The 115,343-nt window shown below is 70.3% G+C and carries 98 protein-coding genes (2 of these 98 running past the window's edge); 44 read left to right on the forward strand and 54 right to left on the reverse strand.

What is annotated here, in order from left to right:
- A protein-coding gene (locus tag GA707_RS06845; RefSeq protein WP_152177631.1) for a rhomboid family intramembrane serine protease crosses the window boundary here: on the forward strand, positions 1-388 show its end. The gene continues 482 nt to the left of window position 1, outside the view; only the last 388 of its 870 coding nucleotides appear in the window; its start codon lies beyond the left edge, outside the window; its stop codon occupies positions 386-388.
- Positions 389-746: 358 nt separating this feature from the next.
- On the opposite strand, the gene GA707_RS06850 is transcribed toward GA707_RS06845, so the two are convergent.
- A complete protein-coding gene (locus GA707_RS06850; RefSeq protein ID WP_226963574.1) occupies positions 747-1,586 on the reverse strand; it encodes an endonuclease domain-containing protein in 840 nt (279 codons plus the stop codon).
- A gap of 345 nt (positions 1,587-1,931) precedes the next feature.
- Positions 1,932-2,183 (reverse strand): cell division protein CrgA, encoded by a 252-nt coding sequence (locus GA707_RS06855; protein ID WP_152177632.1) that lies wholly within the window; start codon positions 2,181-2,183, stop codon positions 1,932-1,934.
- A 96-nt stretch (positions 2,184-2,279) separates the two neighbouring features.
- Here GA707_RS06855 and GA707_RS06860 point away from each other — a divergent pair, with 96 nt between their 5' ends.
- Together GA707_RS06860 and GA707_RS06865 are read left to right on the forward strand one after the other, a co-directional pair.
- Positions 2,280-3,164 (forward strand): DUF881 domain-containing protein, encoded by an 885-nt coding sequence (locus tag GA707_RS06860; RefSeq protein ID WP_152177633.1) that lies wholly within the window; start codon positions 2,280-2,282, stop codon positions 3,162-3,164.
- A gap of 43 nt (positions 3,165-3,207) precedes the next feature.
- Entirely contained in the window at positions 3,208-3,879 is a 672-nt protein-coding gene (locus GA707_RS06865) for an aminodeoxychorismate/anthranilate synthase component II (RefSeq protein WP_226963575.1), read from the forward strand.
- A gap of 177 nt (positions 3,880-4,056) precedes the next feature.
- Here GA707_RS06865 and pknB read toward each other — a convergent pair whose 3' ends face one another.
- From pknB to GA707_RS06915, 10 genes are all read right to left on the reverse strand, one after another.
- The gene (gene pknB, locus GA707_RS06870; RefSeq protein ID WP_193315206.1) at positions 4,057-6,015 is read right to left on the reverse strand and encodes a Stk1 family PASTA domain-containing Ser/Thr kinase; all 1,959 of its coding nucleotides are present in this window, start codon (positions 6,013-6,015) and stop codon (positions 4,057-4,059) included.
- A gap of 112 nt (positions 6,016-6,127) precedes the next feature.
- The gene (locus GA707_RS06875) at positions 6,128-7,585 is read right to left on the reverse strand and encodes a penicillin-binding protein 2 (protein WP_152177636.1); all 1,458 of its coding nucleotides are present in this window, start codon (positions 7,583-7,585) and stop codon (positions 6,128-6,130) included.
- Positions 7,582-8,958, reverse strand: coding sequence for an FtsW/RodA/SpoVE family cell cycle protein (locus tag GA707_RS06880; protein ID WP_152177637.1), 1,377 nt, complete (start codon positions 8,956-8,958; stop codon positions 7,582-7,584). Before GA707_RS06880 ends, GA707_RS06875 begins: the two co-directional genes overlap by 4 nt.
- Positions 8,955-10,358, reverse strand: a complete 1,404-nt coding sequence (locus tag GA707_RS06885; protein ID WP_152177638.1) for a PP2C family serine/threonine-protein phosphatase — start codon at positions 10,356-10,358, stop codon at positions 8,955-8,957. Before GA707_RS06885 ends, GA707_RS06880 begins: the two co-directional genes overlap by 4 nt.
- A gap of 3 nt (positions 10,359-10,361) precedes the next feature.
- Positions 10,362-10,892, reverse strand: a complete 531-nt coding sequence (locus GA707_RS06890; RefSeq protein ID WP_152177639.1) for an FHA domain-containing protein — start codon at positions 10,890-10,892, stop codon at positions 10,362-10,364.
- 12 nt (positions 10,893-10,904) lie between these two features.
- A complete protein-coding gene (locus GA707_RS06895) occupies positions 10,905-11,939 on the reverse strand; it encodes a DUF3662 and FHA domain-containing protein (protein ID WP_226963576.1) in 1,035 nt (344 codons plus the stop codon).
- 235 nt (positions 11,940-12,174) lie between these two features.
- Complete coding sequence (locus tag GA707_RS06900; RefSeq protein ID WP_152177640.1) at positions 12,175-12,303, reverse strand: methionine/alanine import family NSS transporter small subunit; 129 nt, start codon at positions 12,301-12,303, stop codon at positions 12,175-12,177.
- Positions 12,300-13,850 carry a sodium-dependent transporter gene (locus tag GA707_RS06905; RefSeq protein WP_152177641.1) on the reverse strand — a complete coding sequence of 517 codons (1,551 nt, stop codon included), beginning with the start codon at positions 13,848-13,850 and terminating at the stop codon, positions 12,300-12,302. The genes GA707_RS06900 and GA707_RS06905 overlap by 4 nt, the downstream gene beginning before the upstream one ends.
- A gap of 93 nt (positions 13,851-13,943) precedes the next feature.
- A complete protein-coding gene (locus GA707_RS06910) occupies positions 13,944-14,126 on the reverse strand; it encodes a hypothetical protein (RefSeq protein ID WP_152177642.1) in 183 nt (60 codons plus the stop codon).
- A gap of 151 nt (positions 14,127-14,277) precedes the next feature.
- Positions 14,278-16,533 (reverse strand): MMPL family transporter, encoded by a 2,256-nt coding sequence (locus tag GA707_RS06915; RefSeq protein ID WP_152177643.1) that lies wholly within the window; start codon positions 16,531-16,533, stop codon positions 14,278-14,280.
- Positions 16,534-16,610: 77 nt separating this feature from the next.
- Between GA707_RS06915 and GA707_RS06920 the strand changes: the two genes are divergently transcribed.
- From GA707_RS06920 to GA707_RS06935, 4 genes are all read left to right on the forward strand, one after another.
- A complete protein-coding gene (locus GA707_RS06920) occupies positions 16,611-17,081 on the forward strand; it encodes a MarR family winged helix-turn-helix transcriptional regulator (protein WP_152177644.1) in 471 nt (156 codons plus the stop codon).
- Between the two features lie 285 nt (positions 17,082-17,366).
- Complete coding sequence (locus tag GA707_RS06925; RefSeq protein WP_193315207.1) at positions 17,367-18,077, forward strand: TetR/AcrR family transcriptional regulator; 711 nt, start codon at positions 17,367-17,369, stop codon at positions 18,075-18,077.
- A 2-nt stretch (positions 18,078-18,079) separates the two neighbouring features.
- On the forward strand, positions 18,080-20,650 hold the full coding sequence (locus GA707_RS06930) for an MMPL family transporter (RefSeq protein WP_152177646.1): 2,571 nt from the start codon (positions 18,080-18,082) through the stop codon (positions 20,648-20,650).
- A gap of 130 nt (positions 20,651-20,780) precedes the next feature.
- On the forward strand, positions 20,781-21,296 hold the full coding sequence (locus tag GA707_RS06935) for a DUF421 domain-containing protein (RefSeq protein ID WP_152177647.1): 516 nt from the start codon (positions 20,781-20,783) through the stop codon (positions 21,294-21,296).
- A gap of 110 nt (positions 21,297-21,406) precedes the next feature.
- On the opposite strand, the gene GA707_RS06940 is transcribed toward GA707_RS06935, so the two are convergent.
- Positions 21,407-22,594, reverse strand: a complete 1,188-nt coding sequence (locus GA707_RS06940) for an ROK family protein (protein ID WP_152177648.1) — start codon at positions 22,592-22,594, stop codon at positions 21,407-21,409.
- A gap of 126 nt (positions 22,595-22,720) precedes the next feature.
- Here GA707_RS06940 and GA707_RS06945 point away from each other — a divergent pair, with 126 nt between their 5' ends.
- From GA707_RS06945 to xylA, 7 genes are all read left to right on the forward strand, one after another.
- Positions 22,721-24,247, forward strand: coding sequence for a sugar ABC transporter ATP-binding protein (locus GA707_RS06945; RefSeq protein ID WP_226963577.1), 1,527 nt, complete (start codon positions 22,721-22,723; stop codon positions 24,245-24,247).
- Positions 24,244-25,308 (forward strand): ABC transporter permease, encoded by a 1,065-nt coding sequence (locus GA707_RS06950; protein ID WP_152177649.1) that lies wholly within the window; start codon positions 24,244-24,246, stop codon positions 25,306-25,308. The genes GA707_RS06945 and GA707_RS06950 overlap by 4 nt, the downstream gene beginning before the upstream one ends.
- A gap of 101 nt (positions 25,309-25,409) precedes the next feature.
- On the forward strand, positions 25,410-26,468 hold the full coding sequence (locus tag GA707_RS06955) for a substrate-binding domain-containing protein (protein WP_152177650.1): 1,059 nt from the start codon (positions 25,410-25,412) through the stop codon (positions 26,466-26,468).
- A gap of 90 nt (positions 26,469-26,558) precedes the next feature.
- Complete coding sequence (locus tag GA707_RS06960) at positions 26,559-27,782, forward strand: Gfo/Idh/MocA family protein (RefSeq protein WP_226963578.1); 1,224 nt, start codon at positions 26,559-26,561, stop codon at positions 27,780-27,782.
- Between the two features lie 114 nt (positions 27,783-27,896).
- Positions 27,897-29,012, forward strand: a complete 1,116-nt coding sequence (locus GA707_RS06965; RefSeq protein ID WP_152177651.1) for a sugar phosphate isomerase/epimerase — start codon at positions 27,897-27,899, stop codon at positions 29,010-29,012.
- 110 nt (positions 29,013-29,122) lie between these two features.
- Positions 29,123-30,148 (forward strand): sugar phosphate isomerase/epimerase, encoded by a 1,026-nt coding sequence (locus GA707_RS06970; protein ID WP_152177652.1) that lies wholly within the window; start codon positions 29,123-29,125, stop codon positions 30,146-30,148.
- A gap of 1 nt (position 30,149) precedes the next feature.
- On the forward strand, positions 30,150-31,340 hold the full coding sequence (xylA, locus tag GA707_RS06975; RefSeq protein ID WP_152177653.1) for a xylose isomerase: 1,191 nt from the start codon (positions 30,150-30,152) through the stop codon (positions 31,338-31,340).
- Here xylA and xylB read toward each other — a convergent pair.
- Together xylB and GA707_RS06985 are read right to left on the reverse strand one after the other, a co-directional pair.
- Positions 31,337-32,758, reverse strand: a complete 1,422-nt coding sequence (xylB, locus tag GA707_RS06980; RefSeq protein WP_152177654.1) for a xylulokinase — start codon at positions 32,756-32,758, stop codon at positions 31,337-31,339. The genes xylA and xylB overlap by 4 nt on opposite strands.
- A 58-nt stretch (positions 32,759-32,816) precedes the next feature.
- A complete protein-coding gene (locus GA707_RS06985; protein ID WP_226963579.1) occupies positions 32,817-33,503 on the reverse strand; it encodes a TetR/AcrR family transcriptional regulator in 687 nt (228 codons plus the stop codon).
- A 111-nt stretch (positions 33,504-33,614) separates the two neighbouring features.
- Between GA707_RS06985 and GA707_RS06990 the strand changes: the two genes are divergently transcribed.
- Positions 33,615-34,583 carry an NAD(P)-dependent alcohol dehydrogenase gene (locus GA707_RS06990; RefSeq protein ID WP_152177656.1) on the forward strand — a complete coding sequence of 323 codons (969 nt, stop codon included), beginning with the start codon at positions 33,615-33,617 and terminating at the stop codon, positions 34,581-34,583.
- A 31-nt stretch (positions 34,584-34,614) separates the two neighbouring features.
- Positions 34,615-35,388, forward strand: a complete 774-nt coding sequence (locus GA707_RS06995; protein ID WP_152177657.1) for a DUF4386 domain-containing protein — start codon at positions 34,615-34,617, stop codon at positions 35,386-35,388.
- A 79-nt stretch (positions 35,389-35,467) separates the two neighbouring features.
- Here GA707_RS06995 and GA707_RS07000 read toward each other — a convergent pair whose 3' ends face one another.
- From GA707_RS07000 to GA707_RS07015, 4 genes are all read right to left on the reverse strand, one after another.
- Positions 35,468-36,223 carry a hypothetical protein gene (locus GA707_RS07000; protein ID WP_152177658.1) on the reverse strand — a complete coding sequence of 252 codons (756 nt, stop codon included), beginning with the start codon at positions 36,221-36,223 and terminating at the stop codon, positions 35,468-35,470.
- Positions 36,224-36,318: 95 nt separating this feature from the next.
- On the reverse strand, positions 36,319-37,920 hold the full coding sequence (locus GA707_RS07005) for a serine hydrolase (protein ID WP_152177659.1): 1,602 nt from the start codon (positions 37,918-37,920) through the stop codon (positions 36,319-36,321).
- Positions 37,921-38,045: 125 nt separating this feature from the next.
- Positions 38,046-40,406, reverse strand: a complete 2,361-nt coding sequence (locus GA707_RS07010) for an excinuclease ABC subunit UvrA (protein WP_152177660.1) — start codon at positions 40,404-40,406, stop codon at positions 38,046-38,048.
- 76 nt (positions 40,407-40,482) lie between these two features.
- Complete coding sequence (locus GA707_RS07015) at positions 40,483-40,992, reverse strand: hypothetical protein (protein WP_152177661.1); 510 nt, start codon at positions 40,990-40,992, stop codon at positions 40,483-40,485.
- Between the two features lie 59 nt (positions 40,993-41,051).
- On the opposite strand from GA707_RS07015, the gene GA707_RS07020 reads away from it, so the two are divergent.
- Both GA707_RS07020 and GA707_RS07025 read left to right on the forward strand, forming a co-directional pair.
- A complete protein-coding gene (locus tag GA707_RS07020; RefSeq protein ID WP_152177662.1) occupies positions 41,052-41,396 on the forward strand; it encodes a hypothetical protein in 345 nt (114 codons plus the stop codon).
- 73 nt (positions 41,397-41,469) lie between these two features.
- A complete protein-coding gene (locus tag GA707_RS07025) occupies positions 41,470-42,168 on the forward strand; it encodes a hypothetical protein (RefSeq protein ID WP_152177663.1) in 699 nt (232 codons plus the stop codon).
- 51 nt (positions 42,169-42,219) lie between these two features.
- On the opposite strand, the gene GA707_RS07030 is transcribed toward GA707_RS07025, so the two are convergent.
- Together GA707_RS07030 and GA707_RS07035 are read right to left on the reverse strand one after the other, a co-directional pair.
- Positions 42,220-43,023: an IclR family transcriptional regulator C-terminal domain-containing protein gene (locus GA707_RS07030; protein WP_152177664.1), complete on the reverse strand. Its 804-nt coding sequence runs from the start codon at positions 43,021-43,023 to the stop codon at positions 42,220-42,222.
- 87 nt (positions 43,024-43,110) lie between these two features.
- Positions 43,111-44,601, reverse strand: a complete 1,491-nt coding sequence (locus GA707_RS07035) for an amidohydrolase family protein (protein ID WP_152177665.1) — start codon at positions 44,599-44,601, stop codon at positions 43,111-43,113.
- 258 nt (positions 44,602-44,859) lie between these two features.
- Between GA707_RS07035 and GA707_RS07040 the strand changes: the two genes are divergently transcribed.
- The 5 genes from GA707_RS07040 to GA707_RS07060 all read left to right on the forward strand — a co-directional run bounded on the left by GA707_RS07040 (position 44,860) and on the right by GA707_RS07060 (position 52,613).
- A complete protein-coding gene (locus GA707_RS07040) occupies positions 44,860-46,077 on the forward strand; it encodes a CaiB/BaiF CoA-transferase family protein (protein ID WP_152177666.1) in 1,218 nt (405 codons plus the stop codon).
- Complete coding sequence (locus GA707_RS07045; protein ID WP_152177667.1) at positions 46,074-46,856, forward strand: citryl-CoA lyase; 783 nt, start codon at positions 46,074-46,076, stop codon at positions 46,854-46,856. The genes GA707_RS07040 and GA707_RS07045 overlap by 4 nt, the downstream gene beginning before the upstream one ends.
- Positions 46,857-46,895: 39 nt before the next feature.
- A complete protein-coding gene (locus GA707_RS07050) occupies positions 46,896-47,789 on the forward strand; it encodes an extradiol ring-cleavage dioxygenase (RefSeq protein ID WP_152177668.1) in 894 nt (297 codons plus the stop codon).
- Complete coding sequence (locus GA707_RS07055; protein ID WP_152177669.1) at positions 47,786-48,148, forward strand: hypothetical protein; 363 nt, start codon at positions 47,786-47,788, stop codon at positions 48,146-48,148. The genes GA707_RS07050 and GA707_RS07055 overlap by 4 nt, the downstream gene beginning before the upstream one ends.
- A 190-nt stretch (positions 48,149-48,338) precedes the next feature.
- Positions 48,339-52,613, forward strand: a complete 4,275-nt coding sequence (locus tag GA707_RS07060) for a carbohydrate binding domain-containing protein (protein ID WP_152177670.1) — start codon at positions 48,339-48,341, stop codon at positions 52,611-52,613.
- Positions 52,614-53,139: 526 nt separating this feature from the next.
- Here the strand turns inward: GA707_RS07060 and GA707_RS07065 are convergent.
- The 5 genes from GA707_RS07065 to GA707_RS07085 all read right to left on the reverse strand — a co-directional run bounded on the left by GA707_RS07065 (position 53,140) and on the right by GA707_RS07085 (position 56,713).
- A complete protein-coding gene (locus GA707_RS07065; RefSeq protein WP_152177671.1) occupies positions 53,140-54,132 on the reverse strand; it encodes a hypothetical protein in 993 nt (330 codons plus the stop codon).
- Between the two features lie 92 nt (positions 54,133-54,224).
- Entirely contained in the window at positions 54,225-54,641 is a 417-nt protein-coding gene (locus GA707_RS07070) for a glyoxalase/bleomycin resistance/extradiol dioxygenase family protein (RefSeq protein WP_226963580.1), read from the reverse strand.
- A 14-nt stretch (positions 54,642-54,655) separates the two neighbouring features.
- Complete coding sequence (locus tag GA707_RS07075) at positions 54,656-55,081, reverse strand: HIT family protein (protein WP_152177673.1); 426 nt, start codon at positions 55,079-55,081, stop codon at positions 54,656-54,658.
- A gap of 84 nt (positions 55,082-55,165) precedes the next feature.
- Positions 55,166-56,014, reverse strand: a complete 849-nt coding sequence (locus tag GA707_RS07080) for an alpha/beta fold hydrolase (RefSeq protein ID WP_226963581.1) — start codon at positions 56,012-56,014, stop codon at positions 55,166-55,168.
- Positions 56,015-56,110: 96 nt separating this feature from the next.
- Complete coding sequence (locus GA707_RS07085) at positions 56,111-56,713, reverse strand: DinB family protein (protein WP_152177674.1); 603 nt, start codon at positions 56,711-56,713, stop codon at positions 56,111-56,113.
- A gap of 258 nt (positions 56,714-56,971) precedes the next feature.
- On the opposite strand from GA707_RS07085, the gene GA707_RS07090 reads away from it, so the two are divergent.
- Positions 56,972-58,459 carry a DEAD/DEAH box helicase gene (locus tag GA707_RS07090; RefSeq protein WP_152177675.1) on the forward strand — a complete coding sequence of 496 codons (1,488 nt, stop codon included), beginning with the start codon at positions 56,972-56,974 and terminating at the stop codon, positions 58,457-58,459.
- A 285-nt stretch (positions 58,460-58,744) separates the two neighbouring features.
- Here the strand turns inward: GA707_RS07090 and GA707_RS07095 are convergent, their stop codons facing one another.
- Positions 58,745-59,311: an NADPH-dependent FMN reductase gene (locus tag GA707_RS07095; RefSeq protein ID WP_152177676.1), complete on the reverse strand. Its 567-nt coding sequence runs from the start codon at positions 59,309-59,311 to the stop codon at positions 58,745-58,747.
- Positions 59,312-59,469: 158 nt separating this feature from the next.
- On the opposite strand from GA707_RS07095, the gene GA707_RS07100 reads away from it, so the two are divergent.
- On the forward strand, positions 59,470-59,865 hold the full coding sequence (locus GA707_RS07100; protein ID WP_226963582.1) for a hypothetical protein: 396 nt from the start codon (positions 59,470-59,472) through the stop codon (positions 59,863-59,865).
- Between the two features lie 34 nt (positions 59,866-59,899).
- Positions 59,900-60,541, forward strand: a complete 642-nt coding sequence (locus GA707_RS07105) for a vWA domain-containing protein (protein ID WP_152177677.1) — start codon at positions 59,900-59,902, stop codon at positions 60,539-60,541.
- 89 nt (positions 60,542-60,630) lie between these two features.
- Here the strand turns inward: GA707_RS07105 and GA707_RS07110 are convergent, their stop codons facing one another.
- From GA707_RS07110 to GA707_RS07130, 5 genes are all read right to left on the reverse strand, one after another.
- Positions 60,631-60,837 carry a cold-shock protein gene (locus GA707_RS07110; protein ID WP_152177678.1) on the reverse strand — a complete coding sequence of 69 codons (207 nt, stop codon included), beginning with the start codon at positions 60,835-60,837 and terminating at the stop codon, positions 60,631-60,633.
- Positions 60,838-61,016: 179 nt separating this feature from the next.
- Complete coding sequence (locus GA707_RS07115) at positions 61,017-63,488, reverse strand: LuxR C-terminal-related transcriptional regulator (protein ID WP_152177679.1); 2,472 nt, start codon at positions 63,486-63,488, stop codon at positions 61,017-61,019.
- 85 nt (positions 63,489-63,573) lie between these two features.
- Positions 63,574-63,999, reverse strand: a complete 426-nt coding sequence (locus GA707_RS07120; RefSeq protein ID WP_152177680.1) for an OsmC family protein — start codon at positions 63,997-63,999, stop codon at positions 63,574-63,576.
- A 99-nt stretch (positions 64,000-64,098) separates the two neighbouring features.
- Entirely contained in the window at positions 64,099-64,419 is a 321-nt protein-coding gene (locus GA707_RS07125; protein ID WP_152177681.1) for a rhodanese-like domain-containing protein, read from the reverse strand.
- Positions 64,420-64,591: 172 nt separating this feature from the next.
- On the reverse strand, positions 64,592-64,990 hold the full coding sequence (locus GA707_RS07130; protein ID WP_152177682.1) for a cupin domain-containing protein: 399 nt from the start codon (positions 64,988-64,990) through the stop codon (positions 64,592-64,594).
- 139 nt (positions 64,991-65,129) lie between these two features.
- On the opposite strand from GA707_RS07130, the gene GA707_RS07135 reads away from it, so the two are divergent.
- Positions 65,130-65,792, forward strand: coding sequence for a GPP34 family phosphoprotein (locus GA707_RS07135; protein ID WP_193315208.1), 663 nt, complete (start codon positions 65,130-65,132; stop codon positions 65,790-65,792).
- 15 nt (positions 65,793-65,807) lie between these two features.
- The gene (locus tag GA707_RS07140; protein WP_152177684.1) at positions 65,808-66,650 is read left to right on the forward strand and encodes a DUF6544 family protein; all 843 of its coding nucleotides are present in this window, start codon (positions 65,808-65,810) and stop codon (positions 66,648-66,650) included.
- A 76-nt stretch (positions 66,651-66,726) separates the two neighbouring features.
- Here GA707_RS07140 and GA707_RS07145 read toward each other — a convergent pair whose 3' ends face one another.
- On the reverse strand, positions 66,727-69,576 hold the full coding sequence (locus GA707_RS07145; protein ID WP_152177685.1) for a cation-translocating P-type ATPase: 2,850 nt from the start codon (positions 69,574-69,576) through the stop codon (positions 66,727-66,729).
- A 164-nt stretch (positions 69,577-69,740) separates the two neighbouring features.
- Between GA707_RS07145 and GA707_RS07150 the strand changes: the two genes are divergently transcribed.
- Positions 69,741-70,085, forward strand: a complete 345-nt coding sequence (locus GA707_RS07150) for a cupin domain-containing protein (protein WP_152177686.1) — start codon at positions 69,741-69,743, stop codon at positions 70,083-70,085.
- A gap of 33 nt (positions 70,086-70,118) precedes the next feature.
- Here the strand turns inward: GA707_RS07150 and GA707_RS07155 are convergent, their stop codons facing one another.
- From GA707_RS07155 to GA707_RS07170, 4 genes are all read right to left on the reverse strand, one after another.
- Complete coding sequence (locus GA707_RS07155; protein ID WP_152177687.1) at positions 70,119-70,967, reverse strand: Fpg/Nei family DNA glycosylase; 849 nt, start codon at positions 70,965-70,967, stop codon at positions 70,119-70,121.
- Positions 70,960-72,078, reverse strand: a complete 1,119-nt coding sequence (locus tag GA707_RS07160; RefSeq protein ID WP_152177688.1) for an ATP-binding protein — start codon at positions 72,076-72,078, stop codon at positions 70,960-70,962. The genes GA707_RS07155 and GA707_RS07160 overlap by 8 nt, the downstream gene beginning before the upstream one ends.
- Before the next feature lie 498 nt (positions 72,079-72,576).
- Positions 72,577-73,824, reverse strand: coding sequence for an acyltransferase (locus tag GA707_RS07165; RefSeq protein WP_193315209.1), 1,248 nt, complete (start codon positions 73,822-73,824; stop codon positions 72,577-72,579).
- A 136-nt stretch (positions 73,825-73,960) separates the two neighbouring features.
- Entirely contained in the window at positions 73,961-74,368 is a 408-nt protein-coding gene (locus GA707_RS07170; RefSeq protein ID WP_152177690.1) for a DUF6855 family protein, read from the reverse strand.
- A 195-nt stretch (positions 74,369-74,563) separates the two neighbouring features.
- Between GA707_RS07170 and GA707_RS07175 the strand changes: the two genes are divergently transcribed.
- Complete coding sequence (locus tag GA707_RS07175; protein ID WP_152177691.1) at positions 74,564-75,940, forward strand: hypothetical protein; 1,377 nt, start codon at positions 74,564-74,566, stop codon at positions 75,938-75,940.
- Between the two features lie 68 nt (positions 75,941-76,008).
- Here GA707_RS07175 and GA707_RS07180 read toward each other — a convergent pair whose 3' ends face one another.
- Positions 76,009-77,070, reverse strand: a complete 1,062-nt coding sequence (locus GA707_RS07180; protein WP_193315210.1) for a serine hydrolase — start codon at positions 77,068-77,070, stop codon at positions 76,009-76,011.
- A gap of 340 nt (positions 77,071-77,410) precedes the next feature.
- Between GA707_RS07180 and GA707_RS07185 the strand changes: the two genes are divergently transcribed.
- Together GA707_RS07185 and GA707_RS07190 are read left to right on the forward strand one after the other, a co-directional pair.
- Positions 77,411-83,053: a peroxidase family protein gene (locus tag GA707_RS07185; RefSeq protein ID WP_193315211.1), complete on the forward strand. Its 5,643-nt coding sequence runs from the start codon at positions 77,411-77,413 to the stop codon at positions 83,051-83,053.
- 117 nt (positions 83,054-83,170) lie between these two features.
- A complete protein-coding gene (locus GA707_RS07190; RefSeq protein ID WP_152177694.1) occupies positions 83,171-83,581 on the forward strand; it encodes a hypothetical protein in 411 nt (136 codons plus the stop codon).
- On the opposite strand, the gene GA707_RS07195 is transcribed toward GA707_RS07190, so the two are convergent.
- Complete coding sequence (locus GA707_RS07195; RefSeq protein WP_152177695.1) at positions 83,578-84,054, reverse strand: CoA-binding protein; 477 nt, start codon at positions 84,052-84,054, stop codon at positions 83,578-83,580. The two genes, GA707_RS07190 and GA707_RS07195, sit on opposite strands and share 4 nt — an antisense overlap.
- 106 nt (positions 84,055-84,160) lie before the next feature.
- On the opposite strand from GA707_RS07195, the gene GA707_RS07200 reads away from it, so the two are divergent.
- Both GA707_RS07200 and GA707_RS07205 read left to right on the forward strand, forming a co-directional pair.
- A complete protein-coding gene (locus tag GA707_RS07200) occupies positions 84,161-84,907 on the forward strand; it encodes a histidine phosphatase family protein (RefSeq protein WP_152177696.1) in 747 nt (248 codons plus the stop codon).
- Positions 84,907-85,833 carry an NAD(P)H-hydrate dehydratase gene (locus tag GA707_RS07205; RefSeq protein ID WP_152177697.1) on the forward strand — a complete coding sequence of 309 codons (927 nt, stop codon included), beginning with the start codon at positions 84,907-84,909 and terminating at the stop codon, positions 85,831-85,833. Before GA707_RS07200 ends, GA707_RS07205 begins: the two co-directional genes overlap by 1 nt.
- A gap of 159 nt (positions 85,834-85,992) precedes the next feature.
- Here GA707_RS07205 and GA707_RS07210 read toward each other — a convergent pair whose 3' ends face one another.
- Entirely contained in the window at positions 85,993-86,832 is an 840-nt protein-coding gene (locus tag GA707_RS07210; protein ID WP_193315212.1) for a universal stress protein, read from the reverse strand.
- Between the two features lie 105 nt (positions 86,833-86,937).
- Positions 86,938-87,921 (reverse strand): aldo/keto reductase, encoded by a 984-nt coding sequence (locus GA707_RS07215; protein WP_152177816.1) that lies wholly within the window; start codon positions 87,919-87,921, stop codon positions 86,938-86,940.
- A gap of 61 nt (positions 87,922-87,982) precedes the next feature.
- Between GA707_RS07215 and trxA the strand changes: the two genes are divergently transcribed.
- Positions 87,983-88,414, forward strand: a complete 432-nt coding sequence (gene trxA / locus GA707_RS07220) for a thioredoxin (RefSeq protein WP_152177699.1) — start codon at positions 87,983-87,985, stop codon at positions 88,412-88,414.
- A 12-nt stretch (positions 88,415-88,426) separates the two neighbouring features.
- Here trxA and GA707_RS07225 read toward each other — a convergent pair whose 3' ends face one another.
- Positions 88,427-89,377 (reverse strand): Gmad2 immunoglobulin-like domain-containing protein, encoded by a 951-nt coding sequence (locus GA707_RS07225; RefSeq protein ID WP_152177700.1) that lies wholly within the window; start codon positions 89,375-89,377, stop codon positions 88,427-88,429.
- Between the two features lie 320 nt (positions 89,378-89,697).
- Here GA707_RS07225 and GA707_RS07230 point away from each other — a divergent pair, with 320 nt between their 5' ends.
- The 3 genes from GA707_RS07230 (at position 89,698) to GA707_RS07240 (ending at position 92,128) form a co-directional block, all read left to right on the forward strand.
- Positions 89,698-90,696, forward strand: coding sequence for a DNA topoisomerase IB (locus GA707_RS07230; RefSeq protein WP_152177701.1), 999 nt, complete (start codon positions 89,698-89,700; stop codon positions 90,694-90,696).
- Between the two features lie 53 nt (positions 90,697-90,749).
- Positions 90,750-91,079: a plasmid stabilization protein gene (locus tag GA707_RS07235; protein ID WP_152177702.1), complete on the forward strand. Its 330-nt coding sequence runs from the start codon at positions 90,750-90,752 to the stop codon at positions 91,077-91,079.
- 68 nt (positions 91,080-91,147) lie between these two features.
- The gene (locus tag GA707_RS07240) at positions 91,148-92,128 is read left to right on the forward strand and encodes a cell wall-binding repeat-containing protein (protein ID WP_152177703.1); all 981 of its coding nucleotides are present in this window, start codon (positions 91,148-91,150) and stop codon (positions 92,126-92,128) included.
- Positions 92,129-92,207: 79 nt separating this feature from the next.
- Here the strand turns inward: GA707_RS07240 and GA707_RS07245 are convergent, their stop codons facing one another.
- Positions 92,208-93,158, reverse strand: a complete 951-nt coding sequence (locus tag GA707_RS07245; RefSeq protein ID WP_152177704.1) for an SDR family NAD(P)-dependent oxidoreductase — start codon at positions 93,156-93,158, stop codon at positions 92,208-92,210.
- A 279-nt stretch (positions 93,159-93,437) separates the two neighbouring features.
- Between GA707_RS07245 and GA707_RS07250 the strand changes: the two genes are divergently transcribed.
- From GA707_RS07250 to GA707_RS07265, 4 genes are all read left to right on the forward strand, one after another.
- Positions 93,438-96,881: a hypothetical protein gene (locus GA707_RS07250; RefSeq protein ID WP_152177705.1), complete on the forward strand. Its 3,444-nt coding sequence runs from the start codon at positions 93,438-93,440 to the stop codon at positions 96,879-96,881.
- 204 nt (positions 96,882-97,085) lie between these two features.
- Complete coding sequence (locus GA707_RS07255; RefSeq protein WP_152177706.1) at positions 97,086-98,405, forward strand: ABC transporter substrate-binding protein; 1,320 nt, start codon at positions 97,086-97,088, stop codon at positions 98,403-98,405.
- Positions 98,406-98,577: 172 nt separating this feature from the next.
- Positions 98,578-99,501 carry a carbohydrate ABC transporter permease gene (locus tag GA707_RS07260; RefSeq protein ID WP_152177707.1) on the forward strand — a complete coding sequence of 308 codons (924 nt, stop codon included), beginning with the start codon at positions 98,578-98,580 and terminating at the stop codon, positions 99,499-99,501.
- On the forward strand, positions 99,498-100,427 hold the full coding sequence (locus GA707_RS07265; RefSeq protein ID WP_152177708.1) for a carbohydrate ABC transporter permease: 930 nt from the start codon (positions 99,498-99,500) through the stop codon (positions 100,425-100,427). The genes GA707_RS07260 and GA707_RS07265 overlap by 4 nt, the downstream gene beginning before the upstream one ends.
- Before the next feature lie 89 nt (positions 100,428-100,516).
- Here GA707_RS07265 and GA707_RS20775 read toward each other — a convergent pair whose 3' ends face one another.
- The 3 genes from GA707_RS20775 to GA707_RS20785 all read right to left on the reverse strand — a co-directional run bounded on the left by GA707_RS20775 (position 100,517) and on the right by GA707_RS20785 (position 102,297).
- Entirely contained in the window at positions 100,517-101,719 is a 1,203-nt protein-coding gene (locus tag GA707_RS20775) for an aromatic acid exporter family protein (RefSeq protein WP_193315213.1), read from the reverse strand.
- The gene (locus tag GA707_RS20780; protein WP_193315214.1) at positions 101,716-101,925 is read right to left on the reverse strand and encodes a hypothetical protein; all 210 of its coding nucleotides are present in this window, start codon (positions 101,923-101,925) and stop codon (positions 101,716-101,718) included. Before GA707_RS20780 ends, GA707_RS20775 begins: the two co-directional genes overlap by 4 nt.
- A gap of 138 nt (positions 101,926-102,063) precedes the next feature.
- Positions 102,064-102,297, reverse strand: coding sequence for a hypothetical protein (locus GA707_RS20785; RefSeq protein WP_193315215.1), 234 nt, complete (start codon positions 102,295-102,297; stop codon positions 102,064-102,066).
- Between the two features lie 145 nt (positions 102,298-102,442).
- Here GA707_RS20785 and GA707_RS07275 point away from each other — a divergent pair, with 145 nt between their 5' ends.
- Positions 102,443-106,621 carry a BTAD domain-containing putative transcriptional regulator gene (locus GA707_RS07275; RefSeq protein WP_152177710.1) on the forward strand — a complete coding sequence of 1,393 codons (4,179 nt, stop codon included), beginning with the start codon at positions 102,443-102,445 and terminating at the stop codon, positions 106,619-106,621.
- 86 nt (positions 106,622-106,707) lie between these two features.
- Here GA707_RS07275 and GA707_RS07280 read toward each other — a convergent pair whose 3' ends face one another.
- From GA707_RS07280 to GA707_RS07290, 3 genes are read right to left on the reverse strand one after another with little or no spacing between them, the layout of a single operon-like run.
- Positions 106,708-107,751 carry a glutathione synthetase gene (locus tag GA707_RS07280; RefSeq protein WP_152177711.1) on the reverse strand — a complete coding sequence of 348 codons (1,044 nt, stop codon included), beginning with the start codon at positions 107,749-107,751 and terminating at the stop codon, positions 106,708-106,710.
- Positions 107,748-108,905: a flavohemoglobin expression-modulating QEGLA motif protein gene (locus GA707_RS07285; RefSeq protein ID WP_152177712.1), complete on the reverse strand. Its 1,158-nt coding sequence runs from the start codon at positions 108,903-108,905 to the stop codon at positions 107,748-107,750. Before GA707_RS07285 ends, GA707_RS07280 begins: the two co-directional genes overlap by 4 nt.
- 3 nt (positions 108,906-108,908) lie before the next feature.
- Entirely contained in the window at positions 108,909-109,709 is an 801-nt protein-coding gene (locus GA707_RS07290) for an N-formylglutamate amidohydrolase (RefSeq protein ID WP_152177713.1), read from the reverse strand.
- 66 nt (positions 109,710-109,775) lie between these two features.
- Here GA707_RS07290 and GA707_RS07295 point away from each other — a divergent pair, with 66 nt between their 5' ends.
- Positions 109,776-110,615 carry an aldo/keto reductase gene (locus GA707_RS07295; protein WP_152177714.1) on the forward strand — a complete coding sequence of 280 codons (840 nt, stop codon included), beginning with the start codon at positions 109,776-109,778 and terminating at the stop codon, positions 110,613-110,615.
- A 146-nt stretch (positions 110,616-110,761) separates the two neighbouring features.
- Here the strand turns inward: GA707_RS07295 and GA707_RS07300 are convergent, their stop codons facing one another.
- The 5 genes from GA707_RS07300 to xdhB all read right to left on the reverse strand — a co-directional run.
- Positions 110,762-112,024: a sodium:proton antiporter gene (locus tag GA707_RS07300; RefSeq protein ID WP_152177715.1), complete on the reverse strand. Its 1,263-nt coding sequence runs from the start codon at positions 112,022-112,024 to the stop codon at positions 110,762-110,764.
- A complete protein-coding gene (locus tag GA707_RS07305) occupies positions 112,021-112,860 on the reverse strand; it encodes a bile acid:sodium symporter family protein (RefSeq protein WP_152177716.1) in 840 nt (279 codons plus the stop codon). Before GA707_RS07305 ends, GA707_RS07300 begins: the two co-directional genes overlap by 4 nt.
- A gap of 15 nt (positions 112,861-112,875) precedes the next feature.
- Positions 112,876-113,523 (reverse strand): hypothetical protein, encoded by a 648-nt coding sequence (locus tag GA707_RS07310; RefSeq protein WP_152177717.1) that lies wholly within the window; start codon positions 113,521-113,523, stop codon positions 112,876-112,878.
- A 75-nt stretch (positions 113,524-113,598) separates the two neighbouring features.
- A complete protein-coding gene (gene xdhC / locus GA707_RS07315) occupies positions 113,599-114,441 on the reverse strand; it encodes a xanthine dehydrogenase accessory protein XdhC (protein ID WP_152177718.1) in 843 nt (280 codons plus the stop codon).
- A gap of 20 nt (positions 114,442-114,461) precedes the next feature.
- A protein-coding gene (gene xdhB / locus GA707_RS07320) for a xanthine dehydrogenase molybdopterin binding subunit (protein ID WP_152177719.1) crosses the window boundary here: on the reverse strand, positions 114,462-115,343 show its final stretch. It continues 1,503 nt past the right edge of the window; only the last 882 of its 2,385 coding nucleotides appear in the window; its start codon lies off the right edge, out of view — the gene reads right to left on this strand; its stop codon occupies positions 114,462-114,464.

Raw genomic sequence — 115,343 nt, forward strand, 5'->3', positions numbered from 1 at the left:
GGGCACCCTCGGCGGATCGGTGATGATCCTGCTGTTCGCGTCACCGGCCAGCCTCGACTGGTTCCGGCCGACGGTCGGCGCGTCGGGCGCAGTCTTCGCGTTGTTCGGAGCCCTGTTCGTCCTGCAACGAAAGCTCGGCGGGTCCGTCCGCGGGTTGCTCATCCTGCTGGGCATCAACATGGCCCTGCCGTTCGTGTTCCCGAACATCTCGTGGCAGGGACACGTCGGCGGCCTGGTGACCGGGCTGCTCGTCGGGGCGGTCTTCGGGTACCTCGGTCGTCCTCCGGAGCTGAACAGGCCCGGCGACTACTCCCGCCACTGGATCGGGCTCGGCGCCATCGCCGTGGTGCTCGTCGCGCTCGCCGTCCTGAAGTACGCCCTCGTCTGAGGCGGGGGATCGTCCGTAGGTGCGCGGTGCTGGGTGGCGCGGCGGTGTGGTGTCGGTCGGGGGCTGCTCGTCTCGTGTTGCACCACACGGTGGGTGGGGCGGCGGTGGTGTGGTGTCGGTCGGGGGCTGCTCGTCTCGTGTTGCACCACACGGTGGGTGGGGCGGCGGTGGTGTGGTGTCGGTCGGGGGCTGCTCGTCTCGTGTGGCACCACAGGCGTGACGTCGACGTGATTACACCGATGTAGTTCTCCCCATATGGGTACAACTCTGTGGATAACCTGGCCGCAGCGGGTCACTTATCCACACGTGTGTGCACGACGTGACCCACATATCCACACGATGTGTGGATAACGGTCACTCACCCGGCCATCCGACGCCCCGCCCGTTGCCGCATCATGTGGAGACCGCGCTCGACCTGGTCCATGAACCGTCCAGGCTGCAGACGCAGTCCCAGGATGGGGATACGCAGAACCGTCTCGCCGGTGAGAACAACGTCGTTCTGTCGCAGCGCGTCGTCCACCGGCATGACGGCCATGGCGTGGTGTCCGCCGTCGATCTCCACCACGAGACCGAGGTCGTCCCATCGGACGTCGAGATAGACACGGCCGTTCGATAACTCACGCACGACCTGTCGGGACGGCTCCGGCAGTCCCCGCTCTCGAAGGAGCGCCGCGAAGTCGAGCTCGCTCAACGCCCGTGCGCCGGCGCAGATGTCCTGCAGCGCGCTCAGGAGCAGATCCCGTCGTCGAGTCGGCGTCAGTTCGGTGCGGCTGGCCCACAGACGATCGGGGTGCACGATGCGTTGCTGCACCACAAGGCACAGGATGAGCAACGCCTGCCGGTCGGACACCGCCCACTGCGCAGCCCGCAGAGCCGCGTGCTCGGGCGACGCGCGTGGGATTCCTGTGCGTGCGACGGGTCCGAGACGCCGTCGCCGATGAAGGCGGACCCCGTGGAGGCGATGGCGTCGGTTGCGGTCCGGCATCGCCACGTCGACGCTCCTCGGGGTGAACCCGGTCAGGCCGCAGACGAGCAGGGCGCTCACGCCGTCGAGGATCGCCCCTGATCCCGATTCCCAGACCGCCTGCCAGAGCGTCGCTTCGGGGCTGAGGTCTCCGGTGCCGATCTGCACGGTGTGCCGGCCTCGCCGCATCCACCGACCGGCCTCGATCTCGGTGCGCACGTCGGCTCGGGTCACACCGGCGCTTCGAAGGTCGGCGCGGTGTGCGACTCCGCCGTGCGCCAGTGCGATGGGGCGGGCCTTTCGCTCACGGCGGTCACGTAGTCCCCGGCCTCGACGGGGAGTCCCTGCTGGGGCGCTGGCTGGCATCCCGCAATCCTGCCGGGTCGGCCTCCCACGCTCGGGTGGTTATCCACAGCGCATGCAGTCGGCGATGTGGCGTGGTGTCAATCGGGGCGTACAGCCCGCGTCCGGCACCACGGGGGCGAGGCCAGGCGCTGTGGCGTGGTGCCAATCGGGGCGAGCAGCCCGCGTTCGGCACCACAGCGGCGGGAGAAACGTTGGGTGGGGTGACGCCCCGCCCTAGCGCCAGCGCGTCGTCATGCCGAAGCCGGCGAGCATGAGCGCGAAGCCGATGCCGAGGTTCCAGCGACCCAGTGCCGGAATGGGGTACTGCTCGGCGGTGATGTAGAAGATGACGACCCAGAGGAGACCGATGAGCATCAGGCCCACCATGACCGGAGCCCACCATGTCGGGCTCACGGCCACCGGCTTGGGGCCGAGCTCCGGCGGGGGTGTCGAGGTCCGCTTGGCGCGTCCGCGGGACTTGGGCACGGTGCTACTCCTGATCGTCGGCTCGCCCCATCTCGATGGGGTCACACACGGTGTTCCGGGTATGAGGATCCCGGCGCTGTCACTTAGCGTAGATGCATGACGGAGCGCACGGGCGATGCCACCCCCTCGGGTGCCGATCCGTCGCGCCCCGCTCCTGAGCCGCATGCCGACCCTGAAACCACCGCACCGGACACCACGCCGGCCGCACCGGTCGACGCGCCGGACCAACCGACACCCCGCCGACGGTGGCGGATCGGACGGCAGCTGACGATCTGGACGATCCTGGTCCCCCTCGTCGCGGTCCTCGCCGGCGCCCTGTTCTCCGCCAGCCAAGGCGCGGCCCAGGGCACCGATCTGCGTTCGGCCGCGAGCGGACTCGCCGACGTGATCCGGGACGAGGCACGGCGGGCGACGATGCGGGCCGCCGAGGTCACCCGGCTGCAGGACGAGGTCGCCTCCCTCACCGAGCTCCGCACCGACCGCGACGAGGCGGTGGCGGGCATCCTCGACTCCGCGAACCGCTACGCCCAGCACGCCGGCACCCTCCCGGTCACTGGACCCGGAGTGGCCGTCTCGCTCACCGACTCCCCGCTGCGCGGCGACCAGATCCCGGAGGGCCTGACGGTCGACGACCTCGTCGTGCACCAGCAGGACGTCCAGGGAGTCGTCAACGCCCTCTGGCGCGGTGGCGCCGAGGCGATGATGATCCAGGACCAGCGGATCATCTCGACGAGCGCCGTCAGGTGCGTCGGAAACACCCTGATCCTCCAGGGCCGGGTCTACTCCCCGCCGTTCGTCATCACCGCGATCGGTGACCAGGGTCGTCTGCAGGAGGCGCTCGCGAACGATCGTTCGGTGCAGATCTACCAGGAGTACGTCGCCGCCGCCGGACTCGGCTACGAGGTGGAGGTCCTCGACGAGATCGAGGCCCCCGCATACTCGGGTTCGATCGGTCTGCAGCATGCGACCCCCATCCGCTGACACGCCCGCAGTGGGCACTCATCCCGTGCGTGACAATGGTGCGGTGAGCAGCCCCGACCGGACGCGCATCCTCGTCGTCGACAACTACGACAGCTTCGTCTTCACGATCGTCGTCTACCTCGAACAGCTCGGGGCCGTCTGCACCGTGGTGCGCAACGACGCGGTCTCACCCGCCGACGGCGCCGACTTCGACGGCGTCCTCATCTCGCCTGGTCCGGGCACGCCGGAGGAGGCGGGTGTGTCGATGGCGATGATCGAAGCCTGCGGTGAGCGGTCGCAGCCGATGCTGGGTGTATGCCTGGGTCACCAGGCGCTCGGAGTCGTCACCGGCGCGGTGGTCGGGCGAGCGCCGGAGCTCCTGCACGGCAAGACCTCGCTGGTCCACCACCAGGGCACCGGAGTGCTCGACGGTCTGCCCGTGCCGTTCACCGCCACGCGGTACCACTCCCTGACGATCGACCCGGCGACGGTCGGCCCCGAGCTCGTCCCCAACGGTCACACCGCGTCGGGCGTCATCATGGCGGCCCACCACCGGGATCTGCCGCTGCACGGGGTGCAGTTCCACCCCGAGAGCGTGCTCACCGAGGGTGGGCACCTGCTGCTCGCCAACTGGCTGCGGGTCTGCGGCGACGAGCAGGCCGTCGAGCGGTCGGCCGGGCTGTCGCCGCTGGTTCGAGACGCCTCGGCGGTCGCTGCCCGCGTCGCCGTGCCCTGACACCCCCCAACCCGCACGGGTTGGGGTGCTGCGTCGCGCACCGACTCGCGCCGTGACCCCCGACTTGCGCACCGGCACCCGAAGTGCGACCTGACGCCTGCAGTTGCAGGTGCCAGGTCGCACTTCGGGTGGAGGTGTCGGAGGTGAGGTCCAGGCCCGCCACTCAGGCCCGCCCGCTCAGCCGCCCCCCTCGTCCGGAGGCGGTGTCTCGGTCGGGGTCTGCGTCGGCTCGGTCGTGGGCTCCGTCGTCGGCGTCTCGGTCGGAGTGGGCGCGGGAGCCTGCGCGACGACGAGCTCGACGGTCGTCCCCTGGTCGACGATCCCGTCCCGGGGGTCCTGCTCGAGCACCGTGCCCTGGGGGAACTCCGAGCTCTCCCGGAACGTCGACGACGACTCCAGACCGCGATCGGCGAGAGTGCTCTGGGCCTGACTCAGGCTGAGTCCCACGACGTTCGGCACCGTCACCCGGCCGCTCGACACCTGCAGCGAGACGGCCGTGTCGGGTGGCACGGTGCTGCCGGCCGACGGGTTCTGGCCGACGACCCTGCCCGCGGGTTCGGTGGAGTCGTCGACCTCGCTGACATCGCCGAGCGTCAGGCCGCTGTCCACGAGCCTCGCCCGGGCCTCGGCCTCGGTGAGGCCGCCCAGATCGGGCACGCTCACCTCGCCCGGCCCGGTCGACACCGTCAGCGTCACCGTGGAGCCGACCTCGACCTCGGCTCCGGCCTCCGGGTCCTGCTCGAGCACGGTCCCCGCGGGAGCCTCGTTGGCCGTGTCCACCCGTTCGACCCGCAGCTGCAGGCTGACGAGCTGGGTCGAGGCGCGCTCGATCGTCTGGTCGACGACGCTCGGCACGGTGACCAGCGTCGGCTCCTCCTCGCCCCCGCCGTCGAGCAGGTTGGCCAGCGCGAACCACATGATCCCCACGAGCGCGAGCGCCGCGAGCGCCCCCCAGAGCCACCCGAGCCGGCGCTTGTCCTCCTCCTCGTCGGGTGGGACCGGCGGGAACGCGGAGGTGTCCGCCTCGGTCCGGTATGCGACGGGCCGGTCCGTCGGAGCGCTCGCCGCGGGCACGACCTCGGTCGCGTCGGCGCTGCTCCCCGTGACGGCGGAGTAGACCTCGGTCTCGGCCGCGCGGGCACCGGCGGCCCCCGCCAGCGCAGCGCCCCCGACGGCCCCCGCCGCCGCAGCCGTCCCCCCGTTGCGGCCGACCGGCGGGGCTCCGATCGCCTCGCGGTAGTCGGTCAGGTCGCTCCAGGCGGCGGCACTCACCGGGCGCCCCATCCGCGCGGACTGCAGGTCGCTGCGGAAGGACGTCGCGTCCTGATAGCGATCGTCGCGTCGCTTGGCCAGCGAGTGCAGGACGACGGCATCGAGCTCGGGTGCGATCTCGCCCGGCGCGAAGTCGCTCACGAGCGGCGGCCGCTCCCCGACGTGCTGGTAGGCGATCGCGACGGGCGAGTCGCCCTGGAACGGCGTGCGTCCGGTCAGCAGCTCGAAGAGCATGCACCCGGTCGAGTAGAGGTCGGAGCGGGCGTCGACTGTCTGCCCCTGCGCCTGCTCGGGCGAGAGGTACTGGGCGGTGCCCATGACGGCCTGGGTCTGCGTCATCGTCGCACTCGTGTCGGCGATGGCCCGGGCGATCCCGAAGTCCATGACCTTGACCGTGCCGTCGTCGGCGATCATCACGTTGGCCGGCTTGATGTCGCGGTGCACGATGCCCATCCGGTGGGAGTACGACAGCGCGTCGAGCACCCCCTCGGTCATCCGCGCCGCCTCCGTCGGGTCCATCGGGCCCTTCTCGGTGAGCACCGTGCGCAGCGTGTGTCCGTCGACGTACTCCATGACGATGTACGGGATGTCGTGCTGCCCGCCCTGGGCGTCGGTGACGAGCTCGTCACCGGAGTCGTAGACGGCGACGATGCTCGCGTGGTTGAGCCCCGCGGCGGACTGGGCCTCCCGCTTGAACCGGGTGAGGAAGGTCGCGTCCCGCGCGAGGTCACCGCGCAGCAGCTTGATCGCGACGGGCCTCCCCAGGCGCGTGTCGTGCCCCTTGTGGACCTCGGCCATGCCTCCGCGGCCGATGAGCTCGCCGACCTCGTAGCGGCCGCCGAGGATCTGCAGGGGGGCGCTCACAAGGAACCTCCGGGGGTGTGATGCAACGGATTCGAGTATGCGGTTGTCGCCTGAGGCATGAGGCTCGCCAGCGGCATTCTGCCTCCCGGCGGCCTGGGTCCGGTCGCCGGGTTCACTGCCGGACCACCGCCTCCATGATCTGGCGGGCCATCGGACCGGCTACCCGGCCGCCGCTGATCTCGCTCGTCGTGTCGCCGCCGTTCTCGACGACGACCGCCACGGCGACCTGGGGGTCGTCGGCGGGCGCGAAGCCGGTGAACCAGGCGTGCGCCCGGCGGCCCTCGCCGACCTCGGCGGTGCCGGTCTTGCCGGCCACGGTGACGCCGTCGATCTGGGCGGACTGCCCGGACCCGGTCTGGACGACCCGCTGCATCATCAGACTGAGCTGGGAGGCGACCTCGGGGTCGACGGCCTCGGACAGCTCCTGGGGGGCGGCGGTCTCGAGCACGCTGAGGTCGTTGCCGACGACCGACTCGATGAGGTACGGCTGCATGACGATGCCCCGGTTGGCGATGGCCGCGCTCACCATCGCCACCTGCAACGGCGTCATCCGCACGTCCCGCTGCCCGATGGCCGACTGCGCCAGGGACGGCGGGTCGAGCTCCTCCGTGGGAAACACCGACCGGGCGACGTTCATCGGGACCCGCAGGGTGTCGCCGATCCCGAAGCGAGCCGACTGCTCCCGGATGACCTCGGCGCCGAGCTCCAGCCCGAGCGAACCGAAGGCGGTGTTGCACGAGATGGCGAGCGCCTCGATCATCGACTGCACCCCGGAGGGGTCGCAGCTCGATCCGCCGTAGTTCGGCAGGTCGGCGTCGGTCTGCGGGAGGTCGAGGACATCGGGCGCGTCGAGCTCGGACTCCAGGGTGTAGCGACCGGTGGACAGGGCTGCGGCGGCCGTGACCACCTTGAACGTCGACCCGGGCGGGTAGGTCTGCGAGATGGTGCGGTTGAGCAACGGCTGGTCGGGGTCCTCGTTCAGCTCGGTCCACGCGTCCTGGACCGCCGCCATGTCGTGGCTGGCGAGGACGTTCGGGTCGTAGGTGGGTCGGCTCACCATCGCGAGGATCGCGCCGGTGCTCGGGTCGAGCGCGATGGCGGCGCCCTTCTGGCCTCCGAGTGCCTCTTCCGCGGCGATCTGGGTGGCCGGGTCGATCGTCAGCTCGACATTGACCCCGCTCGGTCGCTGGCCGGCGATGACGTCCGAGATGCGGCGGTAGAAGAGCTGGTCGGCGGAGCCGTTGAGCAGCGGGTTCGCGGCGAGCTCGATCCCGCCGCCGGCCCCGTACAGGAACGAGAAGTAGCCGGTGACATGCGCATACCGCGGTCCCTCCGGGTAGACACGGATCCGTTGGTACTGGTTGTCCGTCTCCCGCGAGAACGCGACCGAGGTGTCGGCGATGACGATGTCGCCCCGGTCGGCGCCGTAGGTCGCGAGGAGGGTGCGCCGATTCTCCGGGCGGGCGTTGATCGCCTGGGCCTGGAAGCCCTGGATGATCGTCGTGCTCACGAGCAGCGTGGTGAACAGCAGGGCGATGACGAAGCCGAGCTTGCGGATCGGAGCGTTCATGCCGGACGCACCATCTCGGTCTGCTCGGTGGAGCCCGACGGCCGGGCGGGAGGAGTCTCGTCGACCGGCCGCCGCGCCTGGTCGCTGATCCGCAGGAGCAGCGCGATGATCGTCCAGTTCGCGAGCAGGGACGACCCGCCGGCGGACAGGAAGGGCGTCGTCAGGCCGGTCAGCGGGATGACCCGCGTCACCCCGCCGATGACGACGAAGCACTGCAGCGCGATCGAGAACGACAGCCCGGCCGCGAGCAGCTTGCCGAACCCGTCCCGCACCCCCACGGCGGTGCGCAGACCGCGTTGGACGAGCAGCGCATACAGCAGGATGAGCGCGAACAGCCCGATCAGCCCGAGCTCCTCGCCGAAGCTGGGGAAGATGAAGTCGCTCTCGGCGAGATACGTCTCGGTCGGCCGGCCACGGCCCAGACCGGTGCCCAGCAGGCCACCGGCGGCCAGGCCCATCAGCCCCTTGGCGACCTGGTCCGACTGCCCCGGCGCGAAGGGGTCGAGCCAGAGCGTCACGCGAGCCTGGACGTGGCTGAACAGGCCGTAGGCGACGTAGGTGCCGACCGCGAGGAGGGTCAGGCCGATCGCGATCCAGGAGACCCGCTCGGTGGCGACGTAGAGCATCGCGACGAACAGGCCGAAGAAGAGCAGCGACGACCCGAGGTCACGCTGGAACACGAGGATGCCGAGGCTGAGGACCCAGGCGACGAGGATCGGCCCGAGGTCCTTGCCGCGCGGGAGGATCAGCCCGAGCACCTTGCGACCGGACACCGAGAGCGCGTCCCGCGCGGTCACGAGGTAGCCGGCGAAGAAGATCGCGAGCGCGATCTTGGCGAGCTCGCCGGGCTGGAACGAGAACGGCCCGATCGAGATCCAGATGCGGGCGCCGAGGACCTCCCGGCCGATGAACGGCAGCAGCGGCAGGAGCAGCAGGACGACGGCGGCCAGCCCGGCGATGTAGGTGTAGCGCCGCAGCAGGCGGTGGTCCGGCAGCAGGATGATGACCGCCGCCGCGATCGCGACGGCCAGGGCGCTCCAGGTCAGCTGTCGCAGCGCCAGACCGTCGGTGAAGGGGTTCGAGCGGGCGATGTCGATGCGATGGAGCATGACGATGCCGAGACCGTTGAGCAGGGTCGCGATCGGCAGGATGAGCGGGTCGGCGTAGGCCGCCCGCCACCGGAGCACGAGGTGGAAGGCGACGGCGATCCCGAGGAGGACCGCGCCCTGCGTCAGGAGGTTGGGCGGCACCGAGCCGTTCGCGCCGACCTCGACGTTGACGTAGGCGAGCATGACGAGCCCGACCGCCCCGACGAGCAGGAGGAGTTCGACGTTGCGGCCACTGCGGGGTCCGAGGGAGGCGATCGAGATCATGGGCCCGCCGCCGTCGCGGTCGTCGGGTTGGGGATGGGACTGCTCGGGGTCGACGGACTGCTCGTCGGGGTGCGCGTCGGCGTCGGGCGGGTCGGCGTCGGGGAGGGCGTCGAATCCGGGCCGGTGCCGCAGGCGACGCCGTCCAGCCGCAGCCGACGGCACTCGGCCGCTCGCAGCCTCAGGTCGTCGACGAGCGCGTCGGCCTCCTGCGGGCTGGCGAACGAGACGTTCTCGGTCACCCGGCTCCGCTGGAAGGCCGGCAGGTCGGCCAGCTTGACCTCGCTGATGTAGAGCGGGTTGGACAGCGAGAACGACCCGACCGACATCGGCACGCCTTGGAAGACGGTCACGTTGCCCTCGTAGGCCCCGACGAAGTACTGGCGCTGGCTCCACTGGTAGCCGCCGATGATCCCGCCGATCGCGGCGGTCAGCGCCAGCACGAGAGCGGCGACGATGATGAGGACCGACCCCAGCGGTGAGCGCGGACCCTGCTCGGCCAGCTGGACCGGCTCGTGGCCGTCCTCGTCCTCGTCGTCATCCCCGTCGCCCCGCGATGCGGCAGCCGCGAGGGCGGCGGCCTTCTGCGCCGGGGTGATCGGGATCGGCCGGGTGCCCTTGCGGCGCCGCATCGAGGCCGCCCCGACGATCTGCGGCTGGGTCGGAGGCGAGCTCGTCGTCACGTCGACGACGTCGGCGATGACGACCGTGACGTTGTCCGGCGCGCCGGCCCGCAGGCTCAGCTGGACCAGCCGGTCCGCGGTGACGCCCGGCTCCTCGCGCTCGGCGAGGACGTCGCGGATCGTGTCGATGGCGACGAAGCCGGTCAGACCGTCCGAGCAGAGCAGGTAGCGGTCGCCCTCGCGGGCCTTGCGCACGACGACGTCGGGGTCGTCGCCCTCGTGCCCGGTGAGCACGCGCGTGACGAACGAGCGGTGCGGGTGCGTGGCGGCCTCGTCCTCGGTGATGCGGCCCTCGTCGATGAGGGTCTGCACGAATGAGTGGTCACGGGTGATCTGGGTCAGCTCGTCGTCGCGGAACAGGTAGGCGCGGGAGTCGCCGATGTGCGCGAGGGCGAGGTTGCTGCGGCTGCGCAGGATCGCGGTGACGGTCGTGCCCATCCCGTCGAGCTTGCCGTCGTCGGTGATGAGCCGGCCCAGCTCGGCATTGGCCCGCGCGATCCGCTCGGTGAGCAGGCTCGCCGTCTCACCACCGGTGTAGGCGTCGTCGTCGAGCTCGAACAGTTCCGCGATGACCGTCGCGCTCGCGAGGTCGCCCCCGGCGTGACCACCCATGCCGTCGGCGACGATGAGCAGGTGGGGTCCGGCGTACCCGCTGTCCTGGTTGTTCTTGCGCACCATCCCGACGTCGGAGCGTGCGGCGTAGTTGAAGGCCGTCGGCATGGGCTAGCTCCGCAGCTCGACGACCGTCTTGCCGAACCGCAGGGTGGTGCCGGGGCCGACCGGCGTCACCGCCGTGAGGCGTTGCTGGGTGCCGTTGCTCACGAGGAACGTGCCGTTGGTGCTGCCGAGGTCCTCGACGAACCACTGCTCGCCCTCGCGGTAGATCTTCGCGTGCCGGCCGCTCGCGTAGTCGTCGTCGAGGACGAGCGCGCACTCGGGATTGCGGCCGATCAGGGTGCCCTGATCGCGCAACGGCAGAGTCGTGCCGTTCAGCGGTCCGGCGGTGACGGCGAGGTATGCGATGGTCCGGCCGTTCCCGCGACGTTGCCTGCGCTGCGGCGCGGCCGCCGCGGGCTGACCCGCCGCGGCGCGCGCGGCGGGCCGGGCCCGCCGCGCATCCCGCCGCGCCTCTCGGCGGGTGACGATCCGCGTACCGTAGAGGTCCGAGCGCAGCACGGTGACGATGGAGAACACGAAGAACCACAGCGCGGCGAGGAGCCCGAGTCGCAGGACGGTGACGGTGAGCTCAGACATGAGCGGTCCTCGTCATGCTCGTCCGGCGTGATAGACGACGGTCGTACGGCCGAAGGTGACGCGGTCGCCGTCCTCGAGCCGCTGGTTCGAGACGCGCTCGCCGTTGACGAAGGTGCCGTTGGTGCTGCCGAGGTCGCGGACCGTCGCGGCCAGGTGCGGACCGTCGGTCGTGACCCGGATCTCGGAGTGCCGCCGCGAGATGCCGGGGTCGTCGAAGATGATGTCGTTCTCCTCGTCGCGGCCGATGACGTTGATCGCGCCCATGAGGAGGAACCGGTCGTCCCGGCTGGCGAGGTATGGGCGGTCACCCGGACGGGAGCGGCGGGGGACGACCTGCCTCGGTTCCTCGCGGTGGGCGGGGCGCCGCTTGCTGCCACCTTGCTGCGCGGAGCCCGTGCCGGCGGCGGCGCCCACGGCCCCGACGGCGCCGGCGGATGCTCCGGCTGCGGCCGCTCCGGCTGCGGCCGCCGCTCCGGCGGAGCCGGGCCCCGCGTCGTACGGGTTCTCGCCGTAGGGGTTGAACCCGGCGAGCGCCTCGTCGGCGGCGTGGTCACGACCCGGCGGCGCGCTCGGGACCGGGGGCCGGTCCGCCGACCGGCCGGACGGAGCGCTCGGGGCGACCCCCGCATACCCCCCGGCCGCGGAGCGGCTCGCCCCGGCTCTCGGCCCCGTCACCTGCTTGGCCTTGGACGGCTTGATCCGGAACACGCCGGTGTCGAGGTCGTCGGTGCGCTCGAGCGAGACCGCGATGGGCCCGGCGGGCGAGTAGCGCTGGGTGTCGACATGCTCCTCGGCGGCCACGACGAGCTCGTCGATGATGTCGTCCTCGAACTCCGCGAGCCGCTCGTAGTCGCCCGGGGAGAGGATCACGGTGAAGACGTTCGGCACGAGCACGTGGCCTCGGCTCGGTGTGACCGCCCGGTCGTCCATCGCCTTGCGGATGGCGCTCGCGATCTCGACCGGCTGCACGTCGGCCTTGAAGGCGCGCGCGAAGACGTTGTTGACGGTGCGTTCGAGCCGCTTCTCGACCCGGTCGAAGATTCCCATCGCGCTCACCTCCTTCGTCTCGCCCCCGATGCTATCTGCCGTGCCCTCCCAACCGTGGTTGGCGCGTAGTGCGCGGTTCGGGGTGAGACATCGCGCCGGTGGGTGGAACAACGCACCGGCCGCCCGCGGCGTGCCGGGCACGCCGGGGCTGCGCCCACCGCGGGTATGCGCGGCGCACCCCACGCTGCCGACCCACCCATGTCCGGGGTCGGGTGGGGCGAGCCGCCCTGCGGGCTCAGAGGTCGCGGTGGATGGTGGGGTCGCCCGGATGCCTGCCGCGCATCATGAGGACGATGGCCAGGGCAAGACCGCCCCAGACGACGATGATCGCGACGATCATCATGAGGATCGCTGACGTGCTCATGAGATCTCCTCACTGTCGGGGACGGAGGGATCGGCGAGCGAGGTGCCCTCCCGCCACGGCACGCGCGCCGCGACGAACCCGGCGACGGCGATCGCGACGACCATGAGCCAGCCGAAGACGACGAGCATCCACATCGGGTATCCGCCGTAGGGCTCGTCGATGACCGCCCAGAGCTCCTGGATGAGCACGATCGTCAGCACGACCGGGACCAGCGCGCCGAGGGTGACGACCCAGAGCCGGCCGACCTGGAGGTCCGCCGTGAGGTTGAGGTGGTCGGCCAGGCGCGGCAGCGCCCGCACCACCCAGGCGACGACGACCACGCTGACCACGGCGACGACGAGGATCCCGAAGCGGTTGACGAAGTGGTCGACGATGTCGAGGACGTAGATCCCGCTCGTCGTCGAGAAGAACACGAGGCTGAGCAGCGCGGCCGGTGCGACGACGACGGCGGTCGCGGTCCGGCGGCGCAGGTCGAACTTGTCGCGGATGCCGGAGATGACGACCTCGATGACACTGACCAGCGAGGTGAGTCCGGCGACGACGAGGGAGCCGAAGAAGAGGACGCCGATGAGCGCCCCGCCCGGCGCCTCGTTGATGATCGCGGGGAAGGCGATGAACGCGAGGCCGATGCCCGAGGTCGCGACCTCGCTGACGGCCACCCCGGACGCCTGCGCCATGAAGCCGAGGGCGGCGAAGACGCCGATGCCGGCGAGGACCTCGAAGCTGCTGTTGGCGAAGCCGACGACCAGACCGGAGCCGGTCATGTCGGTGTCGCGGTCGACGTAGGAGGCGTAGGTGATCATGATGCCGAAGCCGATGGACAGCGAGAAGAAGATCTGTCCGAAGGCGGCGGCCCAGACGCCGGGTTCCAGGAGCGCCGACCAGTTGGGGGTGAAGAGGGCGTCGAGGCCCACCCCGGCGCCGGGCAGCATGAGCGCGCGCACGACGAGAATGAGGAAGGCGATGACGAGCAGCGGGATGAAGATCGCGGCCGTCGCCCCGATCCCGCGCTGGACACCGAGGAGCATGATGACCAGGACACCGACCCAGACGACCACGAGCGGGATGAGCACGCCCGGGACGACCGACGCGGTCACGCCCGGGTCGCCGGCCTGGAGGTACTCGCCGAAGAAGTAGGCGTCCGGCGCGTCGCCCCAGGCCTTGTTGACCGAGAAGATCGTGTAGCTGACCGCCCAGGCGAGCACGGCGGCGTAGTAGATCGCGATCATGAAGCAGATCGCGACCTGCCACCATCCGAGTCCCTCGGTGCCGCGCCGGAGGCGGGCGAACGAGAGGGGCGCCGAGCCGCGGTGCCGGTGGCCCATCGCGTAGTCGAAGAGCAGGAACGGGATTCCCGCGGTGATCAGGGCGACGAGGTAGGGGATGATGAACGACCCGCCGCCGTTCTCATAGGCGACATAGGGGAACCGCCAGATGTTGCCGAGTCCGACGGCCGACCCGATCGCCGCGAGGATGAAGACCCGCCGGGACGAGAATGCGCCGCGCTTGGCCTGCTCGGCGTGTGCTGCAGAGTGCTCGACAGACATGCGTCACCTCCACGTGATGTGCCACACATCGTGCCAGATCGGGGCCGTTCCCACCCACCCCTCACCGGCGTGCCGTGACCGCGTCTGCGGAGGTCAGTCGCCGGCGACCGCCCGGGCGCTGCGCTCACGGCGCTCCCGCTTGAGGCGCTCGATCGGGTCGCTGTCCGAGCCGAGCTGGGCCGGGCCGAAGAGGGTGAGCATGACCCGGCGGACGTGCCACCCCATCAGGTAGGGCACGGACAGGCCCGCTCGGGGCAGCTTCTCCTCTGTGGCCATGCAGTCAGTATCCGTCTGTGCGGCTCACGGTGGGACTGCGGCCTCACCCGGAGGCCCTGACCCGAAGACCCTGACCCGAAGACGGTGCGTTCCTCCCGGTTTGGCGCGATACATCGCGCCAAACCGGGAGGAACGCACCAAACGCGGGAGGTCAGGCGACCGGTGTCGCCTCCCGATCGGCCGGGTCGTCCTCCGAGGCAGCCGCCTTCGCGGACTCCTCCCCGTCGTTGCGCCACAGCCTGCTCGGCCACCACGTCCAGCGCCCGATGTCGACGGCGAACGCCGGCACAAGGAGGGAGCGGACGATGAGCGTGTCGAGGAGGACGCCGAACGCGACGATGAACGCGATCTGGGCGAGGAAGACCAGCGGGATGACCGTCAGCGCGCCGAAGGTCGCAGCGAGCACGATGCCGGCACTGGTGATGACGCCGCCGGTGACGGCGAGTGCGCGCAGGACGCCCTTGCGGGTGCCGTGCACCTTGCTCTCCTCGCGGGCCCTCGTCATGAGGAAGATCGAGTAGTCGATGCCGAGGGCGATGAGGAAGACGAAGCCGTACAGCACGGTCGTCGGGTCGCCGCCGGGGAACCCGAACAGGTAGTTGAACACCAGCGCCGAGATGCCCAGGGTTGCAGCGAACGACAGGACGTTGGCGACCATGAGGAACAGCGGCGCCATGATCGCCCGCAGGAGCACGACGAGGATGACGAAGACGACGAGGATGATGACCGGCGCGACGACGAGGAAGTCGCGGTCGGCGGCCTGTCGCGTGTCGAGCTGCTGGGCGGTCTGTCCACCGACGAGGATCCGCTCGTCGACGGTGCGCAGGTCGTCGCGGACCCGCTCGACCGTGTCGACGGCCTCCGGGGAGTCGGCGGCGTCCTGAAGGGTGGCCTGGAGGATGACGTTGCCGTTCACGACCTGCGGCGGGGCGCCCGGGACGAGACCGATGGTCGGGTCGGAGACCCCCTCCTCCTCCTCGAGGACGGCGAGGGCGTCCTCGGCGGCCTCCTCGGGCGCGAGGATCTGGACGGGCGAGCCGGAGCCGGCGTCGAAGTGCTCGGCGAGCAGCTCCTGGCCGGCGACCGAGTCGACGTCGGTGAGGAACAGGTCGGACTGGGCGATGCCGTTGAGGCGCAGCATGGGCAGGAACGCGGCGGCGACGAGCAGTCCGATCGTGACCGTGACCCAGGTGCGACGGGGGTGTCGACCGACGGTCTCGGCGACGCGGCGCCAACCGAGGCGGTTCGCGAGGCGGTTCTCGTCCTCCGCGGTGTGCACGTGCGGCACCGACGGCCAGAAGATCCAGCGGCGGCCGAGCACGAGGAGGGCGGGCAGGAAGGTGATCGCCGCGAGGTAGGCGCCGCTGATGCCGAGGGCGGCCACCGGCCCGAGACCCGAGGTGCCCTTGAGGTCGGCGAGCACGAGCGCGAGGAGACCGAGGATGACGGTGGCGGCGCTCGCGGAGATCGGCTCGATCGTCGCGCGCCACGCCTTCTTCAGGGCGGTCCACGTCGAGTCGTGGACGTGGAGCTCCTCCTTGTAGCGCGAGACGAGCAGCAGGGCATAGTCGGTGGCCGCACCGACGACGAGGATCGACAGAATGCCCTGGCTCTGGCCGCTGACCGTGATCAGTCCGGCGTCGGCGACCCGGTAGACGACGTATCCGGCGGCCGCCAGGCCGAAGACCGCCGTGAGCAGGACGGCGAACGGCAGGATCGGGCTGCGGTAGACGATGAGCAGGATGACGAGGACGACCACGAGGGCGACGAGGAGCAGGATGCCGTCGATCCCGGCGAACGCGCTGGACAGGTCGGAGATGAAGCCGGCGGGTCCGGTGATGTATGCGGTCAGCCCCGCCTCCTCCAGCGGCGCCATCTCCTCGGCGACGGTGCTCGTGACGAGCTCGAGGACCGGCTCCTCCTCGATGTTCTGGTCGACCTCGTCGGCGATGAGGGGAACGACCACGAGGAACGCCTCGCCGTCCTCGCTCGGGACTGCCTGGAGCGGCGTGCCGGGCGGAAGGGCGATGTAGTCCGCGAGCGTGGTGCCCTCTGGGAGCTCGCCCGTGGCGTTCGGCAGCTCCGTGGCGAAGGTCTGCGCGAGCTCGAGGTCGGTGGGTTCGAGCCCACCGTCACGTGCGGCGACGACGATGAGAGGAAGCGTCGAGTCGTCCTGGAAGTCGGTGAGCGCATTGGTCACGAGCGTCGACTCGGCGTCCTCGGGGAGGAAGGAGGCGGCGTCGTTCTCCTGCAGCGAGGAGAGCTGGCCGATCGACTGGCCGCCGACCCCTCCGATGGCGAACCAGGCCAGCACGAGCGCGATCGCTCCCAGCAGGACCCGCCGGGGCAGCTTCACCCGTTCCTCAGCGCGTCGCTGTTCCGGCGACTTCGTCAGTCCTCGCGCCATGGGTTGTCCCTTCGATACGATCATGATTCACGAGGTGAATCAGGAAGTTGTTAAGTTGCTGAAGGGAAATTAGCAGGATGCACAACGATGCCGCCAGCCGGTCGGTCCGCGACATCGTGCCCCAGTGGCAGATGTCGGGAACGCTGGACCGGCTGCAGCGCCTCCTCGACGCCGGCTCGGCCGCGCCGATCGAGGTCGCCCGTCGCGCGCACCTGAGCACCTCCGAGCTGCACGCCCTGCGTCACCTCTCGTCCCAGCCGATGGGCCCCGCCGAGCTCGCCCGAGTGCTCGGAGTCACGACCGCGGCCGCATCCGGGGTCGTCGACCGGCTCGTCGGCAACGGCCATGCCGAGCGCCGGCCGCACTCGGTGGACGGCCGTCGCACCGAGGTGCACCTCACCGACTCCGGCCGAGCCGAGGCCGTGGGCCACCTCGCGCCGATGTTCGCGGCACTCGCCGCGCTCGACGCCTCGCTGACCGACGAGGAGCGGGTGGTCGTCGACCGCTACCTCGACGGGGCGATCGCCGCCGTCCGCGCCCTGCTGTAGAGCCGCGACCACGCCGAGCGCGTCCCGCATCCCTCCCCGTGCACAACGCCGAGCCCGGCGTCGCCGGACCTTCGCCCCCCGGCCGCGCATCCGGTCGCGGGCCGGACCTGGGCCCACCGGCCGCGGAACTTTCTCCGCCATGTGGGCGCACATCCGGCAGGTCGGCGTAACTACGGCAGGTTGGGCGGGGGTAGCTGGGCGCAGGTTGCCGCGATCCAGAGCATTGCCATCGTGCACGACGTGCAGGTTTGCACGCTGTGCATGTATGCGCCTACCGTCATCAGCGTGAACGTCACCGTCACAACGGCCCCGGGCGCGGAGACCCCGGGCCGGCGCGAGCTCAACAAGGCCCGCACCCGTGAGGCGATCGTCGCGGCACTGCGCACGCTCGTGTACGACCAGCCCGTGCATCGGGTCACGGTCGACCAGCTCGCCGAGGCCGCCGGCATCTCGCGGCGCACCTTCTTCAACTACTACGCGGGCATCCCGGGGGTCGTCTCCGAGATCATCGGCTCGAGCACGGAGCACCTCGCGGACGGCGTGGGTGACCTCGACCCCAGCGTCTCGCCGCTGCAGCCGCTGCGTCGTCTCGTCGCCGAGGTCGGGATCCCCACGGAGCTCATCGAGTGGCTCGCGCTGCTCGACCTCCATGCCTGCGCCGACGACCCCGCGGCGGCGGCGTTCGACCGCACCGTGTGGGCCGAGAAGGGCGCCTGGCTCGAAGAGCTCCTCGTCCAGCGGCTACCCCGTGGGGCCGACCCGCTCTACGTCGCCACTCTGGCGACGACGATCATGAACTGCTTCGCCGCCGCCGAGCGTTCCTGGGCGGCCGCCCGCACGTCCGGGGCACCGGTCGACGCCGCGGACGTCACCGACTTCCATCGACAGCTCGACCGGGCCCTGGCCTACGCCGAGCACGGCTGGGTCGTGCCCTCTGAGCCGTCCCTGTCTGCCGATCCCCCATCCTCCGTCGAACCCATCACCCGAAGGACCTGACCATGGCCGTCCTCCTCCACCGCCTCGGCCGCTGGTGCGCGCGCCGACCCTGGCCCGTCGTCGGCGCCTGGGTGGCGCTCCTGGCGCTCACCGTGACGGGCATGCTCACGCTCGCCAAGCCGCTGGCCAACGAGTTCTCCATCCCCGGCAGCCGCTTCGAGGCCGTGCTGGCCACGCTCAAGGCCGAGATCCCCGAGGCCGCGGGCACGACGGGCACCGCGGTGTTCCGCAGCGACGACGGCTTCACCGCGGACCAGCAGGCCGCCATCGAGGACGCTGTCGCCGCGTGGAACGAGATCGACGACGTCCTCGCCGTCGACCCCTTCGCGACCCAGGCCGAGATCGACGGCTCTGCCGAGCAGCTCGCCTCGGGACGCGCCGAGCTCGAGGCGGGTCGTGCCGAGCTCGAGGCCGGCGAGGAGGAGCTCGCGCAGGGCCGCTTCGAGCTCGACGGCGGTCAGTCCCAGCTCGACGCCGCCGTCGCGGGTGGCTTCGTCACCCCCGAGCAGGCCGCGCAGGCCCAGGCCGAGATCGACGCCGGCCGGGAGCAGCTCGAGGCCGGCGAGGCCCAGCTCGCCGAGGGCCGTGCGGAGCTCGAGGCCGGCGAGGCGCAGCTCGTCGCCGGTGAGCGGATGGCTGCGCTGTCGGACGGCCTGCGCCTGGTCAACGAGTCCGGCACGGTCGCGATGTCGCAGATCTCGGTCCAGGGCGCGGACGGGGTCATCCCGCCTGAGACGATGGACGCGATCAAGGCGGTCGCCGACGACCTCGACGCCCAGGGCGTCGAGACGAGCCTGTCCGCGGAGCTGACCTCCGACATCTCGAGCATCTTCGGCCCGGGCGAGATCGTCGGTCTGGCGGTCGCGGCGGTCGTCCTCATCGTCATGCTCGGGAGCCTCGTCGCCGCCGGCCTGCCGCTCCTCATGGCCCTCGTCGGCGTCGGGGTCGGTCTCACCGGCGCGCTCGCCCTGTCCTCGGTGGTCGACATGCAGTCGATCACCCCGGCGCTCGCGCTCATGCTCGGCCTCGCGGTCGGCATCGACTACTCGCTCTTCCTCATCAACCGGCACCGCCAGCAGGTCATGCACGGCATGTCGGTCGAGAGCTCGATCGCACTCGCCGTCGGCACCTCGGGCAACGCGGTCACCTTCGCCGGCCTCACGGTCGTCATCGCCCTTGCCGCGCTCACCCTGACGGGCATCCCCTTCCTCGGCGTCATGGGTCTGGTCGCCGCGGGGACCGTGGCGATCGCGGTCCTCGTCGCGCTCACCCTGACCCCGGCGATGCTCTCGCTCATGCGTATGCGCGTCCTCAGCAAGCGCACCCGAGCCGCTCTCGCTCGTGGAGACCTGCACGACAGCGCCGAGCAGGACGCCCGCGAGGCCGACACCCACCGCGGGTGGGCGGCCTTCGTCGCCGGGCGACCGTGGCTGATGATCGTCGGGGTCCTCGCGATCGTCGCCGCGCTCGGCTACCCGACGGGTCAGCTCCGTCTCGGCCTGCCGGACGGGGCGTCCGAGCCGGCCGGGAGCGACGCATACATCACCTATGACACGGTGCGCAGCGAGTTCGGTGCCGGTGCGAGCGGACCGATCATCGCCGTCGCGGAGCTCGACCAACCGATCGCCGAGGGCGACGAGACCGAGCTGCTCACGACGCAGGCCGACATCGGCGAGGAGTTCGCCGACATCTACAACGTCGAGTACGTCGTGCCGGTCGGCGTCAACGACACCCGCGACGTGATCGCCTTCCAGATCCAACCCGCCACCGGCCCAGCCGACCCGGCGACCGAGCGGCTCGTCGACCGGATCACCCAGATCGCCCCGCGGATCGGCGCCGACAACGGCGCCGAGATCGGGCTCACCGGGGTGACGGTCGCGAACATCGACATCTCGAACCAGCTCGCCGAGGCGCTGCCGCTCTATCTGTTCGTCGTCGTCGGCCTCTCGCTGATCCTGCTGCTGCTGGTCTTCCGCTCGGTCGTCATCCCGTTCCTGGCCACCGGTGGGTTCCTCCTGAGCATCGTCGCGGCGTTCGGGGCGGTGGTGGCGGTGTACCAACTCGGCCACCTGTCGCCGATCTTCGGCGTCAACGAACCGGGGCCGATCATCTCGTTCCTGCCGATCCTCCTGATCGGCATCCTGTTCGGACTCGCGATGGACTACCAGGTGTTCCTCGTCAGCGCGATGCGCGAGGAGCACGTCCACGGCAGGGACGCGCGCACGGCCGTCATCACCGGGTTCAACCACAGCGCTCGGGTCGTCACGGCCGCGGCGATCATCATGATCTCGGTGTTCGGCGGGTTCGTGTGGGCGCATCTGGCGCTCGTGCGGCCGATCGGTCTCGGCCTGGCGGTGGGTGTGCTCGTCGACGCCTTCATCGTCCGGATGACCCTCACGCCCGCGGTCATGACCCTGCTCGGCGAGAAGGCCTGGTGGATCCCGCGGTGGCTCGACCGGATCCTGCCCGACGTCGACGTCGAGGGCGCCAAGCTCGAGCGGGCGCTCGACAGCCGTTCGGACGCCGACGAGGTCCCGACATCGGACGACGCGCCCGATCGGGTCGGCGTCTGAGGTCTGGGCGCGAGAGCGTGTGAGTGGACCGGCGCCATGACGCCGGTCCACTCACACGGTGTGGCTGAGCGCGGATCAGGGCATGGTGGACGGTGACACGCCATCGTCTGCCGAGTGAGGTGCACGCCCGATGTGGTTCGACTCCTGGTCCGCCGTCCTCCGGATCCTGCTCGTGGGGGCGGCGTCCTACGTCACCCTCGTCCTGCTGCTACGGGTCGGCGGCAAACGGGTGCTCGCCAAGCTGAACGCGTTCGACCTCGTCGTCACCGTGGCTCTCGGGTCGATGCTCGCAAGCGCCGTCCTGAGCAAGGAGACCCGCTTCGTCGACGCGCTCGTCGGCATGGTGCTGCTCATCGGCGCGCAGTGGCTCGTCACCCGCGTGACCACCTCGCTGCCCGGCGGGCGGCACTTCGTCAACGCCGAGCCGACACTCGTCGTCCGGGACGGTGCGCTGATCGAGGACGCATTGTCCGGTCTGCGGCTGACCCGCGGTGAGGTGGCTCAGGCGGTGCGCTCTTCAGGGCGCGGTGACTTCAGTGACGTCGCGGCGGTCGTGCTGGAGCCGGACGGCTCCCTGAGCGTCATCGGGCGGTCCTCACTCGGTGACGCCCGGGCGATCGCGGACGTCCCGGGGTGGAGTCGCTGAGCTATCCGCGCCAGCACCTGCCCGCATGCCGGACGTCGAGAGAGCGATGAGCCTGTCACATCGAGGCTGGTTGCCGTGAGGCCTTCGGCTCGTCGTGCCCGGCCTGTGCATCAGCCGGTCGGCAGGTAGGCGACGCCTTTGCGCACTCCGAGGATGCGCTCCGTCACCATGACGGCCGCACCGGCGATCGCGGCATCCCGTCCAGTCGTGGCGGGGAGGATCTGCAGCGAGCCGGTGGCCAACGGCAGCGACCGGGTGTAGACGACTTCGCGCACCCCGGCGATGAGGTGGTCGCCCGCCCGCGTCAGCAGTCCGCCCAACACGATGACCGACGGGTTCAGCAGGCTGACGCAGGTCGCCAGGACCTCACCGATGAAGCGGCCCGCCTGCCTCAGCTCGGTCGCGGCGCGCACCTCTCCGGCTTCCACGAGTTCGACGATGTCGAGGGTCCGCCTGGCGTCGACACCCTGGTCCCGGAGACGGGTCGCGACGGCCGGACCGCTCGCGATCGCCTCGAGACATCCCCGGTTGCCGCACCGGCACAGGACATCTCCGCCGTGGGGGGAGGCGACGTGTCCGAGATCGCCGGCCGCTCCCTTCGCGCCTCGCAACAACCGGCCGTGCGTGATGATGCCTGCGCCGATGCCCGTCGCGACCTTGACGAACAGCAGGTCTGCGACCTCGGAGTGCGCGGTCGAGTGCTCACCGAGGGCCATGAGGTTGACGTCGTTGTCGACGAGCACGGGGACGTCGAGATCCCGGGTGACCCGAGCGGGGATGTCGTAGCCGTCCCAGCCGGGCATGATCGGGGGACGAACCGGTCGTCCCGTCGAGTGTTCGACCGGTCCGGGCACACCGATCCCGATCCCGACGAGGTCGTCACGCCGGCCGTGGTGCTGGAGAAGCTCGTTCGCCCGGTCCAGGACCCAGGAGAGAACGCTCTCGGGGCCGTCGGCGATGTCGAGCTCGCCGACCACGACGTCGATCGGTCGCCCCGCAAGATCGGTCAGTGCCACACCCGCGGGTGTCGCGCCCAGGTCTGCCGCGATGACCACCCTCGCGCTCGGCGCGAACGAGAACTGCACGGGTGGTCGGCCTCCGGTGGAGGCGGCCGAACCCACCGGCGCGAGGAGACCGGAGGAGAGCAGGGTGTCGACCTTCGCGCCGACGGTCGACCGGCCCATCCCGGTGAGGGCGATGAGCTCGGCGCGGGTCCGCGGGCGGCCGTCGAGCATGACGGAGAGGACATCGGCCGCCTCCCGCACACCGACCGGAAGCGGCTCCACCGCGGTCGACATGAGGCAAGTCAAGCACACGGCAATTGCGGGCTGCGATGCACAACCCGTGCTCAAGAAGAGCACTTCTACAGAATTGGCATAAACTTTTGCTTGACGTGCAACAGAAGATCTGCCAGGGTTTCCGCCATGTCAGCTCAAGGACGAGCGAACGGTTCGCCGTTGCTCCACATGACCGGGGTCGTCAAGCGGTTCCCGGGTGTGGTGGCGCTCGGCGGTGTCGACCTCGAGGTCCGGTCCGGTGAGGTGCACTGCCTGCTCGGCCAGAACGGCGCCGGCAAGTCGACCTTGATCAAGGTCCTGGCGGGTGTTCACACCCCCGACGAGGGGCACATCCTCTGGAACGGGACCGAGGTGACCTTCCCCCACCCTCAGGCGGCCATGGAACACGGCATCGCGACGATGTACCAGGAGCTCGACCTCGTCGAAGGCCTCACCGTCGCCGAGAACATCTTCCTCGGACACGAGCTGAGCCGGTTCGGGTTCCCCCGGCGCAGAGCCACCCAGGAGCGGGCGCAGGAGCTGCTCACGCAGCTGGGACACCCCGGCATCTCACCGACTACCGAGGTGGGCGGCCTCTCGGCGGCCAATCAGCAGATCGTCAGCATGGCCCGAGCCCTCTCGCGCGACGTCCGCCTCATCATCATGGACGAGCCCTCCGCCGTGCTGGACTCCGCCGAGGTCGACCAGCTCTTCGACGTCGTCCGTGAGCTGACATCGGCGGGCGTCGCGGTCGTCTACATCTCGCACCGCCTCGACGAGATCCGTGAGATCGGCGACCGGGTGACGGTGCTCAAGGACGGTGCGACCGTCGCCACCGGGCTGGACGCGAAGTCCACCCCGACCGCCGAGCTCATCACGCTCATGACGGGACGGTCGATCGAGTACGTCTTCCCGACGAGGGAGGCACCGGACACCGCCGCGACACCGCTCCTCTCCGTCGAGGACCTCGGCCGGGACGGTGAGTTCCACGACGTGTCGTTCGATGTCCGTCCGGGCGAGATCGTCGGCATAGCGGGCCTCGTCGGAGCCGGCCGCTCCGAGGTCCTGGAGACGATCTTCGGCGCGCGCCGGGCCGAGCGCGGTCGGGTTCGCGTCGGGGGCACGGTCGTGCCTCCTGGGTCGGTCGCGAAGGCGGTTGCCGCGGGGATCGGCCTCGCGCCCGAGGAGCGCAAGAGCCAGGCGCTCGTCCTCGAGCACTCGGTGGGCGACAACATCTCCCTCGCCTCGCTTCCGGCCTTCTCGAGAGCCGGATGGATCGACCGTGGCGCCGAGCGGGCGTCGTCCGAGTCGTACGCCTCCTCACTCGAGGTGCGACCCAGGGGCGTCGACCGCGAGATGCGCACGCTGAGCGGCGGCAACCAGCAGAAGATCGTGCTCGCACGGTGGCTTCAGCGGGGTAGCCGCGTCCTTCTGCTCGACGAACCGACCCGGGGCGTGGACGTCGGCGCACGATCCGAGATCTACACGCTCATCCGAACGCTCAGCGAGGACGGCTGCGCCGTGGTCGTCGTCTCGAGTGAGATTCCGGAGGTGCTCGGACTTGCCGACCGGGTGCTCGTCATGGCCGACGGCGCCGTCCTGCATCAGGGGCCGGCCGCCGAGCTCGACGAGCACCGCGTGCTCGACATCATCCTGAGAGGAGAGGCCGCATGAGCAACGAGCTCACCAGCCCGGAGAACGAGGTCACCGGACACGATGTCGCGCCCGCCGACGCGCCGGCGGTGTCGGCGCCGGGTACGGCTGGTCTCGCAGGCTTCCTGGGCAGTGGTCTCGGCCGCAACCTCGGACTCATCATCGCGCTGCTCCTGCTCTGCGCGGTCGGCTTCGCCACTGCCGGCGACCGGTTCGCCAGTGCCGACAACGTCCTGACCATCCTTCGCCTGGGCTCGGTCATCGGCGTCGTGAGCATCGGCATGACCTTCGTCATCTGCGGAGGTGGCATCGACCTTTCGGTCGGGGCGATCGTCGCTCTCAGCTCGGTTTGGGCCACGACGCTGGCCACTCAGACGATGGCCGAGAACGTCCACTGGGTCGTCATGGTCTTCACGGCCATCGCGGTGGGAGCGGGATGCGGACTGATCAACGGTGTCCTCGTCGCCTACGGCAGGGTCGCACCGTTCATCGCCACTCTCGCCATGCTCGCGGGCGCTCGAGGACTCGCCGAGATCATCGCCCAGCGCAGGACCCAGATCATCCGGGACCGCGACTTCATCACCTTCTTCGGCGGAGACGTGCTGGGGATCCCGGTCCTCGTGATCATCTTCGTCCTCGTCTCGGTCTTCGGATGGGTGCTCCTCAACCGCACGACGTTCGGACGTCGCACCCTCGCCATCGGGGGAAATGCGGAGGCGGCGCGCCTCGCGGGAATCCAGGTCCGTCGTCAGACCGCGATGCTGTACATCCTCCTCGGAATCGCCTGCGGCATCGCAGCCGTGATGATCATGGCCCGCACGACGACGGGGACCTCGACCCACGGCCAGCTCTACGAGCTCGACGCCATCGCCGCCGTCGTCATCGGCGGAACGCTGCTCAGCGGCGGCCGAGGAACCATCGTCGGCACCGTGCTCGGCGTGCTGATCTTCACGACCCTGACGAACGTCTTCACCCTCAACAACCTCGACACCTCGACCCAGGCCGTCGCCAAGGGGGTCATCATCATCGCGGCCGTCCTGCTCCAACAGCGGGTCGCGGAACGACATCGATCGAGTGGGTGATCCATCACCCCCATACAGACCCCTGCCCCCCTGGCGTTCCGCCGGGAGCCCCCGCAGACAACCCCACACCCCTCTCGAGTCAACAGAACTGGAGCATTGCCATGACAACCCCCATCCGCAAGCGTTCGGCATTCGTCGCGGCTGCCGCAGCCCTGGCGCTGCTCGCCACCGGCTGTACGAGCAACACTCCCGAGACCGAGGACACCGCCTCCGAGTCCGGCGGTGAGCAGTCCGGCAACGCCGGCAGCTCCAACGACGAGCAGGGCGACACCGTCGTCATCGGGTTCAGCGGTCCGGCAGCCGACCACGGCTGGCTGGCTGCGATCAACTCCTCGGCGCAGGAGGCCGCTGCCGAGTACCCGGACATCGAGCTTCGCTCGGCCGAGGGCACCAACGACGCCAGCCTTCAGATCTCGCACATCGAGACCTTCATCAACGAGGGTGTCGACGCGATCGTCCTGCTCCCGACCGACGGGGCGGCGCTGACCGAGGTCGCGACCAGGGCCATGCAGGCCGGGATCCCGGTCGTCAACGTCGACCGGGAGTTCAGCAGCGAGTTCGCGGCCCGCACGACGATCCTGGGCGACAACTACGGCATGGGTGTCTCCGCAGGAACCTACGCCTGCCAGCTCGTCGAGGAGAACGACATCGCCGACCCGGTGATCGCCGAGATCGCGGGCATCGACTCCCTCCCGCTGACCCAGGACCGGTCCCAGGGCTTCGCCGACGCGCTCAGCGAGTGCGGTCAGAGCGTCGACAACCGGGTCGCCGCGGAGTTCACCGTCGAGTCAGGCGAGCGCGTGACCGCCAACCTGCTCCAGGCGGCACCCCAGATCGACATCATCTGGAACCACGACGACGACCAGGGGGTCGGCGTCATGGCGGCCCTGGACAACGCCGGCCGGGACGAGATGGCCCTCATCGGCGGCGCCGGCTCGGCGAACGCGATGCGCTGGATCGAGGAGGGCCGCATGGAGGCGACCGTGCTGTACCCGCCGACCCAGGCCGCCGATGGCATCAAGCTCGCTCGACTTCTCGCGCAGGACAAGGGCATGAGCGACCTCGTGCAGGTCGAGGTGCCGCGTCGGATCGTGCTCAACGCCCCCGTGGTGACCCAGGAGAACGTCGCCGAGTACATGGACCTCGGCTTCGAGTCCTGACCCGCCGGCCGCGGTGCCGGACTCCTGGCCGGCACCGCGGTCCCACTCCTCTCACCGCACTCCACTCGAACGGACGACGAAGGACACGGCATGACGAGAACCGACCCGGCTGCGGACCGCAGACCCGAATCCGAGCTCGGCATCGGGATGATCGGCTACGCCTTCATGGGCCGAGCGCACTCCCAGGGCTGGCGCAACGCGCGGTCCTTCTTCTCCCCGCCACTCCTGCCCCGGCTCGCGGTCGTCGCAGGACGTGACGAGGCGGCGGCGTCCGAGACCGCGCGGCGCTTCGGGTGGGAGTCGGTCGAGACCGACTGGCGCGACGTCATCGAGCGCGACGACGTGCAGGTCGTCGACATCTGCACTCCGGGTGACACGCACGTGGAGATCGCCGTGGCGGCCCTTCGCGCGGGCAAGCACGTTCTCTGCGAGAAGCCCCTCGCGAACACCGTCGCCGAGGCCGTCGAGATGGTCGAGGCGGCCGAGGTCGCCGAGGCCGCCGGCGTCCTCTCGATGGTCGGCTTCACCTACCGCCGGGTGCCGGCCATCGCCCACGCGAGGGACATCGTGGCCAGCGGCCGCCTCGGGGACATCCGACATGTGCGCGCGCAGTACCTCCAGGACTGGCTGGTGGACCCGAACGTGCCGCTCTCGTGGCGACTGCGCAAGGACCGCGCGGGTTCGGGCGCGCTCGGCGACATCGGCGCCCACATCATCGACCTCGTCCAGTTCGTCACCGGTGACCGCCTCACCGGGGTGAGTGCGCTGACCGAGACGTTCGTCCGGCACCGTCCCCTCGCCACGGGCGGCGCCGGACTGTCCGCCACGGCGAACGGCGCCGGCGACGTGGGCGAGGTGACCGTGGACGACGCCGCGATCTTCATCTCGCGACTCGCCGGAGGAGCGCTCGCGACGTTCGAGGCAACCCGGTTCGCGACCGGGCGCAAGAACTCGATCCGACTCGAGATCAACGGCTCCGACGGCAGCCTGGCCTTCGACTTCGAGGACATGAACGTGCTCCATGTGCTCCGGGGCGAGGACCCGGACGCGGGCTTCACCCGGGTCCTCGTGACCGAGCCCGAGCACCCCTACCTCGCTGGTTGGTGGCCCGCCGGTCACGTCCTCGGCTACGAGCACGGCTTCACGCACCAGGCCGTCGACCTGCTCACCGACATCTCGCAGGGACGGCCGCCGCGTCCGAGCTTCCGGGACGGGCTCGTGGTCCAACAGGTCCTCGAGGCGGTCGAGCAGAGCGCCGCGCACGGCGCGGCATGGACGGAGATCCCGCACGAAGCGCCCGTGCCCGTCACATGACCGCGACCCGCAGGAGCGCGCACACGACAGGTAGGGAAAGGAGGACGGTTCGTTCCGCGAGTCACCCTCGCGACAGCTGGATCAGGCACCACCGCACTCATCGAGGAGAAGACCATGACCGACTACAAGGACGTAGACCAGGTCGAGGGCCGGGAGCTCGGCCGACGACTGGGACTCTCTCGCCGCCAGCTGCTGGCGGCGACGACCGGCATGGCGGCCGCCGCCATGCTCGCCTCGCCGACCTCGGCGATGGCCTCCAACGCGCGGCTCATCCCCGCCCCGCGGCGCGGCATCATCCTGTACACCGTGCGTGACGCGGTCTCGCGCAACCCCGTTCAGTACCCGGACGTCGCCTCGGGCTTCAAGCAGGTCTTCGAGGTCCTCTCCCAGATCGGGTACCGCCAGATCGAGTTCGCCGGCTACCGCCAGAACGGGAACTCCGAGGGCGGAGACGTCAACAACCCCGACGGTGCCCGGCTGCTCCGGTCCTGGCTCGACGACTACGGCCTCGTCGCGAAGGGGAACCACGGCTCCATCCCCGGAACCATCACCGACACCACCTTGGCCGCTTTCGACGCCAGCTGCGAGATCGCCAACATCCTCGGCCTGGACCACATCGGCACCGGAAGCGACCCCACCAACAGCTCCTACGTCGCGGACTGGGATGCGGCGATCGAGCGGTGGGAGTTCCTCGGTGACCGGGCCCGGACGATGCACGGACTCAAGCTCTACACGCACAACCACGACGCCGCATACAATTTCCTCCTCGACAGTGGGCCGCTCGACGCGATGGGGCGACCGACGCGGTCCTCCGGGGTGCGGCGACTCGAGTACTTCATCGCGAACACCGACCCCGAGAACGTCCACTTCGAGCTGGACATCTACTGGGGCTACGTCGCCCGGCACCGGCACACCGCATACACGGCTCCGGACGGTTCGACCGTGGAGTCGATCTTCGACCCGCTGGCCCTCGTGCAGCAGCAGACCAAGCGGTTCCCGCTGTTCCACGCCAAGGACGGCCGCCGCGACACCTCCGTGCCGAACGGATACGTCATGACGCCGTTCGGAGAGGGCGACATCGACTTCGCCGGCTTCTTCAAGGACATGGGCGCCCGCGGCTGGCACAACCCGATGTGGGAGCAGGACACCGCTCCCGGGGCCGGCGGCAGCACACAGTCCCTGGACCTCGCCAGGGTGAGCTACGACAACATGGCAGCGCTGCGGGGCTGAGCCCGTCCACGACTCCGGCTGGTGGGCGGCGCCCGGGGAACGGCCCGTCCGCCAGCCGGCACCAACCGTGGGATGGTCCTGCGGTGACACGACAACAAGGAGGCACCCTCGTGACCCGTCCCGTGACGCTCTTCACCGGCCAGTGGGCCGACCTGCCGTTCGAAGAGGTGTGCCGCCTCGCCGGCGAGTGGGGATACGACGGACTGGAGATCGCCTGCTGGGGAGACCACTTCGAGGTCGACCGCGCGCTGACCGAGGACGGCTACGTCGAGGGTCGCAGGGAGATCCTCGAACGGCACGGCCTCGGAGTCTGGGCGATCTCGAACCACCTCACCGGTCAGGCCGTGTGCGACGACCCCATCGACCACCGGCACCGCGACATCCTGCCCGCATCCGTGTGGGGGGATGGCGATCCGGAGGGTGTTCGCCAGCGAGCGGCCGAGCGGATGAAGGACACCGCACGTGCCGCCGCGCGCCTCGGTGTGAGAACGGTCATCGGCTTCACCGGATCACCCATCTGGAAGTACGTCGCGATGTTCCCGCCGGTCTCCGCCGAGGTCATCGAGGCCGGATACCGGGAGTTCGCCGACCGGTGGAACCCCATCCTCGACGTCTACGACGAGGTCGGCGTCCGCTTCGCACACGAGGTCCACCCCAGTGAGATCGCCTACGACTACTGGTCCACCGTCGCCACTCTGGAGGCGATCGGTCACCGGGAGGCCTTCGGGCTCAACTGGGACCCGAGCCACATGGTGTGGCAGCAGGTCGACCCGGTCAGCTTCATCTGGGACTTCCAGGACCGGATCTACCACGTGGACTGCAAGGACACCCGGGTTCGCCTGACGAACGGCCGCAACGGGCGACTCTCCTCCCACCTGCCCTGGGCGGACGCGCGGCGTGGGTGGGACTTCGTGTCCACCGGCCATGGCGACGTGCCGTGGGAGGACTCCTTCCGGGCTCTGAACTCCATCGGCTACGACGGTCCGATCTCGATCGAGTGGGAGGACGCCGGGATGGACCGGCTGCTCGGTGCCCCGGAGGCGCTCGAGTTCGTGCGTGCGCTGAACTTCGAGGCGCCGACCGCCGCCTTCGACGCCGCCTTCAGCGCGGGTCGCGACGATGGGGCGGAGGGCTGACATGCCGCTGCCGACGCCGACCCCAGCGGACCGGTTCTCCTTCGGACTGTGGACGGTGGGCTGGGCCGCGCGCGACCAGTTCGGGGACGCGAGCCGTCCCCCGCTGGACCCCGTCGAGGCGGTGCACCGCCTGGCCGAGCTCGGTGCCTGGGGCATCACCTTCCACGACGACGACCTGATCCCGTTCGGTGCGACCGACTCCGAGCGCGAGGACATCCTGGCCCGGTTCATCCCCGCTCTGCGCGAGACCGGACTCGTCGTGCCCATGGTCACGACGAACACCTTCAGCCATCCCGTCTTCAAGGACGGCGGGCTCACGTCCAACCGGCGCGACGTGCGGCGGTTCACCCTGGCCAAGCTCCTGCGAAACGTCGACTTCGCAGCCGCCCTCGGGGCACGGACGTTCGTCATGTGGGGCGGCCGCGAGGGCGCCGAGTACGACGGGGTCAAGGACGTCAACGCCGCACTGGACCGCTACCGCGAGGGCATCGACGCCGTTGCCCAGTACGTCAAGGAGCAGGGGCACGACCTGCGGATCGCGATCGAGCCCAAGCCCAACGAGCCACGTGGCGACATCCTCCTCCCGACGGTCGGCCACGCTCTCGCCTTCATCGAGCGGCTCGAGCACGGGGACATCGTCGGCGTGAACCCCGAGGTGGGCCACGAGCAGATGGCCGGGCTCAACTACACGAGCGGCATCGCGCAGGCGTTGTGGGCGGACAAGCTGTTCCACATCGACCTCAACGGTCAGCGGTCCATCAAGTACGACCAGGACCTCTGTTTCGGACATGGGGACCTGTTGTCGGCCTTCTTCACCGTCGACCTGCTCGAGCACGGGTTCGTCGGGGGTGGACCCCGCTACGACGGGCCGCGCCACTTCGACTACAAGCCCTCCCGGACCGAGGACGCGGACGGGGTCTGGGCCTCGGCAGCCGCCAACATGACGACGTACCTGCTTCTGAAGGAGCGGACCACCGCATACCGCAACGACCCGGAGGTGCAGGAAGCGATCGAGGCGAGCCGGGTGCGCGAGCTGAGCCAGCCGACCCTGGGACCGGGCGAGACTCCGGCCCAGCTCACCCACGCGACGGACGTGTTCAGCGCCGCCGCCGCTGACCGCGAGGCCGAGGCGGGTTATCACTTCGTTCGGCTCAACCAGCTCGCCGTCGAGCACGCCCTGGGAGCGCGTTAGCCGACCCTGTCGAGGACGTGGTGCCGGGCGGACTCGTACCGTTCGCGCACCGCGTCCGACGCAGGGCCCGGCTCGTAGGTCGCCAGGCCCGGAGTCGGCCAGTGGGGAGCCTCGGGCTCTCCGGATGCCACCCAGGCGGCCTGGCGGGCGGCGCCCAGGGCGACGTACTCCCCGGGCTCCGGAACCTCCACCGGGACGCCCAAGAGGTCGGCCAGGGCCTGGCGCAGGACCTCCGACCGGCCGGCCCCTCCGACGAGAACGGCCCGCTGTGCCGTCACGCCCTGCTCGCGGATCCGGTCCAGGGCGAAGGCGAGGGAGCACGCCACCCCCTCGACGGCCGCGCGTGCGAGATGGGCAGGAGTCATGGTGTCCAGGCGCATCCCGTGCAGTGCTCCGGTGGCGGTCGGTTCGTTCGGCGTCCGCTCCCCCTCGAGGTAGGGGACGAACGCCATCCCGTCGGCTCCCGGAGGGCACGCAGCGGCGAGGTCGTCCAGCCTGGCATGGTCCACGCCGAGCAGCCGAGCCGTCGCGTCGAGCACCCGGGCGGCGTTGAGCGTGCACGCGAGCGGGAGGAACCTGCCCGTCGCGTCCGCGAAGCCGCTGACCATCCCGGTCGCGTCCTCGACCGAGTCAGGCGTCACCGCACACACGACGCCGGAGGTGCCCACCGAGACGACGACGTCACCCGCCGTCGCTCCCAGACCCAGCGCGGCGGCCGCGTTGTCGCCGCAGCCCGCTCCCAGAAGGGCTCCGGCGGGGGTCCGGCCCGCGGCCGTGGAGGGCCCGAGCACGGTGGGAAGCGCCGGCAGATGTCCGAGCGCGCGGGTGACGAGGTCCTCGTCGTAGCGACCGGTCCGGGGGCTCCAGTACCCGGTGCCGGAGGCGTCGGATCTATCGGTGACGAGGTCGGACAGACCCGTGGCGTCGCCGAGCCGCCAGGTCAGCCAGTCGTGCGGGAGCGCCACGGCGGCCGTGCGTGCGGCCGTCCGAGGCTCGTTCTCGCGCAGCCAGGCAAGTTTGGTCACCGTGAACGACGCCACCGGCACCGACCCGACGCGGTGCACCCACTCGCCCGCTCCCGCCTCGAGGTCGCCGTCGCCGAGCATCGCGACGAGGTGCTCGGCCTGCGGAGCGGAGCGGGTGTCGTTCCACAGCAGCGCATCGCGCACCACGGCACCACCCTCGTCGAGGGCGACCATCCCGTGCTGCTGACCCGCCACGCTGACCGCCGCCACGTCATCGAGCCCGCCGGCCGCCGCAGCCGCCGCTTCGAGGGCCTGCCACCATGCGGCGGGGTCGACCTCGGTGCCCTCGGGGTGCGACGCCCGGCCCGATCGCACGACGGTGCCGTCGGTGGCGTCGACGATGAGGACCTTGCACGACTGGGTGGACGAGTCGATTCCTGCCACCAGTGACACGTGCGCGCCTCCCTGCCCACGTGGGCGGTCGTGATCCGTGCTTGACGTGGCCTCGATCCTAGTCGTGCACGTGCTGGTGGTGGTCCGCCAGGCGGCGGGCGAGACCCTCGAGAATGAGCTCGAGGCCCATGTCGAACTCGTTCCCGAAGTCGTATCCGGGCTGCAGCGCGTGCCCGATCGTGAACTCCTTGAAGTGTGTGAGCTGGCCCTCCGGCAGCTGCTCGAGCATCTGTCCCGCCAGCTCGGCGAGGTCCTCCTCGCCGGTGTAGGCCAGACTCTGCTCCTGGACGACGAAACCGTAGAGGTAGGCGTCCAGGACGGCGAAGGCGTGACCCGTCAGGGCGAGTGAGAACCCCGCCTCGCGGAGGCAGCCGATGACGGCGTCGTGGTGCATGAGCGTTGCGAACCCGGAGTTGCGCCGGGAGTCCATGAGGCCGATGGCCCACGGGTGCCGGGTCATCGCCTGCCGGCCGGACCGGCAGCGCTCTCGCATCTCGTCCCTCCAGTCCGCCCCGATGACCGGCGAGTGGAACTCGCCGAACACGAGGTCGACCATCCCGTCGAGCATGTCGTCCTTGTTGCGGACGTGGTTGTAGAGCGACATGGCCTCGACGTCCAGCCGTTTTGCGACGGCTCGCATCGACACCGCCGTCAAACCCTCCTGATCGGCGAGCTCGACGGCGGCCCGGACGATCGCATCCCGGCTCAGCGCCTGCGCTCGGGGGGACCTCGGACGACCGGCCACGGTCTTCACCTCCGACGGATGCTGTGATTCGACGCTTGACAAGACGTACGGCGTAAGTATAGCGTCCTCAGCCATAACTTACGACGTAAACAATCACCCGAGGAGAAAGCAATGCGAGCAATCACCCAGACCCGATACGGCGGCACCGACCGCCTTCGGTACGAGGAGCACACCGACCCCACACCCGGACCCGGCGAGGTTCTCATTCAGGTGCGCGCGGCCGGCGTCGACCGCGGCACGTGGCACCTGATGACGGGACGTCCCTACGCAGCACGGGTCGTCGGCGGGCTGATTCGGCCCAAGAGCCCGGTTCTGGGCCGCGACGTCGCCGGCGTCGTCATCGCGGTCGGAGATGCCGTGACGCGGTTCGCCGTCGGTGACGAGGTCATGGGCACGGCGTCCGGCTCGTTCGCCGAGCTGGCGGTCGCGCCCGAGACCCGTCTGGCGCTCAAGCCGTCGTCGGTGTCGTTCCCCGAAGCCGCCGTCATCCCCGTCTCGGGTGGCACCGCCCTCCAGGCGCTGCGCGACACGGGAGGGCTGCGGTCCGGGCAGCTGGTGTTGGTCATCGGCGCATCGGGCGGTGTGGGGTCCTACGCCGTCCAGATCGCGGCCGCCATGGGGGCCGAGGTCACGGCGGTGGCCAGCCGTCACAAGGCCGACCTCGTGCGGTCGCTGGGTGCTGTCGACGTCATCGACTACGCGTCGGACGAGGTCGACTCGCGCGGCCCCCGGTTCGACCTCGTCCTCGATCTCGCCGGCAACCGTCCCATCTCGGTCCTGCGCCGGGCGATGACACGGACGGGCACACTCGTGGTCGCCGGCGGCGACACGGGCGGGCGCTGGACGGGAGGAGCGCATCGGCAGCTCCTCGCCCTTGCACGCTCCCCGTTCGTCACCCAGCGACTGACCGGCCTGATGAGCACGGAGCGCGGCGAGGACTACGCCACACTCGCCGAGCTCGTCGACTCCGGTCGCATCCGGCCGGCACTCGAGCGGACCTACCCCCTCCACGAGGCCCCCAAGGCCATCGACCACCTCGCCGCCGGACACGTGCGCGGCAAGGTCGCCCTCACCGTCTGACCACCCACACTCACCACACAGGAGCAGTCACATGAGCACCACCCAGCAGGCGCCGAGCACCTCGGCCCGACCGATCACCCTCGAGCCGGCGACCACGGGATCGACGTCGCAGATGACCGGAGCCCGCGTCGCCGGAGCCGGCTACATTGCCATCTTCGTCCTCGCGATCTTCGCCAACTTCCTCGCCATCGGCTCCGTCCTGAGCCCGGGAGACGCGGGGGCGACCGCCGAGTCGCTCGCCGCCTCGCACGGCACCGTGCGGATCGGCGCCATCGCGTTCCTCGTCATCTTCGTCCTCGACATCGCCGTCGCGTGGGCCCTGCACATGCTCTTCCGCCGGGTCCACACCGACCTCTCACTCCTATCGGCCTGGTTCCGCCTCGGCTACAGCATCATGCTCGGCACCGCCCTGGTCTTCCTCTTCGCGGCCCTGGCGCTCGTGAGCGACCCGACGCTGGCCGACTCCGGCAGCGATGCCCAGGTCCTCCTCGCTCTTCGAGCCTTCGACTTCACGTGGGTCGCCGGCCTGGCCGCCTTCGGTATCCACCTGGTGCTCCTCGGTCGGTTGCTCCAGCTCACCGACGGGGCGCCGAAGGCCCTCGCCTACATCCTGATGGTCGCGGGCACCGCGTACGCCGTGGACACGGTGGCCCACCTCGCCCTCGCGGACTACGAGGCCTGGTCGACGGTCTTCCTCGCGATCGTCGCGATCCCCTCCGTCATCGGCGAGGCCTGGTTGGCCGTGTGGCTCCTTCTCGTTGCGACCGGCCGCCGTGCCGTGCCCGTTCCGGTGACCGTCCGATGAATCTGCACTGTGTGAGTGGACCGGTGCCCCAGCACCGGTCCACTCACACGTTGGGGTCAGCCCCCTCCTGGCCGCGACCTCAGCCGGCGAAGCGCCCCTCGATCTCGTAGTCGACCTCGACGTCCAGCGAGTCCCGACCCCGGTCGGCGTTGAGCTCCCACAGCTCGAAGAACCCGTCGCCCTGCCGCCGGAAGTCGAGCTCGATGTCGTCGTTGTCGACCTCCCGGGAGGTCTCGTCCCAGCCGTCGGCCAGCGTCACGTCGCCGAGGGTCAGGGCGCCCACCTCCGCGGTGATGTCGACGGTCGCGGCCTCGCCGGCGGCGAAGGTGCCGGAGCTGGTCCGGTCGATGTCCTGGTCGATCTCGAGCTCGAGCAGACCGTCGTCGATCTCGACCTCGAACCGGTACTCCACCGGTCCGCGCTCGTACTCGATGTCGATCTTGTCCGACTCGACCTCCTGCTCGCGGACCTGCCAGCCCTCGTTCACGGCCACGTCGACGAGCTCGAGCGAGTTCGGCCCGGTGACGCGGAAGTCGACCTCTCCGGCGACGCCGACGCCCCACGGGCCGTCACGCAGCTCGCCGTAGGGGCCGCCGACGTCGGCGGCGGTACCGAACATCTCGTCGCCCATCTCGACCGCGGCGGTGGAGTCGTCCGTCCCCGTCGGGTTGTCGTCACCCGTCGTGCCGTCGTCGGTTCCAGTGCCACTCGGCGTCGCCGACAGCGTGGCAGCGGGCTCGCTCGTCGCGCTCGCACCCTGCGACGAGCCGCCGCAGGCGCTGAGCACGAGTGCCGCGATGGGAAGTAGGGCGATGGCGGTGATGCGTCGGTTCATGTCGATGTCCCCTCTATCGGTGGACGGTCTGCCCCGTCCGATCTGTCTCAACTCTGCTGCTCGAACATGAGACGTCGATGAGACCCGGGTGAGGATCACGGGCCCGGAGCGGCGGGACTTCTCATCTGGGTCCCGCCGGCGTCAGAGGTATGCGCCGGTCGCGTCGTGCGCAGCGACGCGAGGTAGCCGAAGGCCAGGCAGGCGGCCAGGGCCATGGCGGCCAGCATGACCGCGACGATGATGCGGGCGTCGGGAGCCTGGACCACGACCCGCAGTGGCGCTGCCGCGACGTCCGGGATCCATCGGACCAGCGCATACCCGGAGAACGCGGTGAGCGCGGTGGCGGCGACGAGAACGGCGCGGCCGCCACGTCCGGCGGGTCGACCCGCACGTAGGCGCCGAACGGGCGCGACCGCGGCGAGGGTGACGGCCAGCTGGGCGATGGCGAGGAGCGCGAACAGATGCTTGCCCCATCGCCGCAGGGGTTCGGACCGTCCCTCGATCGGGGTGACGTCCTCGCCGAGCAACATCTGGCGGATGTTGAACCCCACCTGCGGCAACCGCGACTCGTCCGACCAGTCGTTGGCGTTCGCGAGCAGGACGAGGCCGAGTCCGAGCTCCGGCATGAGCCACACGTAGGACCGGTAGCCGAGCGCCGAGCCGTCGTGCTCGAGGAAGGGGTATGCGGCGCTCGCCCCGGTCATCCACGCCGAGTTCGGCGGATGAACCCAGAGTCCACCTCCGTATCGCGCGTCGCCGTCGGCGGCGACCGGCACGCCGGTGTGGAGGACCGCGAGACTCTCGGACGACAGAACCCGGCGACCGGCGTAGGCGCCGTCGCCGACGTGCATCGCGATCGCATGGGCGACGTCCTCGGCGCTGGCGAACATTCGGTACGAACCCGCGGCGGAGTCGGGCAGCGGCGGCACATGGGGACGGAAGCCGGCGAGCAGCCAGTGGTAGTGCCCGTCCGCGAGGCCTGCGTCACGCGCCGCCACCGGGTCGGTGGTCGCCGTCGCCATGGCGAGCGGATCGAAGACCTCGGCGTCGAGGACGTCGGCGAAGGGACGGCCGATGGCGCGCTCGACCACGAGGGCGAGCGCGTCGTAGTTGGTGTTGGAGTAGGCGAAGCCGGCGTCGTCCCGCAGCGCGGGTTCGATGCGCCTGAGGTTGTCGTCGAGCGGGACGTCCGGCTCCGCTGCCATGACCTCGACACCGAGGACCTCGTCGAGTCCGGAACGCTGGACCATGAGATCGCCGAGCGTGATCTCGTCACCGCGAGGTGCGAGCTCGGGCAGATGGTCGGTGACCGGGTCGTCGAGGGAGACGATCCCGGCATCGACGAGTCGCATGACCGCGACCGCCGTGAGCGACTTGCTCACCGAGGCGAGCAGGAAGGGCGTCTGTGGGGTGACGTCCCGGCGGTCCGGTCCCGTCGTGCCGTAGCCAGCCGACCACGCCACCTCACCGTCCGCGACGAGAGCCGCGGCCAGGCCGGGCCAGCCGTGCTCGTCGCGCTGGAGGGTGAGGTAGGAGTCGACCCGGCTGAGCACGGCCTCGTCGACGGTCACATCCGGCGCCTCGGCTCCTCCGGTCGCCGAGGCGGAGGCGACCAGAAGGCAGCCGGCGATGCCGAGCCGGGCGACCACCCCTGTGACGACCGCCGGCCCCCCGCGGCGTGACGCCCGGGCGGTCATGACGGCCAGTGTCCTCCCCAACTGCGGTGATCCGCCAGAGCACCGACCGGCCGGGGTCCGTTCAGCGCCGACCGGCCGGGGCCCGTTCGGGTCTACCCGCGGAGTCCACGAGCACACCGCCCCTGTCAGGGCAGCGGCGCCAGGTCGAGCCACTCCCTCAGGTGGTGGGCGGTGAGGGTGTCGGCCTCCGCGACCATCTGCGCCGGCGTGCCCTCGAACACGACGGTGCCGCCGTCGTGGCCGGCGCCCGGGCCGATGTCGATGATGTGGTCGGCCTGCGCGACGACGGCGAGGTTGTGCTCGATGACGATGACCGTGTGCCCGGAGTCGACGAGGCCGTGCAGCATGCGGCAGAGCTGCTCGGTGTCGGCGAGGTGCAGCCCCGAGGTCGGCTCGTCGAGGATGTAGGTGCTCGCCCCGTCGCTCATCGACGCCGCGAGCTTGAGCCGCTGGCGTTCGCCGCCGGAGAGGGTCGTCAACGGCTGACCGAGCGTGAGGTAGGGCAGCCCGACGTCGAGCAGCCGCCCGAGGATCTTCGCCGCCGGCCCGGTGCGGAACGTCTCGGCCGCCTCGGACATCGACATCCCCAGCACCTCGTCGATGTTCTTACCGTGCAGCCGGAACTCGAGCACCTCGGGCCTGAACCGCTTGCCCTCGCACTCCTCGCACGTCGTCGCCACCGTCTCCATGAAGCCGAGCTCGGTGAAGATCTGCCCGGCCCCGTTGCAGACCGGGCACGCGCCCTCGGAGTTCGCCGAGAACAGCGCCGCCGAGACGCCGTTCTCCTTGGCGAAGGCCTTGCGGATCGGCTCGAGCAGCCCGCTGTAGGTCGCCGGGTTGGAGCGGCGCGACCCCTTGATCGCCGACTGGTCGACGACGAGCACCCCGTCGCGCCGGGCCAAGGACCCGTGCACGAGGGACGACTTGCCCGACCCGGCGACCCCCGTCACGACCGTCAGCACCCCGGTCGGGATGTCGACGTCGACGTCCTTGAGGTTGTGCAGGTTCGCGCCGCGGATCTCGAGCGCACCGGTCGCCTCCCGCACCGTCTCGCGGAGCTCCATCCGATGGTCGAGGTAGTCGCCCGTCACCGTCCCGGAGGCCTTCAGGCCGCCCAGGTCCCCCGCATACACGATCTCGCCGCCGCCCGCCCCGGCCCCCGGCCCCATGTCGATGATGTGGTCGGCGGTCGCGATGACCTCCGGCTTGTGCTCGACGACGAGGACCGTGTTGCCCTTGTCGCGGAGCTGGCGCAGCAACACGTTCATCCGAGCGATGTCGTGCGGGTGCAGCCCGACGGTCGGCTCGTCGAAGACGTACGTGATGTCGGTCAGGGCGGACCCGAGATGACGGACCATCTTGACCCGCTGGGCCTCGCCGCCGGAGAGCGACCCGGACGGGCGGTCGATCGAGAGGTAGCCGAGGCCGATGTCGACCAGTCCCTGGAGCATCGCCCGCAGGTTCGCGACCAGCGGGGCGACACCGGGGTCGTCCAGACCCTCGACCCAGGTGAGGAGGTCGCTGACCTGCATCGCGCATACCTCCGGCAGGGTCTTGTCGTGCACCCTCGCTGTGCGGGCCGCTTCGTTGAGGCGCGTTCCCCCGCACTCAGGACAGTCGGTGAACGTCGCGATGCGCTCGGCGAAGGCGCGGATGTGCGCCTGCTTGGCCTCGGCGGCCTTGTCGACGAAGACCTGTCGGACCTTGGGGAGCAGACCCATGTACGTCGTGTTCATCCCCGCGAACTTCATCTTGACGGGCTCCTGCTCCCAGAACCAGTGCCACTCCTCTTCCGAGTAGTCCTTGAGCGGCTTGTCCGGGTCGAGCCGGTCGGACTCGCCGTAGAACTTCCAGTACCACGTGTTGACGGTGAAGTTCGGGGCGAGGATCGCGCCCTCGTTCAGCGACTTGGACCGGTCGACGACCGCGTCGACGTCGATCGCCGAGACCTGCCCGCGGCCTTCACAGACCGGGCACATGCCGCCGGTGATCTCGAAGGTCGCCGTCTGCGGCTTGCCGCCCTTGCCCGCCACGGTGAAGGCGCCCTTGCCGCTGACCGACGGGACGTTGAACGAGAACGCGTTGGAGGAGCCGACGTGCGGGACGGACAGCCGCGAGTAGAGGATCCGCAGCAGCGCGCCTGCGTCGGTGACGGTGCCGACGGTGGAGCGGGCGTTCGCGGTCATCCGCTCCTGGTCGACGATGATCGCCGCCGTGATGCCGTGCAGCGAGTCGACCTCCGGACGGGCCAGCGTCGGCATGAACGTCTGGACGAAGGACGAGTACGTCTCGTTGATCAGTCGTTGGCTCTCCGCGGCGACCGTGCCGAACACGAGGCTGGACTTGCCGGAGCCGGAGACGCCCGTGAAGACGGTCAGCCTGCGCTTGGGGATGTCGACGTCGACGCCCTTGAGGTTGTTGACGTGCGCGCCGCGCACGGAGATGACCTCGTGGTTGTCAGGGCTCTGGCCCGAGTCTCGCGACATCCTCCGATGGTGCCAGGTCGGTCGGACACCCGCCTGCGATCGGGCGTGACGTGTCCGGACGTCGATGCCGTATGCGTCAGTCGCCCGAGTCCCGCCGCGTCACCCGCCACGTGAGCAGACCGATGAGGACGGACAGTGCGACGTAGACGGCCCAGAACACGTAGAAGAAGTTCCGGTCGGCCTCCGGCATCGCGGCGACCGTGCTCCAGAGGAACGCGATCTCGCCGAGGATCCATGCGTCGATGCCCACCGCGGTGAGGATGAGGATCGGCCGCATCCAGGACGGTGCGGTCCGTCGGTGGACCGCCCGGCCGAGGACGGCGGCGAGCGCGACGGCGGCCACGCCGAGGGTCAGCAGGATCAGACCGGGGAGGAGGAAGTCCGGGAAGGGAGTGCCCTCGAGCAGGTCGAGCTCGAAGCCGATGTTGCTGCCGTCCGGGGCGCTCGCGAGGTACGCTCCCCCGCCGATCGCCCCGACTCCCCAGAAGGCCAGCAGTGCGGTGAGCGCCCAGCCGGCGAGCCGCGGGACCGGTCGTGCGGCCGGTTCGGTGACGGTGTGACGCGTAGGTGAGGACGTGATGCCCACGGCTTCCACGCTACTCTCGGCAGGGCGTCGGAATATACCAGCGGGGGTATCCTGGAGACGTGATGGTGACCACGGAGATCGCAGGCCGTGTGCAGCGAGCCCGGCTGGCCGCGGTCGAGTCGATGACCATGCTCGCGGGCGTCAGCTCTGCATGTGCGATCGCCCGCGACGGTGGCTCCTTCCCCGCCTACAAGTTCCACGAGGGCCGGGTCGCGGCATTGTCGGTGATGGCCCGCGAGCTGCGTCGACCCGAGCCCGATCTGGTCGGCCTCGCAGCCCGCCTCGGTGAGCACTGGGAGGCCGAGGTCGAGCGTCGCACCGAGCAGAGTCGGGACTGGCAGGCGTATGCGGCGGGCGGCTTGGACGCGGTGCGCGAGTTGGAGGCGTGGCTGGCCGAACGGTGATAAATGCGAGCCCATCTCGCCGAGGGAGCCTCGATGGGCCCCGCGACGCGGGTAGCCGGGATACCGTGACGTGATGCGCAGACTGCTGGCGGCCACGACTCTGGCGTTGGTCCTGGCGTTGACCGCCGGGTGCAGCTCGGGCCCCAGCGGCGATGACGGAGCGGACCCCGCGGCGGGTGCTGCGACGTCGGCAGCCGCCGGGTCCGACAGCGATGCGGACGATGGCGCGGACGGTGCGGACGGTTCCGGTGCGGACGGCAGTGCGGCCGAGCCGGTCGACGTGGCAGCCGCCCTGACCGAGTTCGAGGCGCCGCCGGAGACGTCGGGTCTGGGCGCGGCGCAGCCGCAGGAGTGCCCGGGAGCGGACATCGCCCCGATGCTCGACGCCTTCCCCGATGCCACTCCGTTCCAGGCGACCTCGGTCGTCGTCGACCCGCCTGACGGTGTCGAGGACGAGGTGCACCTCCAGTGCCGGATGTCCTACGAGGTCGAGCTCGTCGAGGGCGACGGCTGCACCGTGATGGAGGTGCGCGACGTCTTCTTCCGACCCGAGGCGCAGAACCCGGCGGGCAACGACGGGTCCCTGACGGCGACGTCCGTCATGACCTACTTCATCGGCGGAGCGCGACGGGACGGGGTCGCCCTCGACTACACGCTCTCGGCCGGATGCGACGAGGCGACCGACCTGAGCGACCTCGAGCCCCAGTTCCGCGATGTCTGGACAGCGCACCGCGACCGCTTCCTCGACGGCCCCGCCTACCAGCGACCCTGAGGACGGGCCTGGTCCCTGCACTCGGTCCGCCTCAGCCGGAGACCTCAGCCCTCAGCCCGCGGTCTCGACGTGCGGTCGGCTCTGCCACATCGCCCAGTCCGCGCTGACCTCCCCGGCCGCGCGCTGCAGGAGCGGCAGGTGCTCCTCGAGTAGTCGCTCGAGGGGCGTCTCGGCGGCGTGCACGGTCACGTTCATCGCCGCACGCGTCGCGCCGGTCGCGTCGCGCACCGGCACGGCCACCGAGCGCACCCCCGCGGCCAGCTCCTCGTCGGCGAGGGCCCAGCCCCGGGCCCGCACCTGGGTGAGCTCGTCCGCGAGCTCGTCCGGCGCATACTGCCGGCGCGGAGTGACGCCCGACCGGCTCGGCTGGGCGAGCGCCGTCTCGAGGTCCTCGCGGGAGAGCGCGGCGAGCAGGACCTTGCCCTGAGAGGTCGGAGGCGCCGGGAAGAGGGTGCCGACGTCGACGCGCAGGGCGATGATCTTCGGCACCGAGACGCGCGCGACATAGACGATGTCCGAGCCCGACAGCTGAGCCATCGAGGAGGACTCGCCGGTGCGGGAGACGAGCCACTCCATCCGCGGCCGGGCCATCTCCCACAGGCCGAGGGAGGAGACGTACGCGGTGCCGAGGGTCATCACCCTCGGTGTGAGCTCGAACGCCCCGTCTCGCTGCCGGACATAGCCGAGCTCCTCGAGCGTGAGCAGCAGCCGTCGCGCGGTCGGCCGCGCGAGCCCGGTCGACTGCGCGACGTCGCTGAGACTCTGCCTCGGCCGGGCAGGGCCGAAGCTCGCGATGACGTCCAGCCCGCGGGCCAGCGCCTCGACGAAGTCCGGCGACTCTCCTCGCCCGGCCATGGCCCCTCCTTCGTCTCGTGCGTGACCCGGTCGGGCGCGCGTCCACTATGCCTGCTGTCGGGTGCTCCCTCGACTCGGGGCCGACCGCTACGACTCCGAGTCGCCCATCTCGCCGGCGCCCGGCTCGCCGAACACGCTGCCGCGGGCGAGCGTGGTGTCGGTGCGGAACTCGGTGTACTGGTACGGGTTGTCGTAGATCTTGTCGTGGCCCTCGGGCATCGCCGGGGACATGCCCGCGTTCCAGGCCTCCTCACCCATCGTCTCCTGCAGGTATGCGACGGTCGCCTCGACCTTCGCCCGCACCCCGGCGAGGTCCGCGCCGACGAGCCTGTGCTCGTGCTTGACGACCGCTCCGTCGACGACGACGGTGTGGACGTCACCGCGCTGGGCCTGGAACGCGACGTGGCCGTAGGGGTTGAGCATCGGGAAGGACACCGGGGAGTGGTCGTTCTTGATGAGGACGACGTCGGCCTTCGCGCCCGGGGTGAGCCGGCCGAGGTCGCCGTAGCCGAGAGCGTCGGCGCCGCCGCGGGTCGCCCACTCGACGACCTGCTCGGCGCGCAGGTGGCAGTTCGTGATCGTGTCGCCCTTGGCGTGCGCCTCGAGGTGCTCGCGCGAGCGGTCGGCGCCGAGGGTGGTCCGCATCGCGGAGAACAGGTCGCCGCTCCACCAGACGCTCGTGTCCATCGACAGCGACACCGGGATCCCGTGCTTGCGCAGCTGCCAGGTGGGAGGGTAGCCCTGCCCGGCGCTCTGCTCGGACTCGGTCGAGACGGACGCCGAGCCGCCCGTGGCCGCGATCCGCTGGTAGCTGTCGGTGGAGAGCGTCGCGGCGTGGACGTAGACGGTCCGCTCGTCCATGAAGCCGTTCTCGTGCATGAGCCGGATGCCGTCGTCGTTGGTGGCACCCCAGACGCCGGCGTGCGTCGTGACGGGCAGGCCGAGGTCGCGGGCCGCCTCGAAGGCCGCCTTCTCCGGGAAGGACGGGTCGCCGGTCACGTCGAAGGCGAGCTGCCAGCCGTGGAGGTCGCCGCGCCGACGGTCGAAGAAGGACTTCAGCGCGGGGTCGGCCGTCCACTCCCAGGGGCCGGCCTGGATGTTGCCGTAGGCGAGGACGAAACGTCCGGGCACGGCGGCGAGTGCGTCGACCGCCGCGTCGGCATGGTCGACCGTCTGCAGACCGTGGGACCAGTCGACGGTCGTCGTCACGCCCGCCTCGAGTGCCTCCCAGGCGGCGAGCAGGTTGCCGGCGTGGATGTCCTGGGGACGGAAGTGCTTGCCGTTCTCGAGGTAGTACCAGACGAAGTACTGGGTCAGGGTCCAGTCCGCGCCGTATGCGCGCATCGCCGTCTGCCACATGTGCCGGTGGGTGTCGATCATGCCGGGCATGACGATCCCGCCGCTGCTGTCGATCACCTGGGCGTCGTCGGGCGCACTGAGGCCGTGGCCGACGGCCTCGATCCGGTCACCGACGACGAGAACGTCGGCGTCCGTGAGGACGGAGTGCCCGTCGTCCATCGTCAGGACGGTCCCGCCCTGGAACAGCACGGGGCGGCGGCGGTCGGTGTCGGTGGTCATCATTTGATCCTCTCCATGGCAGGGACTCACGGGGCGTCAGTCGCGCAACTGACGGACCTATGTACGCATCGCGGACACTTGCTCACTATCCACCGCGTGCAGGGGTGCGTCAAGGGGTCGGTCTCCCGCGCATACAGGGTGAAAACGGTGCTCTTGACAGTGCGGAACGCGCGGGGCGAGACTGCCTGACGAAACGGCGGACATCTGTCCGCTAGATCGCGATCAGGACACCCCCGATCCGTGACCAGGAGGCAGACAGTGACCAACACAGGGCCACTCGCCGGCATCGTCGTGGCGGACTTCTCGCGCATCCTCGCCGGTCCGTACGCGACCATGCTGCTCGCCGACCTCGGCGCCGAGGTCATCAAGGTCGAGTCGCCCGGCGGTGACGACACCCGCACGTGGATGCCGCCGGTGCGCGAGGGTATCTCGACCTACTACCTCGCCGTGAACCGCAACAAGCGGTCCATCGCGCTCGACCTCAAGGACGAGGGGGACCGGGCTCTGGCCCAGGAGCTGGCGCGTCGCGCCGACGTGTTCATCGAGAACTTCAAGCCCGGCGGTCTGGACCGCTTCGGCCTCGGCTACGACGCGGTGTCCGCCGACAACCCAGGGATCATCTACGCGTCGATCAGTGGCTTCGGCAGCGGCGAGAAGGGCCGTGAGCTGCCCGGCTACGACCTCATGGTCCAGGCCATCTCCGGACTGATGAGTCTCACCGGCTCCCCCGACGGGCCGCCGTTCCGTGCCGGCATCTCTGTCTTCGACGTCATCACCGGCCTGCACGCGACGATCGGCGTCCTCGCCGCGCTGCATGCGCGCGAGGCGACCGGCGAGGGCCAGCACGTCGAAGTCAACCTGCTCTCCTCGGCCCTCTCGGGACTGGTCAACCAGTCCAGCGCCTACGTCGCGGGCGGCACCGTCCCCCACCGCATGGGCAACAGCCACCCCAGCCTGTTCCCCTACGAGCCGCTGCCGTGCCAGGACCGCGACCTCATCGTCACCGCCGGCAACTCCGGGCAGTTCCGCAAGCTCGTCGACGTCCTTGGCATCCCCGAGGTGGCCGACGACCCGCGGTTCGCGCGCAACGAGGACCGCACCGCCAACCGGGAGGAGCTGCGGCCGCTGCTCGTCGAGCGACTGCAGACCCGCACCGCCGACGAATGGTTCGGCGAGCTGACCCGCGCGGGGGTGCCCTGCGCGCCGATCAACTCGGTCGAGGGTGGGGTGCGGTTCGCGGAGGAGATCGGGCTCGACCCGGTTGTCGAGATCGGCCCGACGGGCCAGACGATCCCGTCGGTGCGCAACCCGATCCGGTTCTCCCAGAACGCCGCCCGCTACGACCTGCCACCGCCGTCCCTCGACCAGCACGGAGACGCGCTGCGCCTGTGGCTCTCCGACCCCTCCCTCGAGACGATGCCGCCATCGGACACGGAGGACCTCGCGACCGACGACGATCCCCAGGACCCCAGATGACGACCTTCCCCACCTCGCTCGGCACCTCGACGCCCGAGGAGATCCGCCTGCTCGGGCAGAACCTCACGGAGGACCTCATCGGCAAGGTCGGCTTCGGCGAGCTCGCCTTCTGGCTCGTGACATTGCGCCGGCCGACGCCCGAGGAGACCCGGCTCTTCGAGGGCGTTCTCGTCGCCCTCGCCGACCACGGCTTCACCCCGACGGCGATCGCGGCGCGGCTGACCTATCTCTCGGCCCCCGACTCGCTTCAGGGCGCGCTTGCCGCGGGCCTGCTCGGCGGCGGCTCGCGTTTCCTCGGCGTCACCGAGGACTGCGGGAAGTGGCTCGACGAGGTCATCGGAGGGCTCGAGGAGCAGCCGCAGGACGACGCCGGGTGGGACGCGGTGGCCGAAGCCGCTGTCCGCGCCACCCGGGAGGCCGGCCGCTACGTGCCCGGACTCGGGCACCCCGTCCACAAGGAGGAGGACCCGCGCACCCCGGTCCTCATCGCCCTCGCCGAGGAGGTCGGTCTGCGCGGGCCGCACCTGCGGCTGTTCGAGGCGGTCGGCCGGGTGCACCCCGGCATCCTCGGCCGGACCCTCCCGCTCAACGGCGCAGGGGTATGCGGTGCCGCCCTCGCCGACCTCGGCCTCCCGGTCGACCTGCTCAGGGGGTTCGCCCTCCTGGCGCGCGCCGCCGGACTGCTCGGCCACATCGCCGAGGAGCGTCGTCGCCCGATCGGCATGGACGTGTACCTGACGGTCGACCGGGCCGCCGCATACGTCGACCCGACCGACTGAAGCACATCGTCACCAACAGCACGAGACACAGGAGTCCTCATGGCCGAGGTCGTCGCCGTCATCGCCTCGACGCACCACCCGTTCTACTACCGGGCGAGCACCTCGACCGGTGACGACCGCCCGCCCTTCGCCGACGAGTGGGTCGCCAAGATCGAGCGCTTCCGGGAGACCCTGACTCGCGCCAAACCGGACGTCCTCGTCATGGTCGGCAGCGACCACTTCCACCAGCTCTGGCTGGACAACATGCCGCAGTTCCTCGTCGGCAAGGCGCCGTTCTACGACGCCAACTGGTACAACGAGGAGCGCGAGTTCGGGCTCCCGCGGTTCCGGCTCGAGGGGCACGAGGAGCTCTCGTCGCACATCCTGCGTGGGGGGCTCGACTCCGGGTTCGACCTGGCTTTCAGCAACGAGCTGCGGATCGACCACTCGATCACGTGCCCGATCATCACGCTGCGGCCCGAGGCCGACCTGCCGATCGTGCCGATCTACACGAACATCTTCGCTCCACCTCTGCCGCAGCCGTCCCGCTTCGTCGAGCTCGGCCGCCAGATCCGTCGGCTCGTGGAGTCCTGGCCTGGCAATGAGCGGGTCGCCATCATCGGCACCGGGCACCTCTCGCTCGAGCTCGGCGGTCCGCGCCAGTTCGGCCCACACGGGCCGGACCCGGAGTTCGACCGCAAGGCCGTCGAGTGGATCGCGAGCGGTGACATCGAGGGCTGCCTCGCCGAGGTGACCCTCGACAGCCTGCACGCTCCCGGCAACGCGACCCACGGGTTCATGGACTTCATGCTCATGATGGGGGCCGCCGGTGACGGGGTGCGGGCCGACCACGTCGACTCGCTCGACCTGTTCCACACGATGGAGGCGTACTTCACCTGGTATCCGAAGGCCACTGCCGACGGAACGCACGGAGCCGGGAGGGCCGACGCATGAGCAAGTACCTGCTGAACAAGTTCCTCTTCACGGTTGACCGCGACCCCGAGCTGGTCGAGCGCTACCGCGAGGACCCCGCTGATCTCGTGACGTGGTGGGAGGAGAACGAGGCGAACCGGATCCTGAACTGCATCGCCGACGAGCGCAGCACGTGGCTGGCCTTCACCGACGAAGAGCGGGCTGCTCTCACCGCTCACGACCACGTCGCGCTGTTCCGGATGGGGGCCCACCCGTTCCTCACCCTGACGCTCTTCATCGCGATGTTCGAGCGTGACAACACTGAGCCGCTGCAGTACCAGAAGGCCTACGGCGCAGCGCTCGCCGAGTTCTCGCTGCCGTATCCCGACATCGCGACCTGACCCGTCGCCCTGCCGGTCCCCGATCGGCGCGCCGAGCGCGTGACCCCCTGCATCCGCGCTCGGCGCGCCTTCCACTCACCGAAAAGGTCGCTGTCACCCCTTGACAGGACGAAGGTCGTCACAGGATTCTGGGAGAGCGCTCTCTCTCATCAGGTGCCGCTTGGCATCGCGGACTTCTCGAGGAACCACTGTGCACCGTCGCACCCGCAGGCAACTGTCCACTGCGCTTTCCGCAGCGCTCGTCGCCGGGCTGGCGGTGATCGCTCCGACGAGTTCCTCTGCCGTGGGGTTGGAGGTGGTCTTCGACGATATGGAGCACGGCGCCCCCTTGGCCAACGGGTGGACCAGCTTCAATGGTGCGGTCGGCGGTGGGGGAATCAACGCGAACAACGCCGATCTTCCGCCCGTCGACGGTGGGTCGTTCGCACTGGAGACAGGCTGGGGCTCGGGCGGGACGCCTGGTTTCTACGGCGGGTTCGGTCGGGAGTTGCCCACCGACACGACGGGCACCGACCACTTCAGCTTCTGGATCAACCCCAATGCTGGGCAGAGCTACACGCTCGAGATCAACCTCCAGGAGGACGGTGCTCAACCCGACGGCGCCGATGAGTTCCAGTTCGACTGCGTCGTGTCGGATGCCGGTCCATGCGCGGTCAGCGGGGGCGGCTGGCAGCTGGTCTCCATCCCGCTCGCCGACTTCGTCGACGACAACTCGTTCCTCACCGGCGGCGACGGAGTGTTGGGGAGCCAACTCGCCGGCGTCGTCATAGCCGTCATCGGGACCGGATCCGATGTCAACTTCCGGACCGACTACTGGGCCTTCAGCGAGGGTCCCCGCACCTACGCCCCTGGCGGCGTCATCGACGACTTCGAGAGCGGAGTCGCGCCCAACGAACCCTGCCCACCGTCGGTCCCGCCGCTCGGCTTCTGCACGTTCAGCGGCGCAGGGAGCTCGGTCACCCTGGCCACGACCGACGCGCCGCCCGCCCCGGTCCCTGGGTCATCCGATCCCAACAACGTCCTCCGGATGGACGTGAGCTCCACCTCGTTCGCCGGCTTCATCCACGGTTTCACCGATCCCCAGGACTGGTCCCGGAACGAAGGCATCTCGCTGTGGATGTTCGGCCAGAACAGCGGAAGTCAACTCTTCATCGACATCCTCGACAACCGCAACCCCGACTCGACGACGGACGATGCCGAGCGGTTCACCGTGGCATTCGTCGACGACTTCAGCGGGTGGCAGCTGCTCGAGTTCCCCTTCGCCGACTTCGTTCGCAAGGAGATCGGCAACGGCGCCCCCAACGACGGCCTCGGCCTGTTCGAGATGCACGGTTACGCCCTCGGCGCGCTCGGCACGGGCGGAGCCCGGACGTACTACGTCGACGACGTCTCCGTGTACGGCGTGGCCCAGCCCCCCGCGCCGGCCGTCAACTTCGCCCGGCAGAACACCTTCATCGAGGAGGGCACGACCGGTCAGGTCGAGGTCAGGCTGAACCGCCCGCTCGGCCCGGACGACCCGGAGCAGGTGAGCATCGACTACGCGACCGAGCGCTCGAACGCGACTCCGGGCGAAGACTTCACGCCGACGTCCGGGACGCTGACCTTCGAGAGAGGCGGTCCCTCGACCCTGAGCTTCCCCGTCGAGACCTTCGACAACACCAAGTTCACGGGCGACAAGCAGATCGTCATCCGACTGACCAACCCGGTCGACGTGGAACGGGGAGCCCTGTTCCAGGGCTCGGTCCTCATCGACGACAACGACGACTTCGACCCGAAGCTGCTCGACGACTTCGAGCAGGGCGCCTACCTCTGGTCCGCCGACGACGAGGTCACCCTCAGCACCCAGGACGTCTCGAGTGACGACGCCATGGCCCGCCCGGACCAGGATCCGGTCGAGGCGGTCCTCCAGGTCGACACCCCCGTCGTCGCCGACATCGAGGTGTTGGGGAACCTCTGCAACAAGGGCAACGGGGTCGTCCCCGTGCACCTGCTCAGCACCACGGTCTTCGACGCGACAGCCGTGGACCACACGACCGTGCGGTTCGGCAAGGCGGCCGAGACCCACACGAGTGGCCGGAACAAGACTCCCACCCGACACGTCGCCGACGTCAACCGGGACGGCCTGAAGGACCTGGTGTTCCACTTCCGGGCCAGGGAGACCGGCTACGACTGCACCTCGACCGACCTCGCCCTCACCGGCGAGATGCAGGACGGCACTCCGATCATCGCGGGGGGCGAGCCGGTCGCCTTCGGTCGGGACTTCCCGATCGCCCAGGACTGGACCGGGGACGCCGGTCTCAGCTTCTGGTACTACGGGACCGGCTCCGGCGACGACGTCACCGTGACGCTCAAGGAGAACCGTGCCCCGGACCCCGGCCCCGATGGGTGGGAGCTGGCCTGGGCCGACGAGTTCGACGAGCCGGCGGGCACCCCGCCGAACCCGGCGAACTGGGCCTACGAGCTCGGCGACACCACCCCCGACGGCAAGAACGGCTGGGGCAACGAGGAGCTCCAGTACTACACGGACGACCCCGACAACGCCTCAACCGACGGCGACGGCAACCTCGTCATCACCCTCGACGAGGCGGACGGCTCCCAGGAGTGCTACTACGGCGCCTGCGAGTTCGAGTCGGCACGGCTCATCACGCAGAACAAGGCGGAGTTCGCCTACGGGCGCATCGAGTCGCGGCTCAAGGTGCCCACCGGGGGCGACGGTCTCTGGCCGGCCTTCTGGAGCCTCGGCACCGACATCACCTACAACCCGTGGCCGGGCGCCGGCGAGATCGACTTCATGGAGTACGTCAGCCGCGAGCCGAACGAGATCTTCGGCACGATCCACGGCCCGGGCTACGCCGGCGGCGAGAGCTTCGGCGGGATCCAGGAGTTCGAGGAGCGCGTGGACAGCCAGTACCGCACGTTCACCGTGGAGTGGCAGCCGAACCTCATCGTCTGGTACGTCGACGGTATCGAGTACCACCGCGCCGTTCCGAGCGATGTGGCTCCGAACCCGTGGGTCTTCGAGAAGCCGTTCTTCCTGCTGCTGAACTTCGCGATCGGCGGCAACTTCGGTGGTGCGATCGACCCGGACAACGCCTACCCGCAGGAGTACCTCGTCGACTACGTGCGGGTGTACCAGGGCCCGGACACCGCCGAGCGGTGGGAGACGTCGTTCACGGACACCGTCGCCGGGTGGCAGCGGGTGACCGTACCGCTCGACGACTCGTGGAGCCGCAGCGCCGACCAGCCCGAGGGTGCTCCGAACGACGGACTCAGCCTGGACGAGGTCTGGGGCTACGGCTTCGAGCTGCCCAACGCTGGGACCGCCAGCGGTCGGGTCGCGTTCGACCTCATCACGCTGGACCCCATTCCCAAGCCGGCCGAGGTCACGGTGACCACCCTCGAGGACAGCGGCGAGGGGTCGCTTCGGCAAGCCCTCACGGAGGTCGCCGATGGCGGCACCATCAGCTTCGACCCGAGTCTCGCGGGTGAGACGCTGACCCTGACGTCGGGCCAGCTGGAGATCGCCGGATCGGTGACGATCGACGGTCCCGACAGCGGCCCGGTGACCATCAGCGGTGGCGACGCATCGCGCGTGGTCCAGGTTGCAGCCGGCACCGAGGTGTCGATGAACGACCTCGTCATCCGCGATGGCGTCGCGGCACCTCAGGGTGGCGGTATCCGAAATCTCGGAGAACTGAGCCTCGACCGCGTCATCGTGACCGACAACACCCAGAACGCGCCCGGGCCAGCCAACTTCGAGTTCGGAGGAGGCGGTATCTACAACGGCAGCGGCGCGACGCTCACCCTCACCGACAGCACGGTGAGCGACAACACCTCGGTCGCTCAGCCGGCCGGTGGCATCTACGGGTTCTTCAACAGCACGATCACGATCACTCGTAGCACCGTCAGCGGGAACGTCGCCGGTGACGTGGCCGGAGGGTTGCGCTCGCTCGGCAACTCGACGGTCGTCAACAGCACCTTCAGCGGCAACACGTCGACCGCCTGGCACGGCGGCGGCATCTTCCACACCGACGGCCAGCTGACGGTCACCAACTCGACCTTCGCCGGCAACAATGCGCTCGAGGGCACTGCGTCGGGAATTCTCGTGGCCTCCTTCGGCGCCCCGGCGAGCGCGACGCTGACCAACAACGTCCTGCAGGGCGTCGGCGGAGCGTTCGCCTGCGCCATCGAGGGCGGTGGAGCTGCGACGATCACGTCAGGTGGCTCGAACGTCATCAACGACGGCTCGTGCAACCCGAACGGCACCACCGACCAGTCGAACACGGACGCCCTGCTCGGGCCACTGGCCGACAACGGCGGACCCACGCTGACGCACGCACTCGAGGCCGGCAGCCCGGCGATCGGTGCGGCGGATGCGGCCGCGGCTCCGGCGACCGACCAGCGCGGGTTCGCCCGGGACGCCGACCCCGACGCGGGTGCGTTCGAGTTCGGCGCGTCGCCCTGATCCGCGTGCCGAGCGCGTGAGTCCCGCCTCCGCGCTCGGCACGCGCTCCACCTGACCCGAAACTGCGACCTGACCCCTGCAATTGCGGGAGTCAGGTCGCAGTTCGGGTGTGGTGGCCGGCCAAGGGGGTCCTGGTCGTGATTCGGGTGCCTCGGCGGCGTCGGATCAGCTGTCTGCCGGACGCGTGACATATCGCGCTCCTGGCATGCCCCCGACTCGGCGTCGGATCAGCGGCCTGCCGGACGCGTGCCATAGCGCGCCTTTGGCATGCCCCCGTGTCGGCGTCGGATCAGCTGTCTGCCGGACGCGTGACATATCGCGCTCCTGGCATGCCCCCGACTCGGCGTCGGATCAGCGGCCTGCCGGACGCGTGACATCGCGCGCCCTTGGCATGCCCCCGACTCGGCGTCGGATCAGCGGCCTGCCGGACGCGTGACATCGCGCGCCCTTGGCATGCCCCCGACTCAGCGTCAGATCAGCGGCCTGCCGAGCGCGTGACATAGCGCGCTCCTGGCATGCCGCAGACTCAGCCGCCGTGTGCCGGCCGGAACCCGGCGCGCTCAGCCGTCTCGCCGTCGACGAACCACTCGTGCGGGTCCGCCTCATACCCGGGTTCGCCCGGCAGGACGTAGGTCATCGTGTCGTGCCACGCCTTGACCGGGTGACCCAACGGCTGGGCACCACCCTCGACCGGCGCGGCGGACCCCCAGCCGTGTCCTCCGTCGCGAACGTCCTCGAGGGCTGACTCCCCGGAGCCCCTACCGCCCCTACCGCCCTCGCCGCCTTCGGTGCCCTCGTCGTCCGGCTCGTGCACGGTGCCGTCGGGTTCCTGGACCTGCGGGCCGCCGTGCTCGTCTGCAGTCCAGTCGCCCCGCTGCCGGAACTCCTCTCCCGCCCCGAGGTCATGGTCGGTGGGGTCGTGCTCCCGGGCGAACGCCTCTTCGCGCTCGCGCCGCTCGGCCTCCTCGCGGGCAGGGTCCTCGTTCTCGTCCTGCGACTGTCCCTCGTCCTGCGACTGCTCGGCCTCGCGCTGCTCGCGGTCGGCGTCGGTGCCGGCATCCTGCTCGAGGCTGTCCGTCGGGTCCGAGTCCCGGAGCGCCTCGCCCTCCTCGGCCGCGGCCGCTTCGGGGGTCTGCTCGACAGCGGACTCGTCCGTGAGGGCACCGTCCCGCGGCAACACGCTGCCACCGCCCGACCCACCATCGCCGGACGTGTCATCCGGCGCGTCGGCCAGCACCCCCGAGTCGTCGACGCCGCCCGCATGCCGGCTCTCGTAGTCCTCGGGGTCGGTCTCACCACCCTCGTCGGCGCCCCGAGCATCCTCGAGCGCCTGGCTGAGCTCGTCGGAGTAAGCGCCGGTCTCGGCGTCGATGGGCTGCTCGCCGACGCGGTCGGTCGGCTTGCTCTCGTGAGACGCGCCCTCGGTGACACCACTCATGCCGTCATCGTCGACAGCGTCCTGCGCTGTCGACGAGTCCCCGTCCTCGCCGTTGCTGTCCTTGTCCTTCTTGAACCACATGTGACCTTCTCCGCTCAGAGTGACCTGCTGGTCCGGCCAACGCTAGCGGCAGACAGCCGTGCCGTCCCGGCGACGGACCTGGAATGCGCAGGTCAGGACGTGTGAGATGCCGCCTGGTCGGGCTGTGTTCCAGCGCCGCTCTGGATCACAAGCAGCATGGTGCCCTCGGGATCGCGCAGGTAGGCAAGGCGCTCACCCCAAGGCATCACGGCGGGAACGACGGCCACGTCATCGCCGGCGTCAGCGACGACGCGGTCGAGGTCGCGGACGTAGACGCAGAGGTCGACCGCGTGCCCCATGGCCGGCCGTGGCGTCTCGCCGTACATCGCCGGTGCGTTCCCGTGACCGAGGCCCACCAGCCCGGATCCGATGCGGAGGGTGAGGAACTCGGCGTCGCCCTCGTCGGGGTACCGGTACTCGACAACACCGCCGAGCACACGTTGATACCACGCCGTCGACCGGACGAGGTCGGCGCAGTTGACGATCGGGAAGACGTGATCCTCGGGCACGGGGCGGCTCCTGCCTAGGGGGGCCATGCCGATATCGCTGCAGCGATATCGGCCGCCTGGGCGTCGAGCGTGCCTCGGTCCGGCTCGTGGAACCCGGCGCTGAGCGACAGTCCGTCACCCTCGGTCCGCGGCAGGACGTGGAGATGGACGTGCATGACCTCCTGCATCGCGACCGCTCCGTCCGCCAACAGCAGGTTCACCCCGTCGGCGGGGATGGACGATCGGCGCACCGCCGCGGCGAGCAGCTGAGCCACCCGGAACATCTGGGCGCCGTCCTCGGGGTCGAGGTCGGCGAGGTGCGGCGCATGCCGTCGCGGAACGACGAGCAGATGTCCGGGGGTCGCGGGGGCGATGTCCATGAAGGCCACGACGCGCTCGTCCTCGTATGCGGTGCTCGCCTCCGCCCCGCCCCTCACGATCGTGCAGAACACGCAGTCCATGGCCTCGAGTATGGCCGCTCCACCGCCGCCGCAGCGTCCGGGCCGCCCGGGCGTCGCGCGCGGACCGGTGAGGCGGTCCTCGACTCAGTCTTCCTCGTGGATGAACTCCCGCACGAGCGCGGCGAAGCGGTCGGGATCATCCAGGTGTGGGAAGTGACCGGCCTCCTTGAACAGCTCGACCCGACAGTGCGGGATCGACTCCTGGGCGCTGAGGGCGTGCCAGGCCGGGATCATCCGGTCCTTGGCACCCCACACGATGAGGGTGGGGATCTTGGGCATGCTCTCGAGCCGTTCGTGGGCGCTGATGCTCTGCCCGCCGAGGTCGATGACCGAGCGGGTCGTCGCGAGGAAGGCCCGTCGGCTCTCGCCGTCGGCGAGTGACGTGAACCCCTTCCAGATGGCGCGGAGGTCCGAGCCGGGGCGCCACCCGACCTTGGCCACCCCCTGCCCGAGAGACTCGAGGCGCGACAGCACAGGGCCGGAGGCCGCCACCCGCAGCACCTGGTCGGCACCGGGCAGGGTGGCCGAGCGCAGGACGAGGTTGACCTCACGACCCAGGCCGCCACTGGCGATGAGCACGAGCCGGTCGACCCGGTCCGGGAACAGGTAGAGAAACTGCATCGCGATGCCGCCGCCCAGCGAGTGCCCGACGAGGGTGACGCGCTCGACCCCGAGGTGGTCGAGCAGGTCCCGAAGGGTGGCCGCGTGCGCGCTGAGCGAGTAGTCGCCCATCGGCTTGGCCGAGTCGCCGTGCCCGAACAGGTCCGGCACGATGACGCGCTGGTTGTCGTCCATCCGGTCCACGAGGCGGGCCCACTGCCGCTGCGACCCGAGGATGCCGTGGATGAACAGGACGACCGGACCGGAACCGCTGTCGACGAAGGACAGCTCCTGCCCGTGCAGCACGACCGTGCGCGGATCCATGCGAGGCATGCGGGTCTCCTCCGAAGGTGGTCTGCCCACCAAACTAACCGCAGATCACCGCGGGCCGGACGGCAGGTGTCCTATCCGACGCGGCCGGCTGACGGCTCACCTGAAGTGCTGGGCCGTCTGCTGGAGCCGCTCGTGGTAGGCGGCCCACCACTCGGCATCCTCGTCGGGCAGGTTGTCACCCTGGGTCCGGAGTCCGACGACGCCGTCGATGAGCTCGCGGACGATGTCGGCGTGGCCGGCGTGCCGGCTCGTCTCGTCGATCATGTGGACGAGCACCTGGTGCAGCGTGACATCGCCGTGCTCGCCCCACCAGGCCACTCGCCCGGGCGCCTCGAGCTCGAGCGCCTCGATCGTCCCGTCCGAGTGCGCCCAGACGCGCCGGTACAGCGCGACGATCGCGTCGAGGGGCTCGTCGGCGGTGGCCCACATGTCGGCGTTGGTCTCCGCGTGGTCCTCGAACCACGGCAGTGGTTCCCCGAACGGTCGTCCGAACGTGTCCCCCAGATATCCGGCCTCGACGCTCGCCACGTGCTTGACGAGTCCGAGCAGGTTCGTCCCGGTCGGCACGACGGGTCGGCGGGCGTCGTACTCGCTCACGCCCTCGAGCTTCGCCAGCAGGGAGTCGCGTCCGCGCTGCAGGTACCGCTGCAGCAGCTGCTTGGCCGTCTCGCCCTCGTCCACATGCCTGTGACCGCCCATCCGGACAGTATGTCCGCACCCGAGGGGACGCGGTCGATTCGCGCGCACCGCCTCGACCCCGTAGGCTCATGAACAGCGGCCCGCACCGTTCTGCCTCGGCCCGCTTCCCTTTTCTTCTTCGTCGATGCCGACGCGCCGCGACCGAGCGGACACCCCACGCCCGTCCACAGTGACGACCAACAACTGTGACGATCGAGCCGGGTGGCCCGGACCGCGCCGGGCAGAACCGACATGCATCAGATTCCTGGAGTTCTTCTCATGGTGTCCCATGACGCCCCCTCATCCTTCGCTGCCCTCGGCGTCCCCGCGTCCCTGACCCGGGTCCTCGCCGACCGAGGCATCACCGTCCCCACCCCGATCCAGGCCGCCACGCTGCCCGACAGCCTGGCCGGCCGCGACGTCCTCGGCCGCGGCCGCACCGGTTCGGGCAAGACCTACGCGTTCGTCCTTCCGGTCATCGCCCGCCTCGCGGACGAGATGAGCCCGACCACGCGGCGCCCCCGCCGCCCGCGGGCGTTGATCCTCGCGCCCACCCGCGAGCTTGCCACCCAGATCGATGAGGCGCTCACGCCGCTGGCCAGGGCCGCCGGGCTCACCTCGAAGACCGTCTTCGGCGGCGTCGGCCAGAACCCGCAGGTCCAGGCCATCGCGCGCGGCGTCGACATCGTCGTCGCCTGCCCGGGCCGGCTCGAGGACCTCATCCAGCAGGGTCATGTGAGCCTGGACTCGGTCGAGGTCACCGTCCTCGACGAGGCCGACCACATGGCCGACCTCGGCTTCCTGCCGAGCGTGCGCCGCCTGCTCGACAAGACGCCCCGCACCGGTCAGCGCATGCTCTTCAGCGCGACCCTCGACAACGCGGTCGGCACCCTCGTCACGCGCTACCTGACCCAGCCGGTCACCCACGAGGCGGACTCGGCCCAGTCGCCCGTCTCGTCGATGAGCCACCACGTGCTCCACGTCAGCGGCGACGCGCACCTGCCGGTGCTGCTCGACCTCGTCGCCTCCCCCGGCCGCAAGGTCGTGTTCACCCGCACCAAGCACCGCGCGAAGAAGCTCGCGCGCCAGCTCAACGCCTCCGGCGTCCCGGCCGTCGAGCTGCACGGCAACCTCAGCCAGAACGCCCGCACCCGCACCATGGACGCGTTCCACTCGGGCGCCGCGCACACGCTCGTCGCGACCGACATCGCCGCGCGTGGCATCCATGTCGACGACGTGGGTCTCGTCATCCACGCCGACCCGCCGGTCGAGCACAAGGCCTACCTGCACCGCTCGGGCCGCACCGCCCGCGCCGGCGCGTCCGGCAGTGTCATCACCCTGATGATGGACGACCAGGTCCGCGACGTCCGCGACCTCACCCGCAAGGCGGGCATCAACCCCAAGACGACGCGGGTCCACGCCACGCACCCCTTCCTGGGCGAGATCGCCCCTGGGGAGCGCACCTTCCCCGGCGGGTATGCGCCGGTCGCCTCCATCTCCTCTTCCAGCTCCTCAGGTAGCCGGGGTCGAGGGGGACGAAGCGGTGGCTCGGGCCGTCCGCGCCAGTCCGGCTCGGGCCAGGGACAGGCTCGCCAGGGTCAGAGTCGCCAGGGTCAGGGCCGCTCGCCCCAGGGCCAGACTCGCGCGGGCCAGGGTTCCGGTCAGGGGCAGCCCCGCTCCGGCCGCAACGGCTCGCAGGGCCGGCCGGCCCGTTCGGGCGGTGGCGCCGCGGCCTTCTCGACCAGCAGCCGCTCCGGTCGCCGCTGAGCGGGACCACCGCATACTTCCACCTCCGGGTGCCCAGACCAGCCGGACCCGTTGTGTCATGGCAACACGCCGACGATCACTCGAGATCGTCGGCGTGTCTCCATGACACAAGGCGACGACGCGAAGGGGAACCCGGCGAGAGAGTGCGACGCCGAATCGCCCCCTGCTCAGACCGGCGGGTTGTCCTCCCCGCGCTTGGTGTCGTTCCACCGCCTGCGGTCCCCGTAGTACTCGCCGAACCCACGCACTACCCGGACGCGGCGCACCCGCCGGGCGCCACCCCCGTCATTCGCGCGGCAGGACCGTGAGCACCCGCGCGATGTGGTCGCGGAACTCCTGCATGAACTCGGTGAGAACGCCCTTGAGCTCCTCGTCCGTGACCTCACCGTTCTCCCCATAGGCGTCCGGGTCGAACTGGATGTACGCCTCCGGAGCGGTCATCTGTCGGGCGTTGCAGTAGCTGAGGATCCCCCGCAGCGTCTGCTGCCCGACGGCGGTGCCGATCCCGCCCGGGGAGGCGCCGATCACCCCGGCCGGGACGTGGTCGAAGGAGTTCTCGCCGTAGGGCCGGGACGCCCAGTCGATGGCGTTGGCGAGCGCACCGGGGATGGAGCGGTTGTACTCGGGAGTGACGAACAGGACGGCCTGGCTGTCGGCGATCGCGGCCTTGAGTGCCGTCGCCTCCGGCGGGAAGTCGTCGTCGAGGTCGCGGTTGTACAGCGGCAGGTCCCGGATCGGGATCTCGTGGAACTCGAGGTCCTTCGGCGCGACGGTGATGAGTGCCTCGCTCAGCGTCCGGTTGATCGACTGCGACGACAGGCTTCCGATGAAGTACCCCACTCGGTAGGTCATGACCTTCTCCTCCTGCTCGGCTTCGCGGCTCGCGTCTGCGAGATCGAGCCGCCTTCGGTCCAGACTCGCAGACAGCGCACCGGGGCGCGCGGCGGAGCAGGTGAGCACCGCATACTCACCTCTTGCTAATCCGCACTAACTGCGGATACGATAGTGCTGTGGCACAGGACGCACCCGACCTCGAGTCCCTCATCGAGAGAGCGGCCCGCTCGCTCGAGACCGCCGGCCGGTGCGCGAGCGCCACCGACGCGCTGCCGGTCCTCATCGAGGCCCAGCAGCACCTGAACCGGGCGGTCGACGAGGCCATGGCCGCCGCCGTCCTCGAGGAGGGAGCATCCCTGCGACAGGCCGGCCAGCTGGCCGACCTCTCCGAGAACGCCGTCGGCCCACGGCTGGCGCGGACCGCACGCCTCAGCCCGTATGCGACGCCCGAGGGCCGCGTGACCCGCACCTCGGTCGAGCGAGCCAGATACGACGCCGAGCTCGGCCGGCCCGCGCCGACCCCCGACAACCCGCCCGCACCGCTGCGGTTCAGGCGCCGACGGGACACCTGACCCACCACCGGTCACCGACAGCGAGGAGCACCTCATGACCAACGCCGATCTCACCCACCTGTACTTCCTCCTCGACCGGTCGGGCTCGATGCAGTCCATCCGCGAGGACACAGTCGGCGGCTTCGACGCCTTCATCGCCGAACAGCGGACCCAGCCCGGCGACTGCCGGGTGACGCTCGCGCAGTTCGACGACCGCTACGACGTCGTCTACGCCGACCTGCCGATCGCCGAGGTGCCCGGTCTGCAGCTCCAGCCGCGGGGGACGACCGCCCTGCTCGACGCGATCGGGCGGCTGGTCACCGACGCCGGCGAGCGTCTCGCCGCCCTGCCCGAGGCGGGCCGCCCCGGCACCGTCATCGTCGGGATCATGACCGACGGGCACGAGAACGCGAGCAAGGAGTGGACCCACGCGGCGGTCAGGTCCCTGATCCAGCAGCAGACGCAGACCTACGGCTGGGAGTTCCTCTACATGGGCGCCGACCAGGACGCCATCGAGGTCGGCACCGGCCTCGGCGTCCCGGCGAGTCGCTCGATGACGTACTCACGCACCGCCTCTCGGGAGGCGATGGCCTCGACCTCCGCGATGGTGGGCCGGGTGCGTGCGGCCCGCGCCGCCGGTCTCAGCGCGGCCGACGTCGGCTACAGCGACGCCGAGCGGCGGGCCTCGTCGCGATAGGCGCCGAGGCAGCGCGAGGACGGCGCCGAACGACAGAGCCCTCCTCCCGGAGATCCGGGAGGAGGGCTCTGGTCAGTCGCTGAGCGAGCTCAGCGAAGGACGGTGATGTTCGCGGCCTGCAGACCCTTGGGGCCCTGCTGCGCCTCGTACTCGACCTTGTCGTTCTCGTCGAGCGAGCGGTAGCCGTTGGAGTTGATCGCCGAGTAGTGGGCGAAGACGTCGGCGCTGCCGTCGTCGGGGGCGATGAAGCCGAAGCCCTTCTCAGCGTTGAACCACTTCACAGTTCCAGTAGCCATGCGATGGCCTCTCTTTCGAGTCGTTGGAGCACATCCCGACGGTCGGGGCTCCGATGTTGGTGATGCCGGTCAACCTCTGCCCAGAAATGCGAGGTTCCGGAACGGAAACTACGACACCAACTGCAACTTCGGAAAAGCTCAACAACGGGTTCAACACTACCGGCTCGGCGCTGTGGCCGCTAATCGAGTGACTCACCGATCTCGACCAGGCCCAGCCTCGCGGCGGCGGCCACAGCCTCGGTGCGGCTGCGCACGCCGAGCCTGCGGTAGATCGAGCCCGTGTGGTGCATGACGCTCTTGGGGCTGATGGCCAGCTCCTGGGCGATCTCCTTGTTGCGCAGTCCTCTGGCAAGCAGCCGGAGCACCTGGCCCTCTCTGGGGCTGAGCGGGCTCGGTGCGGCGCCATCGGCGTCGTCCTGGGACGCGACCGCGCGACCAGCCGCAGCTGTCGCGGCCGGTCCGTCCACCACGCTCCGCAGGTAGTCCACGAGCTCGACGAGAGTCTGCTCCCGGTCCAGTAGCCGCCCGCCCGCGACGGCCATCTCGAAGTCGTCCGTGCCCAGCGCCTCCCGGAACGACTCCAGGCCGGAGCGGTACAGGTCGACGTGTCTCGGCGCCAGGACCGCCACAAGGGGTTCCATGTGCGAGGAGACGGAGCCGTGCAGCCGGGCACCGACGGTGTGGTCACCGCGCAGCCGGGCGACGTGGACCGCCAGCATGACCGAGACGGTCAGCCCGTTGAGGAGATCTGTTCGGCCCAGGCGGTCCTGCCGAGTGAGGACCCAGCCGGCAGCGGAGCGGGCATCCTCGCGGTCGACGGCCTCCTGAGCCAGGGTCGCCAGCGTGTGCAGCTCGTTCTGGAGGTCGCCCTGGGCATGGAAGATCTCGAGCACCTGCTCGAGGGCGGGTAGCTCGGCCCGGGTCGGGACGTGGTCCGCCGGCATCACGTGCAGCGCCAGCGAGCCGAGCGCGATCCCCGGCCGGTCATCGGACCGGGTCGCCCGAGCGAGCCCGGACGTGGCCAGCCTCACCGCCTCGTCGTACTCGTGCACGAGAGCGTGCACGGCGCTCAAGGAGATCTCGAACCGGCCGAGCCAGCGGGCATGCCCGATCGCCGTGGCGAGCGCGATCCCTTCCCGGCATGCCGCCACGCTCGCGGCGATGTCGCCCCGTGCCACCATCGAGATGAAGTGCGCGCGGAGCGCGCGGAGCAGGGGCAGCGGCTCCTCCAGTCGGCGCGCGAGATCGAGCGCATCGGCGAGCTGTTCCCGGATGAGTCCCATCCTGTCGGCGCCGAGCGGTGACCAGCTCGCCAGCTGGGCGAGCCACAGCAGGGCGTCGCGTCGGGCGGACTCGGCCCCCGCATACTCGCTCTGCGTCAGCTGCTCCAACATCTCCACGACTGCCGCTCCACCCCCGCGGCGATGGGCGTCCCATCCCAGGTCCGCGCCGAGCCGGAGGGCGCGGGCGGGGTCCCGATCGCTCAGCCAGCGCAGTGCCGCGAGTGCCTCGGGATAGTCCTCCCCGAGAATGGCGCGAGCCGCGTCCTCATCGGCGTCGTCGTACGCGAGTGCGGCACGGCGCGCGATGTGGCAGTAGTGGTCCGCGTGCCGGGAGCGGGCCTCCTCCTCCACGGGTGAGCCGACGATCCGCTCGGTGGCGAAGTCCCGCACGAGCCGGCTGAGCCGGCCGCGACCGACGCCCGACGTGTCGTCGAGCTGGACCAAGCGCAGGTCGATCAGCTCGGTCAAGGCGTCGAAGCACTCGGAGGGGTCGCCGACCCACATCGCCTCGATGGCCTCGATCGTGAACGATCCCGAGAACACGCTCAGCATGTCGAGCAGCCGCTGTGAGGCGGCGGACGTCGACCGGTGGCTGGCGGCGAGTCCTGTGCGCAGGGCCCGTCTCTCGGAGAGCGCCGGCCGTGGCGCGGACAGGACTGCGAGGGCGCGCTCAGGCGACTCCAGCGCGGTCGCCAGTGTGGCGAGCGGCAGGAACGGCAGTCGCGCCGCAGCGAGGTCGATCGCCAGCGGGTTCGCGTCGACGGCCGTGCAGACCCGGTGGATGTATGCGGTGGTCGCCTCGTCCTCGGCGAGTGCGGCGCCCGTCGCCTGGGCCCGGCGGCGGAACAGCTCCGCCGCTGCGGGAAGGCTCAGGGGGCCCACCTGGACGACGGCGATCCGCGGGTGCCGCAGCTGCGGCACGGACTCGACGACGAGACAGGCCGGGCCGTCCGGGACGAGGTCGACGAGCTCCTGCTCGGCGCGGGAGAGGACGTCTGCGCGGTCGAGGAACAGCAGCAGTCGCTCCGCCACGGACGAGAGGTCGCCTCGGCGCGCCGGGATCGGAAGGCGGGCGACATGGCGTCGCAGGCCGGCCAGGGCGCTCACCGGCGTCTCGCCGGTGAGATCGAGGTGCGCGACCTCTGCGAACCGTGACGAGGCGCGCTCGAGCGCCGCCCGGACGAGCGCCGACTTGCCCACACCTCGGGAGCCGGTGACGTTGACGATCGACGTGCGTCCGTGCGCAAGGAGCGTGGCCAGGGTGTCGAGCTCGACCTCGCGGCCGATGAGAGACTCCGGGGCCTGAGTCTCCCGAGAGGCCGTGCCGGCCGACGTGCCGCCCTCGTCCGGGTCGGACGCGATGCTCATCGCGCCCCTCCCTCCCCCCGGCCGGCCATCTGCCCATGCTAGGGAGTGCGGTGGCGCGCGTGGGGTTTGCGCGCCCTGCCGGTGCTCAGTCGGCGAACGAGACCTCGAGCTCGATGGGGACGGAGAGCGCCTGGCTCACCGGGCACCCCGTCTTCGCGCCTTCGGCGGCCTCCTGGAACTGCTCGGCCGAGATGCCCGGGACCGAGCCGGTGACCTTGAGGACGATTCCGGTGATTCCGGTGCCGGGCTGGAAGGTCACGTCGGCGGTCGTGTCGAGCGAGGTGGGCGGCGTGCCGGCCTGGGCGAGTGCGTGCGAGAGCGCCATCGAGAAGCACGTCGAGTGCGCCGCCGCGATGAGCTCCTCCGGGCTGGTGCGTCCGTTCGGCTCCTCCGCCCGCGACGGCCATGTGACGTCATACGTGCCGAGCCCGGAGGACTCCATGGTCACCTGTCCAGAGCCCTCCATGAGGGAACCCTCCCAGTGGGCTGAAGCGGTGCGGGTCGTCGCCATGTGTCTCTCCTGGTTCGTCGAACGTGCAGGTCGGTTGTGCACCCCCAACCTTGTCGGCGTTCGCCGGTCAGGGCAAGAGATAGAGCGGGTGCGACCGGCTCAGGCGGCCGCGCGTCCCGCGACGGTCGGGTGACCCGCCGCCCTCCAGGCGCTGACGCCGCCGGAGACCGAGATCGCGTCGATGCCCATGGTCGAGAGGAACTCAGCCATCGAGTCGCTCCGGTTGCCGGTCTCGCAGATGACGTAGACGTCCTCGCCGCGCGGCAGGATCGAGAGCGCCTGGGAGATGCGGCTCATCGGCACGAGCCGGGCGCCCGGCACGTGGCCAAGGACGTACTCCATCGGCTCGCGCACGTCGATGACGAGCGCTCCGTCGGCTCTGCGGGCGGCGAAGGTGGGGATATCGATGGTGCGCGACATGGTCTCAATAATACCCGAGGGGGTATGCTGTGCGCACCTTCGCCGGGAGCGCTCAGTCGGCCAGCCCCGCCACTTTCCCCAAATTGGACCGAAACGGCGAACGGTCCGCGTCGCCTGACGAGGGATCGAGAAGCTGTCGGCCAGCGGGTGCGCACCTTTCGCCAAGGCGCGGTCAGTCGGTGTTCGAAACGTCGGTGTTCGCGGACTCGGTGTCCACGGACTCGGTGTCCACGAACTCGGTGTCCACCATGACGAGCGAGAGGTGGCTCGGCTCGAGGGCGACCAGCGCGTGCCGGACGCCCGGCTCCATGTAGACGACGTCGCCGGGTGACATCGTCGAGGTCTCGCCCGCGAGGGTGAGGTCGATCCGACCGTCGAGGAGCTGGACGACGACGGCGCGCGGTGACGAGTGCTCTGTCAGCATCTCGCCGGCGTCGAAGGCGAAGACGACCACGCGCAGCAGCGGGTTGTCGACGACGACACGCGAGGTGATCGACGACTCGCTCACCGGCATCGCCTCGAGCAGTCCGGAGGTGACGACCGACTCGGAGACGGGTGTGGTCCTAGCCATGAGAGATCCCTTTCGCCTAGAGGTTGTGGGCGGGTCGGTCGGGCGCCCGCGCGACCTCGTGCAAGTGAGGTGCCCGACCGTGGCGAGCACCGCATACCGAAGCCTCTCACTCGCTGCCGGAGCCACGTACGGTGGAGGCATGCTGGTGGCCGAACAGCTCTTCCTGCTCCTGCGACGCGACGACGGCAAGGCCGAGAGCGCGTTCGCACAGAACGACTACGGGCTCTCTGGGGCGGTGCTGACCGACCTACTGCTGGGGGAGCACATCGCGCTGAACGACGACAAGGACCCCCGCGTTACCGTCACGACGGCGGAATCGGTCGGCGACCCGGTCCTCGACGCCGCCCTCGAGCGGGTGCGCGCCAAGGAGGGGACGAAACTCTCCGGTCTCGTCACCGACGGCAGACTCAACCCGCGCGACCGGATCGCCGACTCACTCGCCGCCGACGGCGTGATCGCCATCGAGCCGAAGAAGGCGTTCGGCCTGATCGGGGCGCGCTACCCGGTGCGCGACCCGCGACCCGAGCAGGGGCTTCGCGAGCGGCTGCGTGCGGTCCTCAGCGGCGCAAGCGCGACTCCCGGCGAGGCCGCCCTGCTGGCGCTGCTCAAAGGGCTGGGCGTCTCGGGCAAGGTCCTCGACGAGGAGAAGGGCCTGCTGAGCAAGCATGACCTGAACCGCCGGATCGACGAGGTGGCCTCCGGTGACGTCATCGGACAGGCGGTCGCCAAGGCCATCGAGGCCATGACGGCGGCGATCGTCGTCATCACCGCCGGTGCGGCCGCCGCGAGTTCCTCGAGCTGACGGGAGAGTGGGTCCATGAACAGGTTCCCCAAGGCGCTGACCGTGGTCGGCGGTCTGGCCGCTGCGTCGGCGGCGACCCATCTGGTGCGTGCCGATTTCGAGGGTCGGATCGACGACCTCGCCGACCGGGTGCTTGCCGAGGGCCTGGCTGCACCGGCCGATCCGGTGACGGACCGCGAGCTGGAGGACCTGCCCGAACCGGTGCGGCGCTGGTTGCGCTTCTCCGGGGTCGTCGGACGCCCGGTCCCGGCGACTGTCCGGCTCCGCCAGCTGGGCGAGCTGCGCATCGGCGGGGGCGGGTGGGTCCCATTCGCTGCGGAGGGGTACTACTCCACCGCACCGCCGGCGTTCGTGTGGAAGGCCCGGATCCGGATGGCGCCCGGTGTCCAGGTCGTGGGGACCGACAGCTACGTCGACGGCCGGGGACGGCTGGAGATGCGGTTGCTCGGGGTGGCTCCCGTCGCCACGGACAGCGGAGCCGCGGTCGACGAGGCCGACCTGCTGCGCTTCCTCAACGAGATCATGTGGTTCCCCGCCGGTGCCCTCATCCCCGAGATCACCTGGGAGCCGGTCGACGGGGCGTCGGCGCGCGCCACGATGACCTATGGCGGTGCGAGCGGGTCGGCTGTGTTCTCCTTCGACGCCGAAGGCCGGCTGACGACCATGGTCGCGGACCGCTATGACCGCGAGTCCTCGGCGGTCATCCCATGGTCGACGCCGGTCCAGTCGTACGGCGAGTTCGCCGGTGTCCGGGTGCCCACCGCCGGCGAGGCCGTGTATGCCCGCCCGGATGGGGACTACTCGTACATCCGCCTGCGCGTCACCGAGGTCGAGTACGACGTGCCGCGGCGCTACTGACGCGGGGCGTCGGTAGGGGTGAGGTGCTGTGGTGTCGGGCGGGGGCTGCACGCCGCGTCTGGCACCACGGGTCGGGTCAGGCCGGCGTCGGCTCCGGCGACGCCCACCGCTCGACGAGCTTGACGACCTCCTGCGCCCACAACACCACGGAGGCCATGCCGACGCAGACGAGCCACTGCTCGAACGTGAGCGGCTCGGTGGTGAAGGCCGCCTGCAGGAAGGGCAGGTGCACCACGGCCAGCTGCAGCGCGACGACGAGCCCGATCGCGCTCCACAGCCACGGGTTGCGGAACATCCGGTGGAACGCGCTCTGCGTCGCCGACCGTGAGCTGAGCGCGTTGAACAGCTGTGCGAGGACGAGCGTCGTGAAGCCGGCCGTCCTCGCCGTGTCGAACGACTCCGCACCGAAGGGCGCCGCCAACAACCCGCCGGGAAGGAACAGGTCCATCGTGGCCAGCGTCACCGCCCCCATCGCCGTGCCCGTGAAGAGGATCCGCGCCCACATCCGACGGTCCAGGATCGGCCGGTCCGGGCGTCGCGGCCGTCGGGCCATGACGTCGTCGATCTCGGGGTCGACACCCATCGCCAGACCCGGGACGGAGTCGGTCACGAGGTTGATCCACAGGATCTGCGTCGCGAGCAGCGGCACGACGAGACCGTCGGGGCTCGACGCGTCCCGCAGGCCGATGACCCCCGCGAGGACGATGCCGAAGAACACCGTGAAGACCTCGCCGAGGTTCGACGACATCATGTAGCGGAGGAACTTCGCGATGTTGTCGAAGATGATCCGCCCGCGGTGGATGGCCGCGACGATCGTCGCGAAGTTGTCGTCGGCGAGGATCATCCGGCTCGCCTCCTTGGTCACCTCCGTCCCGGTGATGCCCATCGCGATCCCGATGTCGGCGGTCTTGAGCGCGGGAGCGTCGTTCACGCCGTCCCCGGTCATCGCGACGACCTGACCGTCGCTCTGGAGCGCATCGACGATCCGCAGCTTGTGCTGGGGGGCGACCCGCGCATACACACTCGTCGTGCGCACGACCTCGGCGAGACCGGCGTCGTCGAGGCGCTCCAGCTCGAGTCCCGTCGCGGCCCGGCCGCCCTCGGCGACGATGCCGAGGTCGGCTGCGATCCGCTGCGCGGTCGCGGGGTGGTCGCCGGTGATCATGATCGTGCGCACCCCGGCGCGGTGTGCGTCGGCGACGGCCGCTCTCGCCTCCTCGCGGGGCGGGTCGATGATGCCGACGACGCCGGCGAGGACGAGGTCGTGCTCCACGTCGTCGTCGCGGCCCGGGGTCTGCTCGCCGTCGCCGACGATCCGGTATGCGACGCCCAGTGTGCGGTACCCCTCACCGGAGAGGTGCTCGACCTGGGCGAGGACCCGCGACCGCGCGGTGTCGTCGAGCGGGACGACCCGCTCACCCCGACGTTCGGAGACGCAGCGCTCGAGGAGGACGTCCGGAGCGCCCTTGGTGTAGATCCGGTCCTCCGCGCGCTCGTCGTGGTGGGCGAGGACCGACATCATCTTGCGCTCGGAGGTGAACGGCACCTCGGCGCGGCGCTCGTAGCGGGCGATCCGCTCGGGTACCTCGCCGAGCTTTGCCGTGGCGACGACGAAGGCGGCCTCGGTGGGGTCGCCGTGGACGACCCACTGACCGTCGACCTCGGCGATGCTCGCGTTGTTGGCGACGGTGCCGCCGATGAGCACGAGCCGGGCCTCGACGACCAGGTCGTCCGGGGCTGGGTCCTCGGTCGGAGAGCCGTCGCCAGAGGGTGCGAAGGACGGCTCCCCGACCGGCGCATACCCCGTCCCGGTGAGGTCGACGCGACCGGACGCGGTCACGATCGCGCGCAGGGTCATCTCGTTCCGGGTCAGGGTGCCGGTCTTGTCCGAGCAGATCACCGAGGTGGAGCCGAGCGTCTCGACGGAGTGCAGGTGCTTCATGACGGCGTTGCGACGGGCCATGGCCCGCACGCCGATCGCGAGGACGAGCGAGAGGATGGCGGGGAGCCCCTCGGGCACGGCGGCGACGGCGAGCGAGACGCCCAGAAGGAGGATCGTCACCCACTCGTCGGCCGTGTCGGCGCCCTGGACGACAGCGAGGGTGACCATGACGACGACGGCGATCGCGATGACGAGAATGCCGAGGGTGCGGGAGACCGTGGCGATCTCGACCTGGAGCGGTGAGGGGTCCTGCTCGGTGCGGTCGAGGAGGTCGGCGATGTGGCCCATCTCCGTCGCCATGCCGGTCGTCGTGACGACCGCCCGCCCGACGCCCTCGACGACGGCGGTGCCCTTGTGGACCATGTTGTGTCGGTCGGCCAGCGCCACCTCGCCGTCCAACGTCGCGGGGGACTTGACGACCGCCGCCGACTCGCCGGTGAGGGCGGCCTCCTGGATCTTCAGCCCGCTGGCCTCGACGAGGCGGGCGTCCGCACCGACGGAGTCGCCCTCGCTCAGCAGCAGGACGTCACCGGGGACCAGGTCGGCAGAGGGGACCGTGGCGGCCCGGCCGTCGCGCAGCACCGACGAGGTCGCCGCCGTCATCTCGGCCAGAGCCGCGACCGCGTCCTCGGCCTTGGCCTCCTGGACGAACCCGATGACGGCGTTGAGGATGAGGATCGCCGCGATGACGACGACGTCGACCGGGACGCCGGCCATTCCCTCGATGATCCAGATGACGAGGGAGACGACGATGGCGACGAGCAGCAGGTAGACCAGCGGGTCCTGGAACTGCGCGAGGATGCGCCGCCACAGCGGGACGGCGCCGCGTGCCCGCAGCTCGTTCCGGCCGTAGCGCTCGAGCCGACGTTCGACCTCGGCTGAGCTCAGGCCCTGGCCGGGGTCCGTCTCGAGGGTGTCGCAGAGCTCCGCCGCGTCGATCAGGTGCGGCGGACTGCCCGCCACGGGTGTGTGCGCGAGGGCCACGGGTCGATTGTCTCAGCCGGGCGGACGGACGGTGCCGGCGGGCGGTCGCATCGGCTCCTTCTCCCAGGGCTCAGCAGGACTCTTAACAGCGGACCTCGACGGTGGGACGCTGGAGGGCGGTGGCCATATCGGTCAGCAGGCACACGACACGCAGAGGAGGACCCATGGCCGACCCCATCGCCACGAACCCGGAGCTGTACTCCGTCGCCTTCGAGAACGACCGGGTCAGAGTCCTGCGCTACCGCGATCGACCCGGCGACCGCACCCTGCCGCACAGCCATCCGGACAGCGTGATGATCACCGCGTCGGCGTTCGAGCGCCGCCTGCACCACGGCGGGCGTTCGGTCGACGTGAGCCTGCCCGCCGGAGAGGTGCGCTGGCTCGATGCGCAGGAGCACGCGGGCGAGAACATCGGCGACACAGAGACCGTGACGTTCTTCGTCGAGCTCAAAGACTCGGCTGTGGTTCGGTCCCTGTCCTCCGGCGACGCGCCTCTCGGCCCGAGCTGAGCTCCAGACGCGGTGACCACGCCCCGGCGTGCCTCACCCGAGGTCCGGCTGGCAGCCCGGACACCAGAACACCCGTTGCCTGCCCTGCATGGCCGACTCGATCGGTGAGCCACATCGCCCGCAAGGCCGACCGGCGCGCTGGTACACCGCATACAGCTTGGCCCACCGGGGCACCCGTCGCCCGGTCTCGAGGTAGGGGACAGCGTCAGCGATCTGGCGTTCGTCGCTGATGATCCAGCCGGCCGCCGCGCCGATCTCCATGAGCCGGATGGTGTCGCGCCACAGCGACTCGAGGCGGTCCCGGTCGAGGGCCGACCCCTGCGTCCAGGGCGAGATCCGCGCCCGGTGCAGCAGCTCGGCGCGATAGACGTTGCCGACCCCGGCGACGACCGACTGGTCCAGGAGCAGGGCGCCGATGGCGCGTCGCGAGCGGCTCAACGCCCGGATGGCCGCCTCGGCGTCGTGGTCGGGGCGTAGTGGGTCGGGACCCAGACGGTCGAGGAGCCGCTCGACCCCCTCGTCGTCGAGCAGCTCGCAGACCGTGGGGCGGGTGAGGTCTCCCAGGTGCGTGACGGTCAGGAAGCGGAGGTGCTCGGCTCCCGTCGACGGCGGTGGGGTGCGCAGCCACCCGTTCCGGACCGCCCGCCGGTGGAGGCGAACCGAGAACCGGCCGTTCATTCCGAGGTGGCAGTGCAGCGTCGGTGCGTCGTCGACGTGGACCAGCAGGTGCTTGCCCCAGGCCTCGGCGGTCCGGACCCGCCGACCGTCGAGGGGTTCGGAGATGTCCTCGCGTCCCCGAGGGGAGGTCACCTGGACGACCTTCCCGGCGAACGCGGCGTCGAAGCGCCGCGCCAACCCGTGGATGGCGTGACCCTCAGCCACGGGTCTGCCGTCGCAGGTGCTCGCGCAGGTAGGGCAGGGCGAAGTCGACGAAGCCGTGTCCGGCCGCGGTGATGAGCTCGCGCTCGATGAGGCGGGTGCGGTAGACGTTCTGGTGCTGCATGTTGACGCCCAGCCGGGCGGCGAGGTCGCTCGTCGCCGACGGGCCGTCGTCGTGTGCCATCGCGGCGAGATAGTCGCGCTGCTTCTGCGGGACGTCGCGCAGGGCCGGCCCGTGGATGAGCCGGCCCATCCGCTCGCTGACCAGCGGGACGGTGGACGTGACGTCGTCCGTCGTCAGTCGCCTGCGCTCTCCGGCCGAGCGCCAGGCACCGTGGCCGGCGAGCTGGAGCAGGTAGGGATAGCCGTGGACGACGTCGGCGAGCGCCTCCAGCGCCTCGGCGGTGATCCGCCCGTCGGCGTCCTCGATCGTGCGTCGCGCGGCCTCGATGACCTCGGTGCGGGTCAGCGACGGCAGGTGTATGCGCTCGGCCCGTCGCAGGAAGGTCGTCCCCCGGTGCTGGAGCAGCCGGTCGACGCCGACGGGGAGACCCGCGGCGGCGAACGCGACCTCGCGCTCGTCCCGGATCAGGTGCTGGTAGATCGAGGCGAAGGCGGCGAGCTCGTCGCGGTCGACGGCCTGCACCTCGTCGAGGGTGAGGAGAATGCCGGTGCCGTGCTGGGCGAGGACGTCGAGGAGTCTGGTGAGCAGGGTCTCGGCGGTCTCGCGGACGGGGTACCGCTCGGTCGCCGACGTCGTCACCGAGCCCAGCCCGCTCACCCCTCCACCCGTCACCCGGCGTCGGACGGCTCGGGCAGAGTCGTGCTCGGACAGCAGGGTCGGCAGCGTCGTCTGCACGAGGTCGTCGACGAGCCCACCGGATTCGGGGAGCCGGATGACGAGCCACCCTCGCACCCGGGCCAGCTCTTCGAGCTCGTTGAGGACGACGGTCTTGCCCATGCCGCGCGTTCCGCTGACGAGGACCGAACGTAGCGGTGAGCCCGGGCCCTCGTCGAGGGCGGTCTCGAACTCCGCGAGAAGGTCGTCGCGGCCGGCGAGGACGCGCGGGGAGATGCCGAAGCCGGGGCGGAAGGGGTTCGGTCCTCGGGGCATCGCGGCCCTCCTCGGGATGAGGTGTCGTGGTGTTATATCGGTTATACCGGGAGTCAGGCGTTATACCTGTTATAGCGACGCCCACCGACAGCGGTCGGCTCCACGGCCTCGACGACGGATGACCGGTCCCTGGACATGAGCCTGAGTCGCCCGCATGTCGTGCCTCTGGCAGGCCGGTCGCGACGCCCTCACACGGGGGTATGCCGAAGGCGCGTCATGTCGCGCCTCTGGCAGGCCGGTCGCGACACCGTCACACGGGGGTATGCCGAAGGCGCGTCATGTCGCGCGTCTGGCAGGCCGGTCGCGACACCGTCACACGGGGGTATGTCGAAGGCGCGTCATGTCGCGCGTCTGGCAGGCCGGTCGCGACGCCCTCACTCGCGGGTATGTCGAAGGCGCGTCATGTCGCGCGTCTGGCAGGCCGGTTGCGACGCTGTCACGCGGGGGTATGCCGAGGGCGCGTCATGTCGCGCGTCTGGCAGGCCGGTTGCGACGCTGTCACGCGGGGGTATGCCGAACGCGCGTGGGGAGACGCTCGCCGGTCACAGGACGCGCCGCAACCCGGGGACGAAGCGCACGAGGAGCCAGGCCACCCCGAATGAGCAGATCAGGCCGCCGGCCGCCACGAGCAACGCCTTGACCTCGGCGGGGGCGTCGACCGGCCTGAGGAGCACGGCGATCCCGAGCAAGAAGGCGGTCTGCAGGATGAAGGCACCGTAGGCCGCGCGGGCCAGCTCCGGGCCGAACCGGTAGGTGCGGTCGAGGCGGTGCTGGGCCACGCCGAGCAGCCACACCGAGCCGAACACCGTCAGCACCGCATCCACAGCGGCGAAGGCCGCCGCCGAGAGACTCCACCCCGCCGAGCAGCGCGTCGATTCCGTCCCGGAGCCCGGCGACGGCGAGAAGGACCACCACGGCGGCCACCCCGACCGCGGTGACCACCCCACAGCGCCGCACCAGTTCGGGCGGCACCCGGTCCAGCCACCCCTGCCCGGCGGCGGCTACGCCGAGGCCGAAGACGGCGAGGCAGGCCGGCCATTCCCAGAAGTTGAGGTCGCTGATCCCGCTCTCCGAGCCGTACGGCCAGAGGAGCCGGACGGCGAACGACGCCGGTGCCACGACGGCCGCCAACAACGCCAGCGTCCGCGCTGTGATCGGGCGTCCGTGACCGCGACCCGACCCACGCGCGGTGTGACGACCGGGCGAGGACCGGACCACCGCATACAGGACGGCGTAGCCGAGCGAGAAGACCAGGAGCACGCCGACGAACCAGAGTGGTCCGGTGTCCAGCCGACGTTCCGGGCCGAACCACTCGTCCCAGATGCTGCCGGGGAGGAGTCCGAGCGGGTGGGCGAGCGCATAGACCAGAACGGGCTGGATGAGGAACACGTATACGACAAAGGGGATTCCGAGTCGCATCAGACGGTCCCGGGCGAAGCGCCCGGTTCCCTTGCGGTCGCGCGAACCGGTTGTGAGCAGGCCGGCAACGAGGAACAACAGGGCGATGAGGAACAGGGCGAACGGAGCCGCCACAAGGAACAACGCGATCTCGGTGACCGGAGCGAGCGTGACCTCGCGGACCTCGGTGTACGTCCAGGCGACGACCATCCCGGCGTAGCCGAGGATCGCGTGGATGACGATGATCGCGGCGATGAGCGCGATCTTGATGTTGTCCAGATACGGCCGGCGCGGGACGGTCGCGCTCGCGTCCCGGGCGGGTGTGTCGACGGCTGCGGTCCCGCTCATGACGACCCTCCCGCCCAGTATGCGTCGCTCGCCTCGGCATCGATCGTCGCCCGAGACGGAGGAGACACAGGCGATGTGGTGCCGGCCGCGGGCTACTCGCCCCATCCGGCACCACGGGGCGCCTCGCGCCGACCGGTCAGATGGCCCGCATCCGGTTGTTGCGCGGCTGGTGGGTCAGTTCTGCGAGGCCGAGGGCCTCGAGCAGCGGCGGGAGGTACATCCCGAACCGACCGCGGTAGCCCTTGCGCAAGCCGTACCACCCGCCGACCGGGTTGTCCTCGGATCGGCCCCACGCCTCGACGGTCCCGGGCGCCGGCTCCTTCTTCTCGTCCGCGGCTCCGAGGTCGACCCAGTCACCGCGCTCGGTGAGCCATGCGTGCAGATCCTCGACGGCGCTGAGGTGATAGCGGAGAGTGGTGGAGCCGACCTGGCAGACGAGGGCGGGTGGGTCTGCGTCGGGATCCCGATGCATGGTGTAGGCCGACGAGCCCGGTGCGGTCGTCAGTACCCACGGGTCGTCGGCTGTTCCCGAACCACTGGTCACGGTGTCCTCCTGAAGCTTGCTGGGACGCCCCTGCCGAGGCCCACTATGCCACGGACCCAGGTATCCGGATGGTGAACAGAAGCCTTAGGACGTGTTATGACATGTATAACGGAGTGATCGCAACATCCGTCATCAGGAGGACCCGTGTCCACACCTATCCTTGGTTCCGCACGGCGCATCGTCGCAGGCTCTGTCATGTCCGTCGCGGTCGCTCTGATCGCCGTGGCGGCCGCAGCCGGAGCCTCGGCGCCGCGCGGCGAGCACCACGAGGGGTTCGGCTACTCCCCACCTCCGGTCGAGCCGAGCGGGCCGATCAGCGGGGCGTTCACCAACGTCGGCAAGCGCGACCAGCACGAGGTCTGGCTGGTGGACCAGTCCAACACGGACCCCGCCGCGTCGCCGACCTTCGGTGGCCGGATCCACATCTACGAGGGTGCCGAGCTGCGCCGCGATGCGTCGACGGCCACCGCCGAGGTCGTCGAACTGAGCGCGGAGACGGCCGACCTGTGCCGGGCTGAAACGGGTGCCAACCCGGTGCGCCCGCACATGATCTACTTCAACGCCACGCAGTCCCATGCCGTGCTCTCCTTCGTCGCGAGTGGTCACGTCGTGATCTTCCAGGCCGAGACCCGTGAGCCGGTTGCGTGCTTCCGCTCCGAGGTCGGCGCCGGCGGCGCGCGGCAGGCGCACGCGGCTGTTCCGACTCCGGATGACCGCTTCATCCTCGTGGCCAACCAGAACGGCAAGAAGGTCGAGCGGATCAGCACCGACTATGCGACGAACGCGTTCAGCCAGGAGCCGGACGCCACCCTGGATCTCTCGTCCGGGCAGACGCCCCAGGGTCAGCCGGTCCAGACCCCGGACAATGCAAAGATACGGCCGGACAACGCGCCGATCTGCCTGTTCGTCCCACAGAACGGCTTCCCGGCGTTCGTGTCGCTACGCGGTGGCGGCCTGTTCGCTGTGGACCCGGAGAGCATGTCGATCGTCGCCGACTATCCCGCGACCGAGGTCGCCAGGGACGGATGCGGGTTCACCGAGGCCGAGGGCTGGGTGTACGGCAACGGTGGCCGTCCGGTGAACGCCCTCTCCGGCTGGTTCATCTACCGCGTGCCGGTCGGTGGACCCGAGCTGTGGAACCCGAACGACCAGCCTGCGGTCGAGCTCGTCCAACAGGACACCCGCGGACCGCGTGACGCTCACGGCATGGTGACGGTCAGGGACCGCCACGTCTGGGCGTTCGACCGGTCGGCGCACGTGCTTCAGGTCTTCGAGGCGCGAAGCGGTGGCGCGGGGCAGACCCTCAACCTGCGGTCGCCTGCATCCCAGTCGCCGGCGCCGGACATCGCGGCGCAGTCGCCGGACGGTCGCGCCGTCTACGCCGCGACGAGAGGACCCAACCCGCTGAGCGGAGCGCACGCCGCGAGCGGTGATGCGCCCGGACTGCTCGTGCTCGAGGTGCGCAAGGACGGCCGTGAGGGAGTTGTTCGTGGCCATGCCGCCGTGACCAACATCGTCGGCGGTGTCGAGCTCGCCGACCCGCACGGGCTGGCGGTGCGCACGACCGGCTGAACCTACGTCGGCGGTGGTGCCGACCGAGGGAGTGCATACCTGGTCGGCACCATCGCCACGGCGAGGGCTCAGGCTGTGTCGGCGGTGTCGATCACGAGTCGCAGCAGCCCGGAGAGTCCATCGACGTCCTCCCACCCGATGTTGGCGAGGAGGACGACGGTCGTGTCCGTGTTCGGGTTGAGCCGCGCGAACGCGGCGACTCCGGGGTCGCCCCCGTCCTTGCAGAACACGCCGTCGTCCCGGACGTCGACGCCGTAGGCCGGCGCCCAGCGGTCATCCGCCTCGAAACGGGGAGTGAGAACGAGCTCCGGTGTCACGCCCCGCCACACGCCACCGGTCCGGACGGCTCGGAGGAAGCGCTCGACGTCCGGGGCGGAGACGACCGCGCCGCCGTCACCTCCGCCGACCGCCGGTACGGAGAAGACGTTGGTGCGCCACGGTCCCTCCGGCGTGAGCGGCCTCAGGTATCCCACCGCGACGTCGGGGTGGACCTCGTCGAGAGCCGGGTAGCCGCTGGCCGTCAGTCCCGCGGGCTCGAAGACGCGGGTCACGACCGCGTCGGCGAACGGCAGACCGGACACCTCGGCCAGGAGGATGCCGAGCAGGACGTAGCCCGCGTTGCTGTAGTGATTGGCCGTGCCCGGCGGGCAGACCGGCGGCAGGTCGGCGAAAAGGGGGAGCAGCGCCCGGTAGTCGCGGACGCGGTAGGTCGGCAGCGTCTCCCAGAGCGCGCCGTAGTCCTCCCGATACCCCGGCAGGTCCTCGTCCTCCTCGAAGTAGTCCGCGATGCCCGAGGTGTGGGAGAGCAGGTGGTGAACCGTGACGTCGTCGCGCAGGGTGCCGGGTCGGTCCTCCGGAGCCAGGAGCGAGACGACGGGATCGTCGAGGGCGAGCTCGCCGCGGCCTGCCGCGTCGAGAATGCCGACCGCCGTGAACATCTTGCCCAGCGAGGCCGTCGCGAACCGCGTCGAGGAGGTGATCGGTATGCGGTGCGCGCGTTCCGCGTAGCCGAGCCGGACCTCCCAGAGCACCTCCGTTCCGCGCGTCACGCGCAGGACTCCCGAGACGTCCTGGTCGGCCTCGAGGACGTTCGCGAGTCGTGTCGGTTCGGCCCAGGTGTCGTCGCCCATCACGTCAGCATGACGGGGGATCGCGTTGAGCGCCATCGGTTTCCGGGCCGGCTGGACCTCGAGAGAGCCTCGCGGCTGCCGGGTCTGATAGGGCGACGGCGCACTATACACACCGGACGCCTCAGGTGGGGATAAGGCGGGGTCAGATTCTTTCCATCATTCCTTCGGTTGATCTCTTGACTCCGCCATTGACCGTGTGCAGCAGCGAAAGGAATAGTCAGCCGACAACCCATTCCTGCGGTGTTCCATGCGTGTTTGTGCATCGAGGTCGGAGATCCGCGGGCAGGGGATGGGGACAGCGCAGGGAACTGCGGTCAAAAGTGGGAGAGGAGCACACCCGATGTCTCAGACATCCAGTCGCCGGCGCACCCGCGTGCGGCGTCTCGTGGCTCTGCTGACGAGCTCGGCCCTTGCCGTGCCGCTGGTGGCCATGAACACGACGACGGCGGCAGCCGTCACGGAGCCGGACCCGCCGTTCTACCTGAACGCGAACGACCTGGACTTCATCCTTCGGCAGATCCAGATCGCCGAGGCGCACGCCGACGGCAATGACCTGCTCTGCGCGACGCCGACCGACCGGTCCGGCAAGTGTGTGCCGAGTCCGGCACTGCCGCTCGGTCTGCGGACGGTCGACGGCTCGTACAACAACCTGCTCGAAGGTCGTTCGACCTGGGGAGCGGGCGACCAGCCCTTCAAGAAGTGGCTGGAGCCGTACTACCGCCAGGCCGACGCCCCGCTCACGGCGCCCGGAGCCCCGCCTGCCGGCGACACGTCGATGTGCGAGCCCGGCCTGACCTGCTACGAGCAGTGGGAGCCCGGCCACATCGTCTATGACGCCAAGCCGCGCGAGATCTCCAACCTCATCGTCGACCAGAGCACGGACAACCCCGCGGCCGTCAACGCCGCGACGCACCTCCCCGGTGCCGAGATCCGCCCCGACGGCACGATCTTCCTGCCCAACATGGCTCCGGACGAGGGCCTCTCGGCGCAGACCAACGCCTTCTTCACCTTCTTCGGACAGTTCTTCGACCACGGTCTCGACCTCGTCGACAAGGGCGGCAACGGCACGCTCGTCGTTCCCCTGGCCGCGGACGACCCGATCCGCCAGGTCGCGGGCTTCAACCCGCAGGCGCCCTACCTGATCCTCTCCCGCGCGACCCGGTCCCCCGGCCCGGACAACGTGATCGGTACCGAGGACGACGTCCACAACAACGAGACGACCCCGTTCGTCGACCAGAACCAGACCTACACCTCGCACCCCTCGCACCAGGTGTTCGTGCGTGAGTACGTGCTCGTCGACGGGGTGCCGCAGGACACCGGCCGCCTGCTCGACGGCGCCGCGGGCGGTCTGGCGACGTGGAACGAGGTGAAGGCCCAGGCCCGCGACATCCTCGGCATCGAGCTGTCCGACGCTCGGGCGCTCGACGTCCCCCAGGTCGTCACGGACCCGTACGGCAACTTCGTCCCGGGTCCCGGCGGCTTCCCGATGATCGTCACCGACAACGGCGGCTCTCCGCTCAACGTCGAGGGCAGCATCACCTCCCCGGCGAACGCGGATGACGCGCTGACCACCGGTCACGCCTTCCTCGACGACATCGCCCACGGCGCCACCCCGGTCATCGACGAGAACGGTGACCTTCAGCCGCGCTTCGACGAGAACGGCGACCCGATCCTCGACGAGAACGGTCAGCCGGTTCTGTCCGGATACGACAACGTCTCGCTCGGTGCGCACTTCATCACCGGTGACGGTCGCGGCAATGAGAACATCGCCCTGACTGCCGTGCACACCGTCTTCCACGGTGAGCACAACCGACAGATCGCGACGATCCAGGAGTGGCTCGACCGTCCCGAGTACGAGCAGCTGAAGAGGGCCTACCAGGGTCTCGACCACAGCTGGCCGAACAAGCGGGCGGCCGACGTGCTGCCCGGCCCGGAGGCCGACGACTGGAGCTACGAGCAGCGTCTCTTCCAGGCGGCCCGGTTCGCTACCGAGATGCAGTACCAGCACATGGTCTTCGAGGAGTTCGGCCGCACCATCCAGCCGGCGATCGACGAGGTCGTGTTCAACGAGAACTCGTACAACGCCAACATGGATCCGGCGATCACAGCCGAGTTCGCGCACGTCGTCTACCGGTTCGGGCACTCCATGCTCACGGAGGACATCGCGCGCCAAGGCTTCGAGACGGGGAACATCTCGTTGCTCGATGGATTCCTCAACCCGGACGCCTTCACGGACGGTGGCAGGTTGACCGCTGAGCAGGGCGCCGGCGCCATCATCAACGGCGTCGTCCGTCAGCCGAGCTCGCAGATCGACGAGTTCGTCATCGACACCCTGCGCAACAACCTGCTGGGGCTGCCGCTCGACCTCGCGACGATCAACCTGCTGCGCGGTCGTGACGCCGGTGTGGCTCCCCTCCAGGAGGCGCGTCGGACGTTCTTCGAGGCCACCGGCGATGTCACCATGCGGCCGTACGCCAACTGGACCGACTTCGGCAACAACCTCAAGAACGGCAACATCTTCGGCCGTGACGCGAGCAACTCGTCGCTGGTCAACTTCGTGGCCGCCTACGGCACCCACCCCTCGATCCTCGCCGAGACGACGATCGACGGTAAGCGTGAGGCAGCCGCTCTGCTTGTCAACGGTGTTCCTCAGGGCCAGGAGTTCATCTCGCGACTCGCTGCTGGGACGCGCTACGGCACAGCCGCGCTCATCTCGAGCAGTCACTTCCAGGCGGGTGTGCCTGTCGTCTACGTCACGACCGGCAACAACTTCCCCGACGCTCTCGCAGCCGGCGCGCTGGCTGCTCAGGGCCCCGGCCCGATCCTGCTCACGCATCGGGACTTCCTGCCGGTGGAGACGTCGATCGAGCTCGCGCGGCTCGCCCCGCAGCAGGTCGTCATCCTCGGTGGCGAGCTCGCCGTGTCCGCGTCGGTCGAGCAGGCGCTGACGGACTCCGGGATCGCCCCGGTCTCACGGATCGCGGGTGGGAGTCGCTTCGACACGGCTGCGCAGATCAGTCAGCTGCTGCAGCCGACGGCAGGGCAGGCGGACCGCGTCTACCTGGCGACCGGGATGAACTTCCCGGACGCGCTGGTGGCTGCTGCCGCGGCTGCTCGCGACGGTGACCCCATCCTGCTCACCGACACGACCCTGCCTGCGGTGACCAGCGCCGAACTGCAGCGGCTCGCTCCGCAGGAGGTGGTCATCCTCGGAGGTCCGTTGGCCGTTCCGGCAGCAGTGGAGTCTGCTGTCCAGGCGGCGGTGCCCGGCGTGACCGTGACCCGGATTGCGGGCGAGACGCGCTACGACACCGCAGCGCTGATCAGCGCCGCCAACTTCGCCGCGAACCGAGGTGGAACCCTGTACATCGCGACAGGGACCAACTTCCCGGACAGCCTGGCGATCAGCCCGGTGGCCGGCCTCAACGGTGATCCCGTGCTGCTCATTCCTCCGTCCGGCGAAGTGCCGCCGGCGATCCAGGCCGAGATCACCCGACTGGCTCCGTCGAACATCGTCATCCTCGGTGGTCCGATCGCCATCGACGGGAATGCGGAGACTGAGCTGAGCCAGTTCGCTCCGACGACGGCCGCCGCACCCGAAGACCGGATGGACTTCATGTTCTCCACCGGTGCATGGGCGAACGCGGGCGGCACGACGACCACGGGCCTCGAGGACGTGGACTTCTGGACCGGTGGTCTGGCGGAGCGGGTCAACCCGTTCGGCGGCATGCTGGGCTCGACGTTCAACTTCGTCTTCGAGGAGCAGATGGAGGCCCTCCAGTTCGGCGACAGGTTCTACTACCTGTTCCGCAACCAGGGCAACCAGCTGTTCGCCGCACTCGAGGCGAGCTCGTTCACGGCGCTCATCGAGCGCACGACGGATGCGTCGAACCTGCCGGCGAACATCTTCGCCGTCCAGGACCCCGTCATCCAGCTCGAAGGCATCACGCAGCCGTACCCCGGCACGCTCCGTCAGGACCCTGACGGCACGTGGCGCTGGGTCGGTGACGAGCACGTCGAGATCCACGGAACCCCGGCCGACGACCGGATCCGGGTGGACGAGGGCGATGACTCCGTCAAGGCCAAGGACGGCAACGACATCGTCGAAGGTGGTGCCGGCAACGACATCCTCGCCGGCGGTGACGGCAACGACGTCCTCACGGATCTCTTCGGAGACGACGTGCTCAAGGGCGAGTGGGGCAACGACGTGCTCAACTCCGGTCCTGGGTTCGACATCCTCCACGGTGGTCCCGGCCACGACTTCGTCGCCAACGGCGGTGACATCGACACGGTGTTCGCCGGTGACGGCAACGACGTCGTGCTCGGCCAGACCGGTCGGATGAACGTGTTCGCCGGCGAGGACGAGGACTGGGTGGAAGGCAGCCGCCATGCAGATCTGCTGCAGGGCGACAACGCCAACCAGTTCCAGAACGACGTCATCGGTGGCAACGACGTGGTCATCGGCCGCGAGGGCAACGACGACATCGAAGGTGAGGGTGGCGACGACATCCTCGTCGGCGAGTGGTTCGGCACCGACCGGCACCTCGGCAACATGGGATTCGACTGGATCACGTACTACGGCGAGACCGCGAACGTCGACATCGACTTCCTGATCACGCTGCTCCAGCGTCCCGACGTGACGGCCGTTCGCGACCGCTACGACCTGCTCGAGGCGATGTCCGGAAGCTTCGGCGACGACCAGCTCAAGGGCATGAGCCGCGAGCTGGACGGACCCGAGGGAGTCGAGCCCGAGCTGCACAAGATGACCGAGGAGACGCTCGACACGATCGACGGTCTTCGGGAGTTCCTGCAGCCGGCCGACCACGACAACTACGCGCTCCGGTTCATGACGACCGGACCCGTGGTCGACACCGACGGCGTCAACAACATCCTCGTCGGTGGTCCGGGTTCCGACACCATCCAGGGACGCGGCGGTGACGACGTCATCGACGGTGACCTGATGCTTCGGGTCCAGCTCGGTCTCGTCAACGAGGCCGGCGAGATCGTCGAGCGTCAAGACTCGGCCGCTGCCTACCAGGAGCGGATGTACCGTGGCGAGATCGACCCGGGTGACCTCCGGATCATCCGTGAGCTCGTCGACCTGGACGAGCCGGGCAGCCTCGACACCGCGGTGTACACCGGCCCGATGGCGGAGTACGAGATCACCGATCTCGGCGATGGCTACCACATGGTTGCGCACGTCGCACCCAACGGTGGCGCCGGTGAGGCTGAGGAGGCCGAGGGTGCGGATGTCATCCGCAACATCGAGGTCGTCCAGTTCAGCGACAACTGCTTCGACCTGCGCACGGGTGAGGCCTGCGAGTCCATCGCGACAGCGGTGCTCGACGACCAGACCCCGGTGGAGGACGAGCAGGTCACGGCGGAGCTGCTGGATCTCGACGGTCAGCCGTTCGACCTGAGCACGGCGGACAGCGTCGTCGTCGAGTGGTTCATGGGCGAGGGTGCGACCCCGGCGGAGATCACCGAGCTCGAGCAGATCGTCGATGGCACGGGTGCCCCGGTCACGGGCTTCTCGTTCACGCCGGACGACGGCACAGTCGCCCAGTTCCTCCAGGCCCGGGTGACCCTGGTCGTCGGTGGAGTGACCTACGTGGTCACGACACCGTGGACCGAGAACCCGGTGGAGAACGTCAACGACGAGCCGGTCATCAACGACCTCGTCACCCCCGGTGGAGTGGTGGTCGGACAGAACGTCCAGGCCGCTCCTCCGACCGACGGTGACGGCGTCGAGACGGCGGCCGAGGCGGGCTGGGTCTACCGGTTCGAGACGGCAGCCGCCGAGGCGGACTTCGCTGACCCGAGCCTCGTCACCACGGTCCAGGAGGGTACGCAGACGCAATACACCCTCCAGGCCGCGGACGAGGGCCGGTTCCTCCGAGTCGTCGTCGAGTACACCGACGACCTCGGGCAGTCGGAAGCCCCGGTCACCAACGTGATCGGTCCGGTGACCGCGGCTCCGTAAGGGGCAGTCACCTCTCCCAAGCTGCGGGGTCGGGCGCGAAGCGCCCGGCCCCGCAGTCACGTCCGGCGCCGGCCGGGTGGGGGCAGCGACGACGCGCGCACCGCATACGGTCTCGGTATGCGCACCCTGGCGAGGATCGTCCTCGGACTCTTCCTACTCTTCGCCGGAACCGCGCACCTGACGTTCGGCCGCGAGGAGTTCCGCGCGCAGGTCCCCTCCTGGCTGCCCGTCGACGTCGACCTCGTCGTTCTCGCCTCGGGGGTCGTCGAGATCCTGCTCGGGCTCGCCCTGGTCGCCGCTCCACAGGCGGCGCGCCCGCTGGTCGGGTGGCTGACCGCAGGCTTCTTCGTCGCGATCTTCCCTGGCAACGTCGCGCAGTGGGTCGAGGGCCGGGACGCGTTCGGTCTCGACACCGACGCCGCCCGCGTCACCCGGCTGTTCTTCCAGCCGGTGCTCGTCGTCTGGGCGCTCTGGTCCACCGGCGCCTGGCGGGCCTGGCGCGAGCAACGCGCTCGCCCGACGACCTAGACCGTCCGCGGGACCTTGCCGGTCAGCGTGAACAGCCGGCACATGAACCGGTGTCCGCCGTCGGAGGCCCGCCCGAACATCAGCGGGCAGCCCCCGTCGATGACCGTGAGCCCGGCCTCCCGACCGACCCGGACCGCCTCCGCGTCCACCGACCCGGCGCCGAACGCGCGGTGCATCCAGACCTGCCGGACTCCGGCGGCGATGGCGTCCTCCACGGTGCCCATCGCCTGCTCGGGCCGGGTCGCGATGACGACCGCCTCCACCCCGTCGGGCACGCTCGCGAGGTCAGGGTACGCGGGGTCTCCCTCGACCTCGGTCGCGTTGGGGTTGATGGCGACCACCGCATACCCCCGGTCGCGGAGCCGGCGATAGATCCCGTTGGCCGCCTCTCCCTTGGGGTCGCGCGAGACCCCGGTGACGGCGATGCGCGAGCACCGCAGGAACTCCTCCGCCGCGTCGGCGATGCGGGACATGACCACTCCTCCTCGGATGTTACGCACCCTCAGTCGGTCGGCCGCCTTCCTCCAGTGTGCTCCCCTCGTCCGGTATTCGACACCCAGGTGTGCCTATGCTGCCCGGATGACAGTGCGAGAGTTGATCCTCGTCCGGCACGGTCAGTCCGAGGGGAACGTCGCGGCCGAGGCCGCGGCCCGCGACGAGCTGCACGAGATCGACGTCCCGGCCCGCGATGCCGACGTCGTGCTCTCGAAGACGGGCCGGCGGCAGGCGGAGGCGGTCGGCCACTGGCTGGCCGGACTGTCGCGGGACGAGCGGCCGGAGGTCGTGTGGACCAGTCCGTACCGTCGCGCGCGCGAGACGGCCGAGATCGCGCTGGAGGTATGCGACACGCGCCTCGACATGCGCGTGGACGAACGCCTGCGAGACCGGGACATGGGGATCACCGACATGCTCACCGCGGCCGGCATCCGTGAGAAGTTCCCCGAGGAGGCCGAGCGCCGGAAGTGGATCGGCAAGTTCTACTACCGACCGCCGGGCGGGGAGTCGTGGGCGGATGTGGCGCTGCGGGTGCGGGCGGTGCTCGGAGACCTGGCCGAGTACGAGCGGCGCGAGCGGGTCCTGGTCTCGGCGCACGACGTCGTCATCCTGTTGTTCTGCTACGTCGCCGAGGGGATGGACGAGGAGGCGGTGCTCGAGCGCTCCCGGTCTGACGGTCTCCGCAACGCGGCGATCTGCCGGTTGGAGCGCGACGAGGACTCGCCGACCGGATGGCGGGTCACGGCCTACAACGAGGACTCGCACCTGCGCGAACACGGAGCCGACGTCACCGACCAGCCGGGTGCGAGCGACGAGGTCGGGGGTTCGTGATGGCGGGGAAGGAGCCCGGCGTTCCCCCCGAGGCGACACCTGGGACGGCCGACGACCCACGGCTCATCACGCCGATGCTGCTGCGTGCCTGGCCGCTGCCCGAGCCGACGGGCACGAAGTACGCCCGCGGCCAGGTGGTCGTCGTCGGCGGCGCCCAGGCCACACCGGGGGCGGCCATGCTCGCCGGTGTCGCGGCGCTGCGGATGGGCGCAGGCCGGCTGTCCATGGCCGTCGCGGAGAGCGTGGCGCCCCACGTCGCCGTGGCCGTCCCGGAGTCGGGAGTGCACGGCCTCCCGGAGAACGCCTCCGGCTCCATCACCGGTGAGGAGGCCGGCCGGCTGCTCGAGCGTGAGGTGCAGCGCGGGGACGCCCTGCTCGTCGGGCCCGGCCTCGACGACGCCGACGGCACCACCCGCGTGCTCGAGGAGCTGCTGCCGCTCGTGCCGGAGGACCTGCCGGTCGTGCTCGACGCCTACGCTGCCACTGTCCTGCCGGACCTCGACCCGTCCCTCGTCGAGCGCATCTCCGGCCGGCTGGCGCTGACACCGAACACCGGAGAGCTCGGCATCATCGTCGGCTCCGACGATCTGGACGACGACGATATCCCCGCTGCCGCGGCCGAGGTCGTCGAGCGGTATGGCGCCGTCGTCGCGTGCTCCGGGCGGGTCGTCTCGAGCGACGGCGTGTGGCTGGTGTCCACCGGGGACACGGGGCTCGGCACGTCCGGCAGTGGTGACGTTCTCGCAGGAGCCGTCGCCGGTCTGGTGAGCCGGGGAGCGCCGCGCGTGCAGGCTCTGGTGTGGGGCGCATACACCCATGCCGCCGCAGGCGACGCGCTGGCGACCAAGTTCGGACGGGTCGGCTATCTCGCCGGCGAGCTGCTGCCCGAGCTGCCGCTCGTGCTCGGGTCGCTGCGCGGCGACTGAGGAGCTGCCGAGGCGGTGGACCGGACCGTGACCTGCCGTCCGGAGAGCCGACCCAGCACCCGAACTCCGACCTGCCGCCTGCAATTGCAGGGGGTGAGTCCGCACTTCGGGGGTGGTCGTCGCCGATGTGGGGCGGGTCGAACCTCGGGCTCCGCCGGCTCAGTCGGCGCGGACCGGCCAGCGCCGTTCGGAGCGGCCGGTGAGCACGATGACCGGCGACTGTGCGGTCTGCACGAGCGCGCGTGCGGTGGAGCCGAGCAGGAACCCGGGCACCCCGCGGTGCCCGTGACTCGAGACGACGACGAACGCGGCGTCGCCGGAGGCGGCCGTCAGCGCCTCCGCGGCATCCTCGGCGGTCGCGCGCAGCTCGATCGTCACGTCCGGGTGTTCCGAGCGCAGGGTCTCGGCGATGTGGTCGAGCGGCTCGTCGGGTGAGGTCTCGCCGATCTCCGCCTGGACGAGGACGACCTCGCGGCCCTCGGCGGCGGCCGCGGACACGGCCAACCTGGCCGCACCGAGGGAGGCCTCGGACCCGTCGAAGCCGACGACGATAGGCCCTTCGTCGTCGTGATGATCAGGCGCGCCCGGCGGGATGACGACGGTGGGACAGTGCGCGCTCGCGGCGACCGCTCCGGCGATGCTGCCGATGACGTTGCCCTGGTATGCGCCGCTCCCCCGGGTGCCGACGACCACCGCACCCGCCTGCTGGCTCTCCGCGATCAGCGCGCTGACCGGGTGGGCGACGAGCGCCTCGGTCTCGATCCGGACGTCGGCCTCGTCTGCCCGCGCCTCTTGCAGCCGACTCGTCTCACCCTCGATGACGGCGCGTGCCGTGCCGCCGAGACCGGGAGAGGAGGCGGTGCGCCCGGGCGGGACGGCCTCGGCCGCGATGACCCGCACCGGCGCGCCGGTGGACCCGGCCCACGACAGGGCCCAGTCGAGCGCGCGGCTGGCGCCGGGCGAGCCGTCGATGCCGACGACGATCGGTTGAGCGTTCACGGGCACACACCTACTCGGGTCGAAGAGCTGTCGCCGCGGCGACGTCGGTCACAGGGCGAGCCTATGCGCCCGCACGTGCGCGCGGGGTCGGCCTCACGGGATCGCTCACCAGCGGTCGTGGACGTGTTCGCGGATGAGGTCGTCGTACAGGCGCTCGTATGCGATCAGCTCCTCCGCGGAGGTCGGCGGCAGGGCCGCGGCGCCGGCGTTGGCGACGGCCTGCTCCGGGCGACTGGCACCCGGGATGACGGTCGTGACCCCGGGCTGGTCGATGATCCAGCGCAACGCGCGCTGGGCCGGGGTGCCGTGCGAACCGATGGCGGCGAAACGCTGTGCCGCCTGGACGCCGACGTCGTAGGGGACGCCCGAGAAGGTCTCGCCGACGTCGAATGCCTCGCCGTGCCGGTTGAACGCACGATGGTCGTCCGGGGCGAAGGTCGTGTCGGCACCGAAGCGCCCGGACAGCATGCCGGACGCGAGCGGGACCCGGGCGATGATCGCGACCCCGGCGTCAGCGGCCGCGCCGAGCACCTGCTCGAGGGGCTTGCGCCGGAGCACGTTCAGGATGATCTGCACCGACGCGACGTGCTCGCGTCGGATCGCCGTGAGCGCCTCGTCGACCGTCTCGACCGAGACGCCGTAGGCGCGCATCCGACCCTCGGCGACCATCTCGTCGAGGATCTCGAAGACGGCGTCGGTGGAGTACACCGGCGTCGGCGGGCAGTGCAGCTGGACGAGGTCGAGGGTGTCGTCGCGCAGGTTCTCGCGGGAGCGGTCGTTCCACCGGCGCAGGTTGTCGGCGGTGAACTGCTCGGGGACGTGCGGGTCGGCGCGCCGGCCCATCTTCGTCGCCACGACGAACCCCTCGCGGCCCCGGTCGTGGACGAACTCCCCGACGAGACGCTCGCTGCGCCCGTCGCCGTAGACGTCGGCGGTGTCGAAGAACGTGACGCCGGCGTCAGCGGCCGCCGCGAGGATTCCTGTGGCGGTGTCGTCGGCGACCTCGCCCCAGTCGGCGCCGAGCTGCCAGCACCCTTGACCGACGACGCTGACGTCCCGGCCGAGTCGCGGGATCGGACGGTGTTCCATCGATGCGCTCATTCCCCCACCGTATGCCCAGACCCCAGACTGGCGGCATACGCTGGGAGGCATGGCGAGCAATGTCATCGCGTGCCCGTCGTGCGGCACGAAGAACCGTCTCCCGCTGGCGGCCTCGGGACACCCGAGGTGCCCCTCGTGCAAGACCGACCTGCCGTGGCTCGTCGACGCCGGGGACGCCGACTTCGACTCGGCCGTCGACACCAAAACCATCGTCGTCGTCGACCTCTGGGCGCCGTGGTGCGGGCCGTGCCGCATGATCGCGCCCGTGCTCGAGACCCTCAGTCGCGAGTTGGCCGGACGCCTCAAGGTCGTCAAGGTCAACGTCGACGAAGCGCCTGCGACGGCGCAGCGCTACAAGGCGATGAGCATCCCGATGCTGCTCATCATGGACCGCGGCCAGGTCGTCGACACGCTCATCGGCGCCCAGCCCGCGCCGATGCTGCGAGCCCGGATCCAGGGCGCCCTCGACCGGCGCGGTTGACCTCGCGCGACCTCAGCGCACGGTGAAGGTCTTGCTGTCGACGAACGGGGTGAACTCCTCGAGGCCGCTGCTGCTCTCGACGGTGACGGTGTACTCACCGGGCTCCAGTTCCTCGGTGAACCGGAACTCGGCGAACCCCGCGCCGTTGTCGCTCAGCGTGAAGCCCTCGATCGTGCCGGCCGGGCCTTCGATGGTCCAGTTGAAGTGGGCCTCGAAGGACGCGCCGTAGCCGGTGATCCGGACATCTCCGGCGTCGACGACATCACCCTCCTGCGGCGAGAGGATCCACACGTGCGAGAGGACCTCGCCCTGAGGCGCCCGCGCGGTCGGCTCGCCGACCCGCACGTGTCCCCAGGCGTCTGCCGCGCGTCCGTCGACGAGGATCGTCACGGTCGTCGCGGCCGGTCCGTCCAAGGTCGAGGCGGCCGTGGCCGTGTAGACGAGCTGCTGGATCGCCGTCGCCGACAGCTCGCTGCCGGCGGTGCCGCTAAAGGCGTCGGCGGACAGGTCGACGGTGATGTTCGAGCCCTCACGCTCGACCTCCATCTCGTCCGGCGCCACCCATGGCGACAGGTAGTCCGGGTCGAGGGGCGGAACGCTCATCATCGCCGCGAGCGCCGACTCGACCGGGTCGCCCTCGTCCGGGACGGTGCGCCACTCCCGGTACAGCCGGAACGAGCCGCCGGAGTCCCCGATGTAGTACACCGGGATGCCGGAGACCTCGCCACCGTCGGGCTCGTCCGTCGTCGTCGGTGTGGGTTCGACCCCGTCGTCCGGCGTCGTGGTGGGCGCGGCTGTCGGGGTCTGCGTCGAGGTCGTCGGCGCGGCCGTCGGGGTCGTGGGGGATTCCGGCTCGTCCGAGCCGCAGGCGCTCACGCCGAGGGCGAGGACGAGGGCGGCGCATCCGGCCAGGGCGGTCGGCCGGTGCCACCGGATGGTGTGTATGCGGTGTTCACGTGACATTGCAGACCTCCTGATCGGATGGGCGACTCCCGCCGCTCACCGATACGACGCGCGGCCAGCGACTTGGGTGCACAGTCGTTTCCGATCCGTTTGCGGCGCGCCTCTGCCCCGCGCGCAAGGCCGAGCACGTCGAGAACGCTCCGGTGACGACCACCTGACCCTGACCCGCACGCCATCTGATCGGCCCACCCCGGACACCCGCGGGGTGGGCCGATCGTCGTGTCCGCCTTCACCGGGGCGCGGATCGTCGCTGGTCAGGGGCCTGCCGCAGTGATCGGCGAGCCTGGTCAGAGGGCTGGACGACCGCATACGGTGTGGGAATGGCACGGCTGCGGCGGGTGAGCCCGACGATGCGGGGATGGACCCGCCGTCGGGCCGGCACAGGGTTCTCCTACCGCGACGAGGACGGCCGCCCGCTGCCCGCCGAGGACGTGGAGCGGATCCGGAGCCTGGCGATCCCGCCCGCGTGGAGGGACGTCTGGATCTGCCCGCTCGCCAACGGACACATCCAGGCCGTGGGCACCGACGACGCGGGGCGCCGACAGTACCTCTACCACCCGGACTGGCGCGTCAAACGCGACAAGCAGAAGTTCGACCGGGTGCTCGCAGCGGCGGCCGAGCTGCCCAAGGCACGGCGCCACATTGCCAAGGACCTGGCCGCGACGGGCATGCCGCGGGAGCGCGCCACGGCCGTCGCGGTGCGACTGCTCGACCTCGGGTACTTCCGCATCGGCAGCGACGCCTACGCCGACACCAACGGGTCGTTCGGCCTGACGACACTCGAGCGCCAGCACGTGCGCAAGTGCCGAGAGGGCCTGCGCTTCCAGTTCGTCGGCAAGTCCGGCGTCGAGCACACGATCCTCATCGACGACTCAGACGTCCTCGCGGCGCTCGATCGGATGCGGTCTCGCCGCGCGCGCAGTCGGCGGCTGCTCGCCTACACCCAGCAGCGCCGGTGGATCGACCTCGACGCCGCCGCGGTCAACGCCTACCTGGCCGAGGTGCTCGGCGGCGACCTGACCGCCAAGGACTTCCGCACCTGGCACGGGACGGTCTTGGCCGCTGCGGCGCTCGCGGAATCCGGCGAGCCAGGCGACACGAAGGCCTCACGCAAACGGGCGGTCAAGGCGGCGATCGAGGAAGTCGCTGCATATCTGGGTAATACCCCTGCTGTGGCCCGGTCCAGCTACATCGACCCACGCGTGATCGACCTCTACGAGGCGGGCACGACGATCGAGTCACCGCGGGTGACCGCGCGCACCTCGCCGTCCCGCCGTCAGGAGCTCCTCGAGAAGGCGGTGCTCGACCTGTTGACCTGACCTTCGCACATGAGCGAACCACTCGAAAACCCAACCGAGAGAAGGAGATCGACATGCCGCAGGATGCCTGGAGCAAGAAACGTGAGCGTCAGTACGACCACATCAAGGAGGGTCTGCTCGAGCGCGGCGAGGACGAGGACACCGCCGAGGAGATCGCCGCCCGGACGGTCAACAAGGAGCGCGCCCGCGCCGGTGAGTCGGAGGAGGCGAGCAAGACGTCGACCGACGACATCTCATCCGGCCGCCGGGGTGGCCTGCGCTCGCACAAGGGTGCGGGCGGACGCACCAAGGACCAGCTCTACGAGGAGGCCAAGCGCAAGGGCGTCGAGGGCCGCTCGACGATGAACAAGGAGGAGCTGGAGAAGGCCGTCGACGACCGCTGACGACGAGGGTCGACGGCACGGCTGAGGCGTGGGACCATTCCACTCGGACAGCACGACGAAGGGGGCCCATGAAGAGCTTTCTCGCTGTCGGTGCATGTGCACTCGTCGCGGTCGCCACTTTGGCGCCGCCTGCACCGGCCGATGTCACCGTCACCAGGCTCGCCGGTGAGACACGCTACGAGACCGCTGTCGCCATCTCGAACTATGCCTACGAACTCGCAGAGTTCGGCGTCGTGGTCGCGTCCGGGGCCGACTTCCCCGATGCGCTCGCTGCGGGCGCGGTCGCCGACAACCGACAAGGACCGCTGCTGCTCGTTCCCCGGGACGGTGCACTCCCCGAAGCGGTCGAGGCGGAGCTGGACCTTCTGAACCCGTGGTCCGTGTACATCGCAGGTGGTGTGAGCGCGGTCTCCGGAGCGATCGAGGCGCAGTTGGGCGACTATGCCCTCGACGGCGTACACCGCCTGGCCGGCGCCGACCGGTATGCAACCTCGGCGGTGCTCGCATTCTCGTCTCACCGGGCCGACACCACCATGTTCCTCGCCACGGGACTGGATTTCCCCGACGCCCTCGGTGGCAGCGCGGCGGCCGGTCGGCTCGACGGGGCCCTCATGCTGACTCGACCGACCGACCTCCCCGAGTCGGTGAAGGACCAACTGACCTTCGGACAGCCGACCAAGGTCGTCGTCCTGGGCGGGACCCAGGCGGTGGAGGACGTCGTCATGGAGCAGGTCCGGTTGGCTCTCCCCAACGCCGAGGTCGTGCGCTGGGCCGGGGCAACCCGGTACGAAACGGCGGCGCGGGTCTCGCGTGAGACCTATCCACAGGGAGCTGCCACGGTGTTCCTGGCCTCGGGTGTGAACTTCCCGGACGCGCTGGCCGGGGGCCCCACGGCAGCCAGGGTCGGCGCGCCGCTGCTTCTCACCGAGCCGGACTGCGTCCCCCGACCGACGCTCGACGAGATCGAGCGCCTGGGGGCGGAGAGGGTCGTCGTTCTCGGGGGCCTGCTCGCAGTGAGCGAGGCGGCAGCGAACCTCACCCCCTGCTGAAGGGAGTCGCGCACGCCAGATCGTGTGACGTGGACGGTGCGATCACACCGTCTGATTCACACGATCGGTCGCGCATCCGCTAGCCGAGGCCGGTCGCCTCGACGACCCACTCCCACATCCGGGTGCGTTCGTCCTCGGTGGGAGCGTTCCGCCCGAGGTATGCGGTGGGCCGCTCGCGCCGGTCCATCCACAGTCCGCCTGGGGCCGGGGCGGTCTCACTGGCGAGCAACCAGGTCGTCGTGTCCGCACCCCCGTCGGCGTCCCGCAGGATCGGACCCATCACCTTGTCGAACGTCGGGAGCTGCTCGGTGACGCCGGGGGTCTCGGCCCAGCCGGGATGCATCGCATAGACCCGGACCGGCGCCCAGCGCTCCGCGAGGATCGGCAGCAGCTCGACCTGCGTGCGCTTGCTGCGTGCGTAGGCATTGGTCCCCGTATACGTGCCCCGCTCGTAGTCCGGGTTACGGACCGGCAGGCCCTGCGCATACATCCCGCCGGAGGTGACGAAGACGACGCGGGCCTGCTGCGCGGCGAGCAGGGGCTGGAGCAACTCGGTCATGAGGACCGGCCCGAGGACGTGCAGCGCCATCGTCAGCTCGTGTCCCTGGGCCGACTCGGTGCGGGTGGCGGGCAGGGCGCCCGCGTTGTGCACGAGACCCGCGAGCGGCGGTGCGGCGGCGGTGATCTCGCGGGCGAACCGGCGGACGCTGTCCAGGTCGGACAGGTCGCAGTCCCAGATCGTCGAGGGGCCGGGCAGTTCTGCCGCGACCTCCTCCGCCTTGGGCCGGCTGCGCACGACGAGATGGGTATGCGCGCCGAGCCCGCTCAGCTGTCTCACCGTCGCGTGGCCCAGGCCCGAGGTCGCGCCGGTGACCGCGATGTGTCGGCCACGCAGCGCGTCCTGCGCGGGGTCGGCCGGCCAGGTCGGCAGGCGTCGGCGCACCGCGTAGCCGATGGTCGAGAACCCCGGCACGACGGTGCGGTCCAGCGCCGTGTCGAGCGCCGAGGAGAGGGACTGCAGCACGGTCATGGTCGAAGCCTAGGCAGGCGCGCGGCCGCGGTTCACTGGTTCGTCGATCCGGTCTGTTGTCGCTGAACCGGTGCGTTGGCATCGCTTCGGTGCGCTGTAGCGCCCCAAACGCCCCACAACGCACCAAACACGGGACGATGCACCGGCGCCAGGTGAGGTGAGCCACCCCTGCCTAGAGCCGTGCACGGCCTCGCGATAGCGTCTTCTCACGGCCCGTGGACAGCGAATGACCACCGGTAGGCTGTCGCGGGATCCACCTTGATCTCGAAGAGGCACGCCATGGCACCGAGCGCCACCCCGTCCACCGCCACTCCCCTGACCGAGCCGCTGCTCCCCGCGATCAACCTCCGGCTGCGCCTGCTCGGGCTGCCGACGGTGCGGCCGGCCACCGCGGCTGGCACACCGCACGCGGGCGCGGAGGATCTCGTGGCCCCCCTCCTGGACCGGCAGCGCGAGCTGAGTCGGCGTCTCGACGACCGGCTGCCCCCCGTCGACGAGCGCATCGAGGACTTCCTCGCGGCATACCTGGAGGGCGTCGAGCACGTGCCGCGGCTGCCGCGGCGCACCCTCACCCTCGACCGCCCGGGCCTGGCTCGCGCGCTGTCGCTGCCGGTCGACTCGGACGAGTACGCGTCCGAGCTCATCACGAGCTACCGCCTCGCCAACGGGGTCCTGCACAACCCGCGCAACGACCGCCGCACGACGGCCGGCGTCTTCCACCTCGCCGAGGGCGGCCTGCCGATCCCCGACGACAAGAAGGCCGTGCCGCGCGAGGTCTTCGCCGCGCTGCTGACCCGGGCCCTCGAGCCGCCCACCTCCGCGCTCGAGCTGCCGATCACCTCGACCCAGGAGGACAAGGCGTCCTGCTTCGTCTCGCTCCTGCTCCGCCCCCTCGTCGTCGTGGGCGTCCCCGGACGCTCGCGCGAGCGTCGCCTCGAGACCCGCTTCATCGTGCCCGGCAGCATGGTCGCCAACCTCGACTTCGTCGAGGGCATCTTCGGCAACGCCGGCGACCCCTACCTGCCCGAGAACGACTCCGCCCTCGACCCGCTCGGCTGGACCGGCCACACCGGTCTCGTCGTGCTCGCACCGCATCTCGTCACCTGCACGAAGAAGTCGCTGGGCCTGCCGCACCGCGACCACGCGACCGAACGCCAGATCCGCGACGGTATGTGCTGGAGCGACCCGGCCGAGCGATACAACGACGGGCAGGCCTTCAAGGTGTGCGCCCGCGACGAGCGGGGCGTCATGGTCACCGTCATCGCCGACAACTACTTCGGCTACTGCAAGAAGGAGGTCAAGACCCAGATCTCCATGTCCGCCAACCTCCTCGGCGGCGCCGAGGAGGAGCACTCCGGCGGCGCGATGGTCTTCCCCTCCTGGGACGAGGGCCAGGAGTTCACGAACACGTATGCGGTGGACGCCCCGAGCGTGTCGGCGGTGGTCGAGCGGGACCCGGGTGAGTGGGACGCGGACGGATCCGGCTCCGACGCCGCGGGATGGGCGCGCTCGACGTCCATCCCGGGACTCGTCCTCGTGCCGACGGGTGCCCACTTCTCGCTGCCGGAGCGCACCGTCTCCTGGACCGGCGCCGACGGTGAGCCCGCCACGATCCCCTTCCGCGGCGACTCGGTGTACCTCGACACGAGCGGCTTCCGGGTCCAGATGCGCCAGGTCCGCACCGACCCGGTGCAGTGGACGATCGTCGGCACGTCGTCGACCGCGACCGTGTGCCACAAACCGTGCACCGTCTCCGGCGGCGGCAAGTCCGAGATCTCCAAGTCGATCGCCGACGCCATCACCATCGGCACGGCCTACGTCGCCGACTTCGATGCCGACCTCGACGCGGTCGAACAGATCGTCTCCCGCGACTACTCCCAGCGCTTCGCCGACCCGGCCCGAAACGGCACCGACCACCGTCCGGTGTTCGGCTCCGAGCGGAGCATCGGCAGCGTGATCAAGCTGTTCACGCCGCGCAAGGACTACTCGGACGAGCACAACGCGTTCATCCGCTCCATCCCGTCCCACATCCTCGAGCTCGTCTACGTCATCAAGGTCGAGTACCAGCCCGAGTGGGGCGCCGACTGGCGCAGCCACCTCTCGGTGAGCCGGGTCAACGGCCGGCCGGGCAACCGGCTGCGCGTCGACGGCCGCCCGGTGCTCGTCGACATGCTGCGGGTCGGCTACGAGGAGGACGGGTCGTACCGGCTGTTCAGTCTGCGCCCGGACTTCGCGCCCGCCGTCAAGGTGCAGACCGAGGACGACATCACCGCGTCCGTCGTCGTGCCGGGTGCGGACGGCTCCCCGTCGCGCAAGCTCGTCGAGAACTGCGAGGGTCTGCTCTTCCAGCGTCCCGACGACGCGATCGTCCCCGGCTACGACACGATGGCCGAGGCGGACATCGCGGCCGCCGGCACGTTCCTGTCGAACTGGCAGCCCCTGGACCGCGCGGCCGCCCGCGAGATCACCGACGACGCCGTGATGCTCAGCCGGTTCACGCCCCCGATGCGCGAGCGGCTCACCGGCTTCGTCGCCGAGGACGAGGAGGCGCGTCCCGCATACGTCGTCTGCTCGGCCCGGCCGCGCATGGTGGACGGCAAGCCGTCGAAGAACCCGCGCTACCTCCAGGTCCGCCCCGACCTCGCCGACCCGCTCGGCACCGCGACCGCCCTGACCGCCGTGCGGCTGCAGAGGGGGATGGCGATGAGCGAGCCGGTGCCGTTCGAGGTCGACGTCATCGCCGCGGGCCGGCGGAACAACCCGCCTGGTGAGGGCGTCCCGGCGCTCTGCGCGTTCAGCCCGCTGCACTACCTCGAGCTGCCCGAGCTGCTCATGGAGTTCATCTCGTCGATGACCGGCAAGTCGCCGTCGACGACGGGTGCCGGCAGTGAGGGCGCCCTGACCAAGGCGCCGTTCAACGCGCTCCCGACGACCTACGACCTCAACGCCGCGTTCCTCTCGTATGCGCTGACCGGCTACGACGGGTGGCTCTCCGGTGCGGGGCACGTGGGTCCGAACGTGCGCGTGGACCACGACGTGAGCCTGCTCATCCCGGAGATCTTCGCCCGGATGCAGCCGCACGAGCGCTCCTGCTCGTGGCTCATCGAGCACAAGTACCTCGAGCGAATCGAGGACCTCGAGATCGATGGTCGGACGGTCGCGGCGAGCCGGCTCGGCTGGCGGATCACCGACAAGTTCGCCTCGATCTTCCTCGGCCGGATCTTCATGCACCCCGAGTCGATCTTCACCGAGGCCGTACTGCGGCCCGAGACCCAGGACCGGGCGGTCTTCGCGGACTCGGTCGACGTCATGGTGAGCACGCACGAGCGGGTGGCCCGGGCATACCTGAAGGACGGCACGATCGCCTCGGCCTGCCCGCCGGTGCGTGCGCTCCTCGAGATCATGGCCGACGGGATCTCGGCCGAGGGGCTGACCCTCGGCGACCCGGCCTTCCGGGCGATGTTCACCCGTGAGTCGGTGCTCGCGAGCGACTGGTACGCGGCGCGGCTCGACGCGGCGCAGGCCCAGCTCGTGGCCCGCGCCGACGCCGGGGTGGCGGCGATCGAGGCGCTGCTCGAGAGCGACCCGGACGGGCGGGTGGCCCGCCGGCTCGACCTCACCCACCGGCTCGCCGAAGTCACGGCGACCCGCGACGAGGCGGCCTCCTCGGCCGCCCGCGAGCGGCTCGTCGGAACCATCGGACGGCAGGTCTCGCTCCGCTAGCGGCAGCGTCGTCCATGGCGGAAAACCGCTGGTCACAGCCCTTCTCGGCCATTGCTCGATAGGCGGCTGAGTCATCCGTCACCATCCCGGTCGCATCGTCGTCGGCGGGAGGATACTCACCGGTAGGAGCGCATGACCGCGCTCTCCCGTCGCCCCGATCGACACCCCCTGTCGGGGCGGATGAGAAGGGATGAAGGAAAGAGTATGAGAAGGACAAGGACGTCCGCGGCGGTCATCGGAATCGCCGCCCTCAGCCTCGCCGCGTGTGCAACCGGCACGACGAGCGACAGCGCCGACGACACCACGACCGCCGCGTCGACCGAGACGCAGGAGCAGATGGAGGGAGGCGCCGGCGGCGAGGTGGGAGTCTTCACCTGGTGGGCCGACGGCTCCGAGAAGGTCGGCCTCGACGCCATGGTCGGCGTGTTCAACGAGCAGTTCCCCAACGACACGTTCGTCAACCTCGCGGTGGCCGGCGGCGCCGGCACCAACGCCAAGGCCAAGCTCGCCTCCGACCTCGAGAACGGCAACCCGCCGGACTCCTTCCAGGGTCACGCCGGCGCGGAGCTGACCGACTACATCGTCAACTCCCAGGTCGAGCCGGTCAACGACGTCATCGAGGAGCTCGGTGGCAGCTCGGTCTTCCCGCAGGACCTGCTCGACCGGATCACCGTCGAGGGCAACATCTACTCGGTGCCCTCGAACATCCACCGGAGCAACGTCGTGTGGGCCAACCCGACAGTCCTCGAGGCGGCCGGTGTGACCGAGACACCCGGAGACATGGACGCCTGGCTCGCCGACATGCAGAAGGTCAAGGACTCCGGAGTCGAGACCCCGCTCTCGATCGGCGGCACGTGGACTGTGGTCCACCTCTTCGAGAACGTCCTGCTCGCCGACCTGGGCCCCGAGGACTACGCCGGACTCTTCGACGGCTCGACCCCGTGGGACTCCGAGGGCGTGCAGACGGCGGTCGACCACATGACCCAGCTGCTCGCGTTCGCGAACAACGCCTCCAGCGGCGATGACTGGGTCGCGCCGACCGACATGGTCATCGACGGCACCGCTGCCTACAACGTCATGGGCGACTGGGCCGTCGGCCAGTTCAACTCCCGCGACCAGGTCGACGGCGAGGACTACGTCTACTTCCCGGTCCCGGGAACGGACGGCGTGTTCAACTTCCTCGCCGACTCCTTCACCCTTCCCGTCGGGGCGCCGAACCCCGAGGGCTCGAAGGACTGGCTGCGCACGGTCGGCTCGGTCGACGGGCAGCAGGCCTTCAACCTGGCCAAGGGATCCATCCCGGCGCGGACCGACGTCCCGTCGGACGACTTCCCGACCTACCAGCAGACGGCCATCGAGTCCTTCGCGAACGACACGATCGCGTCCTCGATCGCCCACGGTGCCGCCGTGCCGCTCGCGTGGCTCGACGACATCTCGACGGCCACGGCGAAGTTCTACTCCAGCAAGGACGGCACGGTCTACGTGACCGACCTGACCGCGGCAGCGGACAAGGCCCTCGGCTGATCACCACCCACCGGGAAGTGCTGTGAAACCCAACGGTTCGCACCGGATCCGGCTCCGACCGGGTTCGGTGCGAACCGCATACCCACCTCCGCTGTGACGGCTGCGGCCGTCCGCAGCACCCGCGCACCCGTCAGCACCCACGTGCTCCCGCTGTGAAGGGACGACCACCCACATGTCACGCGCGAAGACCTGGCTCCCGGGCCTCGTCCTCATCAGCCCGTCGATCATCCTCATCGCGATCTTCGTGTACGGGCTCATCGGCCAGAACATCTGGACCTCTCTGAACGCCTCGACCAGGCGGGTCGTCGTGGGAGGGGAGATCGTCGAGCGACCCCAACACGCCGGGGGGATCGGCAACTACGGGGAGCTCCTCAGCACCTCGGACTACCAGCACGCCCTGTGGAACCTGCTCGTCCTCACCGTCGTCTTCCTCCTCGGCACGATGTTCTTCGGCCTGCTCTGGGCCGTCCTGCTCGAGAAGGGCGTGAACGGGGAGGGTGTCTTCCGCTCCGTCTACCTGTTCCCGATGGCGGTGTCCTTCATCGCCGCCGGTGTGGTGTGGCGCTGGCTGCTCAGCCCGCAGGAGGGTGAGCAGGCGGTCGGGCTCAACCAGCTCTTCCAGATGGTCGGGCTCGACGGACTGCAGTCGTCGTGGTGGTCCGCCGACAGCCGGTGGAACATGGCCGCCATGGCCATGCCGGCGATCTGGCAGCTCTCCGGCTATGTCATGGCGCTCTTCCTCGCCGGCTTCCGGGGCATCTCGGAGGACCAGCGTGAGGCCGCCCGGATCGACGGAGCGACCGACCGGCAGATCTACCGGCACGTGCTGTTCCCCCAGCTGTCGCCGATCGCGCTGTCCGCGCTCATCATCATCGGCCACATGTCGATGAAGATGTTCGACCTCATCTACGCGATCGCCGGCCCCAACTCCTACGTCGCCGCGGTGCCGGCCACGCTGATGTGGACCCAGATGTTCAACCAGGGTGACAAGGTCATGGCCGCGGTGAACGCGACGATCCTGCTGACCATCGTGGCGGTCGTCGTCGTCCCGTACCTCGTCTACACCAACCGCACCGAGAGGGAGCGGTCGTCATGAGCGCCACGACCGACGCCCTGCCCGCCGACCCGGTGCCACCGGCGGGCGCCAAGCCGACCACGGCATACCGCAGCACCGGGAAGGCTCCCGGGACGCAGGGGAGCGTCGCAACGCGGGCCACCCGCTACGCGATGCTCATCGCCTTCGTCCTCGTGATCCTCATGCCGATGTATGTCCTCATCGTCACGAGCTTCAAGCCGACCGGCGGCGCCGGCGCCAGTGACGCCTGGGCGCTGCCCACGACGATCTCGACCGAGGGGTGGGCGAGCGCGATCGAGCGCCTCGCACCGTCCCTGATCCGGACGGTCATCCTCGCGGTGTCCGTCGCGCTGCTCAGCTCGATGCTCGGGTCGATGAACGGCTTCGTGTTCTCGCGGTGGCGCTTCCCCGGGGACCAGGTGGTCTTCACGCTGTTCCTGTTCGGGATGTTCATCCCCTACCAGGCCGTGATGATCCCGCTCACCGGCATGATGCTCGACGTCGAGCAGGCCCTCCCGTGGTTCCAGGGCATCGTCAAGCTCATCGCAGTGCACACGATCTTCGGCATCCCGATCTGCACACTGATCTTCCGCAACTACTACGCGACCGCCGTGCCCAACGACATCCTCGAGGCCGCCAAGATCGACGGCGCGGGGATGCTGCGGATCTACCGCTCGGTGGTGCTGCCGCTCTCGATCCCGGCGTTCGTGGTCACGCTGATCTGGCAGTTCACGTCGGCGTGGAACGATTTCCTCTTCGCGCTGTTCCTCACCAACCGCAACAACGGCCCGGTGACGTTCGTGCTCAACGAGCTCGCGGGCGGGCAGAACCCGGACTACCCGCAGATCATGGCCGGCGTGCTCATCGCCTCGTTGCCGACCCTGCTCGTCTACATCCTGCTCGGCCGCTACTTCATCGGCGGTCTGATGTCCGGCTCGGTCAAGTGATCCCTGCGTTTGGCGCGAAGTTACCAGTCCGGTGCGAGATCTCGCACCGGTCGGATGAGGAACACGCCGGTGCTCGCCGACTCTGACGCTCAGTGCATGTCCGGCAGCAGCTCCTGCGCGTCGGCGTAGGTGAGCCCGGTCAGCTCGAGCAGGTCGATGAGGATGCTGCGGGCCTGGCCGATGATGACGACGTTGGACAACGACAGCGCGTGGTGGTCGATGCCCGAGCTGAGGTCGCCCGCCGCGATGATCCGGTCGCGCGCGCGGGTGGGGAGCCGCCGGGCGGTCAGCTCGCGGGCGCAGAACTCCGCGATGTCGGCGACGTCGTCGATGAGCGCGATGACCTCCGGCGAGACCGGCTCACCGCGATACGCCGACACCGTGACGCGCCGGGCGAGGACGCGAAGGTTGCGCAGCATCCGGTCCAACGGGGCGACGAGCGCCGCGACCTCCTGCATGTCCTGCCGGTGTCCCCGCAGCAACGGCGAGTAGCGCACGAGCTCGACGCCCTCGGCCGCTGCCGTCGACAGCTCGGAGAGCATCGTCTCGGTGGCGCGCGCCCGGTCGAGCACGGCGTCGGCCGCCTCCTGGTCGCCGGACCCCAGCGCGGCCTCGGCTGACCGGAGCGTCGCGGCGGCCTCGCTGAGGACGGCGGCGGCGCGGTGCCGCGGTCGCTGGATCGGCGAGGTCGGCGCGACCAACGCGATGACGAGCGCGATCGCACAGCCGAGCAGGGCGTCGGCCCACCGGGCGAACCCGGAGTCGACGCCGGGGAGGAGTGTGATGACGACGGCCGACTGGATGCCCGCCTGCATGACCATGAGCGTGCGCGCGCCGAGCCAGAGTGCGACCGACATCGCGATGAACACGGCGAGGGTGATCTGCCAGGCGCCGCTGCCGAAGACGGTGACGAAGATGTCGCCGACGAGGACACCGAGGAACACCCCGACGGCGACCTCGACGACGCGCGAGATCCGCTGCCCGTAGGACAGGCCGAGACACAGGATCGCGGCGATCGAGGCGAAGAACGGCTGCTCGTGTCCGAGCAGGCGCTGACCGAGAAACCATCCGAGCCCGGCGGCGAGCGCCATCTGGGTGACGAGGAACAGGTGCGACCGCCACCGCCGCAGGCTGCGCCGCTGCGAGGCGAGACCTGCCCGGCCCGCGCGCTCGCTGAGGTCGAACGCCCTCAGCGACATGTGCTGCAGCGCCGTCCCCCACGGCCGTGCGGGTCGGTCCGGCACCGGATCGGGTCCGGATCCGGTATGCGGTGGTCGCGGCGTCTCACTCACGCGCCCATTGTCCTCGGTCGCCTGGGTCCAGCCGGCCGAGGCAGCTCTGCTCGGAGCGTGACCGAGATGCCCTCGGTGTAGGTGCCGTCGCGTCGCTTGCGGGGCAGCTTGACGGCGTGGGCGACGACGACGCGGGCCAGCGCCTCGGGGTCCGGATGGCCGAACTGGGCGCCGATGGTCGAGAGCAGCCAGCGGCGTGACTGCACCTGCCGTCGGCGTCGCCGTAGGCGGTGATCGCCGAGCGCGAGGTGTCGGCCGCGACCTCGGCCGCGGCACTGAACCCGCCCCAGGGACAATTGCCGTCTCGACCCTGTCGGACGCCCCTGGGTCAGACCTGCCGGCGGTCAGCGCTGCGGGACCCACAGCGGGGCGGGCACGCCGTTGCCGGTGAGGTCGTCGCACCGGACGAACTGCCTGCCGACCCGCTGCAGCGAGCACGACGAGGATGTCGACGTCCGCTCGGGCATTGGGCCGGGATCCGGCTTCGCGGACGAGGGGACGGCGGTGGTGGCGAGAAGCGCGCACGCGACAAGGGCGGTGGCGGCACTGCCGATGACGCGGGAGTGAAGAGGGGACATGACCTGACCTCACGATCGATGGGGCGCCACCCGGACGGATGGCTTCACCGTTGTGACAGACCGCGGTACCAGAGCCGTACCGGGCGGGTATCACGCCGGTATCGCGGCCATTGACGGGCCATCTCCGCAGGTGGACATTCATGACATGGGTATCGCCGTGCTCGGTCCACTCGAGCTAGACGGAGCGACCTCGACCATGGGCCTGCGCGACCGCGTGGTGCTCGAGGCCTTGGCGGTCCGGCCGGGCACGGTGGTCCGCGCGGAGTCGCTCGCCGAGGCGATCTGGGGCGAGACCCCGCCGCCGTCGTGGTCGAAGGTCGTGCAGGGGTGTGTCTCGCGTCTGCGCAGGAGACTGGGAGCCGACCTCATCGAGACCGCGGAGCACGGCTACCGGCTGCGGGTGCACGTCGACCACCTCGACCACCTCCGCTTCGAGCGGCTGATCGGCCGAGCCCGTGAGCTGCTCACGCTCGGCGAGCCCGAGCGATCCGCCTACCTGCTGCGCGAGGCCCTGGACCTCTGGCGGGGCGAGCCCTTCACCGAGCTCAACGGGTGGACGCCCGGGCTGATCGAGCACGAGCGCCTCGTCGAGCTGCACCGCGACGCCGAGGAGCTCCACGTCGAGGTGATGCTGCGGTCGGGACACCACGACGACGCGCTCGCGCCTGCCGTCGCCCTGCTGCACGAGGCGCCGTTCCGTGAACGCCGTTGGGGGCTGCTCGCGCTGGCCCAGTACCAGAGCGGGCGTCAGCACGAGGCACTCGACACGCTGCATCGGGCGCGCACCGTGCTCGTCAAGGATCTCGGCCTCGACCCCGGTCCGGACCTCGCCGCGCTCGAGCAGGCGATCCTGCGCCAGGACCCCTCGCTCGCGGTGCAGGCCGCGATCCCCGAGCCCAGCGCCGTCTGCCCCTACCCGGGGTTGGTGGCCTATGACATCAGTGACGCGGGGTCGTTCTTCGGCCGGGAGTCCGACATCGAGGCGTGCCTGGCCCACCTCGATGAGGGCAGCGCGCTGGCGATCGTCGGCGCCTCGGGCAGCGGGAAGTCCTCGCTCGCGCGAGCGGGCGTCGCGGCTGCGTTGGAGCGGGACGGCCGCCGGGTGCGCGTCGTGACACCCGGGCGGCATCCGATGGACATCCTCGCCGAAGTGCCCCACCGCAAGGGTGACGTGCTCGTCGTCGACCAGTGCGAGGAGGTGCTGGCACCGGAGGTCGATGCCGACGAGCGCCTGGCCTTCCTCGCAGCGCTGACCGTCGTCGCCGGCAGAGGACCGTTGATCCTCACGCTCAGGGCCGACCGACTCGGCGAGGTCTCCCGGTACTCGGACTTCGCGCACCTGGTCGAGCGCGGCCTGCACCTCCTGGGTCCGATGGACGCCGACGCGCTCCGACGGGCGATCGAGGGGCCGGCCGCACAGGCGGGCCTGCGGCTGGAGCCGGGTCTGGTCGACCTCCTCGTCCGCGAGGTGGAGGGCGCCCCCGGGGCGTTGCCGCTCCTCTCCCACGTGCTGCGGCAGACATGGACCCGGCGAGAGGGGAGCACCCTGACGGTCGCCGGCTACGCGGCCACCGGCGGGATCCAGGAGGCGGTGTCCCAGTCGGCCGAGACAGTGTTCAGAGGGATGACGACCCGCCAGCAGGACATGCTGCGAGACCTCATGCTGCGTCTGGTCGTGCCGAGTGACTCCGGCGACCCGGTGCGCACCCGGGCACCGCGACGGTCGGTGGCCGCCGACGAGGAGCACGAGGCGGTCATCGAGAGCCTCGTCGGAGCGCGGCTCCTCAGCAGCGACGGTGACACCGTCGAGATCGCCCACGAGGCGCTCGCAGTCGCCTGGCCGCGGCTGCGCTCCTGGCTCGACGACGATGTCGAGGGTCTGCGGATCATGCGGCACCTCGCGGTCGCGGCCGACAGCTGGGAGGAGCTCGGCCGAACGGCCGGCGAGCTCTACCGCGGGCCGCGCCAGGCCCGTGCGCAGCAGTGGCGAACCCGCAGCGCCCCGACGCTCACCCGGACCGAACAGGACTTCCTCGATGCGTCGGAGGCGCTCGCCGAGGCCGAGGCGCGCGCGACCGAGAAGCAGGTGCGCCTCGAGCGTCGCGCCAACCGTCGACTTCGGTGGGGCCTGGCGGCGGTGGCGGGACTCCTCGCCATCGCGCTAGTGGCCGGGGTCGAGGCATTCACCGCGGAGCAGCGGGCACAGCATCAGGCGAGCATGGCCGAGCAGCAGGCGATGGCCGCGGATGCCCGCCGGCTGGGCGCCGAGGCGCTGCGCAGCGACATCCTCGACCGCGCGCTCCTCCTCGCCGTTGCGGGGACCGAGCTGGACGACACGCCCGACACCCGGGGCAATCTGCGCGGGGTGCTCGATCGTGCGCCCGAGCTGATCGGCATCCACAAGGTGACCACACCGATCTCGGGGGCGGTGGCCCCCGATGGTCGAAGGGTTGCCACGACAGGGTGGGACGCCGGGGTGACCATCGTCGACACAGAGACCGGTGACGTGGCTCACAACCACGACATCCCCCTTTACGGCGTGAGCTTCAACCCGAACGGCACCCAGCTCGCCGCCGCCGTCAATGTCAGCACGCCGAGTGGCGAAAGGCGGGTCGACCCGCTCCCGGTCCGGATGTTCGACCCCACGACCGCGGTCCTCGCCAATGCCCAGCTGGGAGGTCAGCCGCAGGGTCGCGTGGTGCAGGAGTCCCTGGCGTTCAGCAACGACGGACGCTGGCTCGTGGCAGGGTTCGTCCACCCGACCCAGCTGGACACGGAGACCTGGATCAGGGTCTGGGACACCGCAGACCTCGCGCGTCCGGTCGCGGCGTTCAACCTACCGTTCCCCATACACAGCCAACTGGCCGTGAGCGACGACGGGGCGCGGGTATACCTGGCGAACGACGACGCGGCCCTGATGCTCGACGCCGCCTCCGGTTCGGTACTCCGGTCCGCACCGGACATCGGGCCCATCGCCCTCACCGCCGACGGGTCCGTCCTGGTCGGCGTGCGAGGCCGACAGATCGCGCTTCTCGACCCGGAGCTGCTGACCGTGACGTCCGTCATCGAGGAGAACGAGGACATCGACGGGCTCATGCTCTCCCCGAGAGGAGGGATGCTGGGCTACGGGGTCGACGGCGCCCTCGTCGTGCGGTCACTCACCGACCCCGACCAGGGCGGGCTGCGGCTCACCGGAGCTGAGTCCGGCGGGATCGGGTTCAGCCCCGACGGCCGGACGCTCTACAGCAGGGGAGGCGAGAGGCTACTGGTGTGGGACCTGGTGGGCGACCGCCGCTTCGTGCGATCCCTCCCCGTCGAGCCGCAGCGAGACTCGGACAGAGCCATGACGATGGTCTCTCCGGACGGCCGGACGGTGGGGAGCCTCATCGGCGGCGTGCCTGAGTCGTTCGCCGTCCAGTTCCTCGACGTCGAATCAGGAGTCCGGACCCCGATCTCTACGTTCCGAGAGAGCAACACCTACTTCGGTGACCTCTCCTGGCGGCCTGACAGCCGAATGCTCGCCAGCGTGCAGAACGACCAGTGGGTGGACCTGTGGGACCCGGCCACCGGGCAGGCCGCGGGCCAGCACCGGGTTCCCGACCGCTACGGGATCGTCGAGTCCGTGAGGTTCAGCGGGGACGGAGACCGACTGGTGGTGGGGACGCACGAGGGCTGGGTCTACACCGTCGACGTCTCCACCCTGGAGATCCTCGGCAAGCCTGTCCTCGTGACGGCTGACGTGCCCATACGCGGCCTCGCGGCGAACGGCGACGGGGAACGAGCGCTGGTGTGGATCGACCGCAAGCTCCAGCTGCTGGACCTCGCACAAGGAAGGGTGCTCAAGTCCGCCGATCCTGGTCTGGACGTACAGGGATTGGCGTGGACGCCCGACGGCAAGACCGTCGTCCTGGTCGGAACCGACCCGTCCCGGGACGTCCAGAGCACAGTGGCGTTCCTGGATCCGAGCACCTTGGCGACGGTCTCCAGGTCATCGGGACCCCACATCGCCGATGGTTACATGATCCAGTTCTCCCCCGATGGCGGGCAGTTCGCGACGTCTGGGTCAGGTCGGGTGGGCCTCTGGGATGCCCGGACTCGCGGGTACCTCGGTTTCGTAACGACTGACGAAGAAGCCCACGCAGGGTTCGCCCCGGGCACCTCCGACGTGCTCATAGCCTCCCTGGACGGGGAGGTTTCGGTCTGGGACCCCAGGCCTGAGGCTGCCGTCGCGGCGGCATGCCGCATCGCCGGCAGGGAGATGACCGACGCTGAATGGAGCGCCTACCTGCCCGACCGCAAGCCGTTCGACGTCTGCCCTACGTGACCAGTCGAGAGTGCACGACCTGCCGTGAGGCGAGTGGCGCATACGGCACGTCGTGCACTCTCGACCGAGGCCATGCGCGCGCCGCCTCAGAGCGTGGCGCGCATGATGTTCGTCAGCTGGTCGCCGTAGTGGTCCCGCAGCGCGACCTTGCGAGCGAGGTCCTCGATGATCGCCGGGGCGAAGTCGACCTCGTAGAGCCGCTCGCACGAGCCGAGGCCGCCGGGGCTGAAGACGTTGACCTCCATGAGCTTGTCGCCCACGATGTCGAGGCCGACGAGGAACATCCCGTCCGCGACGAGCTTGGGGCGCACCGCCTCGACCATGTCGAGCATCTCCTTGGTCACGGTCGCCTTGACCGCCTTGCCGCCGGCCGACATGTTCGAGCGGATGTCGTCGGAGCTGCTGCGCCGGCGGAACGCCGCGTAGGCGTCGCCGACCATGAGCGGACGGCCGTTCATGACGAACATCCGCACGTCGCCGTCCTTGGCCTCGGGCAGGTACTCCTGCGCTACGACGTAGCCGTCCCGGGCGATGGCCTCGATCATCTGGGAGAGGTTCGGTGACTCCTTGCCGGTCACCATGAAGACGCCCGAGCCACCCGATCCCTGGAGGGGTTTGAGCACCGCCTTGCCGCCGAGCTCGTCGACGAACTTGGCGATCCGGTCCTCGTCCCGGGAGATGAGCGTGCGCGGACGCACCACCTCGGGGAACTGCTGGAAGTAGGCCTTGGACAGCGCGTTGGCCAGGCTCGACGGGTTGTTGACGACGAGAACGCCGCTCGAGGCGATCAGCTCGCCGAAGGCGACGCCTGCATTGTTGGCCCAGGGTGCCTCCTGGGCGTCGTCCGCCGGGTCGGAACGGAGCATGACGACGTCGAACTCGTCGAGCGCGACCCGTGCCTCGGTCTCCGGCTTCTGGACGTCGGCGAGGTAGCGCTCGAGCGAGCGGTAGCCCTTCTTCGCTCCGCCCCACCCGCGGGCCTCGAGCGAGCCGTCCGGCTCGTAGCCGAAGTCGCCCATGCCGATGAGCCACACCTCGTGCTCCATATTGGTCGCCGCCATGGCGAGCCGGGTGGTGGTGTACTCGGGCTTCTCCGTCTCGACGTCGTTGACGACGAATCCGATCTTCATGGCTCTCCTCTGGTGAGCTGGGTGAGGTCGTCCGCCGCGGCGGCCTCGGCGAGGCGCTCGGTGGTTCCGGGGAGGTCCCAGAACCGGGGCAGGACGGTGGGTGGGTGGATCAGACCCCGCTCGGTGAGGTCCTCGACGAGCGGCAGGTCGGTCAGCGCGAACTTGCCGGAGTACAGCGGTTCGAGTGAGCCGCCGTGGCGGACGTGGCCGAGCAGGTCCAGCAGCCCGCGCAGGTAGATGGCGTCCTTGGTCAGGCCGCCGGAGCGGAACACGCGCATGACGGTCGTGAAGGCGGCGCCGGAGGGCAGGCCCGCGTCGAGCAGCCGACGGTGGCAGTCGACGAAGCCCGCACCAGCGAGCAGGTCGTGGACGACGACGACCCGGGCGGCGAGCTGGCGCAGTCGCGCCGCGGTCAGCCCTCCGACGGCCACCTCGGCCACCACGGCCAGGCCTTCCTGCGTCTCGTCGTAGTGCGCCAGCCCGGTGCCGAGCACCGTGATCGGTTGACGGCTCCCGTTCACCTGCGTGATGAGGTGGGTGCCGACCTCGTGCTGAAGGAGCGCGAAGGTGCGCCGGGTGACCACGGTCGACCGCGCGCCGATGAGCAGTGCGGTCCCCTCGCACAGCACCCCCGAGACGTCGTCTCGGACCTCGACGTGCAGCCCGATGTCGGGGGCGATCCCGCGGTAGTGGTCCAGCTCCTGCTCGGCCAGCGCGCGGAACTCCTCCGCGTCGAGCTGCCCGTCGTCGGCCTCAGGAGGCTCGACGGTGAGCAGCAAAGCCCCCGCGCGCTCGTACAGCGCCGGCGACACCGCCCCGTAGAGCTCGACCGACATCTGCAGGAAGTCGGACGTGCCGCGCGCTCGGAGCATCTGCAGCTGGAGCTCCATCTCGCGGTGCTTGGCGCGCAGCAGGTGCCCCAGCGTGCGGTCCTCGACCTCGGCGGGGTCGATCCGAGCGAGCTCGGCCTCGAGCACGTCCGGGTCGGTCTCGAGGTCTCGGTAGGCGAACGCCGGCTCGGCGACGTCCTCTGCGAGATAGGCCTCCCGCGCCTGGTCCGCGTTCACCGGGGTGACGTCGAGCAGGAACCGCACTCCGCCCGACAACCGTGCCAGAGCGTGGTCGATCGCCAGGTCGCCCGGAGCGAAGGGCACTGCTCAGTCGCCGATCTCGCGCAGTGCGGCGAGCACGGGCTCGTGCGTCGCGGCGAGCGCCTGCCGCAGCTGCGCGATGCGGCGCTCGTCCGGCGCGCCGGTCCACTCGTCCATGTAGGTCTTCTTGAACTCGAGGGCGAGGCAGACACCCCGGCCGGCGTACCGCTCGTGCACCCACCACGACAGGGCACGGCCCTCGAACTTGACGTTCTCCCGCACGTCGATCTGGCCGCCCTCGGTTCGCTGCGCGCCGAGCGACTCGGCGAAGGCGTCCACGACCCCCTGGAAGACCTTGCGGTCGACCGTGCCTGTGCCGAGGTTGACCTCGGGGTTGTCATCGACCGGCTCCGGCTCGGCGTCGGGCCCGTTCCGGCGGTGGTTGTACGAGTGGACGTCGTAGAGGACGAACGGGCCGCGGGCCGCCACCTGGTCCAGCCGGGCAGCGAGATCCGCGTAGAACGACGCGTACACCTGCTGGCTCCGGCGCACGATGGCATCCTCGAGCGGGTTGCTGCGCCACACCTCGAGGTCCCAGCAGTCCTCCGGTGTCCGGTACACCGCGTCCTCGAGTAGACGGTTGAGGTCGACCTCGAAGCGGGACCGGTTCACGACCACCCGGGCGGGCGCCAGGTCCGCGATCCGGTCGGTATGCGGGTCCTCCTCACGCAGTCGGGTCGCCTCGTCGAGGATCATCTGCTCGGCCACCTCGGGCCGGAGGTCGTGGCCGGTGTGGATGGCGGTGGCGACGAGCTGTCCGCTCCAGTCGCCGCTGAACGTCGCCGCAGGTCGCGGGCTGGTTTCCATGGGACGTGTCTACCTCAGATCCGCCGCCGATGTGGAGTCGTAATGCTCATGGGGCATGCTGGGGAGATGACGGTGACCAGCGCATACACCCTCAACGACGGCGCGGAGCTGCCCTCGATCGGCTTCGGCACCTATCCCCTCCGCGGCGAGTCCGGCGTCGCCGCGATGGTGGGTGCGATCGAGAACGGCTACCGGCTGCTCGACTCGGCGGTGAACTACGAGAACGAGGTCGAGGTCGGGGAGGCGGTCCGGGCCAGTGGTCTGGACCGCAGCGAGCTGCTCGTGACCACGAAGATCCCCGGCCGGTTCCACGCCAAGGACCTCGCGGTGCGCAGCGTGGAGGACAGCCTGCGGCGGATGGCGTTCGACGTGCTCGATCTCGTTCTGATCCATTGGCCGAACCCGAGCCGCGGTCTCTATGTCGAGGCGTGGGAGGCGCTGGTGGAGTGCCGCGAGCGCGGGCTCGTGCGCTCGATCGGCGTCAGCAACTTCACGGAGGAGCACCTCGGCCGGATCATCGACGCCACCGGCGTGACTCCCGCGGTCAACCAGGTCGAGATCCACCCGCGCTTCCCGCAGGAGGAGCTCGTCACGGTCCACGAGCGACTCGGGATCGTCACCGAGTCGTGGTCGCCCCTGGGCAAGGGCAGCGTGGACCTCGACGCAGAGCCGATCGCCGGGCCGACGCAGCGGCACGGCGTGAGTGCCGGGCAGGTCGTCCTCCGCTGGCACCTCCAGCGTGGACTCCTGCCGCTGCCGAAGTCGGAGTCGCCCGAGAGGCAGCGCGAGAACCTCGACCTGTTCGGATTCGAGCTGAGCGACGACGAGATGGCGGCGATCACTGCGATGGGTGTCGACCGCGGCCGGCGGTTCGACGGCGACCCGAACACCCACGAGGAGATGTAGACCGTACCCCCCGCGGGCGCAGATCTCGCCGGCGGGTGGACCTGGGGTGAGCGGGCGCAGCAATTGCCGCAGCAGGTGGGCGGATCTGCGGCCGATGGGCGGATCTGCGGCCGATGGGCGGATGTGCGGCGGAGCGCGGCCGCAGCTCAGCGCAGCATCATCGACCTCCGCCGCCGGGGCTCGGAGGCGGGGGCGCCCTCGTGGTGCCGGCGGCTGCGACCGCACCATGCGCCGTAGCGGTTCGCGAGCGGGGAGGCGGTCAACCCGTGCGCGAAGACGCTGATGACGACGGTGCATGCGATGGTTGCCACGATCCGACGCAGAGCCACGTCGTCGTCGAGGCTCTCGAGGGCAAGCAGCGCGAACACGACCGAGGCGAGTCCCCGTGGACCGAACCAGCCCACGAAGGCGACGGTCGGCCACGCGAATCCGGATCCGAGCAGACTCAGCGCGACGGGCACCATGCGGATCACAGTCAGGGCGAGCACCGCATACAGCACCTCGCGCCAGCCGACCTCGGACACGATGAGCGGCACGACGCCGACGCCGAAGGCCAGCCAGACGGCGTACCCCAGGGGCTCCGAGAGCGCCTCGGTCAGACTCGTGGGAGAGGACTCCTCCTCCTCCCACGTCAGCACTCCCGCCAGCGCCATCCCGGCGACGAACGAGGCCACGAACGCGTTGACGCCGGCGAGGTCTGCGCCGAAGTAGGCCAGGACCGGCATGGCCAGGACGCCGATCCTCCGGGAGTGCGTCGAGCTCAGACCCCGACCGTCGGACCAGCGCAGGAGAGCGCCGCCCCCGGCGCCGACGGCGATCCCCACGACCACGCCGAGAACGAGCTCCACGACGGCCTGCGCCACCGACTCGCCCACGCCCAGCCCCTCGGTTCCGGCGATCGCGGCGATCGCGAAGAGCACCACAGGCGTGGCGAGACCGTCGTTGAGCCCGCTCTCGACGTTGAGCAGTCGGCGCACCCGGACGGGGACGACCGGGTTGAGCACGGTGGCGGCTCCGAGCCCGGCATCCGTCGGGGCCAGAGCGGCCGCGAGCAGGAGGGCGAACATCACGGGCGTGCCGGGGAGGACGATCAGGGCCAGGCCGTACCCCAGCAGCATGGTGAGCGGAAGACCAATGAGGAGGAGCCGAACGGCCGGGCCCGGATCCCGCTTGATCTCGCGGGGCCGCACCTGCGAGGCGTCATGGAACAGGATGAGCGCCAACGTCACCTCGGCCAGGATGGTCAGCGGTTCTCTGAGGGTCTCCGGGGCGAACGGGCTGACCGCCGCCAGTGCCGCCCCAACGCCCAGGAAGATGATGGGCGCGGTGATCGAGAGCCGGCCGAGCCCTCGGGTCACTGCCGCGAAGCCGAGGACGAGAACTGCGAAGACCACGACCGCCCCGGTCATCGCGTCGCCCTCTTGCCGATCTCGCCGGCGAGGACGAGCAACACGACCGGAACGACCAGGGCCGCGACCAGGGTCCGCACCACGACGTCCCCGCTCAGCGACGCGGCGATCACCAGGGCGGCCGAGATGTTGCGCTGCGCAGATGCCAGCCCAACCAGCCACCGGTCGGCTCGCGACCGCCCGACGGCGGCGAGGTAGCCGGCCGCGAGGCCGACCACGAGGACGATGAGGGCTCCGACGAAGATCCACGTGCCCACCGACCCCAGCACGTCACGCCAGCTGACGAGGATGCCCGCCCCCAGGGCCAGGAAGAGCGCACCCGTCGAGACCTGGCCGACCGTCCCGGCCCAGGCTGCAGCGACAGCCGGATGGCGCGCCCGGGCCAGCAGCCCGAGCAGCAGCGGTATCAGCATCAGCACCACGAGCGAGGAGGCGATGTCCCAGGCCGACACCTCGGCACCGGGGACGACGAGGGGCACCACGAGCGGGGCATAGATCACGGTGACGACCATGAGCAGCACCATGCTGCCCACGGCCAGGTTGGGATCGCCGTTGGCCAGTTTGGCCAGCGCCGGGAGGAAGGGCGCGCCGGCGCAGCACCCCAGGAGGATCACGGCGGTCGCTGCGGCCTCCTCCATGGGCAGCACCCGGGTGGCGAGGACGGTCAGCGCCGGGACGACGACGAAGTTGACCACGAGCAACCCGATGACCAGGACGCCGTTGCGCAGCGGGCGGAGTATCCCGGCAACTGTCAGGCTCAGCCCCATCGCCGCCATGCCCGCGACGACGAAGGTCAACATCGCCACTCTCGTGATCGCGAGGAGGACCTCGTCCATAGACGGACTCCAGACTCAGATCAGCTTCGGGTAGGTCACGAGCAGCACGGCGGCGACGACGAAGACCGCCCAGCCGAGAACGAGGAAGGCCGACTGAGCCCCCCTGGAATGCATTCGACCCGACAGTGCACCGAAGAAGAGCACGGTCGCGAAGGCCACCGTCAGAACCGTGTAGTTGTCGGAGCGCTGATTGTTCTCCAAGGCCTCGGCGAACTTCGCATCGGCGCGGTCGTCGGCCTCGGCCGCGGCGACCGACTCGGGGATGACGTAGGTCGGCATCTCGAAAGGGGTCGCCGGAGCGTCGGGGTCGAGTAGCGGCCGCTCCTCGAGCCAGAGCGGGAACGTCGTCGCCAGCGGCTCAGGGAACCGGTCCTGCAGGAACGTGGTCAGTGTCTCGTCCTGCGCCTGGTAGGCCTGGAGCCACTGGGTGAACAGCGAGACCTGGACTGCGGCCTTGCGGTTGGCGGCTCCCTCCAACCGCGCCGCCTCGATCCGGGCCGTCGACGCCTGTGAGAACGAGATCGACATCGCCCCGCCCCACTTGCTCGACTGGAAGCCGGTCCAGGCCGTGACGATCGCCGTCACCGAGAGGAGGATGACCGCGGTCAGCTCACGCCACTCGATCCGCCGTCGCTCGCGCGGGGCCGCCTCCGCCTCGCTCACCGATCCGACTCCGTCCCCGGGTCGCTGTCGGCCCGTGCTGCCTCGGAGCATAGCCGGACGACCGCGGGGGCGGGGCTATGCCTCGCCGTGGCGGGCTGCCGGAGCCGGGCCGACCGCGGCGTGCATCCGCTGAAGCAGATCGGCGGCGACACTCACCGCGATGACCGCCGGATCCTTGCCGCCGACACCGGGCAGCCCGATCGGTGTGACGACGCGGGCGACATCCGACTCCGACAGGCCGTCGGCGAGCAGGCGCTGCCGCATTCGCGTCCACTTGGCGCTCGACCCGATCAGGCCGACCATCCCGAGCCGCGGCTCCGTCATCCGCAGCGCCGCGTCGACGATCGCGTGGTCCTCGGCGTGGTCATGGGTCATGACGAGGACGTGCGTCCCGGTGGGCAGGGTCACGAGAACCTGCTCGGGCAGCAGCGGCACCGAGTGCACGTGGATCCGTGCGTCTGCGTCGCGCAGCGGGGCCATCCGCACGTCGTCGAACCGCTCCGCCCGCGTGTCGACGAGGTGCAGGTCGACGTCGTGCCGGGCAAGGATCCGCGCGAGCTCGTGCCCGACGTGCCCCATCCCGAACACCGCGACCGCAGGCCGGATCGGCAGCGGCTCGAGCAGCACGGTGACCTCCCCACCGCAGCACTGGACCCCGTGCGAGGGCACGACCTTGTCCGACAGCGTCGACGTGAACGACTCCGGGACCGTCACCTCACCCGAGATCATCTCGCGGGCGACCTCGATCGCGACCGCCTCCAGGGCGCCGCCGCCGATCGAGTCCCACGTCGTCGTCGCCGAGACCACCATCTTGGCGCCCGCGTCCCGCGGGGCATGACCACGCACGGCGGTGACGGTGACGAGCACCCCCGGCTCCCCGCGGGAGCGCAGGTGTTCGACGGCTGCCAGCCAGCGCATACCTTTCAGACCTCCGGTTCTCAGACCTGGGTGACCTGCACAGGATGGCCCAGCTCGGTCGGTTCAGGCACGGCGGGACGGTATGCGCGGCGCGCCTCGTCGAGAGCCCAGAAGACCGCCTCGGGTGTGGCGGGCGAGTCCAGCACGACGCTGTGGCCGGTCGGCCCGAAGGCCGCACACGCCTGGCGCAGCGCCTCGCGGACCGAGAACGCGAGCATGAGCGGCGGCTCGCCGACCGCCTTCGACCCGTAGACGACGCCCTCCTCGTGAGCCCGCTCGAGGAGGGCGACGTTGAGCTCCTCCGGCATCTCGGACAGGCTCGGCAGCTTGTAGGTGCTCGCGCTCTGCGTGGTCAGCCGCCCTCGGCGCTCGGGGTCGTCGGACTCGTCCCAGCGCAGATCCTCGAGCGTGAGCCAGCCTGCGCCCTGGACGAACCCGCCCTCGATCTGGCCGATGTCGACCAGTGGCGAGAGGCTGTCGCCGACATCGTGGACGATGTCGACCCGGCGGGTGCGATAGGCCCCGGTGAACCCGTCGACCTCGACCTCGGCCGCCGCGACGCCGTAGGCGAAGTACTTGAACGGCGTCCCGTGCATGATCTCGGGGTCCCAGTGGATGCCCTCGGTGCGGTAGTAGCCGGCCGCGAAGAGCTGCACCCGGGAGAGATAGGCGGTGTGGACGAGCTCGGCCCACGGCATCGAACGCTCCCCGGCCCGCACCTCGCCGCCCTCGAACCGCACGTCCTCGACGGGCACCTCCATCCGCTCGGCGGCGACCGGCCGCAGCCGGGCGAGGATCTGCTCGCAGGCGTCCTTGATCGCGCCGCCGTTGAGGTCGGCGCCGGCCGAGGCGGCGGTGGCGGAGGTGTTCGGCACCTTGTCGGTGCGGGTCGGTGCGAGGCG

This window comes from Nostocoides sp. F2B08 (assembly GCF_009184895.1).
In the GTDB taxonomy this organism is placed as follows: Bacteria; Actinomycetota; Actinomycetes; order Actinomycetales; family Dermatophilaceae; genus F2B08.

What these genes read in the sequence shown, in the direction of transcription:
- GA707_RS06960 (WP_226963578.1), top strand. Translation starts at nt 26,559, where the DNA reads ATGACGAGAACCGACCCGGCTGCGGACCGCAGACCCGAATCCGAGCTC.
- GA707_RS06955 (WP_152177650.1), top strand. Translation starts at nt 25,410, where the DNA reads ATGACAACCCCCATCCGCAAGCGTTCGGCATTCGTCGCGGCTGCCGCA.
- GA707_RS06895 (WP_226963576.1), bottom strand. Translation starts at nt 11,939, where the DNA reads ATGGGAATCTTCGACCGGGTCGAGAAGCGGCTCGAACGCACCGTCAAC.
- GA707_RS07215 (WP_152177816.1), bottom strand. Translation starts at nt 87,921, where the DNA reads ATGGAACACCGTCCGATCCCGCGACTCGGCCGGGACGTCAGCGTCGTC.
- xylA (WP_152177653.1), top strand. Translation starts at nt 30,150, where the DNA reads ATGCCGCTGCCGACGCCGACCCCAGCGGACCGGTTCTCCTTCGGACTG.
- GA707_RS07135 (WP_193315208.1), top strand. Translation starts at nt 65,130, where the DNA reads ATGCTGGTGGCCGAACAGCTCTTCCTGCTCCTGCGACGCGACGACGGC.
- GA707_RS06950 (WP_152177649.1), top strand. Translation starts at nt 24,244, where the DNA reads ATGAGCAACGAGCTCACCAGCCCGGAGAACGAGGTCACCGGACACGAT.
- GA707_RS06885 (WP_152177638.1), bottom strand. Translation starts at nt 10,358, where the DNA reads ATGCCGACGGCCTTCAACTACGCCGCACGCTCCGACGTCGGGATGGTG.
- GA707_RS07125 (WP_152177681.1), bottom strand. Translation starts at nt 64,419, where the DNA reads ATGTCGCGCACCATCGATATCCCCACCTTCGCCGCCCGCAGAGCCGAC.
- GA707_RS06880 (WP_152177637.1), bottom strand. Translation starts at nt 8,958, where the DNA reads ATGATCTCGATCGCCTCCCTCGGACCCCGCAGTGGCCGCAACGTCGAA.
- GA707_RS07255 (WP_152177706.1), top strand. Translation starts at nt 97,086, where the DNA reads ATGAGAAGGACAAGGACGTCCGCGGCGGTCATCGGAATCGCCGCCCTC.
- GA707_RS07150 (WP_152177686.1), top strand. Translation starts at nt 69,741, where the DNA reads ATGGCCGACCCCATCGCCACGAACCCGGAGCTGTACTCCGTCGCCTTC.
- GA707_RS06905 (WP_152177641.1), bottom strand. Translation starts at nt 13,850, where the DNA reads ATGTCTGTCGAGCACTCTGCAGCACACGCCGAGCAGGCCAAGCGCGGC.
- GA707_RS07025 (WP_152177663.1), top strand. Translation starts at nt 41,470, where the DNA reads ATGCGCAGACTGCTGGCGGCCACGACTCTGGCGTTGGTCCTGGCGTTG.
- GA707_RS07010 (WP_152177660.1), bottom strand. Translation starts at nt 40,406, where the DNA reads ATGTCGCGAGACTCGGGCCAGAGCCCTGACAACCACGAGGTCATCTCC.
- GA707_RS07300 (WP_152177715.1), bottom strand. Translation starts at nt 112,024, where the DNA reads ATGACCGGGGCGGTCGTGGTCTTCGCAGTTCTCGTCCTCGGCTTCGCG.
- GA707_RS07205 (WP_152177697.1), top strand. Translation starts at nt 84,907, where the DNA reads ATGGCGGGGAAGGAGCCCGGCGTTCCCCCCGAGGCGACACCTGGGACG.
- GA707_RS20785 (WP_193315215.1), bottom strand. Translation starts at nt 102,297, where the DNA reads ATGTCCCCTCTTCACTCCCGCGTCATCGGCAGTGCCGCCACCGCCCTT.
- GA707_RS06915 (WP_152177643.1), bottom strand. Translation starts at nt 16,533, where the DNA reads ATGGCGCGAGGACTGACGAAGTCGCCGGAACAGCGACGCGCTGAGGAA.
- GA707_RS07290 (WP_152177713.1), bottom strand. Translation starts at nt 109,709, where the DNA reads ATGGAAACCAGCCCGCGACCTGCGGCGACGTTCAGCGGCGACTGGAGC.
- GA707_RS07305 (WP_152177716.1), bottom strand. Translation starts at nt 112,860, where the DNA reads ATGGACGAGGTCCTCCTCGCGATCACGAGAGTGGCGATGTTGACCTTC.
- GA707_RS07180 (WP_193315210.1), bottom strand. Translation starts at nt 77,070, where the DNA reads ATGGGCGACGACACCTGGGCCGAACCGACACGACTCGCGAACGTCCTC.
- GA707_RS06945 (WP_226963577.1), top strand. Translation starts at nt 22,721, where the DNA reads ATGTCAGCTCAAGGACGAGCGAACGGTTCGCCGTTGCTCCACATGACC.
- GA707_RS06940 (WP_152177648.1), bottom strand. Translation starts at nt 22,594, where the DNA reads ATGTCGACCGCGGTGGAGCCGCTTCCGGTCGGTGTGCGGGAGGCGGCC.
- GA707_RS07055 (WP_152177669.1), top strand. Translation starts at nt 47,786, where the DNA reads ATGAGCAAGTACCTGCTGAACAAGTTCCTCTTCACGGTTGACCGCGAC.
- GA707_RS07080 (WP_226963581.1), bottom strand. Translation starts at nt 56,014, where the DNA reads ATGCCTCGCATGGATCCGCGCACGGTCGTGCTGCACGGGCAGGAGCTG.
- GA707_RS06910 (WP_152177642.1), bottom strand. Translation starts at nt 14,126, where the DNA reads ATGGCCACAGAGGAGAAGCTGCCCCGAGCGGGCCTGTCCGTGCCCTAC.
- GA707_RS06900 (WP_152177640.1), bottom strand. Translation starts at nt 12,303, where the DNA reads ATGAGCACGTCAGCGATCCTCATGATGATCGTCGCGATCATCGTCGTC.
- GA707_RS07260 (WP_152177707.1), top strand. Translation starts at nt 98,578, where the DNA reads ATGTCACGCGCGAAGACCTGGCTCCCGGGCCTCGTCCTCATCAGCCCG.
- GA707_RS07085 (WP_152177674.1), bottom strand. Translation starts at nt 56,713, where the DNA reads ATGGGCGGTCACAGGCATGTGGACGAGGGCGAGACGGCCAAGCAGCTG.
- GA707_RS06935 (WP_152177647.1), top strand. Translation starts at nt 20,781, where the DNA reads ATGTGGTTCGACTCCTGGTCCGCCGTCCTCCGGATCCTGCTCGTGGGG.
- GA707_RS07235 (WP_152177702.1), top strand. Translation starts at nt 90,750, where the DNA reads ATGCCGCAGGATGCCTGGAGCAAGAAACGTGAGCGTCAGTACGACCAC.
- GA707_RS07045 (WP_152177667.1), top strand. Translation starts at nt 46,074, where the DNA reads ATGACGACCTTCCCCACCTCGCTCGGCACCTCGACGCCCGAGGAGATC.
- GA707_RS07105 (WP_152177677.1), top strand. Translation starts at nt 59,900, where the DNA reads ATGACCAACGCCGATCTCACCCACCTGTACTTCCTCCTCGACCGGTCG.
- GA707_RS07050 (WP_152177668.1), top strand. Translation starts at nt 46,896, where the DNA reads ATGGCCGAGGTCGTCGCCGTCATCGCCTCGACGCACCACCCGTTCTAC.
- GA707_RS07030 (WP_152177664.1), bottom strand. Translation starts at nt 43,023, where the DNA reads ATGGCCGGGCGAGGAGAGTCGCCGGACTTCGTCGAGGCGCTGGCCCGC.
- GA707_RS07115 (WP_152177679.1), bottom strand. Translation starts at nt 63,488, where the DNA reads ATGAGCATCGCGTCCGACCCGGACGAGGGCGGCACGTCGGCCGGCACG.
- trxA (WP_152177699.1), top strand. Translation starts at nt 87,983, where the DNA reads ATGGCGAGCAATGTCATCGCGTGCCCGTCGTGCGGCACGAAGAACCGT.
- GA707_RS07000 (WP_152177658.1), bottom strand. Translation starts at nt 36,223, where the DNA reads ATGAACCGACGCATCACCGCCATCGCCCTACTTCCCATCGCGGCACTC.
- GA707_RS07240 (WP_152177703.1), top strand. Translation starts at nt 91,148, where the DNA reads ATGAAGAGCTTTCTCGCTGTCGGTGCATGTGCACTCGTCGCGGTCGCC.
- GA707_RS07065 (WP_152177671.1), bottom strand. Translation starts at nt 54,132, where the DNA reads ATGTGGTTCAAGAAGGACAAGGACAGCAACGGCGAGGACGGGGACTCG.
- GA707_RS07160 (WP_152177688.1), bottom strand. Translation starts at nt 72,078, where the DNA reads ATGCCCCGAGGACCGAACCCCTTCCGCCCCGGCTTCGGCATCTCCCCG.
- GA707_RS07265 (WP_152177708.1), top strand. Translation starts at nt 99,498, where the DNA reads ATGAGCGCCACGACCGACGCCCTGCCCGCCGACCCGGTGCCACCGGCG.
- GA707_RS07225 (WP_152177700.1), bottom strand. Translation starts at nt 89,377, where the DNA reads ATGTCACGTGAACACCGCATACACACCATCCGGTGGCACCGGCCGACC.
- GA707_RS07090 (WP_152177675.1), top strand. Translation starts at nt 56,972, where the DNA reads ATGGTGTCCCATGACGCCCCCTCATCCTTCGCTGCCCTCGGCGTCCCC.
- GA707_RS07035 (WP_152177665.1), bottom strand. Translation starts at nt 44,601, where the DNA reads ATGACCACCGACACCGACCGCCGCCGCCCCGTGCTGTTCCAGGGCGGG.
- GA707_RS07005 (WP_152177659.1), bottom strand. Translation starts at nt 37,920, where the DNA reads ATGACCGCCCGGGCGTCACGCCGCGGGGGGCCGGCGGTCGTCACAGGG.
- GA707_RS07095 (WP_152177676.1), bottom strand. Translation starts at nt 59,311, where the DNA reads ATGACCTACCGAGTGGGGTACTTCATCGGAAGCCTGTCGTCGCAGTCG.
- GA707_RS06965 (WP_152177651.1), top strand. Translation starts at nt 27,897, where the DNA reads ATGACCGACTACAAGGACGTAGACCAGGTCGAGGGCCGGGAGCTCGGC.
- GA707_RS07185 (WP_193315211.1), top strand. Translation starts at nt 77,411, where the DNA reads ATGTCTCAGACATCCAGTCGCCGGCGCACCCGCGTGCGGCGTCTCGTG.
- GA707_RS07230 (WP_152177701.1), top strand. Translation starts at nt 89,698, where the DNA reads ATGGCACGGCTGCGGCGGGTGAGCCCGACGATGCGGGGATGGACCCGC.
- GA707_RS06875 (WP_152177636.1), bottom strand. Translation starts at nt 7,585, where the DNA reads ATGAACGCTCCGATCCGCAAGCTCGGCTTCGTCATCGCCCTGCTGTTC.
- GA707_RS06990 (WP_152177656.1), top strand. Translation starts at nt 33,615, where the DNA reads ATGCGAGCAATCACCCAGACCCGATACGGCGGCACCGACCGCCTTCGG.
- GA707_RS07075 (WP_152177673.1), bottom strand. Translation starts at nt 55,081, where the DNA reads ATGGACTGCGTGTTCTGCACGATCGTGAGGGGCGGGGCGGAGGCGAGC.
- GA707_RS07165 (WP_193315209.1), bottom strand. Translation starts at nt 73,824, where the DNA reads ATGAGCGGGACCGCAGCCGTCGACACACCCGCCCGGGACGCGAGCGCG.
- GA707_RS06930 (WP_152177646.1), top strand. Translation starts at nt 18,080, where the DNA reads ATGGCCGTCCTCCTCCACCGCCTCGGCCGCTGGTGCGCGCGCCGACCC.
- GA707_RS07295 (WP_152177714.1), top strand. Translation starts at nt 109,776, where the DNA reads ATGACGGTGACCAGCGCATACACCCTCAACGACGGCGCGGAGCTGCCC.
- GA707_RS07275 (WP_152177710.1), top strand. Translation starts at nt 102,443, where the DNA reads ATGGGTATCGCCGTGCTCGGTCCACTCGAGCTAGACGGAGCGACCTCG.
- GA707_RS07110 (WP_152177678.1), bottom strand. Translation starts at nt 60,837, where the DNA reads ATGGCTACTGGAACTGTGAAGTGGTTCAACGCTGAGAAGGGCTTCGGC.
- GA707_RS07190 (WP_152177694.1), top strand. Translation starts at nt 83,171, where the DNA reads ATGCGCACCCTGGCGAGGATCGTCCTCGGACTCTTCCTACTCTTCGCC.
- GA707_RS07140 (WP_152177684.1), top strand. Translation starts at nt 65,808, where the DNA reads ATGAACAGGTTCCCCAAGGCGCTGACCGTGGTCGGCGGTCTGGCCGCT.
- GA707_RS07120 (WP_152177680.1), bottom strand. Translation starts at nt 63,999, where the DNA reads ATGGCGACGACCCGCACCGCTTCAGCCCACTGGGAGGGTTCCCTCATG.
- xdhC (WP_152177718.1), bottom strand. Translation starts at nt 114,441, where the DNA reads ATGCGCTGGCTGGCAGCCGTCGAACACCTGCGCTCCCGCGGGGAGCCG.
- GA707_RS07250 (WP_152177705.1), top strand. Translation starts at nt 93,438, where the DNA reads ATGGCACCGAGCGCCACCCCGTCCACCGCCACTCCCCTGACCGAGCCG.
- GA707_RS07280 (WP_152177711.1), bottom strand. Translation starts at nt 107,751, where the DNA reads ATGAAGATCGGATTCGTCGTCAACGACGTCGAGACGGAGAAGCCCGAG.
- GA707_RS07245 (WP_152177704.1), bottom strand. Translation starts at nt 93,158, where the DNA reads ATGACCGTGCTGCAGTCCCTCTCCTCGGCGCTCGACACGGCGCTGGAC.
- GA707_RS06860 (WP_152177633.1), top strand. Translation starts at nt 2,280, where the DNA reads ATGACGGAGCGCACGGGCGATGCCACCCCCTCGGGTGCCGATCCGTCG.
- GA707_RS06995 (WP_152177657.1), top strand. Translation starts at nt 34,615, where the DNA reads ATGAGCACCACCCAGCAGGCGCCGAGCACCTCGGCCCGACCGATCACC.
- GA707_RS07130 (WP_152177682.1), bottom strand. Translation starts at nt 64,990, where the DNA reads ATGGCTAGGACCACACCCGTCTCCGAGTCGGTCGTCACCTCCGGACTG.
- GA707_RS07200 (WP_152177696.1), top strand. Translation starts at nt 84,161, where the DNA reads ATGACAGTGCGAGAGTTGATCCTCGTCCGGCACGGTCAGTCCGAGGGG.
- GA707_RS07175 (WP_152177691.1), top strand. Translation starts at nt 74,564, where the DNA reads ATGTCCGTCGCGGTCGCTCTGATCGCCGTGGCGGCCGCAGCCGGAGCC.
- GA707_RS06890 (WP_152177639.1), bottom strand. Translation starts at nt 10,892, where the DNA reads ATGTCTGAGCTCACCGTCACCGTCCTGCGACTCGGGCTCCTCGCCGCG.
- GA707_RS06920 (WP_152177644.1), top strand. Translation starts at nt 16,611, where the DNA reads ATGCACAACGATGCCGCCAGCCGGTCGGTCCGCGACATCGTGCCCCAG.
- GA707_RS07195 (WP_152177695.1), bottom strand. Translation starts at nt 84,054, where the DNA reads ATGTCCCGCATCGCCGACGCGGCGGAGGAGTTCCTGCGGTGCTCGCGC.